This window comes from Janthinobacterium sp. 35, assembly GCF_002754575.1.
In the GTDB taxonomy this organism is placed as follows: domain Bacteria; phylum Pseudomonadota; class Gammaproteobacteria; order Burkholderiales; family Burkholderiaceae_D; genus Janthinobacterium; species Janthinobacterium tructae.
Window position 1 is genome coordinate 2,641,093 of sequence record NZ_PEFN01000001.1, and the last position, 115,343, is coordinate 2,756,435.

A 115,343-nucleotide genomic window follows, 5' to 3' on the forward strand; every position below is an offset into this window, starting at 1 on the left:
GGCGTCGAGCCAGCCCAGCGACACGCCATTCGCGGCGCGCAGCAGGCCCAGCAAGCCAAAGCCCAGCACCAGCAAGCCGCTGGCGATGCGCACGGGACGGCGCTGCATCTGTGCGCGCAGGCGCGTGCCCAGTAAACCCATGCCCAGCAGCATGGGCAGGGTGCCCAGGCCGAAGGCGGCCATGGCAGCCGCGCCGTCGAGGGCCGAACCTTGCAGCATGGCCGTCAGCAGGGCGCTGTAGACCATGCCGCACGGCACCCAGCCCCACAGGCCGCCCACGGCCAGCGCTTTGAATGCGGTATCCATCGGCATCAAGGGTTTCAACAGGGGGCGCACGCGGCGCCAGACGACGTTGCCGGCCGCTTCCAGGTGGGCCAGGCCGCGCCAAGCATCCATCAGGTACAAACCCAGGGCGACGAGCATCAGGTTGGCCAGCCAGTAGCCGGCCACTTGCAGGGAAGCCATGTGCAGCATGCCCGCGCCAGCCAGGCTGCCGGCCAGGGCGCCAGCCAGCATGTAGCTGCCGATGCGCCCGCCGTTGTAGGCCAGCACGCGCAGCACGTTCGATTGCAAGCTTGTCTGCAATGCGGGGCGCGCCACGGCGATGGCGATGACCGGGCGGGCAGGCGCCGCCGGTGCACCGCCGCTGATCGACAGGGCGCCCACGATGCCGCCGCACATGCCGATGCAGTGCACGCTGCCGGCCAGGCCGACCATGAACATGGGCACGAGGCTGAGGGCGTTCATCGGGCGGCGCTACACCGTTTTCGAGTAGCGCAGCGGCTGTACCGCGTCCGGCGCCGCGTTGGCGCGGGCTTGCGTCAGGTAGCGGTCGAAGACCATGCAGATATTGCGGATCAGCAAGCGCCCTTTCGGCGTCACCGTCAGCCAGTCTTCCTCGATGACGAGCAAGCCGTCACGGGCCAGTTCGCGCAGCTTTTCCAGCTCGGCGGCGAAATAGCTGCGGAACTTGACGGGGTGGGCTTGCTCGATGGTGGCGATCGACAATTCGAAATTGCACATCAGCATTTGGATGATGATACGGCGCAACAAATCATCGGTATCGAGCTTGATGCCGCGCGCGATCGGCAGCACGCCTTCGTCGAGTTTTTCGTAATACGCGTCCAGCGTCTTTTCATTCTGGCTGTAGACGGCGCCGACGGAACTGATGGCCGACACGCCGCAGGCGATCAGATCGGCTTCCGCGCGCGTCGAATAACCCTGGAAGTTGCGGTGCAAGCGGCCCTGGCGCTGCGCCACGGCCAGGTCGTCCGTCGGCTTGGCGAAATGGTCCATGCCGATGTACACATAGCCGGCGGCTGTCAGGCGCGCGATGCACAGGCCCAGCATGGCCAGCTTGGTGGCGCTGTCGGGCATGTCGGCGTCGAGGATGCGGCGCTGTGGCTTGAACAGGTGCGGCATGTGCGCGTAGTGGTACAGGGCGATGCGGTCGGGGCTGGCGTTGATCACCTTGCGCAAGGTTTCCGTCATGGTCTCCAGGTTTTGCTTGGGCAAACCGTAGATCAGGTCGATGCTGACCGAGCGGAAACCGGCGTCGCGCGCGGCCTGCATGATGGCCACCGTTTCCGCTTCCGGCTGGATGCGGTTGACGGCTTTTTGCACGTCGGCGTCGAAATCCTGCACGCCCAGGCTGATGCGGTTAAAGCCTTGTGCGCGCAGCGAAAACACGCGTTCGCGCGACACGGTGCGCGGGTCGATTTCGATCGAATACTCGCCGTCTTCATCGGAAGCGAACTCGAAATGCTGGCGCAAATGCAGCATCAGCTCATCCATCTGCTTTTCGCTCAGGTAGGTCGGTGTGCCGCCGCCGAAATGCAGCTGTTCGATCTGGTTCATGCCGGCAAACAGCTTGCCCTGCATGGCGATTTCCTGTTTCAGATAGCTGAGATAGGTGGCGGCCTTGCTGCGGTCTTTGGTGATGATCTTGTTGCAGGCGCAGTAGTAGCACAGGGTGTCGCAGAACGGCACATGCACGTACAGCGACAGCGGACGGCGGCCACCGCGCATGCGCAGCGCGGCCAGCGCTTCGAGGAAGTTGCCGTAGCCGAAGTCGGCACTGAAACGGTCGGCGGTCGGATAGGACGTGTAGCGGGGGCCGGACTGGCTCATCTTGCCGATGATGACCGGGTCGAATTCGACGACGGCGTCCAGGTCGGCGGAAGCACTGCTGAGTAGTGTAGGCATGATGTGTGTAATGTCTTGAAAGGTGTTAAGCGGCCAGGCGTTTCAGAGCGGCGGGTTTGCCCGTGTTCGCGGCGCCTCCCTTGCCGCCAGGCATGGCGACGCGGCGCGGTGGCGGCATCTTGCCGAAATTGAACAGGCTCACGGCTTGCGACAGGCTGGCCGCTTCTTCCGCCAGGCGCGTGGCGGCCGCGGCGGCTTCTTCCACCAGGGCCGCGTTCTGCTGCGTCACCTGGTCCATGTGGGCGATGGCCTGGTTGACCTGGTCGACGCCGATGCTCTGTTCGCGCGAAGCGATGGAAATTTCCTGCATGATGGCCGTGACTTGCTTGACGGAACTAACCACCTGTTCCATGGTGGCGCCTGCGCGGTTCACCTGCAGCATGCCGGCGCCCACCTTGCCGACGGAAATCTCAATCAGCTGTTTGATGTCCTTGGCTGCCACGGACGAGCGTTGCGCCAGGTTGCGCACTTCGCCCGCCACCACGGCGAAGCCCCTGCCCTGTTCGCCGGCACGGGCCGCTTCCACGGCCGCGTTCAGGGCCAGGATGTTCGTCTGGAAGGCGATGCCTTCGATCAGGCCGATGATGTCGACGATTTTCTTCGACGAGGTGTTGATCTCGTCCATGGTGGTGATCACTTCGGCCACGATTTCGCCGCCCTGCACCGCCACTTTCGAGGCGGCCACGGCCAGCTCGTTCGCCTGCACCGAGTTGTCCGCGTTCTGTTTCACCGTCGACGAGAATTCCTCGATGCTCGAGGCTGTCTCTTCCAGGCTGGCCGCCTGCGATTCCGTGCGGCCCGAAAGGTCCATATTGCCGACGGCGATTTGCTTGGTGGCCACGGCCATGGTTTCCACGTTGATACGCACGTCGCGGATGGTGGCGATCAGGTTGCTGTTCATCTGTTGCAGCGCGCGCAGCAATTGTCCCATTTCATCCGTGCTGTCCGTTTCGAAACTGCCCGACAGGTCGCCGGCGGCAATCGCCCGCGCGCCGTTCAGGGCCTTGCCCAGCGGCTTGAGCACGGACATGCGCAAGGTGTACCAGAGGAAGACGTTGATCAGGAAGCCGAACAGGGTGGCGCCAAAGATGGCGTAATTGGTGATCTTGCCGCCGCTGGCGAACAGGCTGATGACGCACACCAGCAGTTGCAGACAGTTGACGATGGAGGTGGCGGCCCAGATGCGCAGGTTGAGCGACATGTGCGTCAGCTTGTGCAGCAGGTGCGCCAGGCCCGGGCGCACGATTTGCCCGTTCTTGATGACAATATTGCCGCCTTCCTTGTTGCGGATGGCTGCGTAGGCTTCCTCGGCCGCCTTGACCTGGTCCTTGTCGGCCTTTACGCGCACCGACATGTAGCCGATGGTCTTGCCCGCTTCGCGGATCGGTGTGACGTTGGCGCGCACCCAGTAAAAATCGCCGTTCTTGCAGCGGTTCTTGACCAGGCCCGTCCACGGCGTACCGGCCTGGATCGAGGTCCACAGGTCGGCAAACGCTTCGGCCGGCATGTCCGGGTGGCGCACGATGTTCTGGGGCGAACCGATCAGCTCTGCCTCGGTGAAGCCGCTGACCTGGCTGAAGTAGGGGTTCACATACACGATATTGCCGTTCATATCCGTTTTCGACACGATGGCCTGATCGTCCAAGACGAGGACTTCACGGTTAGTCACTGGCAAATTTTGGCGCATGGTCGCGGCTTCCTGATCGGTTAAATGAGCAATTGGTGAGTAAGACTTGCACGATTGCAAGAATGGAGATCAGTGTAAGGAGTCGCCTGCGCAAATTTATTGATGTAGATCAAAATCCTCCAGATTGGTCGTGCTGGCACGCATTTAGGGATAGCAATGCGGCATTGTTTTAAAGCTACTGGTTGCCGGTGGAGGCTAATCCATGCCCGCCGTCAGGGGCCGCAAGCCGCCCACGGCGTAGCCTTGCGCGTAGTCGATGCCCAGTTCGCGGATGATGGCCAGGGTTTCCGCGTTTTCCACGTATTCGGCCACCGTTTGCAGGCCCATCACGTGGCCTACTTCATTGATGGCCTTGACCATGGCGCGGTTGATGGCATTGGTGGCGATGCCGCGCACGAAGATGCCGTCGATCTTCAGATAGTCGACGGGCAGGGCCCGCAGGTAGCCGAACGAGGAAAAGCCGCTGCCGAAGTCGTCGAGCGAGAAGCGGCAACCCATGGCCTTGAGCTGGCGCATGAACACTTGTGCTTTTGGCAAGTTGGCGATGACGGCCGTTTCCGTGATTTCAAAGCAGATTTGTTCGGGCGCAATCGCGTACTGCACGAACTGCGCCGTGATGTAGTCTTGCAGGCCGGGGTCGGCCAGCGACATGCCCGACAGGTTGACGGAATACAGGGCCGGTGTGCGGCGCCGGCTTTCCGCCAGCGCGGCCAAAGGCGGCAGGCTGTCGCGCACGCTCTGGATATGCTGGCAGACGGCGCGGATGACCCAGCGGTCGATGGACAGCATCATGTCGTAGCGTTCGGCGGCGGGAATGAAGGCGCCGGGCAAGATCAGGTCGCCCTTGCCGTTGCGGATGCGGATCAGCACTTCGTCGTGGTGTTCCGGGCTGTCGTGCAGGTGCACGATGGGCATGGCGTACAGGCGGAAGTAGTCGTGCGTGAACGCTTCGTTCAGGCGCGAGATCCACAGCATTTCGCCATGCCGCTGCGCCAGCATGACGTCCGACTCCTGATAGAGATGAATGCGGTTGCGGCCCTGCTCCTTGGCCAGGTAGCACGCCTGGTCGGCGGCGCTCAGCAGCTCGCTCATGGACTTGCTGTCCTGGTTGATTTCCACGATGCCGATGCTTACGCCCAGCTCGAAGCTGCGTTCGTCCCAGGTGAAGGGGAATTCGTGGATGGCTAGACGCAGCTGTTCGCCGATCAGGCGCGCATGCTCGAGCGGACAGTGGGGCAGCAGCACACCGAGTTCATCGCCGCCGAGGCGCGCCAGGATGTCGCTGTCGCGCATCTTCCCCTGCAGCATCTTGGCCAGCAGTTGCAGCAGCACGTCGCCGGCGCCATGGCCGCAGGTGTCGTTGATGACCTTGAACTGGTCCAGGTCGAGGTACAGCAGCGCATGCGCGTGGCCTTCCTGCTTGGCCGTGTGCAGGGCGCCCGCCACCAGGTGTTCGAATTCGCGCCGGTTGATCAGCTGCGTCAAGGTGTCGTGCGTGGCTTGCCACGACAGTTGCCGGCTTAATTTTCGTTCGTGGCTGACGTCGCGGAACACGATCACGGCGCCAAGGATAGCGCCGTCGCGCGACCAGATGGGGGCGGCGGAGTCCTCGATCGAAATACGCCGTCCTTTGCGCGTGATCAGTTGCGTGTGCGTGGACACGCCGATGGCCTGGCGCTGCAGCAGGCATTTCAAGGCCACGTGCTCGAGCGCTGCGCCCGTGTTTTCATCGATCAGCTGCAGCGTTTGCCGGATATCAAGGCCTTCGGCCAGTTGGCTGCTCCAGCCCGTTAATTGTTCCGCCACGCGGTTCAGGTAGCGCGTCTTGCCTTGTGGATCGGTGGTGATGACGCCGTCGCCGATGGAGCTGAGCGTCACTTCGGCCAGCTCCTTGCGTTCGGCGATCATCAGCTCGCGCGCCATGTGCTCGGTGACATCCCAGATGATGCCCAGCGTGCGTTCGGGATGCCCGCCGCCATCCATGAAGACCTGCGCCTTGGCCGCCAGCCAGTGTTCGCTGCCGTCGGGCCAGATGACCCGGTATTGCAGGGCGTAGCCGCCGCGCCGGCGCACGCCGTCTTGCAGCACGTTGACCACCTTGTCGCGGTCATCGGCATGCACGCAGTCGAGGAAAGCGGGGAAGGAATGGGTCAGGGCGCGCGCCTCCAGGCCCAGCAAGGCCGCACCCCTGGCCGACCAGATGACCGTGCCGTCGATGACCTGGCCATCGACGATGCGCGAATCCCAGATGGCCATGTGCGCCGCTTCCAGCGCCATCTGTAAACGTTTCTGCTGGTCACCCATCATCCTCTCCCGACATGGATACAGAATAGATGCGCCGCTGCTGTTTAAGTTCCCGGCGCGTCGGCGGAGGTGGCTGGCGTTGCGCGTGCCACATCACGCACATTCTTTTGCACGGCCACGGCGGAAAACAGGCTCAGCAGGAATGCCATCGCATAAAATCCCTTCTCGCTATTCTGCAGGCTGGCGTTCCACAGGCCCACCGTCAATAACAGCAAGGCCAGCAGTACGGAAATCCAGCACAGGCCGAAATACATGCCCGTCACGGCGATGCCTTCCGTGCGGTCGCGCACGGATTTTTGCAGCGAGACGGCGGCGAACAGGCCATACATCAGGAGCGTGAAGTAATAGCCCTTCTCGTTGAGGGGCATGCCGGCGTTCCACAGGCCGGTCAAATAGGTGATGGCGCCGATCAGCAGTGCCGCCCAGGAGGCACCGATGAAGGCGCTGCTGGGACGTTGGATGGGGGATGTCTGCATAGGGTCTCCATGGGCAGCGGGCGCCGCCGGTATGGCCGGGGCGGCAGGCACGGATGCGCCTGCCGCCCCATCAGACCAGAAAGCTTATTTGTTTGGCTTGATCATGCGCAACAAAGCTGACACGGCCGTGACGCCGGCCAGCACCAGGCCACCGGCGATGACGCCGGCCACCGCGTTGATCAGGCTGGGCGTGACGGCAGCCAGCACGGGGCCAACGAGAGCCACGCCGCCGACGGCTGCTTCCGCGTGGTGCAGCATGGCGCTGGCCCACGGCCAGCCGTGTGTCAAAATGCCGCCGCCCACCATGAACATGGCCAGCGTGCCCACCACGGACAGGAATTTCATCAGTTTCGGCGCCGCCGACACGAGCATGCGGCCAAATGCGCGCACGCCGTTCATCAGCGCGCCTGCGCCCTTGCGCGCGGCCAGATAAAAGCCCGCGTCATCGAGCTTGACGATGCCGGCCACCAGGCCATACACGCCCACCGTCATGATGAGGGCGATGCCGACGACGACGGCCACCTGCTCGGCGAAGGTGGCTGCGGCCACCGTACCGAGGGCGATGACGATGATTTCCGCTGACAAAATGAAGTCAGTGCGGATGGCGCCCTTGATCTTGTCCTTTTCCAGCGCCACCAGGTCGACCTGCGGGTCGCGCAGGGCCTGTGCCAGCTCGGCCTTGTGGCTGTCGTCCGGGTGCAGGTATTTATGGGCGATCTTTTCGAAGCCCTCGAAGCACAGGTAGGCGCCGCCCAGCATCAGGAGCGGCGTGATGGCCCACGGTGCAAACGCGCTGATGGCCAGCGCGGCGGGCACGAGGATGGCCTTGTTCTTCAGCGAACCGACGGCGACGGCCCAGACGACGGGCAATTCGCGCTCGGCGCGCACGCCGGCCACTTGCTGCGCGTTCAGGGCCAGGTCGTCGCCGAGCACGCCGGCCGTCTTCTTGGCGGCCACCTTGGTCATCAGGGAAACGTCGTCGAGGATGCTGGCGATGTCGTCGAGCAGGGCCAGCAGGCTGGAGCCGGCCATCTCAGCGCGCTCCCGCAGTGGTGACAGTAAATATTGGAGCGAGGAAAGTGTTGTTTTTCATGATGTTATTCTTGGTTGTACGGCAAGGGGTGACGTGGGTAAGGCATGACTGCGATCTTACCTCAGGGATGGCCGGCAGGGCCGCACGGGCCGGAGTAAAATTGCTCATATTCCCTATTTTCTGGACGCCGCATGAGTTTTTCCACCTGGATCACCTTTGTCATCGCCGCCTCCATCATCGCCGTCTCGCCCGGCTCGGGCGCCGTGCTGTCGATGTCGCACGGCCTGTCGTACGGGGTGAAGAAGGCCAGCGCCACCATTCTGGGCCTGCAGCTGGGGCTGCTGGTGGTGCTGGGCATCGCCGGCGCCGGCGTGGGCTCTTTGCTGCTGGCCTCCGAAGTGGCGTTCAATATCGTCAAGACGGTGGGTGCGCTGTACCTGATCTACCTGGGCCTGTCGCAGTGGCGCGCCAAGGTGGCCGTCACGGGCAACCTCACGGGCGACCTGCATGCCGACGCGGTGGTGCCGTCCATGCGCCGGCGCGTGCTGACGGGTTTTCTGACCAATGTGACGAATCCGAAAGGCATCATTTTCATGGTGGCGGTGTTGCCGCAATTTATCAGCCCCACGGCGCCGCTGTTGCCGCAACTGCTGATCCTGGCCGTCACCATGTGCACGATCGATCAGATCGTCATGCACAGCTACGCTTTCCTGGCATCGTCGATGCAGCGCTTTTTCCGCGATGCCAAGGCCGTCAAGAAGCAGAACCGCTTCTTTGGCGGCTTGCTGATGGCCGTCGGCACGGCATTGTTCTTCGTCAAGCGGGGTGGCCAGGCGGCATCCTGAGTCCGGTCAACATGCAAACATTTGTAAGCCCGCTTGCGATGCCCGCACGATGCGGATGTAATCGATAGCAATCATCCTTGTACGTCTTGCCTGGAGCGCTGCCATGCGTCCTATCCTGTCTCTCCCCCTCTTGAACACCGTGTGCGCCATGCTGCTGTCGTCGGCATGCACCTTCGCCCTGGCGCAGGATCCGCCTGCCCGCGTGGGGCGCATTTCCACCGTCGAAGGGCAAGTGCTGGTGCGCGCCGGCGATGGCGAGGCGCAAAACGCCCTGCTGAACTGGCCCGTCACGACGGATAACCGCCTGAGCACCATGCGCGGCGCGCTGGCGGAATTGCGCGTGGGCGCGGCCGCCGTGCGCCTCGACGGCGATTCCGAGCTGGAAGTGAGCGAGCTCGATGACGACAGTTTCAAGCTGCACCTCGGCTATGGCACGGTCAGCGTGCGCGTGCGCAATCCCGATGCGCTGCGCGGCTTCGAGCTGACCACCGCCCAGGCCCGCGTGATCCTGACCCAGCCGGGCTGGGTGCGCATCGAGGCGGGGCGCCAGGCCGGCACCAGCGTCGTCAGCGTGCTCGACGGTGCGGCCGACGTGGATGGCGCGACGGGCAGCGTGACTTTGCGTGCCGGCCAGCGCGCGGAATTGACGGACGAGGAATTGCGCACGGGCGCCTTGCAGCGGATCGCGTTCGACAACTGGCCCGAAGCCTTGTCCGCCGCCGCGCCGGCCTTGCGCTATGTCACGGACGATACCACCGGCTATGAAGAGCTGGACCGCTACGGCGCCTGGCAGGACGATGCGCAATATGGTCCGCTGTGGCTGCCCAGCGCGGTGCCGGCTGGCTGGGCGCCGTACAGCGACGGGCGCTGGACGTGGATCGCGCCATGGGGCTGGACCTGGGTCGACAATGCACCGTGGGGCTACGCGCCCTCGCATTACGGCCGCTGGGTGCTGCTGGGCCAGCGCTGGGGCTGGGCGCCGGGGCGCGAGCGCGGCCGCGTACCCTGGGCGCCGGCCCTGGTGGGCTGGGTCGGCGGCCACCCCGGGACACACCATGAGCAGCGTCCCGGCGTCGGCTGGTTTCCCTTGTCGCCGCATGAGCGCTATGTGCCCGGCTACCGTGCCAGCGCGGAGTATGAACGCCGTATCAACCGCGTGGCCGAGGGGCGCCGCTCCGTGGTGGGTGAACGCGAACGCCGCGAGGGCATGACGATGCTGCCCGGCGAGCGTTTTGGCGGCTCGCGCACGGTCGACGTGCCGCGCCGCAACCGCACCAGCATGCCACCGCCCGTCCTGCAAAGCTTGCCCTTGAGCACGGCGCCTGCGCCGGCGGGCAACTGGCAGCGTCCCGTTGATGCGCCGCGCGGCGACAGGCCGCCCCGGCGCGACTGGGTCAATCGCCCCGGCCGCTTGCAGACGGACGATGGCCAGACGCACCTGGCACCGCGTCCCATGCAGCCGAACCGGCCTCCCATGCCGGCCCAGCCGCAGCAGCCGCCGATGCCGGCCCAGCCCTTGATGCCGGCAATGCCGGCCTTGCCGCCGGTACAAGACCAGGTGGGCCGCCCCGGGTGGCGTGGCGAAGAACGGCCGCGCGCCGAGCGGCCGCAGCCGCGTCCGGTCAGCGAACGCAGCGGGCCGCCACGTGAACGCAGTCATGACAGAGGCAATGAGCGCGGCAATCCCGGCCGCAACAGCCGGCTGCAGCAGGAAGCGGAGCGGTGACGGCCGTGTCGTCTGTCGCGCCGTATCGACGTTCAGGCCGCAAAATGCGCAGTTCGTCACATGCCGGAGGTAAAGCCGGCGGATTTTGCTTACAGTACGACCACTGCTTTTCCTCCACGTCATGGCAGCGACTTTTCCGGCTATTTTGTCCAAACGAAATAGTTTTCGCCAGCTTACCCAGCTGGCTTTTTTTTTCCGTGCCCCTGGCGCCATGGCAACGGCGCAGGCGCTGCCAAAGTTGGCTACAATACGTCTTTGGCACTGACCGGCACTGATTGGAATTCTCATGCAAACCATCCCTCCCACCGAACACATCATTCCTCCCAGCGAATCGCTGATCGAATACCCGAGCGACTTTCCCATCAAGATCATGGGTCCGACGCACGTCGATTTCGCGCCCACCATGCTGGAACTGGTCATCAGCCATGATCCGACCTTCCACGAGGGCCGCATGGAAGAGCGTCCGTCGCCCAAGGGCAATTACACGGGCCTGACCGTGACCGTGCGCGCCATCAGCCGCGAGCAGCTCGACGCCCTGTACATGGCGCTGTCGGGCCATCCGATGGTCAAGATCGTCATGTAAGGCTGGCTGCCGCCACGCTGGCCCGGCTCTTCGTGAGCAGCCAGACGGCGGCAAAAGCCGCGCTGGCCGCTGCCGTCACCCACAGCAGGGGCTTTTCGCTGCCATCCGTGATGGCGGCGATGACGGCGCCGCAGACGGCCGTAATCGCCATCTGCACGAAGAAGAACAGGCCCGAGGCGCTGCCCGCCTGGGCGCCATACGGCTGCAGCACGGCCAACTGGCAGGCCGGAATGGCCATGCCCACCGACACCATCACCAGCAGCATCGGCGCCACCAGCGACGCGACATGCTGCGGCGCCAACGTGCCCGCTAGTAACAGGCTGGCCGTGCCCGCCACATTGATGAGCACCGCCACGCCCAGCATGTGGTCGGCACCCAGGCGCGGCCCCAGGGCGCGGAACAGGCTCGATCCTACGATATAGCCGCTGACCGTCAGCGCGAACACCAGCGCATACGCGTGCGGCGACAGATGCATGCGCCTTTGTAACAGCACGGATGATTCCGCGATGAATGGGAAATACGTGCAATACACACAGCCGATGGCCAGCGTATAGCGCAGGAAATACGCGTCGCCCAGCAGGCGGCGGTACAGGGCCAGGGTATTGCCTTGGGGGACGGCGCCGGCCGGCCTGGTTTCCGGCACATACGCGGCGATCAGGCCCAGCGACAGCGCGCCCAGCAGGCACAGCACGCCAAACACGGCACGCCAGCCGAAGGCCGCGTCGAGCACGCTGCCGGCCAGCGGCGCCAGGATCGGCGACAAGCCCATCACCATCGAGATTTTCCCCAGCATGCGCGCCTGCGTGGCGGCGTCAAACCGGTCGCGCACCATGACCCGGCCGATGATGGTGCCGCTGCAGCCGCCGAACGCCTGCAGCACGCGCGCGGCGATCAGCGCGTGCACGTCGCTGGTGAAGGTGCAGACGATGCTGGCGAGCACAAAAATGCCCGTGCCGGCCAGCAGCACGGGACGGCGTCCGTAACGGTCGGCCAGCGGCCCGCAAGCGAGCATCGAGGCGGCCGAGCCAGCCATGAACAGGCTCAGGGTCAGTTGCAACTGGGCATCGCTGGCATGCAGGGCATCGGCCATGGCCGGCAGCGAAGGTAAATAGATGTCGATGCTGATGCGCGACAGGCAGACCAGCAGCAGCACGATGCTGCCCCAGGCCCATACAGCGAGTTGTTTCTGCATTGTTTTACACGATCCTTGCAAACGTGCGCCCCGCTGGCGCACCGGAACGGTGAGAGTAGGATGGTTGTGGTGTAATGCGAAGTGCCAGTCATCAGAAAATTCATTGGACCACTTGGACGACCATCATCATGCCACGAGGAAAATCACCGCACGCCCTGGACTTGCCCCGCCCCACCAGCTGGCTAGCCAAGGCGGGCGTCAGCAAGCAGGACGGCGCGTATGAAGCGCTGCGCTCGGCCATCCTGACGAAGATGCTGCCGGCGGGCAGCCGCTTGCCGTCCAGCCGCACCCTGGCCGAACGCTGGGAATTGTCGCGCGGTACCATCGAATCCGTGTTCGACCGCCTGCACGCGGAAGCGTATGTGACGCGCGTGCCCGGCTCCGGCACGCGCGTGTGCGCCGTGGTGCCGGAACGCTTTTTGATGGCAGGATTGGCAGATGCCACCCCGGCCGCACCATCCTCCGTGCCCGCGCCCGCTGCGGACACGGGCGTGCGCGACGGCTTGCCGTTCGTGGCGCGGCGCGCCGACGCCAGCCTGTTTCCCATGGCTGCCTGGTCCAAGTGCGCCACGCGGGCGCTGGCGGCCGCCACGCCGGAGCAGCTGTGCAGCGCCGATCCGGCCGGCCTGCCCCAGCTGCGCCAGCAGATCGCCGACTTCCTCGCCAAGTACCGTGGCATCCGCTGCGATCCGCAAGACATCGTTGTCACCACCGGCATCCGCCACGCGATCGACTTGCTGGCGCGCGGCATCGTGCGCGATGGCGACAAGGTTTGCCTGGAAGAACCGGGGTACCCGGCCGCGCGCACCCTGTTCGCCCTTGCCGGCGCCGTGCCGGTGGACATTGCCGTCGATGCCGAGGGCATCGATTGCGCCGCCCTGGCCGCGCACACCGACGCCTGCCTCGCGTATGTGACGCCGGCGCACCAGTCGCCGCTGGGCGTGACCATGTCCGTCACGCGCCGCCTGGCCTTGCTAGAATGGGCGAACGACAGCGGCGCCTGGGTGGTGGAGGACGATTACGACAGCGAATTCAATTACCACAGCGCCCCGCTGGCGGCCCTGAAGGCGCTCGACCAGTATCAGCGCGTGATCTACTGTGGCAGTTTCAACAAGACCCTGTTTGCCGGCCTGCGCGTGGGCTTCATGGTGCTGCCGCCCGCTCTGCGCCCGCAGTTGCTGCGCATCGTGCAGTTGACGGGCAGGTCCGTGGGCGTGACGCAGCAGCTGGCGCTGGCCGCCTGGATGGAGGAAGGTGCTTTCGTGCGTCATTTGCGCCTGGCGCGCCTGGCCTACAAGGAGCGGCGCGACCTGCTGCTGGCTTGCCTGGAGCAGGTCGCCCCTGGCCGCTACACGATTTCAGGCCAGCAGGCAGGCTTTCATTGCGTGCTGTGGCTGCCGCCGGATGCCGACGAACGGGCGTTTTGCGCGCGCGCCGCGCAGGAGGGGCTGGCGCTGCAGCCGCTCGGCGACTTTTGCCACAGCGCCAGGCTGGCGCCGGCCGTGCTGCTCGGTTACACGGCGCTGAGTCTGGCCCAGGTGCGCCACGCTGCACAAAAATTGGGCAGGCTGCTGCTGTTGCCCGCGCCCGGGGCTGAATGAAACGGCGGCCTGGCTTATAATCACGGCTTCGCCGCAGCGTCCGCAGGGCGCCGGCAGCTGATTACAGAATCTGTCATGACCACCACCCGCACCGAAACGGCGCTGATCCGCGAGCTGGGCCGCGTCGATTACGAGCCCACCTTTGCCGCCATGCGCGCCTTTACCGACGCGCGCACGACGGACACGCGCGACGAACTGTGGATCGTCGAGCATCCGCCCGTATTTACTTTGGGCCTGGCGGCCGACCGCGGCCATTTGCTGGCCGGCGCCGAGAATGTGCCCGTGGTGCAGACGGACCGGGGCGGCGAAGTCACCTTCCACGGCCCCGGCCAGGTGGTGATTTATCTGTTGATGGACTTGCGCCGCAACAAGCCGGGCGGCAAGCTGTATGCGCGCCAGTTCGTGCATAAAATCGAGCAAGCCATCATCAACGTGCTGGCGGCGTATAATCTTGCTGGCGAACGCATCGATGGCGCGCCTGGCATCTATATCGCCGGCGGACCAAGCAAGGGTGCGAAGATCGCCGCGCTGGGATTGAAAGTGCGCGGCAACGGCTGCACCTACCATGGCGTATCGCTCAACGTGGCGATGGACCTGGCGCCGTTTTCCTGGATTAACCCCTGCGGCTATTCCGGCCTGAAGACGGTGGACATGCGCAGCATGGGCGTGGTGGCGCCGCTGGCCGAGGTGCAGCGGGCCCTGGCCCATGAATTGACCGTATTACTCGATGTAAGCGAAGTAAACAGCGCCGCAGGCGCGCCTCAGGCAACGGATGCCTGAGCAAACAAACCAAACTTTGCCCCTCAAGGGCTTGCAGCCATGACTTCTGAGACCATTTCCAGCACCGCCCCCGCCGCGACCGCCGCTCCCGCGTACAACCCGAGCGAAAAGCAAAAAGGCGCCAGCAAGACGTCGCGCATCCCGATCAAGATCATTCCGATCGAGCAAGTCGAGCGCCTGAAAAAGCCGGACTGGATCCGCGTCAAGGCCGCATCGGCATCGACCCGTTTCTATGAAATCAAGGATATCCTGCGCGAAAACAAGCTCGTCACGGTGTGCGAGGAAGCCAGCTGCCCGAACATCGGCGAATGCTTCGGCAAGGGCACGGCCACCTTCATGATCATGGGCGACAAGTGCACGCGCCGCTGCCCGTTCTGCGACGTCGGCCACGGCCGTCCTGATCCGCTGGACAAGGAAGAGCCGTCCAACCTGTCGAAAACCATCGCCAAGCTGCGCTTGAACTACGTCGTCATCACCTCCGTCGACCGCGATGACTTGCGCGACGGCGGCGCCGGCCATTTCGTCGAGTGCATCCAGCAAACGCGCGCCCTGTCGCCGAACACCCGCATCGAAGTGCTGGTGCCCGACTTCCGTGGCCGCCTGGAAAAAGCCCTGCTGTTGTTCAAGGATGGCTTGCCTGACGTCATGAACCACAACCTGGAAACGGCGCCGCGCCTGTACAAGGAAGCGCGTCCCGGCTCCGACTACATGCACTCGCTGAAGCTGCTGAAAGACTTTAAAGCCATGTACCCGGACGTGAAGACCAAGTCCGGCATCATGGTGGGCCTGGGCGAGACGGACGAGGAAATTCTGCAAGTCATGCGCGACATGCGCGAGCACGACATCGACATGCTGACCATCGGCCAATACCTGGCGCCATCGAACAGCCACTTGCCCGTGCGCCGCTACGTGCACCCGGACGTGTTCAAAATGTTCGAAGCGGAAGCGTATAAAATGGGCTTCACCCACGCCGCCGTCGGCGCCATGGTGCGCAGCTCGTACCATGCGGATGAACAGGCGCACAGCGCCGGCGTGGAATCGGCGCTGAATTTCTAAGCCCTTTACGCCAGATCAAGGCCGCCCGCTCACGCTGGCGGCTTTTTTTTGCCTGTTCGTATCGTATGCGCACCATGCTGCCGAGCGTCCTATACTGGCAGGCTGACAAAGCATGGTGGACGAATCGGCTATGAGGTGACGCATGGACGTACGCATCGACGCATCGTGGAAGGCGCGGCTGGAAGGGGAATTCGCCCAGCCCTACTGGGAACGCCTGACGGCCTTCGTCAAGGCGGAATATGCGGCCGGGCCGTGTTGTCCTCCCGGTAAAACCATTTTTCGCGCGTTCGACCTGACGCCGTTCGAGCAGGTGAAAGTCGTGATCCTGGGGCAAGACCCATATCACACGCCCGGCGCGGCCATGGGCTTGTGCTTTTCCGTGCCGGACGGCCATCCGCCGCAGCCGAGCTTGCAAAACATTTTCAAGGAATTAGCCACGGATGTGGGCGTCGAGCGCACGCGCACGGATTTGTCCGACTGGGCGCGGCAAGGCGTGTTTTTGCTCAACAGCGTGCTGACGGTGCGCGCCGGGGCAGCCGGCTCGCACGCGGCCAAGGGCTGGGAAACGCTGACCGATAGCGCGATTGCCCACCTGTCCGCCGAGCGCGAGCACCTCGTGTTCCTCCTGTGGGGCGGCTACGCGCAAGCCAAGCGCAGCCTGATCGACCCCGGCAAGCACCTGGTGCTGGCGGCGCCGCACCCGTCGCCCTTGTCGGCCAGCAAAGGTTTCTTTGGCAGCAAGCCGTTCAGCCAGACAAATGCTTATCTGCGGGCGCATGGCCAGACGCCCGTCGTCTGGGGCGATAGCTGATTCCTGAGACGGCAACCGACAGCGGCAGGCGTTGCTCCCTGCCGCTGTCTTCGCGCGACTTACAACACCTGGACAGAACCGTAGCGAGCGGATGTGCGGCGTGGCCGAGAAGCGCAGCTGTGCTTTAGCACAGTGAGCATCGGAGGCCGCGCCCCACGCCGCGCAGTAGGTACTGTCAGGTGTTAAAAACTGGTGGACAGGCCGGCGTAGATGCTGCGGCGGGCGCCGTACTGCGGCGCCCCCACGCCTACGCCGGAACCGTCGCGCAGCAGGTACGACTTGTCGAACAGGTTGATCAGGGCCAGTCGTCCTTCCACCTTGCCCACGGGCGTGTTCTTCCACGTATGCGTGAGCGCCGTGTTGACGGTGAAGTAGCTGGGCAAGTGGCCGGAATTCGGTGCGCCGCCGTCCGGGGTCATGCGCAGGCCGCTGCCGTACAGGAAGTCAGCGCTCACTTGCGAATCGCCAAAGTGATAATGGCCACCACCGGACAGCGTGTATTTCTGGTCATGATCGAGGTAGACATAGTGGGAGCTGATGTAGTTCAACTCATCAGCGCCAAACAGGGCCTGGCCCGAATTGATGTTGCGCCCCTGCGCCTTTTGCGTGCTGGCGTTGAGGAACAGGCCCCAGTTTTTCTCGCTGTAGATGGCGGATAATTCCAGGCCTTTGGCGTAGCCATCCGCATAGTTGAATGGCGTCAAAATCAATGCCTGGCCGAACTGGCCTTCATCCAGCAGGTTGTTAATCTTTTTATAGTACACATCGGCCGTCACGGTCAGTTTCGAACTCACCTGGTGGCTGATGCCCACGTCGTAGTAATGCGTGCGTTCGGCCTTGACGTTGTCCGACTGGCCGATTGCCGGCGCATTCGTCGTGTTGGCGTACAGGTCGATGCTGGCTTGCGCCGCCAGTTCCTGCGGTGGCGGCGTGAAGTAGCGCGAATAGCCCGCGTGCAGGGCCGTGCCCGGCGCGATTTTGTAGGCCAGATTCACGCGCGGGCTCCATTGCTGCTCGCTCGTGTAGGCCGAGACCTTGTCGAAGCGGGCGCCGTAATTCAGGGTCAGGGGTTTGCTGATATGCCATTCATCCTGCAGATAAAAGCTGGCCAGGGTGCCCGTCTTGCCGCTGTTGTCCAGCACCGTGATCGGCGTGCTGGACGTTTGCGCGCCGTCAATACTCGGGAAGACGGCCACCGTGTTGTTGCTGGTCGTCTTCTGGCGCGTATAGGCCAGGCCCGCGCGCACGGTGTGGTCCTGGTGCAGCTTGTAGCTGATGTCGAATTGCGCGCCGGAAGCGCTGTTGGCGCGGCGCGAGTCGGAAGCCACGCCGTTGTAGATCAGGTCGCCGATGGTGTCGGGCGTGAAGTGCAGTTCCGAATACTGGTGGAAGGCGGACACCTGGTAATTGATGTCGCCCAGGCTTTTTTGCAGGGACAGCACCAGAAAACGGTTCACTTCGCGCTGGTTTTCATTCAGCTGCGACGACGGTAACGTGGACGTGCCCGCCTGCGCATCGCTGTGGCCGTCAAGGGAAAATCCTGGCGCCTGGTTCGGGTTGTTCGGGATCTGGAAGCGGCCGTTGTAGGTGCCGAACATGGCGCCCAGGCGCGTATTGTCATCAAGGAAATACGACAGGTTGCCGAACGATTTGTTCTGGCGCGTCTTGTCGTGCAAGGCGCTGCGCGTGGCTTGCGGATTCTCCACGCCCAGCGCATTGCCCAGGTAGCTGCCGGACAGGTAGTAATTGAACTTGCCCACGCTGCCGAAAAATTCGGCACTCGGTTCCACGTGGTCGTGGCTGCCGAGCATGATGCCGATGCGCCCGCCAGGCGTCAGTCCGCCCTCCTTCGTTTCAATATCGACGATGCCCGCCGTGCGCAGGCCGAACTGGGCCGGCAAGGCGCCCGTCATGAAATCGGTCTTGTCGATCAGCCGCGTGTCGATCGACTGGCCAAAGCCGCTGATGCTTTCCGGCAGTTGCACGCCATTGATGCGGTATTGCACGTTGGCATGGTCATCGCGCACGTGCAGGGCGCCGGAGCCCTTCGAATCCTGCGACACGCCAGGCAGGCGCAGCAGTACCTCATTGAAGGGCGTGTTGTCGCCCTGGCCCAGCATGTCAACCATATGGCTGTCGATGCTGTAGATGGTGGTGCCGACTTTCGGCGACAGCTCGATGCGCGCGCTTTTCAAATGGGCGGAGGTGACTTCGACCTTTTGCATGTCTTGCGGGACAGCATCGGTATTGGCCTCGGCAGGCTCGGCGGCATGGGCGGAAAAGCTGAACAGGCTGGCAAGGGCGAGCGACAGCGCGCTCAGACGTGGAGTGTGTTGCATGGTAAACCTCGAAAATAGTCAACGCCAGGCGGCCCGGCGCGCATACGGAGGACGCGGCGCGCGGCGGTGCAGCCTGAAAAAGGAAAAACGGCGTGGGAACTACAGTGAGGCGGCAGGCGGGCCGCGCACGGGCGGCAGGATGAGGGCGGCGGCGGGCGCCAGGGTAGCGGGTGCGATGGCCAGCAAGCGGTACGGCAATAACTGGGCCGGCGGCGCGGTGATGGCCGGCGGCACGGCGAGATCGGCCACCTTGTCGATGACCGTGGCGCACAGCGCGCACTCTTCCGCGTCGAGCGTCGTCTTGTGCAGGTGCGAGGCGGCCGTCGACAGCAGGAACACGAGGGCCAGCGCACTGAACAGGGCCACGCACAGCTGCCACGGCGTGTGCGCGAGGGCGGATGCCGTGTAAGGCTTGCGGGATGGCTGGCGGGAAGACATGGGCGCATAGTAGCAAGAAAATCGCCCCGCTGTCAGCGCTTGTTGCGTGATTTTCGCCAGAGCGCGCTTACAGGGTGGCGCGCAGCTCGCGCGGCGACAGGCCGTAGTGCTGGCGGAAACGGGCCGCGAAGCGCGATGGCGAGGCGTAGCCGCAGGCGGCCGCGATGTCGCCGATGGGTAAGATGCCCGATTGCAATTCCTGCAAGGCCAGTCCCAGGCGCACGTCTTCCAGGATGGCGCGGAAATGGCGTTGTTCCAGGGCCAGCTGGCGCCGCAGGGTGGACGCGCCCAGGTGCAGATGACTGGCAACCCTGGCGACGCTCCAGTCGGCGCCCGGGTCCAGCAGCAGCACTTGCTGCACGCGCGCGGCTAGCGGATCGCGGCGGTCCAGCAGCAGCGGGCCGCAATGGCCGCCCAAGGCCAGGGCCAGCAGCAAGCCTTCCGCCTGGTGCGCCAGCAGCGCGGGCGGGCTGCCTGCGACCAGGCTGGCCATCAGCTGGTCCCAGGCCAGCGCCGCATGCACGTCGAGCGGCACGCACAGGCTGGCCGTGGCAGCCTGGCGCAGCTGGGTATCGACGAGGCCGCCATGGCGCGCGCGAAAACGGGCGATCAGGGCAGGTGAAAAGCTCAGCACTTCCGCCCGGTAGCCTTGCGCGCCGGGCAGGTTGGCCACGCCCAGTTCCTGTCCCGCCGGCATCAGCACCACATCGCTGGTCGTGGCGCGCACCTGGCGCGCGCCCCATTCCAGCAGCTTGGTTCCGTGCCGCACGCGGCACAGGGCGCTCTGGAAGACGGGCACGCGGCGCAGGGTTTGCGCGCGGCGCACCTCGATGGTACCGTGCGCGATGCGCAGCTCGCTCAGGGCCACCGTTTCCATGTCATCGGCCATACAGTCCTGTCAGCTGCGCTTTGCCCAGCGCATTGGCGTTGAGCATGTAACCGAGCATGGCGCCGCTGGCGTGCTGGTCCAGTGGCAGCTTGTCCACGCTCAAGGCCCAGACCGTGATCTGGTAGCGGTGCGCCTTGTCGCCCGGTGGCGGGCAAGCGCCGCCGTAGGCGCTGTCACCGTAATCGTTGCGTCCTTGCATGGCGCCCGCCGGCAAGGTAGACGTGCTCGTTCCCGCAGGCAGGGACGTGGTGCTGGCGGGCACATTGAAGACGCTCCAGTGCCACCAGCCGCTGCCCGTGGGCGCGTCCGGGTCGTACACGGTGATGGCGTAGCTTTTGGTGCCGGCTGGCGCGCCGTGCCACGACAATTGCGGCGCCAGGTTGCCGCCCGTGCAGCCGAAGCCCTGGAATACTTGCGTGCTTGCCAGGGTCTGGCCAGGGGCGATGTCGGCGCTCGTGAGCGTGAAATCGGCGGCGTGGGCGCCCAAATGCAGAGCGAGGCCCAGCGTGACGGCGAGGAAGCGGGAAGTGGTCATGGTTTTCCTTTCGATAAGTATAGGGGAAAGTGTATGTCGCGCAACATAACGCCGCGATGCCGATGCGCTCGCTGATGGTGCCGAAACGCTCGTTTTTATCTGAATCCGCCGTTGCCATGAGCGTGTTGTTCGCTGTGAGGCCGATTGTGTTTGTCTTTCATGCTATCGTTTCGCAGCCCAAATTTCCCAAAGTGTCCATGTCCCAACGCTCGATCAAGTGGTTGTTCACCAAGCTGCACCTGTATGTGGGCCTGTGGTTCGGCGCCCTGTTCGTCCTCTTGGGCTTGACGGGTTCCGCCATCGCCTGGATGCCGGAGCTCGACGCGTATCTGAATCCGAATTTGTTGCAGGCGAGCACGCCCGCGCCCGGCCAGGTGTTCCAGGTGACGCCGACCACGCTGCAGGCGGTGGTGGACACTCTTGCGGCCGACCCCGCCTACGGCAAGCCGAGCCAGCTCAATCCGCCCGCCGATGCGCGCGATGTCTACGTGGCTTCGTACCGCCAGGCGGGCAAGCCTTCCCCCTTCAGCCAGGCCATCGTGCGCCAGGTGATGGTCGACCCCTACACCTTGCAAGTGAAAGGCGAACGCGACTGGGGCCGTTTCGGCCTCACGCGCCCGCTGCTGATGTCGGGCATGTTTCATTTGCACCGCTATGTATTGTCGGGTGAGGTGGGCAAGACCATTACCGGCGTCTCCGGCGTAGCCCTGCTGCTGATGGCACTGAGTGGCATCTATCTGTGGTGGCCGCGCCTGCAGTGGACGGCGATCAAGCGCGCCCTGACGGTGTCGCATGGCGGCTCCTGGCCGCGTTTTCATTACACCTTGCACAAGGCGGCGGGCTTCTTTGCCGCGCCCGTGCTGGCCGTGCTGGCCTTTTCCGGCATCTATTTCAATTTGCCGCAATTGATCGTGCCCCTGGTGGGGCTGGTGTCGACGGTGCCGGACACGGCAAAACTGAAAAATGTGGCGCAGGATGGCGCCCTGCTCGATGCGGGCCAGGCCATGGCCGCCGCGCAGCGGCTGTATCCGCAGGCGCGCGTGTCGCGCATCGTGCTGCCGGCCAGACTGGACCAGCCGTATGACGTGCGCGTGCGCCAGCCCGGTGAAATCGCCCACGGCGACGGTGCCACGCGCATCACCCTGGACGCGCGCAGCGGCTTGCCCCTGCGCATACGCGATCCCTTGCGGGCGCCGGCCGGAGACGTCTTCCTGGGCTGGCAATTCCCCCTGCATTCGGGCCAGGCGTTTGGCGTGGCCGGGCGCGCCTTCATTACCGTCTTTGGCTTGATGCCGCTGCTGTTCCTGCTGACGGGCAGTTTGGTGTGGTGGAAACGGCGGCGCGGCCGGAAATAAGCGGTCGCCAAACCGATGCGGGGAAAGTTGCTATCATCATAGTATTTTCCGGCGTAGCCACTGTCCGGATTCACCCGCACAAGGACCAGCATGAGCCATCCCGACATCACCGTAGCAATGTTGAATGAACGCGGCACCGGCCGCCTGCCCGGCCACCTCGGTATCGTCATCACGGAAGTGGGCGACGGCCAGCTGACGGCGGAATTGCCCGTGCTGCCCCACCTACTGGCGCCGAACGGCTATCTGCACGCGGGCAGCGTGGTAACCCTGGCCGACACGGCGTCCGGCTATGGCTGCATCGTCAACCTGCCCGAGGGCGCGAACAACTTCACCACCATCGAGTTGAAATCGAACCACCTGGGTACGGTCCGCGAAGGCACGCTCACCTGCACGGCCAAGGTCGAGCACAAGGGCCGCAACACGCAAGTGTGGGATGCCGTGGTGAAAAACAAGGAGACGGGCAAGACCATCGCCCTGTTTCGCTGCACGCAGATGATTCTTTACCCAAAGTAAGGTAATCAACCCAAATCAACTGCTGGGGTCAGACCCGACGGGTCTGACCCCGGATTTTTGCCTTCGGGTTAAATTTTTATCCAGTTACCTTTATACAAAACCGGTCCCGTCGGTCCGTTCGGATTCGGCGAACCGCCTTTCGGCTCCAGGGTGACGGCCAGCAGGGCCACGTCGCTGCCGATGGCGCGCTGCGACAGGGCCAGTTTTATATTGCCCTTGCCGGCCAGCAAGCCCAAGGAGCGGGGGTTGCCGCTCTTCGGCACGGCCCACAGTTCCAGGTCGCGATCAGCAGGCACGGGGGCGTTGCCCAGCATGCGCACCTCGAGCGCGCCGTGGCGGCTGTCTGCCGTCAGCAGCAGGGCCGTTTGCGCTTTCTCGTCCGTCAGGCTGGCGACATAGCTGATTTGCGGCGCGTCCAGCATGCGCGTGGCCACGACGATCACCAGCAAGGCGGCGATGGCGCTCGAGGCCAGGCCCAGACCACGCCAGAACGACAGCGCATCGCGCCATAGCGACCAGCCGCCCTGCTGCTTCAGGTGCAGGCGCTGCTCGATCTGCTGCCAGACGCGCTTTGGCGGCGCCACGGGCGTGGCGAATTCCGCCATCGGTTCCAGGCGCTGGCGCCATTCGGCCGTGATATGGCGCAAATCGGCGTCGTTGTGCAGCCAGCCTTCGAAACGCCGCCGCGCGCCCCCTTTCAAGGTGCCCAGTACGTATTCGGACGCCAGTTTCTGGCGCAGGCTGTCATTGCCGCGGATATTCATGATGCCTCCCGTTTCGCCAGGCACGTGCGCAGCCGGTCCAGGCTGCGACGTATCCAGGTTTTCACGGTGCCGATCGGCAGCGACATCTGCTGCGCCACTTCGCTGTGCGACAGGTCGTGATAGAACGCCAGGGCGACCACCTGCCGGTGCAGCCCTTCCAGGGCCGACATGCAAAACGCCAGCGCCTTGGCGTCACCGCTCATCTGCAGTGATTCGATCGGCGTGGCCTGGGGGTCTCGCAGTGCATTCATGACTTCGCTATCAAACTGTTCGGCATCGATTTCCACGCTATCGTCGCTACGCCGCAGCACATCGAACGCCTTGTTGCGCACGATGGTGGCCATCCAGGTCATCGGCGCGGCCAGATGGCTCTGGTAAGTGGCGGCGTTGTTCCAGATGGCGACGAAACCCTCTTGCAAGGCTTCTTCAGCGAGCTCTTGCTTATGCAATATACGCAGCGCGAAGCCAAACAGTTTCGATGAGGTGGAGTTATATAGCTGACGGAACGCGGTGGCGTCCTTGTTGCCGGCGGCGAGCAGCCAGGTTTTCAGTTGTTGCGGGTCGAGCGATTGAGCGGCGAGGGACACGGCTGGCCTTCACAAGGGGATGGGGATCACGCAAGGGAAGGTTATAACAGCTTGGCAACACCTGGCAACAGGGTTTTGTGCGGTGCTGGGGACTGAATCAGCCGGCGATGGCCTTTTCCAGGAGTTTATGCAGTTCGGCAAACTCGGGCTTGCCCACGTAGCGCTTGAGGATCTTGCCCTGCTTGTCGAGCACGAAGGTGGTGGGCGTGAGGGCCACGTCGCCATAGGCCTTGGCCGCCTCGCCCGTCACGTCGAGCGCCACCTTGAACGGCAACTGGCGCGTTTCGGCGAAATTGAGCACGTAGTTGGCCGGATCGTATTTCATGGCCACGGCCACGAATTCCAGGCCCTGCCCCTTGTACTTGTTGTAGGTATCGATCATCTCCGGCATTTCCGCCACGCACGTGGTGCACGAGGTGGCCCAGAAATTGACCATCACGACCTTGCCGCGCAAACTGCTTGACGTGATTTTCTCGCCATGGATGCCGTGGAAGGTCACGTCCGGCGCGCTTTGCTTGTCATTCAGCGACAGATAGCCGGCTGCCGCCACGCCCGCCACGAAGACGGCGATCAGGGCTGGCTTGATCCAGGACTTGCTTGCGGAGGGCGAAGTTGACATGGCGAAGTTTCACTAATGTTGAGCAACGATGCGGCCATTATAGTCGCATCATCACTCAGGCGCCGTAGGCCGGATGGGGGAGGACCTTATTGCTGGACCGTATCGCTGACCGTGTTCGTCGTGCGCTGCTGCGGCGGATCGGGCTGCAATTGTTTCAATTCCGCTTCCGAAATGTAGTCGAACAGCTTGACCACTTTCTGTACGCCGCCCACGCCGCGCGCCACATCGGCCGCGACCGTGCCTTCGCGCTGGGTAACGCGGCCCATCAGGAAGACGGTGCCGTTTTCCGTGACGACCTTGAACGAGGCGGCCGAGATGGTTTTCATGTCGACCAGGCTGGCCTTGACCTTGGCCGTGATCAGCGCGTCGTTCGAGCGCGAGGTGTAGCTGGCCGGGCCGGCGATGATCAATTCATTGGCCACCGATTCCACGCCCTCGATATTGCGCACTTCGCGTTCGACGGCATTTTTCATCGCCTCGTCGCGCACTTCGCCCGTCAGCAGGACGCGGCGGTTGAAGCTGGTGACATTCACATGGCCGGCATCGCCGACGATGGAGGGGATGCGCGACTCGCCTTTCAGGGCGATCGACTTGTCTTCGGTCTGCGCGCCCAGGGTGCGGCGGTCCGCCGCGGCAACGCCGCCCATCACTGCGCCGCCGACCATCAGTTCGATGCAGCCGGTGAGCGAGGTGAGCATGGCGCCGCACAGCAGTGCGGTAGCCAATGGGCGTTGTACGCGTTTCCAGCCTGGGCCAGTACCGAATTTAGTCATTCACGTCTCCTCCGAATAGCGCGACGTCGATGCCGTCGCAGATGCAATGTATGGTAGTCAGATGGACTTCCTGGATGCGCGCCGTGCGCTCGGCCGGCACGCAGATATGCACGTCGGCGTCCGTCAGCACCTTGCCGATGGCGCCGCCGTCCCTGCCCGTCAGCGCCACGACGCGCATTTCGCGCTCGAGCGCCGCTTCCACGGCGGCCAGCACGTTGGCCGAATTGCCCGACGTGGAGATGGCCAGCAAGATGTCGCCGGCCTGGCCGAAGGCCTGCACCTGCTTCGAGAAAATCTCGCGGTAGCTGTAATCGTTCGCCACGGCCGTCAGGATCGAGGTGTCCGTCGTCAGCGCCAGGGCCGGCAGCGGAAAGCGCTCGCGTTCGAAGCGTCCCACCAGCTCGGCCGCGAAGTGCTGGCAGTCGGCGGCGGAACCGCCGTTGCCGCAGGCGAGGATCTTGTTGCCGTTGGACAATGCATAAAACATCAGGTCGATCGCCTGCGCAATGGGTGGCGCCAGCACGGTAGCGGCCTGGATCTTGAGTTCGGCACTTTCGTGAAAGTGCGAGAGGATGCGTTGATTATTCATAGTCTGCCGATTATAGTGCAGGCACGCGGCATGGCGGACAAGCACTGTTAAAAATGCTTACATATCGAGGATGTTCTGCAGCCAGCTGATGTGCCCGCCATCGATGGCCAGCGCGTCGAAGCGGCACGGCGGCAAAGTCTTTTGCCCCTGCAGCCAGGTTTGCGCGGCCACCACCATGCGCCGCTGCTTGGCTGGCGTGATGCTGGCCAGGGCGCCGCCGCAGGCTGCACTGCTGCGTAGCCGTACTTCGACGAAAACGATGCAGGCGCCATCGCGCATGATCAGGTCCAGCTCGCCGCCCTTGCACAGATAATTGCGTTGCAGCAGCACCAGGCCTTGCAGCAGCAGATACGCGAGCGCATCGTCTTCTCCCTGCCGTCCCCGTTCCCGTTTGTTCCAGAAAGCGAAGGGAGGCATGACGCATGTCCTTACTGTACCGGTGGCGTGGCCGGCGCGGCCGGCGGCCAGGTGCCCAGCACGCCCTGCTGGTAGCTGGCGGCTTGTTCCGTGCGTTCGAACACGCTTTGATCATCGTCAAAGCGCACGGCCAGACGGCCCGTCACGCCATCGAGCGTGAACGGCGCGCCCGGGCGCAACGCCACTTCGCGGGCCACGCGGAAGGCATCGATGCCCAGCGCATACAGGCGTTCCATGTCGGCCGTCAGGCGGCGCTCGGCAGGCTGCGGCGGCTGCGGATACACCATCACTTGCGGATGGTCGCGCTGCACTTGCCATGGCAAGTCCAGCAGGCGCGCGCCGTCGAGCTCGGGGCCGCTGGCGCCGCGCCCGGCGCCGGGATTCAGGGATGAGGTGCCATACAGGGGCAGATCGCTGCCGATGGCCACGCGCAGCTGGCGCGCCTGGTCGGCGTCGAGCGCGACAAACAGCAGGCCCGGCGGCGTCGCGGCCAGGCGCGCGCGCAGCTGCACCAGTTCCGCATCGCTCAGGTAGCCGTTCGTGGCCGTCAAGTCCATCACATCGACTTTGCCGCCTTGGCGCAGCCATTCCTGCTTGAAGGCGGCGCTGATGCGGCGCTGCGAGGGCGCACCGGCCGACAGGATCAGCGCGCTGGCGCCCGGCTGTTCGCTGGCGGCCCAGGCGGCGACCTGGCGCGCTTCCGCCTCGATCGACAGGCCCATCACCAGCAGCTTGGCCGGCAGGCGCGCCTCGCCGCGATTGTCCGGGTGGTTCAGGGCAATCGTTGGTTTACGTACCAGGTCGCTATTCGCCACGGCCGTGACGGCCGAGCGCGACAAAGGCCCGACGACGACGTCCTGTTCCTCTTGCGCTTGCGCAAACTTGTTCAGCACGTCGCTGCTGCCGTCGCCCGTGTCGATCACCGTCACTTCAAAGCCGCTGCGGTCGCGCTCGTACGCGGCCATGAAGCCGGCGCGCAGCAGTTCGGCGGCCGGGCCCAGGGACGCCGAGCGCAGCGGCAGCAGCAGGCCGATGTGGTGGACCTTGCCGTCGGACGGCGCCGGCGCCGTGGCGGCCGGCATGTCCTGCGGCGTGCCCGTCGCCGGCCTGGTGGTGATGGGAGACAATGGGGCGCCGTTGCCGTCGTACGCGGTAATATCGGGCACGGCCACGGCAAACGTCACCGGTTCGGGCGCGGGCGGCTTGGGCGGCACAGGCGGCGCCCGCGGCGTCGGTGGCGGCAGCGCTCTTGTGTTAGATTCAATAGGCGCGCACAATTGCCCGGGCGCGTCGCAAGGCGTGCTGCAAGCGCTCAGCATGCCGGTCGCGGCACAAACAAGCAGTAACTTCACACTATTAGCAAGCATTCAACCTCCAAAATGACCGTACAAGAAATCAGTTCCATCGCCAGCCTGCCCATCATGACAGAGGCGGCGCACCAGGTCTATCCTATCGCAACATTGTATATAGTGGCCACGCCGATCGGCAATGTGACCGATATCAGCCTGCGCGCGCTGCATTTGCTGAGCATTGCCGATGCCGTCGCCTGTGAAGATACGCGCAACACGGCGCACCTGCTGACGCGCTTTGGCTTGAACAAGCCGCTAATTGCGGCGCATCAACATAACGAACGCGAAGTGGCGCAAACCCTGATCGCCCGCCTGCACGCCGGCGAGCGCATCGCCCTCGTCTCCGACGCGGGCACGCCGGCCGTGTCCGACCCGGGCGCGCGCATCGTCGACGCCGTGCGCGCGGCCGGCTTGCGCGTCCTGCCCCTGCCCGGTCCGTCGGCGGCCATCACCGCCATTTCCGCCAGCGGCTTGTTGAATGACCAGTTTTACTTCGTCGGTTTCCTGCCGGCGAAGGCCAAGCAGCGCGAAAACATCTTGCACAGCCTGCGCGGCGTGACGGCGACGATGGTGTTTTATGAAGCGCCGCACCGCATCCTCGATTGCGCCACGGCTTTGGTGGAAGCGTTCGAGCCCACGCGCCAGGTGGTGTTCGCGCGCGAACTGACGAAAATGTTCGAAGAAATCCACCGCTGTCCCCTGTCCGAAGCGGAAAGCTGGATCCGTGCCGACGCGCACCGCGAAAAGGGAGAATTCGTCGTGCTGCTCGAAGGCGCGACGGAGGCGCAGGACGCGGAAGACGTGGAAGCGGAACGCATCCTGAACATCTTGCTGGCCGAATGCAGCGTCAAGCAGGCGGCGAACTTGACGGCGCAGATCACGGGCCGCAAGAAGAATGCGCTGTATGAGCGGGCGTTGCAGTTGAAGGGGCAGGAATAGGCTGCTCTCTGCATGCCCGGTGATGATTGTTAGGTAACTACCACTTGCAGCCGCTATCCTTCTTGTCGAGCAACATCAGCACGGGTGCCAGCAAGCCTGCGCCTGAATAGGCGCTGCGGCAATCGCCGCGCTTGCCTTGCGCGATGTCGCGCGCCAGCTGGGTTTCCGTTTGCAGCGGCTTGTCGGGGATTTGCCCCACGGCCGTGCCTACCTTGGACGGGTCGCGCTCGCCGGCCATCTTGCGCGCCGTCTTCCTGGCCGCTTCCATGTCGAACTTTGGCGTCTCCGGGGTTTCTTGCCTGAAGGTATCGGCACTGGCCGTCGGCGTGGCCGGTGAGGCCGGTACCACCGTGATGGCTTGCGGGCTGGCCGCTGGCGCCGTGGCCGCCGCTGGCGTTTCCCGGGCCGTGGCGCGTTTCGGCTTGCTGACGGGTTTTGCTTCGCGCTTCGGCTTGATGACCTCGACAGGCGGCGGAGGCGGCTTGGCGGCCAATGGTCGTATCCACACGGCGATCGACTCCATGCGCGGCGCCGTGTCCGGCGGCACAGACGGCTGCACGTGGCGCCACAGAGTGATCAAGGCGCCATGCAGCAGCAAGGACACGGCGATGCCCAGCACGATGCCGCGGCGATCCGGCAGGGGCTGGCCGCCGTCGTTTCTTTCCATCCTGAAATCCATTGCCGTCGTCGCCTTCATGTCTGATCGGGAAAACTTGCAAACCGAGTGTCGCATATTTCATGCATGTTGAAAAATACAGGGCTTCCAGTGCCGCGCGTAAATAATTTACACAGAGTTTCACCTGACCCTTGACCGAAGTCGATACGGCCTGTATTATCTTGGTCTTCGGAGTGTGGCGCAGCCCGGTAGCGCACCTGGTTTGGGACCAGGGGGTCCAAGGTTCGAATCCTTGTACTCCGACCAAATTTGTAGAAAAAAACCCAAGAGTTTAGGCTCTTGGGTTTTTTTTCGTCTGTACGGTTCACGCCGGTCGGGGTAGGTCGGGTTAGCGCGCAGCGCGTAACCCGACAACATTGTTGGCCACGTCCCTGGTGGCGTCGGATTACGCGCTTGCGCGCTAATCCGACCTACCTCAAACAGCGGCGCGTTTCGCCGCGATGGCGTTGCCGGCCCGGCTCGATCCCTTGCGGCCCAGCTGCTGCGAGATGAACTGTCCCGCGTCCACCACCAGGTCCAGGTCGATGCCTGTGTCTATCCCCAGCCCCTGCATCATGTACAGCACGTCCTCGGTGGCCACGTTGCCGGTGGCGCCCTTGGCGTACGGGCAGCCGCCCAGGCCCGAGACGGACGAATGATAAATCGCGATACCCGTTTCCAGGCTGGCGTAGATGTTCGCCAGCGCCTGGCCGTAGGTATCGTGGAAGTGGCCGGACAGGCCTTTCACATGGAAAGCCGCAATCGCGCGCTGCATCACCGCCTGCGTTTTGCGTGGCGTGGCCACGCCGATGGTGTCGGCGATGTCGATCTCGTCGCAACCGAGGTCGCGCATGCGGCCTACCACGTCGGCCACGGCATCGAGCGGCACTTCTCCCTGGTAGGGGCAGCCGAAGGCGCAGCTGATGCTGCCGCGCAGGCGCAGACCGTGTTCCTTGGCCGCCTTCGCCACGCCTTCGAAGCGGGCGATCGATTCGGCGATCGAGCAGTTGATGTTCTTTTGCGAGAATGCCTCGGAAGCGGAGCCGAAGATCACCACTTCATCGGCCTTCGCCGCCAGCGCCGCTTCAAACCCCTGCATGTTCGGCGTCAGCGCCGAATACATCGTGCCAGCGCGGCGCGCGATTTTCTCCATCACTTCCGCGCTGGTGGCCATCTGCGGCACCCATTTCGGCGAGACGAACGACGCCGCCTCGATATTGGCGAAGCCGGCCAGGGTCAGGCGGTCGACCAGTTCGATCTTGACGGCGGCGCTGATGGTGTCCTTTTCGTTTTGCAGGCCGTCGCGCGGACCCACCTCGACGATCTTGACCTGTTTCGGCAAATGCGGTTGATTGCTCATCTCAATATCCTTGCAAACGGTTGACGATGCCGGCGACAGAGTCTCCGGCGTGCAGGCGGCGCATCTTGGCGGCGATCTGCGCCACGCTTTCGCGGCGCAGGGTGGCCGCCGAAATATGCGGCGTGATGGTGATGCGGGGTTCTTGCCAGAACGGGTGCTGCTGCGGCAGCGGCTCGTTGCGGAACACGTCGAGGGTCGCCCCGGCGATATGCCCGGAGCGGATCAGTGTCAATAAATCCGGTTCGGCGAGATGCGCGCCGCGCGCCACGTTGATGACGTAGGCGCCCGGCAGCAGCATCGACAGGCGCGTGCGGTCGAGCAGGTTGTGCGTCTCCGGCGTGAGCGGCAGCATGCACACCAGCACGCGCGTGCCGCGCAAGAATGCTTCGAGCCCCTCTTCGCCTGAGTAGCACTCGACGCCATCGAGCTGCTTGCGGCTGCGGCTCCAGCCGCGCAGCGGAAATTCGAATTGCGCCAGCGCTTGCAGCACGCGCGTGCCCAGCACCCCCATGCCCAGCACGCCGACGGGGAAATCCATCTTGTCGAACGCGGGCAGCGGCTGCCAGATGCCGGCGCGGCCCTGCGCCTCGTAGTCGTCGAAGCGGCGGAAGTGGCGCAGCACGGCGTGGCTCACATACTCGGCCATCTGCACGCCCATGCCCGCGTCATCGAGGCGTACCAGCGGCACGTGCGCGGGCAGCGCCTCGCCAAATTTCAACAGCGCGTCGACGCCGGCGCCCGTGTTGAAGATGGCTTTGACGTTGGCCAGCGCGGGCAGCATGGCGGCGGGCGGCTGCCACACGACGGCATAGTCGCACGGCGCGAACGTGTCGCCTTCGCGCCAGAAAACAATTTCGGCTTCGGGCAGCAAGTCTTTGAAATCGGCAATCCACGCCGCTTGCTTGCCGTCCGAGCGTTGTAACAGGATGCGCATGTGCTGACCTCTATGCGGCCGCCTTGAAGGCCAGCAGCGGCGCGCCGTCGGCCACCTGGTCGCCGACTGCATACAGCACGTCTTCCACCAGGCCGTCGTGCGGCGCGGCGATCGTATGCTCCATCTTCATCGCTTCCATGATGACCAACGGCTCGCCCTTCTTGACGTCCTGGCCTTTGTTCACCAGCACGGCGACGACCTTGCCCGGCATCGGTGCCGTCAGGCGTCCGCCTTCCGCTTCCACTTCACCCGCATGCGCCATCGGGTCGCTGTAATGCAGGGTGTGGTGCAGGCCATTGGTGAATACGTGGAACTGCTCGCCATCGCGCAGCACCGTGCCGTGCACGGCACGTTCGCCCAGCTTGATGTGCAGCTCGTTGCCTGTGCGCGCCGTCAGGCTCAGGGGCTGGCCGTTGAACAGCCAGCCATCGGTTTTATAGGCAACGCGCGCGGCATAGGCCTTGCTGTCGCTGGCCAGCGCGAATTCGTCGGCAAACGCCAGGCTGCGTCCCAGGGTGCTGTTCAAGCGCCAGCCCAGGGCATTGCCCCATGGGTCGGCAGGGTTGCTCGACTGCGCTTCGGACGCGTTTTTTTCTTCTGTCAGCAGGCTGACTGCCGCCAGCGCCAGGGCCGTGTCGGGTGCCGCCTGCAGGGCGGGGAACAGCGACGCCTGATTGCGCTCGATCAAACCCGTGTCGAGGTCCGCGTTGGCAAATGCCTGGCCTTCGACCAGGCGTTTCAAGAAGGCGATATTGCTGGCCAGGCCGACGATCTGGTATTCCGACAGCGCCTGCGCCATGCGCGCCAGCGCTTCGCGGCGGTCCGCGCCCCAGACGATCAGCTTGGCGATCATCGGGTCGTAAAAGGGAGAGATGGCGTCGCCTTCGCGCACGCCCGAATCGATGCGCACGGCGGCCGGCACCAGCGTGCCACCGAGTTCGAACGTGACGGCCGATGGCGACTGCATGTGGCGCAGGGTGCCGATCGACGGCAAAAAGCCCTTCTCCGGATTTTCCGCATAGATGCGCGCCTCGATGGCGTGGCCGTGGATCGTCAGTTCGCTTTGTTTTTTCGGCAGCGGTTCGCCAAAGGCGACGCGCAACTGCCATTCCACCAGGTCGGTGCCGGTGATCATTTCCGTTACCGGATGCTCGACCTGCAGGCGCGTGTTCATCTCCATGAAGTAGAACGAGCCATCCTGGTTGGCGATGAATTCCACCGTGCCCGCGCCCACGTAGCCGACGGCCTTGGCGGCGGCGACGGCCGCCTCGCCCATGGCGGCGCGGCGCTCCGCCGGCATGCCCGGCGCCGGTGCCTCTTCCAGCACCTTCTGGTGACGGCGCTGCACCGAGCAATCGCGCTCGAACAGGTAGATGCAGTTGCCGAGCGTGTCGGCAAATACCTGGATTTCGATATGCCGCGGACGCGACAGGTATTTTTCGGCCAGCACCTTGTCGTCGCCGAAAGAGCTGATCGCTTCGCGCTTGCACGAGGCCAGCGCGGCCTTGAAGTCGGCGCTGTTGTCAATGACGCGCATGCCCTTGCCGCCGCCGCCAGCGGATGCTTTCAGCAGCACGGGGTAGCCGATCTTGTCGGCCTGCCCGTGCAGAAAGTCCGCATCCTGATTCTCGCCGTGGTAGCCGGGCACCAGCGGCACATTGGCTTTTTCCATCAGCGACTTGGCGGCCGATTTCGAGCCCATGGCGCGCATGGCGGACGCCGGCGGGCCGATGAAGACCAGGCCCGCAGCGTGGCAGGCGTCGGCAAAGTCGGCGTTCTCGGACAAAAAGCCATAGCCAGGGTGGATCGCCTGGGCACCAGTGGCCAGCGCCACGGCGATGATCTTGTCGCCGCACAGATAGCTTTCCTTGGCCGGCGCGGGGCCGATCAGGACGGCTTCGTCGCACACGGCGACGTGCTTGGCGTTGGCGTCCGCTTCCGAATACACGGCGACGGTGTGGATGCCCATGCGGCGCGCGGTAGCGGCGACACGGCAAGCGATTTCGCCGCGGTTGGCGATCAGGATTTTAGTGAACATGGTCTCTCTCTATTCTCTCAAAAAGGGGCAGCTGTCTCTTGGCGGACCTTGTCTGCTGGTTTGTCGGTTTACGCGCAACGCGCTAAACCGACCTACGCATGGTGAGGCTGGATATCGTAGGTCGGGTTAGCCGGCACGGCGTAACCCGACAAGGCTGTCATCAGCAGCCGCACTTCTCTTTCTGTACCGAGTCCAGCATGGCGCCGCGCGTCTGCAGGCCCAGCTTACCCAGCAAGACGCGGTCGTCTTCCGCTTCCGGGTTGTCGGTGGTGAGCAGCTTGTCGCCGTAGAAGATGGAATTGGCACCAGCCAGGAAGCACATCGCTTGCACGGCTTCGCCCATCTGGCGGCGGCCCGCCGACAAACGCACGCGCGCCTTCGGCATGGTGATGCGGGCCACGGCGATCGTGCGCACGAATTCAAATGGATCGAGCGCTTCCAGGCCGAACAAAGGCGTGCCTTCCACCTGTACCAGATGGTTGACGGGCACCGATTCCGGATACGGATTCAAATTGGCCAGCTGGGCGATCAGGCCCGCGCGCTGCAGACGCGTTTCGCCCATGCCGACGATGCCGCCGCAGCACACTTTCAAGCCTGCTTCGCGCACGCGGCCCAAAGTGTCCAGGCGGTCCTGGTATTCGCGCGTGGAGATGACGTTGTCGTAGAACTCGGGCGCCGTGTCGAGGTTATGGTTGTAGAAGTCCAGGCCCGCGTTTTTCAGGCGGTCCGCTTGTCCCTCTTCCAGCATGCCCAAAGTAGCGCAGGTTTCCAGGCCCAGCGCCTTCACCTTGGTCACCATCTCTTCGACTTTTTCCATGTCGCGCTCTTTCGGGCTGCGCCAGGCGGCGCCCATGCAGAAGCGCGTGGCGCCATTGGCTTTCGCCTGGCGCGCCGCGTCGAGCACCGTGTCGATGTCGAGGATTTTTTTCGCTTCCACGCCCGTGTCATAGCGGGCAGCTTGCGGGCAGTAGCCGCAGTCTTCTTCGCAGCCGCCCGTCTTGATCGATAACAGGGTCGCCAGTTCCACGTCGCCATCGGGGAAGTTGATGCGGTGGGTTTGCTGGGCCTTGAACATCAGGTCATTGAATGGCAGGTCGAACAGGGCCAGTACATCGGCGACGGGCCAGGTGGCCGCTTCCGGCACGGTGATGCGCGCCGCAGGGCGGTGCAGTTCGACGGTTTTTGTTGCTTCTTGGACGTGAGACATGTGATTCCTTCGCTTCTATTTTTTGGATACGTTTTAAGTGTTGGGATGCTGCGCCGGCCAGTTCGGCAAGCCGGTGAAATCGAGATACGCCGCCGCCGCTTGCGCGCTCGGTTGCGCCAGGCGCGGTACCTTGCCCAGCAGCGGCGCCGGGATGCGCTCGATCAGCGCATCGATATTTTCGTCGAGGAAGCGCATTTCCACTTCCAGGGTGTTGGCGACCCAGCCGATCACCGTCAGGCCGCGCGCTTCGATGGCTTCCAGCGTCAGCAAGGCCTGGCTGATGCAGCCCAGACGCATGCCGACCACCAGGATCACGGGCAGGTCGAGCTGCTGCGCCAGGTCGGCCGAATCAAAGCCGGGCGACAGCGGCACGCGGAAACCACCCACGCCTTCGACCACGACCGCGTCCGAGGCGGCGGCAATTTCCAGGTAGGCGGCCAGGATCGGCACCGACTCGATGCTGACGCCTTCGAGCGCGGCGGCGATGTGCGGCGCGGCCGGCTCCTTCAGCATGTAGGGCGTGGTGATATTGCGCAGCATGGTGACGTTGCCGGCGGCGATCAGGCTGTCGGCGTCTTCATTATGCAGTTCGCCGTCGCGCATCTCGGCGCCGGCGGCGACGGGCTTCATGCCGCAGGCGCGCACGCCGCGCGCCACCAGCGCGTGCAGCAGGGCCGACGAGGTCAAGGTCTTGCCGATTTCCGTGTCCGTGCCGGTGACGAAACAGGCAAAGCGCGATGGCAGGCCGGCAGTGGCCGGAGCCGGCTGCACGGCCGGCGCCAGGTCCGCCAGCACTGCCGCCACGATAGGGTCATCAAGGCTCATGGCGTGTCCTTTCCAGGGTGTTGATTGCATTGATCAATTGCGCCACTTCCTGCGCCGTGTGGCCGGCCGACAGGGTCACGCGCAGGCGCGCCGATCCGGCTGGCACGGTGGGCGGGCGGATGGCGCCGACCCACAGTCCCTGCTGGTAGAGTTGGGCGGCGACGGCCAGCATGTCCGCGTTGTCGCCGATGATGACGGGCTGGATGGCGGACAGTGATGGCAAGGCTTGCCAGTGTTGCAGTTGCAAGCCCTCGTTCCATTGCGCCACCAGCGCCGCCAGGTGCCTGCGACGTTGTTTTCCTTCGTCACCGGCGATGATGTCCAGGCTGGCCAAGAGCGCATGCGCGAGCGCGGGCGCGGCCGCCGTGGTGAAGATGTAGGGGCGCGCCTTCTGGATCAGCGTGTCGATCACGGCTTCGTGCGCGCAAACAAAAGCGCCACCCACGCCGGCCGATTTGCCCAGGGTGCCCACGTAGACCAGGTGCGGCGAATGCAGGTCGAAGTGTTCCAGCGCTCCGCGGCCATTCTCGCCCAGCGCGCCGAAACCGTGCGCATCGTCGACCACCAGCCAGGCGCCGTACTGCTCGCACAGGGCCAGCAGCGCGGGCAGCGGCGCCAGGTCGCCATCCATGCTGAAGATGCTGTCGGTGACGACGATTTTGGTTTTGGCTTTGCTGTCCGCCAGCAGGACCGCCAGGGCATCGAGGTCCGCATGCGGATACACGCGCGTCTTGACGCGGGCCAGGCGCGTGCCGTCGATCAGCGAGGCGTGGTTCAGCGCTTCCGAAAAAATCTCCGTGTCCGCATCGCCCGCCGCCAGGGCCGTCAGCACAGCCAGATTAGCCATGTAGCCGGTGCAGAAATACAGGGCGCGCGCCTGCTCCAGGTTGGCGCCGACGAAAGCGGCCAGCCGTTCTTCCAGCTGCGCGTGGGCGCGGCTGTGGCCACTGATCAGGTGCGAAGCGCCGCTGCCGGCGCCATACAGGTCGGCGCCCTCTTTCAGCGCGGCGACGATGCGCGGATGCGACGCCAGGCCCAGGTAGTCATTGCTGCAAAAGGCCAGCATGTCGCGTCCGTCCACCGTCAGGCGCGGCGCGCACGGCGTGTCGACGGTGCGGCGGCGGCGGATCAGGCTACGCTCTTCCAGCCCTTGCAGCTGCTGTTGTAATCGCGCGATCAGTTCCATCTCAGGCCCCGATCACTGTGTTGAAGACGGCCAGCGTCTGCTGGCCCAGGCCCGCGATTTCCTCGTCGTCGAGGATATATGGCGGCATCAGGTAGACGGTGGAGCCGATGGGACGCATCAGCAGTTCGTGTTCCAGCGCCGTGCTGAAGAAGCGGCGCGAAAAATCGGGCGCCGCATCGACGGCATCGAATGCCCAGATCATGCCCTGCTGGCGGAAGTGTTTTACGCGCTCATGCTGCGCCAGCGGCGCCAGGGCGCGCGTGATCTTGGCGGCGCGCACCCGGTTGGCCACCAGCACGTCGTCTTCCTCGAAGATGGCCAGGGTCGCCAGCGCTGCGCGGCAGGCCAGCGGGTTGCCCGTGTACGAGTGCGAATGCAAGAAGCCGCGCCGCACGTCGGTGCTGTAGAACGCTTGATAGATGTCTTCGCGCGTCATCACGAGGGACAGGGGCAAATAGCCGCCGCTGATGCCCTTCGACAGACAGACGAAGTCGGGCCAGATGCCGGCCTGTTCGCACGCAAAGAAAGTGCCCGTGCGGCCGCAGCCGACGGCGATTTCATCGAGGATCAAATGGACGTGATAACGGTCGCACAGGGCGCGCACCAGCGACAGGTACAGCGGGTCATGCATGGCCATGCCGGTGGCGCATTGCACCAGCGGCTCGATGATGATGGCGGCAATCTTGTCGGCTTTTTCCTGAAACAGCTGCTCAACTTCGGCGGCCGCGCGGCGCGCCACGTCCTGCGCCGTTTCGTTTTCAGCTGCCTGGCGGAAGTCGGGCGACATCACCGTCTGCGTGGCGCGCAGCAGGGGGCCGTAGGCATCCTTGAACAGGGCGACGTCCGTGACGGCCAGCGCGCCGATGGTTTCGCCGTGGTAGCTGCCCTTCAGGCAGACGAATTCCTGCTTGTCACTCTTGCCGCTGTTGCGCCAGGCGTGAAAGCTCATTTTCAGGGCGATTTCCACGGCCGAGGCCCCGTCGGACGCGTAAAAGCTGTGACCGAGTACGCCGCCCGTCAATGCCGACAGCTTTTCCGACAGTTCGACCACCGGTGCATGCGTGAAACCGGCCAGCATGGCGTGTTCCAGGCGGTCCAGCTGGTCCTTGAGTTCCGCATTGATGCGCGGATTGGCGTGGCCGAACAGGTTCACCCACCAGGAGCTGATGGCGTCCAGGTAGCGTCGGCCTTCGTGGTCATACAGCCAGGCGCCGCGGCCATGGCTGACGGGGATGAGCGGTACAGTCTCGTGATGCTGCATTTGCGTGCACGGATGCCACACGCTGCGCAGACTGCGTTCGACCCAGCCCGATTGTTTTTCTGCTTTCAAAACTGCTCCAATGATATTCTTAGTCCATGAGCTTTGGACTATTAACTAGCCCATGAGCCAACTCGGCTTGCGCTTGTCGAGGAACGATTGCACGCCTTCGCGGCCCTGCTCCGAGGCGCGGATGTGCGCGATGCGCTCGGCGGTGTCCGCCAGCAGCGCGTCATCGACCGGCTGGCCAACGATTTCGCGCACCAGCGTTTTTGCTTGCGCCACGGCGTGCGGGCTGTTGCCCGTCAGCGCTTTGAGCACGTCAAAGGTTTTCGCGTCCAGCGCGCTTGCCTCGACTACCTCGTGGGCAAAGCCGATGCGCAGCGCTTCCTGTGCAGAGAATCGCTCTGCGGTCAGGAAATAGCGGCGTGCCGCGTTTTCGCCCATGGCCTTGATGACATACGGTGAAATAGTGGCCGGGATCAGTCCCAGCCGCACTTCGCTCAGGCAGAAATGCACGTCTTCCGCAACCAGAATGATATCGCATGCGGCGACGAGGCCCATGCCACCCGCATAGCAGTCGCCCTGGATCTTCGCCACGACGGGCTTGGGACACAGGTAAATCGTGCGCAGCATCTGCGCCAGCTGCAGCGCGTCGGCCTGGTTTTCGGCATGCGTATAGCCTGCCATCTTCTTCATCCAGTTCAAGTCCGCACCGGCGCAAAAGGCCGCGCCATTCGCGGCCAGCACGATGGCGCGCACCATGTCGCTGCGCCCCAGGCCTTCGAAGGCGCGCGCCAGTTCGGCGATCGTCGTCTCGTTGAAGGCGTTGCGCACGTCCGGGCGGTTCAGGGTCACGGTGGCGACATTGCCCTCGATGACCAGCTTTAAGGTTTCAAATTCCATGATTTTCTCCCTCCTTACATGCGGAATACGCCGAACTTCGTGTCCGGGATTTCCGCGTTCAAGGCGGCCGACAGCCCCAGGCCCAGCACCATGCGGGTGTCGGCCGGGTCGATCACGCCGTCGTCCCACAGGCGCGCGGTGGCATAGTACGGGTGGCCCTGATGTTCGTATTGATCCTTGATCGGCTGCTTGAAGGCCGCTTCCTCGTCCGCGCTCCACTGCCCGCCCTTGCCCTCGATGCCGTCGCGCTTGACGGTGGCCAGCACGGACGCGGCCTGGTCGCCGCCCATGACGGAAATGCGCGCATTCGGCCACATCCACATGAAACGCGGAGAGAACGCGCGGCCGCACATGCCGTAATTGCCGGCGCCGAAGCTGCCGCCGATGATCACCGTGAATTTCGGCACGGCGGCCGTGGCCACGGCCGTGACCATCTTGGCGCCATTGCGGGCGATGCCTTCGTTTTCGTACTTGCGGCCCACCATGAAGCCCGTGATGTTTTGCAGGAAGACGAGCGGGATCTTGCGCTGGCAGCACAATTCGATGAAATGCGTGCCTTTCAGCGCCGATTCGGAGAACAAGATGCCGTTATTGGCGATGATGCCGACTTTGACGCCATAGATATGCGCGAAGCCGCAGATCAGGGTGGTGCCGTAGCGGGCCTTGAATTCGTCGAAATCGCTGCCGTCGACGATGCGCGCGATCACTTCGCGTACATCGAAGGGCTTGCGCGTATCGACGGGGATCACGCCATACAGTTCCTGTGTCGGGTATGCCGGTTCGACGGATTCGCGCAGCGCCATCTGCTGCGGTTTTTTACGGTTCAGGTTCGAGACGATGGTGCGCGCCAGCGACAGCGCATGCAGATCGTTCTGCGCCAGGTGGTCAACCACGCCGGACAAGCGCGTGTGCACGTCGCCGCCACCGAGGTCTTCCGCCGTCACCACTTCACCGGTCGCCGCTTTCACCAGCGGCGGGCCGCCGAGGAAAATCGTGCCCTGCTCCCTGACGATGATCGATTCGTCGCTCATGGCCGGCACATACGCGCCGCCCGCCGTGCAAGAGCCCATCACCACGGCGATCTGCGGGATGCCCTTGGCCGACAGGTTCGCCTGGTTGTAGAAGATGCGGCCGAAATGGTCGCGGTCGGGGAAGACGTCGTCCTGGTTCGGCAGGTTGGCGCCGCCCGAGTCGACCAGGTAGATGCAGGGCAGGTTGTTCTGGTCGGCGATTTCCTGGGCGCGCAAATGCTTTTTCACCGTCATCGGGTAATACGTGCCGCCCTTGACGGTGGCGTCGTTGCAGACGATGACGCATTCCTGGCCCGAGACGCGGCCGATGCCGGTGATGATGCCGGCGGAAGGCGCCGCATCGACGCCCTTGGCGTCCTGGTACATGGCGTAGGCCGCCATCTGGGAAAACTCGAGGAAGGGCGTGCCGGGATCGAGCAGCATCTGCACTCTGTCGCGCGGCAGCAGCTTTCCGCGCGCCAGGTGCTTGGCGGCCGCCGCTTCGCCGCCGCCAGCCGCGATCTTTTCCACCTTGTCGCGCAAATCGTCGACGATGGCTTGCATGGCTGCGGCATTGGCCTTGAAATCTTCACTGCGCGGATTGAGTTTGCTTTCGATGTGCGGCATTGCGGTTCCTTTTTATGATCGCCCGGTCTCTCGGGTCGCGCTATTCGGGAAAACTGCCGTCGAGATAAAACCAGCGCATGCCACCGTCACCCGCCTCGCGCACGAAGCGGCTCACTTCATGCAGGCGGTGCGCGCGGCCGTTGACCTTGTAGCGGGCCACGAATTCCACGCTGTCGCGGTGTATCTCTTCGGCTTGATCTGCTGATACTGCTTTACGTTGACGTAAACGTAAAGCAGATTTTACCTCAAGTCCCAGCCAGTGGACTTTTTCTTCTTCGGCAAATAAAGCGTCGGTGGGACGGGTGCTGGCATGCCAGGTGGCGCGCAGATAGGGCTCGTCGCGCAAGGTGAACGCCGTGTAGCGCGAACGCATCAAAGCTTCGGCCGTGGGCGGCAAGGCGTCGCCCGCGATATACGGGCCGCAGCAGCTGGCGTAGGAGGCGCCGCCACAGGGGCAGGCGGCAGATGTCGAGGGTGTGGGCATGCGGACGCGGATAGGGGAACAGGAAAGTTCCGCAATTATCCGTCATATCGGCAGCGGCGCGTGCGCGCCGCCTTGGCCAGCTACTTTTTCGGGCTGAGGAAGTCCAGCGCAAACGGCGGCGCCTTGCCGGCCATGAGATCGGCGAGGATGCGCGCCGTGCCGGCGGCAAACGTAAAACCCAGCGGGCCGTGGCCCACGTTGAGCCACAGGTTGGCGTAGGTGCTGGCGCCCACCAGCGGCGCGCTGTTCGGCGTGGCGGGGCGCAGGCCGGCCCAGGCCGTGGCCTGGTCGTAGTCGGCGCCGTGCGGCATGGCTTCGCGCGCCAGCCGCGTCAGGCCGGCGATGCGGTCCCAATCGATGCTGTTGTCGGCGCCCACCATGTCGACCATGGCGGCCACGCGCAGGTCGCTGCCAATGCGCGCATACAGCACCTTGCGCTCAAAATCCGTGATGCTGATCTCGGGCGCCCGGTCTTGCGCGCGGATGGGCGCCGTCAGGCTGTAGCCCTTCAGCGGGTACAGGGGCAGGTAGACGCCCGCCGTGGCGGCCAGGTCGCGGCTCTGGATGCCCGCCGCCAGCACATAGTGATCCGCCTGCAACAGGCCCAGGCTGGTGTCGACGCCCGTGATCCTGCCCTTGTGCGTGACGAGGCGGCGCGCCTCGCCTTTTAATATGAGCGAACAATTCGGGTGCTGCAGCAGGCGCGTTTCCAGCGCCAGGCAAAAGGCGTGGCAATCGGCCACCGCCTCGCCCTCGGTAAAGATGCCGCCCGCCAGGGAGCCTTGCAAGGCGGCCAGCGCCGGTTCGCGCTGCACCGCTTCCTGTGGCGACAAGACGATGCGCGCTTCTTCCGACTCGGGCCGGGCCACGGCCCGCTGAAAGATGGCGGGCGAGCGGTAGACGATGAGTTTGCCCGCATCGCGCCAGGCATACGCCTCGGGCGGCACGCTCAGTTCCAGCTGCGCCATGCCGGCGCGGCTTAATTCTCCCAGTTGCAGCAGCTTGGCCGTCGTGCGGGCATTGCTGGCGCTGTTGCAATTACGCAAGAAACTGGCCATCCAGCGCCACTGGCGCCAGTCGGCCTCGGGCCGGAAGCGCAGCGGGCCATCTTTCTGCAGCAGCCATTGCAGGGCTTTCAGGGGGACGCCCGCGTCTGCCAGCGGTGCCACATAGCGATAGCTGAGCTGGCCGCCATTGCGGTAGCTGGCGGCGATCGCCACTTGTTCATTGCGTTCCAGTACCGTGACCTTGTAGCCGGCCTCGGCCAGCCACCAGGCCGATGTCAGACCGACGACGCCGCCGCCGATGATGATGACGTGTTGCTGCATGTTGCCTCGCTGCGTTGCGCTCCCATGGTGCGGGAGCATTCGGGAAGAGCTTAGAGGCTGGCCGCCAAGGCAGCCAATGAAACATCATGGTGCAGCCATAACTTTCAGGAATGCACCATTTCAAGGCAGGGATTGATTGTTGGCAATCGCACCATGGTAGAGCGCCGTGAGGATCAACTCCTCGCTGCGCCCCATGGCGGAATACGTGCCGGGATATTGCGCGGGATCGCTGCCCGCGCCGCCCACCAGCATCACCATGCCATTCCTGTTCTTGAAATCGAGCACGAAGGCGGAGACGAGGCCATACGCGTCGCCCAGGTGGCCCACGGCCGTGAAACTGGCGCCCTCGACCAGGCTATTGCCCTGCCCCGCCACGGCATCGAACTGCTGGTTGCCCAGGCCCCAGGCGCGGTACAGGCCCCGCTCGCTGTTGCCATTGCCGCCATCGGGCGCCAGCTGCCATTGCCGGGCAAACATCAGGGCGATGCTGGCCGGCTGCAACAACTGCTGATGCTGGTAGCGCCCACCGTCGAGCAGCATTTGCATGATCTTGCCCAAGTCAGCGGCGGAAATGCGCAAGCCGCCCGTGGGACTGAAGACGGTGGCGTTGCTGCCGATCACATAGTTGGCGAGACCAGCGGGCACGGCGGGTGGACGCTGGTAAACATCATCGGCCTGGGCGATCCAGGGGCCGTGCGGCTGCCACTGTTCCGTCTCCAAGGTGCGCTTGCGGTACAGGGTGGCCGTGTTCGCCACGTCCGCCGCCGGGAAGGCCGCCGGGTGGTAGCCGCCGCGCACATCGAGGGGATCGAGCAGCAGACGGCGCATCAGCAAGTCGAAGCGCTCGCCCGTGACTTTTTCCATCACGGTGCCGATGACTCCCCAGTTCAGATTGGAATACGTGAAATAGCGGCCTGGCGGCATGGCCGCATCCCACATGAGGTCGCCGCCGGCCGTAAACACGTCGCGCAAGCTGCGTTCGGGGCCCCAGGCATAGCCGCCCGCGTCGCGCAGCGAGGAAGTGTGGCTGAGCAAGCTGCGCAAGGTCACGGCTTGCTGAGGGAAATGCGGGTTGCGCAGGGAAAAGCCCAGATAGATGCCCACGTCCTGGTCCAGGCTCAGCTTGCCCTGCTCGACCAGCCGCATCAGGCCCACAGTGGTCATCATCTTCGATACCGAGGCGATGCGAAACAGCGTGGCCGGCGTCACCGGCAAATGCTGCGCCGGCGTGGCGCCGATGTGCCGGTAGCCAAATTGCTGCTGATACGACACCTTGCCGTGGCGGATGGCCAGCACGGACAGGCTGGCCAGCGGATGGGCCGGGTCATCGACGATGGCGGCCAGCGCCGCATCGAGCGCGCGCTGCTGTGCCTGTGGCACGCGTGGCTCAGTGCCGCTGCCGGGCGGGGTGGCCAGTGCCGTCCAGGTCGTGCCCAGCAGTAGCAGGCCCAGCAAACCCGTCATTTTGTTGATCATGCTTTCCCTGTGTCATGGTGGATGGACGCCTTGCCAGCATAGGGGGGGATGCTTGACTACGCCAATGAAAATTGCTTATTTATCTATAATGCAAAGCTATACGTACGGTAAAACATTGTTTTTTTAAATGTATAACCGTTATTTATGGTCATTTTCCATTTATTCATAGGTGGATGGGCTACGCGCAAGCGCCATCGCTATTACACTAGGAGGACAAGGAGAACTGTATGAGCCAGACCAGCGTAGAACTCAAGGTCGATTTAAATGACAATTCGCCTTTATATATGCAGATCGCCCGCAAGCTGAGCGATGACGTACGCAATGGCCGCTACCAGGTAGACCAGGCCCTGCCCTCTGAACGTACCCTGTCCGAACTGCTCGACGTATCGCGCGTGACTGCCCGCAAGGCCATCGACCAGCTCGTCGAGCAAGGCCTCGTCGTGCGCCGCCGTGGTTCGGGCAACTATATTGCCCCGCGCATCGAGCAGCCGCTGTCGAACCTGTCGAGCTTTTCCGAGCAGCTGCAGCAGCGCGGCTACCGCCCCGGCTCGCGCTGGCTCAAGCGCGAAGTCGTCATCGCCAGCAGCGATGAACAGCTGAGCCTGGGCCTGGCGCAGAACACGAAAGTAGCGCGCCTCGAACGCTTGCGCCTGGCTGACGACGTGGTGATGGCGTATGAAGTGAGCGTGCTGCCCTTCAGCGTGGTGCCGGACCCGGCCGCCGTGGGCGATTCGCTGTACGAATACTTGAACAGCATCAAGAAGGCCCCCGTGCGCGCCTTGCAGCACATCCGCGCCATGAATGCGACGGACGTGCTGGCCAAGCAACTGGGTATCCCCGATGGCCAGGCCGTGCTGTTCATCACGCGCATCGCCTACCTGGAGTCGGGCGAAGCGGTGGAACTGACGCATTCGTATTGCCGCAGCGACCATTACGACTTTGTCGCCGAAATGCGCCGCGCGCCATAAATCTACTGTTCGAGCAGGCGGATCATGGATTCGGCCACGCCGACGGACGACTCCCAGCTCATGCCGGTCACCAGCCGGCCATCGACCTCGACGTGGCTCTGTCCGTTGGCCCCGTGCCTGAAGATGCCGCCATGGCGCTTGATGCTCGCTTCCGCCGAAAAGGGATAGGCCTTGTAGACCGGTGATTCCTTGTTGAGAAACGCATCGGGGAACGAGGTGAGCACCTTGCCCTGGATGAGGAAAGTACCGTCGCTGAGCTTCAGGTTCTTGATGCCCTCGGTGCCATGGCAGATGGCTGCGATCACCCCACCTTGTCGTTCATAGATGCGCACAGCGATGTCCTGCAGCGGCTGGTTGTCCGGGACGCCGACGATGGCCGCGCCGCCGCCGACGAAAGCCATGCCCGCATACTCGTCTGCCCTGACCTCGGCGACGGGTTTGGTATGGGCCAGTGCCCACATGAAATCACTGTCGTACAGATGCTTCTTGAGCAACTCGTCCGACGTGACGATCATTTCCAAAGGAATGGCGCCACCGTCGGGACTGACGAAGTCGACCGCGTACCCTGCTTTGCGAAAGGCGTCGTAGGTATACGCCAGCTCGGGAAAATTATTGCCTGCGTTAACCTTTGTGCCCGGATATTGATGCACATTCGACACGACCAGCAGCACCTTGCGTGCCTGGCGCGGAGCTGCCGGCTCGCGATCGGCCGACTTGCTGATGATCTTCCAGTGGCCGGCGATCTTTTTCAACAGAAACACATCCACATAGCGCACGCCTTGCTGGGGAATGTGGATCTCGGCCTTGGCGCTGGCCACCTTGCCGCTCACTTCCACCTTGATCAGTCGTCCGTGGCGCCCATTGAATTGCCCTTTTTTCTCCTGGGAAAAGAGTTTGGCGTATTCCGGACCGCTCAACTCCCATTCCGCACCGTTTTTACCGTCGAGGTAAAGGCGGGCGGTAGCATGGAAGGCCTGGTTGATCTCGTCCGGTACGTTGAAGCTGGTGCCGTGCAGATACAAGTGCACGGTCTCCCGGATGGCATTTTCGTCCTGGTCTGCGGTGGCGGCGGTGCCGGCGGCGGCGCTGCTGAGCAAGCAACAGGCGAGTAGCGTGCGCATTAAAAATTGAATCATGGATTTACCCTGCATGGAGAACGACGTTTATCGGAGCAACGACTATTTCAGGTCGCTGGTGGTCGATAAGTTATCGAAATGCAGGGGAATGGATGTCGCCAAACACGATGTCAGACTCCGGAATGGCGATTCCGGAGCGGTTTTACGCGGAAACAGGCCTGGCCGCCTGGCCAGATTGGGCGCGGAAGCTGGCGGGTGTCTGCCCAGCAACTTTCTTGAAGGTGGAGTAGAAGGTGGAACTGGAATTGAACCCGCAGCGCTCGGCAACGATATCCATGTTCAGTTGCGGCTCGTCGGTCAATAGCTGTTTCGCTTCGGCGATACGGTATTCGTTGACGTAGGTGTTGAAGCTTTTGCTCAGCCGGTCATTCAGTACTTGCGACACCTGCGCCTGCGTGCATCCCGCCCGCTTGGCCAGCTGGGCCAGGGTCAGGTTCGGATTCAGATAGGATTGTTGCCCGCTCATCTGTTGTTCCAGCGCCGCGAGCACGGCAAGTCCATCTTCGTGCGTCAGGCGGCTATTCTGGTATTTCTGCCTGGGGTCGGCAAGCGTCGAGGTTTCCTTTCTCAGCAGAAAGACCATGACCGCGACATGCAGCGAGAAGGTGAACGACAAGGCACCGACAATATAGGACGTGAACGGCGTGCTCGCGTACGCCGCCAGCATGACACAGCTGCCTGCAAAGACGCTCAGCAGTAGCACGCTGCTGGTGGCCATCCGCTGTCCGTCGTTCAGCCATGCATGGCGGCTTTGCCACAGCAGCCTGGCAGTTGCCAGCAGGTAGCCTAGCCATAACACGTGAATGGCATGACTCGACAGGTCCCACGCAGGACGATACGCGGAATATGGAAAGGCAACGCCTATGCCTATCAGCAGGAAGGACAAGCCCAGATGCCAGCGCCATTGTGGTCCGGCAGGCAGTTGTGCACGTCCGGCCAGGAAAGAGCGCACATAGAGATAGGTCAGGGGACCGATCAGCAGGCAGGCCGACAGGCCCAGCTGTCGGAATTCGATGGCGATCGCCGGATTGAAGTAGAGGAAGGCGGATTTGGCGGTGCGCACTCCGACGGCAAGCAGCAATGCACCGAGCATGCAGTCGGCCAGGCAGCGAGGCCGACGGCTGAAAAAATAGACGGCCAGAAAAATGCCGTTGATGGCGCCCAGGGCGCTAAACAGGAACAGCAATTGGCGAGCGATCATGGGGCGTGTCGTGGATTAGGGCGTCGAATCGAAGTATAGACACAAATGGGAGCGTATCGAAGTACAAGTAATATGCCACGTTCCTGCGCCAGCCATAAACTCCCGTTATGCACGCCCGCCAAGCTTTCATGGCTGATCTTGCACATCGGTATTAAACTGGTTTCACGTTCAACTATGTTCTGAAATCATGTTGAAAACTGAAACCCCGAGCCGGCGGCATCCGGACCTGGACCTGTATCCGGTGGAGCAACTGGTGGCGGCGCTGGTCGATGACCAGTTCTGGGCCGTCGAAGCCGTGCGGCTGGCCTCGCCCGACATTGCTGCCGCCATCACGGCTGCCCTGCCCCGCATCGCGGCCGGCGGACGCTTGCTGTATGTGGGGGCCGGCACCTCGGGCCGCCTGGGCGTACTCGACAGCGTGGAACTCAATCCCACGTTTTCCTGGCCGCCCGAGCGGGCCGTCGCCATCCTCGCCGGCGGTGCCGGCGCCATGTTTGTGGCCGTCGAAGGGGCGGAAGATGATGTACAGCAAGGCGAGCGGGATTTGCTGGCCTTGCAACCGCAGGTCAACGATGTGGTGATCCTGCTTGCCGCCTCCGGCGCCACGCCGTATGTGCTGGGCGCGCTGCTGGCTGCGCGCACGGCAGGCGCCTTGACGATCGGCATCGCCAACAATGTGGGCGCCCCCGTGGCGCACGAGGCGCAATGCGGCATCGTGCTCGACACGGGCACGGAAGTCATTTCCGGCAGCACGCGTCTGAAAGCGGGCACGGCGCAAAAAATCACCCTGAACACGATTTCCAGCGCCCTGATGGTGGGTTTGCACAAAACTTACGGAAACTTGATGGTAGACTTGAAGCCGACCAACGCCAAGCTGATCTGGCGGGCGGTGCGTCTGACCATGCATGCCACCGGTGCCAGCGAAATGCAGGCCAGGGCTGTGCTGGAGCAATGCCACTATCACGTCAAGGTGGCGATCGTTGCCTTGATCAAAAAAATCAACACAAACCAGGCACAGGCATTGTTGGCCGGCGCGGACGGCAGTGTGCGGGCGGCACTGGCGGCGTGATCCGATGGCGCGGCATTCTTCTGTCTGGGAGACCAAGAAGGATGTATGGAGCTAGTGAAACAAACCGCCCCGGCGCGCGCGAATAAGCCGTCAAATAAGCCGTGGTTGTGGATCCCTTCCCTGTATTTCGGCCAGGGTATCCCCTATGTCGTGGTCATGACCTTGTCCGTGATCATGTACAAGAACTACGGTTTTTCGAATACCGATATCGCGCTGTATACCAGCTGGTTGTACTTGCCATGGGTCATCAAGCCCCTGTGGTCGCCCTTCATCGATATGTACCGCACCAAGCGCTTCTGGATCGTCGGCTTGCAGCTGGTGATTGGCGCCGCGCTGGCGCTGGTGGCCCTGACCACGTCGCTGCCGCATTTTTTCCAGATCAGCCTGGCCATCTTCTGGCTGATGGCCTTCAGTTCCGCCACGCATGACATTGCCGCCGATGGCTTTTATATGCTGGGCCTGGAAGAGCATCAGCAGGCGGCCTTCGTCGGCGTGCGCAGCACCTTTTACCGATTGGCGATGATCGCCGGCCAGGGCGGCCTGGTGTTTCTTGCCGGCTACCTGACGCATGCGACGGGCAATGTGCAACTGGCCTGGTCCGTCGTGTTCGCGATTCTGGCGGGACTGTTCATCGCCCTCTTCCTGTACCACTACTTTATTCTGCCGAAACCGCAGGACGACCGCCCCAGCATCCAGGAAGCGGGTATTTCCCCGCTGCAAGAATTCATCGCCACCTTTGCCGCCTTCTTCAAGAAGAAGGATATTGTCGTCATCCTGGGCTTTTTGCTGCTGTTCCGCCTCGGCGAAGCGCAACTGCTCAAACTGGCCGCGCCCTTCCTGCTCGACCCCGTCGCCAAGGGCGGCCTGGGCCTGAGCACGGAACAGGTGGGCCTGGTCTACGGCACCATCGGCGTGATCGCCCTGACCCTCGGCGGCTTGCTGGGAGGATTCATCATTTCCCGCTTCGGCTTGAAACGCTGTTTGTGGATCATGGTGCTGTCCGTCCACTTGCCCGACCTGGTCTTCGTCTACCTGGCCAGCGCCTTGCCCAGCAGCATCTATGTAATCGCTGGCGGCATTGCGCTTGAGCAATTCGGCTATGGCTTCGGTTTCGCTTCCTACATGTTGTACATGATCATGGTCTCCGATGGCGCGCATAAAACGGCCCATTACGCCATCTGCACGGGTTTCATGGCCCTGGGCATGATGTTGCCCGGCATGGCCAGCGGCTGGATACAGCAAATGCTTGGTTACCAGCACTTCTTCATCTGGGTCTGCATCGCCACCATTCCTGCTTTCATCATGGCCGCGCTGGTCAAGATCGATCCCGAATTCGGCAAGAAGGCCGAGGCCTGATTCTTTTGAACTGTGCGCCCGCAAGGATGGCGGGCGCACAGTAAAATGCCCGCACCGATAGACCTGCGCTTCACCACTGCAAGGAATTGTTTTGTTGTCTACTTTGAAAAAACGCCTGGGCGCCACGGCTGGCGTGCTGGCCGCGCTGGCCACCGCCACATTGCTCAGCAGCTGCACCAGCACCAAAATGCCCTCCGCAGTGACGCCGGGCGACGCGGGCTTGCCGGCCGTGCCGCCCGTGCAGCACATCACGGGCGAAGTGCCGCCGCCGGCGCCGCGCGAGTTCCGCGCCGCCTGGGTCTCGACGGTCGCCAATATCGACTGGCCCAGCCGCAGCAATTTGCCGGTCGCCAAGCAGCAAGCCGAGGCGATCGCCATCCTCGACCGCGCCAAGTCCTTGAATCTGAACGCGATTGTGCTGCAGGTGCGGCCCAGCGCCGATACGATTTACCCGTCGCAACTGGAGCCGTGGTCGGAATACCTGACCGGAAAGCAAGGCCAGCCGCCATTGCCCATGTATGACCCGCTGGCCTTCTGGGTGGCGCAGGCGCATGCGCGCGGCCTGGAATTGCACGCCTGGTTCAACCCGTACCGGGCCCGTCACGCGACGGCCAAGTCGCCGCTGGCGCGCGACAGTTTCGCCTCCACCAACCCGGCGTCCGTCAAGCAATACGGCCGCTACCTGTGGATGGACCCGGGCGATGCCGCCGCCTCGAAGCACACGACGGACGTGGTACTGGACGTGGTGCGCCGCTACGATATCGATGGCGTGCACATCGACGATTACTTTTATCCGTACCCGATCGACGCGCCCGGCGCCGGTGCGGGAGCCGAGACGGCCGCGCTGGACGCGGGCAATGGCGGCGCCAAGCGCGAACTGCCGTTTCCCGATGAGCCTTCCTGGCAGCAATATCTGCTGGCCGGTGGCCAACTGGACCGCTCTTCCTGGCGCCGCCAGAACGTCAACCAGCTCATCGAATCCTTGTATACCGGCATCCACCGCGAAAAGAGCTGGGTGCGCTTCGGCATCAGCCCGTTCGGCATCGGCCGTCCCGACCGCCGCCCTGCCGGCATCGTCGGCTTCAGCCAGTACGATAAATTGTATGCGGATGCGGAACTGTGGCTGTCCAAGGGCTGGCTCGATTATCTGTCGCCGCAGCTGTACTGGCCCGTGGCGCAGGCGCCGCAAGCGTTTGGCGTGCTGCTCGACTACTGGCTGGCGCAAAACCCGTATGGCCGCCACGTGTGGCCGGGTCTGTATACGAGCCGCATCGACAATTCCGCCAAGTCCTTCACGCCGCAAGAGATCATCAAGCAGATCGAAGTGACGCGCACGCGTCCCGGTGCGAATGGACAGGTGCATTTCAGCATGGTGCCCCTGATGCAGAACCGCAAGGGTGTCAGCGAGCAACTCAAGGCGACCGTGTACCAAAGCCCCGCCCTGATTCCCGCCACGCCATGGCTGGGCAAGGAAGCGCCGGGTACGCCCGTGCTGGCCTTGCGCCGCGATTCCACCAGCCTGAACGTCAAATTGACGGCGGGCGGCGGCAAACCCGTGGCGCAGTACGCGGTCTGGGCCCGCTACGGCGAAGACTGGCGCTTTAGCGTGGTCACGGGCATGCAGGGCGAGCTGACCCTGGTCGACGATGCCATTGGTAAAGTCAATGCGGTGGTGGTCAGCGCGGTGGACCGTCTCGGCAATGAAAGCCCCCGCGTCACCGTGCGCGCACCGTTTACGGCCGCCGCCAAGTAATTGTTGACCGTTCAACGGTAGTCCATAACCTGCAGGCATGAAACATGCGCAAGCTTTCATGCCTGCAAGCCCAGCTTGGCTTTACACTAATGCCATGATTTCCTTCCCTACAGCCAATAATGCGGTGCCCGTGCTGGGCCTGGGCATCGACGCGGGCGGCACGCAGACGCGCTGGGCCCTGGCCACTGCGGATGGCGTCATCGTGGCCGAGGGCGCCGTGGAAGGCTTGTCTGCCTTGCAAATGAGCAGCGATGCGGGCCGCGCAGCCGTGCACGCCACGTTTGCCGGGCTGTGCCGTGCCGTGCTGGCCGTCGGCCAGCCCCGCGCCGTGGTGGCGGGCTTGACGGGTTTTGGCGGCGACGACGCTGTGCTGGCGCAAACGCTGGCCACTTTGCTGGCGCTGGACGCCGCTGATGTCAGCGTGGGCAACGATATCGACATCGCCTATCGCGACAGTTTTGAACCAGGCGAAGGTTATCTGGTCTACGCTGGCACGGGCTCGATCGCCGCCTGGATCGATACGGATGGCGTGTTTCACCGCGCGGGCGGGCGCGGCGTGCTGCTCGACGATGGCGGCGGCGGCTACTGGATCGCCCGTGAAGCCTTGCGCCACATCTGGCGCCGCGAAGATGAGGCTCCCGGCAGCTGGCAAAGCTCGCCCATGGCCGAAGCCGTGTTTGCGCATATCGGCGGCAGCGACTGGTCATTGTCGCGCGCCTTCATGTATGGCCAGGACCGGGGCGCCATCGGCCGCCTGGCATTGGCGGTCGCCGCCAGTGCGGACACCGACCCGCTGGCGCTGGACATCTTGCAGCGCGCGGGACAGGAACTGGCGCGCCTGGCGCTGGCCCTGACGGCGCGCTACGGCCCCCGTCCCGTGGTGCTGGCGGGGCGCGCGGCGCAGTTGCACCCGGCCATTGCCGCTGCCATGCGCGCCGCTTTGCCTGTATCGTTGCAGATGGAGCAAAAAGTTGCCCGCTCGCATGAGGCCGCGGCCAAGCTGGCGGCCAGGACGGCCAGCTTGTATGCCGGAAAAGACTGACTATTTTATTAACCCGAACATGGATCTTTCATGAAAAAAATCGCCCTCGCCCTGCTGGTGGCCCTGCTCTCCGCCTGTAGCACGCCCGCGCCGCACCTCGACCACAGCTTGACGGCGCGCAGCCAGAGCCCGCGCGTCAAATTCATCGTCATCCATTACACGGTCAGCGACTTGCCCCGCTCGATCAAGATCCTGACGGAACAAGTCGTCAGCAGCCATTATTTGCTGACCGACACGGACAAGCCGAAGTTTTACGTGCTGGTCGACGAATCGCGCCAGGCCAATCACGCGGGTGTGAGTAACTGGAAGACTTATACACAGTTGAATGTCAGCTCGATTGGCATCGAGATCGTCAACCCCGGCTACAAGGACACGCCGGAAGGCCGCCTCTGGTATCCCTTTCCGCAGGCACAGATCGATGAGCTGATTCCGCTGCTGAAAGATATCCAGGCCCGCTACAACATCGCGCCGGAAAATATCCTGGGCCATAACGAAATCGCCCCGCAGCGCAAGCAGGACCCGGGGCCGCTGTTCCCATGGCGCCAGCTGGCCGATGCTGGCCTGATCGTCTGGCCGGACGCGAACCGCGTGGCCATGCAGCGCCTTATTTTTGAGAGCCAAGTGCCGGACGCCGTCTGGTTCCAGAAAAAGCTGGCCCAGCATGGGTATGCGACGCCGAATACGGGCATCTTCGATGAAGCGACGCGCAATGTGCTGATCGCCTTCCAGATGAAATACCGCAACACATTGTTTGACGGCACGCCCGATGGTGAAACGGCGGCTCTGCTGGAAGTGCTGACGACGCCGGCCCCAGCGGTTGCAACACCTGCTGTTGCAACAAAGTAGCATAGCCGTTCCAGCCCATGACTTTTTCTTATATGCTGAACGTTGACGGCCCAGGTGGCCACGGCAAGGTAAAGGAATAGCTCATGCGGCTGCGTCATATCGAAGTGTTTCACGCCATCATGCAAGTCGGCACTATCAGCGGCGCCGCCCAGGTGCTGCATATCTCGCAACCGGCCGTGACCAAGGTCTTGCAGCATTGCGAGTTGCAGCTGGGCATGCCGCTGTTCGAGCGCGTGCGGGGCAAGCTGTACCCGAAGCCGGAGGCGCACCGTTTGTTTGTCGAGACGGAAAAGCTCAACCGCGATTTATTGGGCATCCGCCGCCTGGCGGCCAGCCTGAAGGGCCATGCGGTGGAAACCATCCGTTTGGTTTCCACGCCGACGCTCGCCATCAGCGTCTTGCCGTTTGCCATGACCGAGTGGCGGCGCGACTTTCCCCACACGCGTTGCCAGCTGGCTACCCACCACACGGGCGAGATCGTCAATACCCTGCGCCTCGGTGAAGCGGACTTGGCCGTATCGCTGCAAGACCCGCGTCATCCGGGCATCGTGGCCGAACCGCTGGCGCACGGTGTCATGACGGTGATCGCGCCGGCTGGCACCTGGCATGCGGCCGATTGCGGCACGCCCTTGACGGCGCATGGCCTGAATGGCGAGCTGATCGGCCATGCGGACAACGATCCGCTGGGCGAACTGGTGGTGGCCGCCTGCGAGGCGCAGGATATCCACCCCGTCTTTTCTACCGTGGTGCAAACCTATCAAATTGCCCGTTCCCTGGTGGAAGCGGGCGCCGGCATGGCCGTGGTCGACCCGTTTACGGCCGCGTCCGGTTCACCCGAGCGCTTGCAGCGCCGTCCCTGGGCACCCACGATACCGATTCAACTGTATTTATTGACGGCGAGCCACTCGCCGCTGTCGCATGGCGCGCGGCGCCTGGCCGACAGCATCGGCGTGGCGGCGCGTCAGTGTCTGGAAAGAGGAGTCTGATGTCTGTTGCAATTTTGCAATTGGAAGCGGTCGGCAGCGACCCGCAATTTCGCCACCTGAGCAGCATCGCCGGCATCGCCGTCGACTTGCGCTATGCCACGCCCGACAATTTCGTCGGCCGCGACTTATACAGCCCCATCGATTGCGCCTGGCTGCACCGCGATGCGGCCGCGGCACTGGAACAGGCCGTGGCCTGGCTGGCCGCGCATCGCCCCGATCATCATTTATTGGTGCTCGATGCCCTGCGCCCGCAGCGGGTCCAGCAGCAATTGTGGGATGCGCTGCAGGGAACCGAGTTGCTGGGCTACATCGCCGAACCGTCGCGCGGCTCGATTCACTCATTTGGCATGGCGCTCGACATCACCATCGTGGGACCGGATGGGCAGGAACTGGACATGGGCACGGGATTTGACGACTTGAGTGAACGCTCACACCCGGCGCTGGAGCTTGCTTTGCTGGAAAGCGGGGAGATTACGCAGGAGCAGGTGGCGCACCGCCGCTTGTTGCGCGACGCCATGTTCCAGGCGGGCTTCTTCGGCATCAACAGCGAATGGTGGCATTTCGATTGCGGCGATCGGGTGCTGGTGCGCCAGACCTACACCCGGGTACTCTGATTAGAAGACCTTTAATCCCTTCAGCATCACGATCAGGATCAATACAGGCGAGACAAAGCGCAGCAGGAACAGCAGCACATGCGCCAGAGTTTGATTCTGCAACTGGCCGTGATTGCTGATCGCCTCGATGAAATGCTGCTTGCCCCAGGCCCAGCCGGTAAACAAGGCAATCGCGATGCCGCCCACGGGCAGGAAGATATTCGACGAGACGAAGTCGAACAGATCAAACATATTCAAATTAAACAGCTTGAAGTCCGCCAGGGTGCTGTTGCTCAGCGCGCATACGGAACCGAGCACGGCCAGCAGCAGCATGGTTACCACGGTAGCCTTGGTGCGCGTCCAGCCAAAGCGTTCGTGAAAAATCACCACGGGCACTTCCATCAGCGACAGCATCGCGCCCGTGGCGGCCACGGCGGCCAGGATAAAGAACACCACCATCAGCGCTTGTCCCATCGGGATTTGCGAGAACACGGCCGGAATCGTGATGAACACCAGCGACGGTCCCGCGCTGGGGGCGAAACCAAACGTGAACACGGCGGGGAAGATGGCGATGCCGGCCAGCATGGAGACACCGAGGTCGGCCGCCATCACGCGCAGGGTAGTGACAGGGATATTCTGGTCGTCGCGGAAATAGCTGCCATAGGTCATCATCGTGCCCATGCCGACGGACAATTTAAAGAAAGCCAGGCCCATGGCCGTCAGCACGACGGACGCCGTCAGCTTGGAAAAATCAGGACGGAACAGGAACGCCAGTCCTTCGGCCGCTTTATCGAGCGACAGGCTGACCGCGCAGAGCAGGAGCAGCAGCAGGAACAGCAGAGGCATGAGTTTCTTGGCGATCGCCTCGATGCCCTTGGTCACGCCCAGCATCAATATGCCACCGATAAACAGCAGCACGCCCCATTGCCAGAACAGCGACTGCAGGGGATTGCTGATCAGGGAGGCGAAGGCTGCTTCCGTCACCAGCTTGTCGCTGCTGAGGATGGAGCCGTCGATGGCCTTGGCGATATACGCAAACACCCAGCCCACCACTTCCGAGTAAAACGCGACGATCAGGAAGGCGGCGATCATGCCGATGACGCCGACCAGCCACCACGGTTTGCCCTTCGGTGCCAGTTGTTCCATGGTGGAGATGGGATTGACCTTGGCGTGGCGGCCCAGGGTGATTTCCGCGATCATCACGGGCAATCCCACTAATAAGGTGGCGAGTAAATAGATGAGCAGGAAGCCGGCGCCGCCATTGGCGCCCGTCAGATAGGGGAATTTCCAGATGTTGCCGAGACCGACTGCGGAACCGAGGGTGGCGGCGAGTACGCCGAAGCCAGTGGTAAAGCCAGCTCGTTTCAGGGTCAGGCCTGATCCTTGAGCTTGTTGTTTCATGGTGAATCTTCTATGGTGGGACGCGAATTTGCGTTGAGGGGGCGAAATTGTAGCAGTTGGCCGCAAATACCCCGGAAAAGCCTTGCTACTGGCGGGGCGCTTTGCTATAGTTCGCCTCCCCAATGAGACGCAGTCACTGCGGCAGTTGAGGATCACCGGAAACGGCGATGAGCAGGAAAAGAAGGAGTTGACGGATGTAGTGAAATGCTTCATACTCTTCCTTCTTCGCAGCTGACAAACACAACGCTTTGTCGATAGCGCGAAAGTAGCACCGAATACCGTTCTTTAACAATTAACAGTCGATAAGTGTGGGCATTTGATGTAAGTGCAGCGTCAATCTTCGGATTGGCGTCTAACTTAAAATATCAAATGTTCACAAGAAATAATGAAATAGGCGCTACGCAAGTAGTGGCCTGTCAGTTTTTTGAGTGAGCGACCCGTCGCAAGACGGTGCCAATAAAATGGCAAAGTAACAGAGATTAAACTGAAGAGTTTGATCCTGGCTCAGATTGAACGCTGGCGGCATGCCTTACACATGCAAGTCGAACGGCAGCACGGAGCTTGCTCTGGTGGCGAGTGGCGAACGGGTGAGTAATATATCGGAACGTACCCTAGAGTGGGGGATAACGTAGCGAAAGTTACGCTAATACCGCATACGATCTAAGGATGAAAGTGGGGGATCGCAAGACCTCATGCTCGTGGAGCGGCCGATATCTGATTAGCTAGTTGGTAGGGTAAAAGCCTACCAAGGCATCGATCAGTAGCTGGTCTGAGAGGACGACCAGCCACACTGGAACTGAGACACGGTCCAGACTCCTACGGGAGGCAGCAGTGGGGAATTTTGGACAATGGGCGAAAGCCTGATCCAGCAATGCCGCGTGAGTGAAGAAGGCCTTCGGGTTGTAAAGCTCTTTTGTCAGGGAAGAAACGGTGAGAGCTAATATCTCTTGCTAATGACGGTACCTGAAGAATAAGCACCGGCTAACTACGTGCCAGCAGCCGCGGTAATACGTAGGGTGCAAGCGTTAATCGGAATTACTGGGCGTAAAGCGTGCGCAGGCGGTTTTGTAAGTCTGATGTGAAATCCCCGGGCTCAACCTGGGAATTGCATTGGAGACTGCAAGGCTAGAATCTGGCAGAGGGGGGTAGAATTCCACGTGTAGCAGTGAAATGCGTAGATATGTGGAGGAACACCGATGGCGAAGGCAGCCCCCTGGGTCAAGATTGACGCTCATGCACGAAAGCGTGGGGAGCAAACAGGATTAGATACCCTGGTAGTCCACGCCCTAAACGATGTCTACTAGTTGTCGGGTCTTAATTGACTTGGTAACGCAGCTAACGCGTGAAGTAGACCGCCTGGGGAGTACGGTCGCAAGATTAAAACTCAAAGGAATTGACGGGGACCCGCACAAGCGGTGGATGATGTGGATTAATTCGATGCAACGCGAAAAACCTTACCTACCCTTGACATGGCTGGAATCCTTGAGAGATCAGGGAGTGCTCGAAAGAGAACCAGTACACAGGTGCTGCATGGCTGTCGTCAGCTCGTGTCGTGAGATGTTGGGTTAAGTCCCGCAACGAGCGCAACCCTTGTCATTAGTTGCTACGAAAGGGCACTCTAATGAGACTGCCGGTGACAAACCGGAGGAAGGTGGGGATGACGTCAAGTCCTCATGGCCCTTATGGGTAGGGCTTCACACGTCATACAATGGTACATACAGAGCGCCGCCAACCCGCGAGGGGGAGCTAATCGCAGAAAGTGTATCGTAGTCCGGATTGTAGTCTGCAACTCGACTGCATGAAGTTGGAATCGCTAGTAATCGCGGATCAGCATGTCGCGGTGAATACGTTCCCGGGTCTTGTACACACCGCCCGTCACACCATGGGAGCGGGTTTTACCAGAAGTAGGTAGCTTAACCGTAAGGAGGGCGCTTACCACGGTAGGATTCGTGACTGGGGTGAAGTCGTAACAAGGTAGCCGTATCGGAAGGTGCGGCTGGATCACCTCCTTTCTAGAGTTTGCACGAATCAGAAATGATTCACGCATCAAATGTTCACACTTATCGGCTGTTTAATTAAGAAGAAACAGTAGTCGTAGTAGTTCCGCGTTGGGGCTGTAGCTCAGCTGGTTAGAGCACCGTGTTGATAACGCGGGGGTCGTTGGTTCGAGTCCAACCAGCCCTACCAGCTAATTAGTACATAATTCCCGGGGGATTAGCTCAGCTGGGAGAGCACCTGCTTTGCAAGCAGGGGGTCGTCGGTTCGATCCCGTCATCCTCCACCAAAGTTTTACTCGAAAGTGCAAATGTAAGCCAGTCAAACAGACCCGGTTTAGATTTGATCTTTTAGCGATCAAAGCTGTTTCGTTCTTTAACAATCTGGAAGAAGTAAAGATTATTTATTGATTGGTTTGCCGTAAAACGCAAATCGATGGGTAATGATTGTATGTATCAACAAACAAGCAACAACGTTGTACTTTCTTATTCCTGTAACGCTCTTTCCTCATGCAAATGATGAGAGGCTAACGTTATAGGGACAAGCGAATAAGTGCACATGGTGGATGCCTTGGCGATTACAGGCGATGAAGGACGTAGTAGCTTGCGATAAGCTGCGGGGAGTGAGCAAACACACTTTGATCCGCAGATTTCCGAATGGGGCAACCCACCCTTTTAGGGTATTGCATACTGAATACATAGGTATGCAAGGCGAACGCGGCGAACTGAAACATCTAAGTAGCTGCAGGAAAAGAAATCAACCGAGATTCCCAAAGTAGCGGCGAGCGAAATGGGAAGAGCCTGTACGTGATAGTCGGACCGATAACAGAATCCTCTGGAAATAGGAGCCATAGTGGGTGATAGCCCCGTATGTGAAATTGGACCGGTGATACTAAGCGTACGACAAGTAGGGCGGGACACGTGACATCCTGTCTGAATATGGGGGGACCATCCTCCAAGGCTAAATACTCGTAATCGACCGATAGTGAACCAGTACCGTGAGGGAAAGGCGAAAAGAACCCCGGAAGGGGAGTGAAATAGATCCTGAAACCGTGTGCATACAAACAGTAGGAGCGGACTTGTTCCGTGACTGCGTACCTTTTGTATAATGGGTCAGCGACTTACATTCAGTGGCAAGGTTAACCGCATAGGGAAGCCGTAGAGAAATCGAGTCCGAATAGGGCGATCAGTCGCTGGGTGTAGACCCGAAACCAAGTGATCTACTCATGGCCAGGATGAAGGTGCGGTAACACGCCCTGGAGGTCCGAACCCACTAATGTTGAAAAATTAGGGGATGAGCTGTGGGTAGGGGTGAAAGGCTAAACAAACTTGGAAATAGCTGGTTCTCTCCGAAAACTATTTAGGTAGTGCCTCAAGTATCACCATCGGGGGTAGAGCACTGTTATGGCTAGGGGGTCATTGCGACTTACCAAACCATTGCAAACTCCGAATACCGATGAGTGCGAGCTTGGGAGACAGACGTCGGGTGCTAACGTCCGGCGTCAAGAGGGAAACAACCCAGACCGCCAGCTAAGGTCCCAAAGATTGGCTAAGTGGAAAACGAAGTGGGAAGGCTAAAACAGTCAGGATGTTGGCTTAGAAGCAGCCATCATTTAAAGAAAGCGTAATAGCTCACTGATCGAGTCGTCCTGCGCGGAAGATGTAACGGGGCTAAGCCAGTCACCGAAGCTGCGGATATCCTTTATTGGATATGGTAGGAGAGCGTTCTGTAAGCCTGCGAAGGTGTCTTGTAAAGGATGCTGGAGGTATCAGAAGTGCGAATGCTGACATGAGTAGCGATAATGGGGGTGAAAAGCCTCCACGCCGTAAGCCCAAGGTTTCCTGTTCAACGTTCATCGGAGCAGGGTGAGTCGGCCCCTAAGGCGAGGCAGAGATGCGTAGCTGATGGGAAGCAGGTTAATATTCCTGCACCGTCGTATGATGCGATGGGGGGACGGATCGCGGAAGGTTGTCCAACTGTTGGAATAGTTGGTTTTTGGCTCATAGAAGGCACTTAGGCAAATCCGGGTGCGGAATTCAAGGGGTTGAGACGAGTGCACTTGTGCACGAAGCAATCGGAAGTGGTTCCAAGAAAAGCCTCTAAGCTTCAGTCATACGAGACCGTACCGCAAACCGACACAGGTGGGCGAGATGAGTATTCTAAGGCGCTTGAGAGAACTCGGGAGAAGGAACTCGGCAAATTGGTACCGTAACTTCGGGAAAAGGTACGCCCCGGTAGCTTGATTGGTTTACTCCATGAGGGTGAAAGGGTTGCAATAAACTGGTGGCTGCGACTGTTTAATAAAAACACAGCACTCTGCAAACACGAAAGTGGACGTATAGGGTGTGACGCCTGCCCGGTGCTGGAAGATTAAATGATGGGGTGCAAGCTCTTGATTGAAGTCCCAGTAAACGGCGGCCGTAACTATAACGGTCCTAAGGTAGCGAAATTCCTTGTCGGGTAAGTTCCGACCTGCACGAATGGCGTAACGATGGCCACACTGTCTCCTCCCGAGACTCAGCGAAGTTGAAATGTTTGTGATGATGCAATCTACCCGCGGCTAGACGGAAAGACCCCATGAACCTTTACTGTAGCTTTGCATTGGACTTTGAACCAATCTGTGTAGGATAGGTGGGAGGCTTTGAAGCGGGGACGCTAGTTCTCGTGGAGCCAACCTTGAAATACCACCCTGGTTTGTTTGAGGTTCTAACCTTGGTCCGTTATCCGGATCGGGGACAGTGCATGGTAGGCAGTTTGACTGGGGCGGTCTCCTCCTAAAGTGTAACGGAGGAGTTCGAAGGTACGCTAGATACGGTCGGACATCGTGTTGATAGTGCAATGGCATAAGCGTGCTTAACTGCGAGACTGACAAGTCGAGCAGGTACGAAAGTAGGACATAGTGATCCGGTGGTTCTGTATGGAAGGGCCATCGCTCAACGGATAAAAGGTACTCTGGGGATAACAGGCTGATTCCTCCCAAGAGTTCATATCGACGGGGGAGTTTGGCACCTCGATGTCGGCTCATCACATCCTGGGGCTGTAGCCGGTCCCAAGGGTATGGCTGTTCGCCATTTAAAGTGGTACGTGAGCTGGGTTTAAAACGTCGTGAGACAGTTTGGTCCCTATCTGCCGTGGGCGTTGGAAATTTGAAGGGGGCTGCTCCTAGTACGAGAGGACCGGAGTGGACGTATCTCTGGTGTACCGGTTGTCACGCCAGTGGCATTGCCGGGTAGCTAAATACGGAAGAGATAACCGCTGAAAGCATCTAAGCGGGAAACTTGCCTTGAGATGAGATTTCCCAGAGCCTTGAGCTCTTTGAAGGGTCGTTCGAGACCAGGACGTTGATAGGCTGGGTGTGGAAGTGCAGTAATGCATTAAGCTAACCAGTACTAATTGCCCGTACGGCTTGTCCCTATAACCTTAGCAGGTACAGAGGATAAGACGGTACAACGTTGTGCGTTTGTTGATACTACTATTCATTACCCAATCTTTGCTTCTTCCAGATTCAGGCTTTGTCGCTCCACTGAGGACAAATGCCAGTACAAGTTATGCCTGATGACCATAGCAAGTTGGTCCCACCCCTTCCCATCCCGAACAGGACCGTGAAACAACTTTGCGCCGATGATAGTGCTGCAACCAGTGTGAAAGTAGGTTATCGTCAGGCTTGTTATTTGGAGAAACAGCCCCCGGCTGTTTCTCCTTGAGAAAAACCCGTCAAGAAATTGGCGGGTTTTTTTTCGTCTGGAGATTTATCAAGAGCTGAGACATTAATCGGTGCTACAGTACGCAATAGACTCACAATGCATACAGATGGACTATCAACAACTTTCTGCCCAGCGCCGCAACCATCCGGCCTGGCGTTTGCTCGCCGCTGATCATGCACCGATGATCGCCAGTTTCCTGCACCGTCATTTTATTGCTCCCAATATCCGTACCATCGCACGCCAGCAACTGGCATCGCATCTGGACGATCATCTGTATCATCTGCATGAACTGGCTGGCGAGGTGTTGTTTCCCAAAAGCGCGACAGCGTATCTGGACGACTGGGCTTCCGATGAACGGGGCTGGTTACGCAAATATTATCCAAGCGGGCAGGACGAACCGCACTATGATCTGACGTCGCCGACCGAACAGGCAATCGAATGGCTGCTTGGCCTGGGACAGCGCCAATTCATCGGTACCGAATCGCGCCTGATGACGGTATTCGATCTGCTGCGGCAGATTATCGATGGTACGGAATTGAATCCCCGTACCCGTATCGCCGAACTGCAGAAACGCAAGGCGGCCATCGATGCGGAAATAGCGCAAATCGCCCTGGGCCGGCTCGACATGATGGAGCCGACCCAGATACGCGAACGCTTTCTGCAAATGTCGTCCACTGCACGCGAGCTATTGTCCGATTTTCGTGCCGTCGAGCACAATTTTCGCAGTCTGGATCGCTCGGTGCGTGAACGTATCGCCACCTGGGAGGGCAGCAAAGGTGAATTGCTGCAGGAAATTTTCGGCAAGCGCGATGTGATCGCCGATTCCGATGAAGGCAAGAGTTTTCGCGCCTTCTGGGATCTGTTGATGTCGCCATCGCGCCAGGATGAATTGACGGCGCTGCTCAATGCGGTAATGGCGCTCGATCCGGTGCGTGAACTGGCGCCCGATGGCCGTTTGTTGCGGATACATTATGACTGGTTGGAGGCAGGCGAAGTGACGCAGCGCACGGTGGCCCGTTTGTCCGAACAGCTGCGGCGCTATCTCGACGATCAGGCCTGGCTGGAAAACCGCCGCATCATGCAGCTGATACGCGACATAGAAAAAAAGGCGCTCGATGCGCGCGCGGTGGTCGAGCATGCTGCTTTTATCGAGATCGATGCCGCCGCGCCGAATGTACTGGCGCCGATGGATCGCACCTTGTTCACGCCGCCCTTCAAACCCGTCATTTTGCATGGCGTGCTCGATGAAGCCGCCGAACCGGTGCCGTCGGATGCCTTGTTCGAGCAGGTCCATGTCGACCGCCTGAAACTGGCGTCGAATATCCGCCGCGCGCTACAGCAGCGCAAGCAAGTGTCGCTCGCCACGCTGATCGCCGAATACCCGCTCGAGCAAGGTCTGGCGGAACTGGCCACCTATCTGAGCCTGGCGACACAGGAGTTGCCCAGCGTGATCGACGATACGCAAGAAGAAACGATACACTGGAGTGATGCGCAGGGTCGTGCGCGGCTTGCCACAGTGCCTCTTCTTATTTTCAGTGCATGATGAATTCTTCCAGCGAAACCCATTACAGCCAGATCCTGATCGCCTTGATGCAAGGCGTGTTGTACCAGGAAAACGATGTCGCCTTATGGCAGCCACTGCTGCTGTTGCAAGCGCGCGTGCGCGATTATTGCCAGCAAATCGGCCTTGAACTGATACTCGACGAAGCCGAGGGCTCTGCCTATCTGCGCCAGCGTGCCACACCGGAAGGGGAAGTAGCGCTGCCGCGCCTGGTGCCGCGGCGCCAGCTCAGCTATCCGGTCAGTTTGATTCTGGTGCTGTTGCGTAAAAAGCTGGCGGAGTTCGATAGCCATGCTGGCGATACGCGTTTGATTGTCAGCCGTGAGCAGATCACCGAACAATTGCGCCTTTTCCTGCCCGATACCGCCAATGAAGCGCGTTTGCTTGACCGCATGGAGACGCATTTGAATAAAGTGGTCGAACTGGGCTTCCTGTATCGTTTGCGTGGACAGGATCAGCAATTTGAAGTGCGGCGCATTTTGAAGGCCTTTGTCGACGCGCAATGGCTTAGCGATTTTGAACAACGCCTGAACGATTACGCCAGTCATGGCGCGGGACTGTCAGAGGATGCGGAATGACGGCGCGGGATCATGAGGACGGCGTCAGTTCCCAATTAGATTTTGCGGAGCCGGCGCTACTTGAACGTGCGGGCTTCCGGCTGCATCACTTCGAAGTCCTGAATTGGGGGACCTTTCATGCGCGCGTGTGGAAACTGCATCCGGGCGGCGACAATCTGCTGCTGACCGGCGACATCGGTTCGGGAAAATCGACGCTGGTCGACGCGATTACCACCTTGCTGGTTCCCGCTCAAAAGATTTCCTATAACAAAGCCGCCGGTGCCGACGCGCATGAGCGCAGCCTGCGCACATACGTGCTTGGCCACTACAAATCGGAACGCGGTGACACGGGTAGTACGGCGCGCGCGGTGGCCTTGCGCGACCAGAATACCTATGCCGTGATCCTTGGCGTGTTTTATAACGAAGGCTACGATCAGACGGTGACCCTGGCGCAGGTCTTCTGGCTCAAGGATGCGCGCGGCCAGCCCGAGCGTTTTTATGTGGTGGCGGACAGCGCCTTGTCGATCGCGGATCAGTTCGCCGGCTTCGGTAGCGATATCACCCAGTTGCGCAAGCGCCTGCGCGCCAGCAAGGGTATAACCCTGTACGACAGTTTTCCACCGTATGGTGCCGATTTCCGCCGCCGCTTCGGTATCGGCAATGAACAGGCGATGGAATTGTTTCACCAGACGGTGTCGATGAAATCGGTTGGCAACCTGACCGACTTCGTGCGTGAGCACATGCTCGAAGCGTTTCCCGTCGAAGAGCGTATCGCCGCCCTGATCGCCCATTTCGATGATCTGCATCGCGCGCACGAAGCTGTACTCAAGGCGAAACAACAGATCGAGCAATTGCTGCCGCTCACTGCCGATTGCGCACGCCACGCCAGTTTGCAGCAGCAGGATGAGCAATTGCGCGGCTGCCGCGAAGCGCTGCGGCCGTGGTTCGCTGCCTTGAAAAGTGAGCTGTTGGAAAGCCGCCTGGAACAACTGGTGCTGGAACTGGAAAAAACCGCCGCGCGCCTGCAGCGGCTGCAACAGCAGCGCGGCGAACAAGGCCTGCGCCGCGATGAAATACGGGAAGCCATTTCCGCCAACGGCGGCAATCGCCTGGCGCAGATCGACGCCGAGATCGCGCGCCGGCAAACGCTGAAGGATGAGCGTGCGCGGCGCGCAGCGCTCTACGAGCAATTGGCGCAAGCGCTGGGCTTGCCTGGTGCGGCCGATGACGAAGGCTTCAGCGCCAATCTGCGTGCCATCGACAGTGGCCAGGCGCAATGCGTCGCGCAGCGCGACGAGTGCCAGAACAGCCTGACAGAGGCGGGTGTCATGGTGCGCGAACTGGGGGCCAGCCATGGCGAGTTATCGGCGGAGCTCGCATCGTTGCGCCAGCGCCGCTCGAATATTCCAGGCCAGATGCTGAAACTGCGTGACTTGCTGTGCGGCGCGCTTGATCTCGATGGTGATGAGCTGCCCTTTGTTGGCGAGTTGATCCAGGTACGCGACGATGCGGGCGAGTGGGAGGGCGCGGCCGAACGCCTGCTGCACAATTTCGGCCTGGCGCTGCTGGTGCCGGAAGCCCATTATGCGGCGGTGGCGGCATGGGTGGACCGCAGCCATCTTGGAGCGCGCCTGGTGTATTTTCGGGTACGCGCGGTCAATGTGCCGGACGCACGGCCGCTGCATCCGGACTCCCTGGTGCGCAAGCTGTCCATCAAGCCTGATTCGGCATTTTATCCATGGATAGCCGGTGAACTGGCGCGGCGTTTCGACTACGCATGCTGTGAATCGCTGCAGCAATTCCAATGTGAAAAATTGGCCATCACGCGCAACGGCCAGATCAAGGCGGGTGGCGAGCGCCATGAAAAGGATGACCGTCATCCGTTGCAAGACCGCACCCGTTATGTGCTGGGCTGGACCAACCAGGCCAAGATCGCGGCGCTGGAAAAGCAGGCGCGTGATTTGTCATTGCGCATCACCGCCCATCGTGCTCGCATCAGTGCACTGGGCATTGATGTCAAAACGCATCAGGACCGCCTGGGTCACTGGCAGCAACTGGCGGTGTTCCAGCATTTCGGCGAACTGGACTGGAAGCCCTTGCTGCTGGCGATCGAACAATTACTGCGTGAAAAAGAGGCACTGGAAGCGGCGTCCGATCTGCTGCAAGAGCTGCAGGGCCAGCTTGAGGCGTTGACGCAAGCGCAAGCCAAAACGGATGACGACATCAGCCGCTACACCACCGAGCATGCCAGGCTCAGCGAACGCCAGGAGCAGGCCAGCGGTCACTTGGGCGATTGCGCACAGTTGCTGGACGCCACGCCGTTGCACGCGCGTGAGCTGTATTTTCCCTTACTACAGCTGCTACAGGCGGAAGCGCTGGGTGAACACAAACTGACGGTGGAGTCGTGCGACAACCGTGAAAAAGACATGCGCACTTTCTTGCAGGCGCGTATCGATGCCGACGGCAAGAAAATCGCCAGTTTGCGCGACCGTATCATCAATACCATGAGTGATTTCGTCACGGCCTGGCCGCTCGATACGCGTGAGGTCGATGTCAGCATCAATGCCGCTGGTGAATTCGGCAAGATGCTGGCGGCACTGCAGGCCGATGATTTGCCACGCTTTGCGCAGCGCTTCAAGGAGCTACTCAATGAAAACACGATCCGCGAAATTGCCGGCTTCCAGTCGCAGCTCAAGCGGGAGCGGGAAACCATCCGTGAACGCATCGACATCATCAACCTCTCCTTGCATGATATCGATTACAACCCCAACCGTTACATCGCGCTGGAAGCCGAGCCCAACCTGGACGCTGACCTGCGCGACTTCCAGGCCGACTTGCGTGCCTGCACCGAAGGCGCGCTGACCGGGTCGAGCGACGAAGAATATTCCGAAGCCAAATTTCTGCAGGTCAAAACGATTATCGAGCGCTTCCGTGGCCGCAGCGGGAGCGCCGAGGTGGACAAGCGCTGGACGCGCAAGGTGACCGATGTGCGCAACTGGTTTGTGTTTTCGGCTTCCGAGCGCTGGCGCGAAGACGACCGCGAGCATGAACATTACACCGATGCTGGCGGCAAGTCTGGCGGACAGAAGGAAAAGCTGGCCTATACCGTGCTGGCCGCCAGTCTGGCGTATCAGTTTGGTTTGGAGTGGGGAGTGGTGCGCTCCCGTTCCTTCCGTTTTGTCGTCATCGATGAAGCATTTGGGCGTGGCTCGGATGAGTCAGCGCGCTATGGCCTGGAATTGTTCAAGCGCATGAATCTGCAATTGCTAATCGTCACGCCCTTACAAAAAATTCATATCATCGAACCCTATGTTGCCGGACTGGGTTTCGTGCACAGCGAAGAGGGCCGGCAATCAATGTTGCGCTGCCTGAGCATCGAGCAATACCAGGCCGAGCGCCAGGCCCGCAGCGCATGAGTGCCATGAGCAGCAACTGGACCACGCCGGCTGACATTCGTATGCAGTTACTGCGCCTGTGGGACAGCGGTCGCCTGCTGGCGGCGCATGTCAGTCAGAGCGTGCTGTTTCCCTTGCCTCTCAATCTGCGCCAGCCTGCATCGGCGCAACTGGGCGAGCAATTCGATGAAGTGCGGCGCTGGATACGCCAACTTGACGAAGGCAGCAAGAGTCACAAGGGCTACGGCTACACCATCGAATGGCGTGATATCAATCATCGCCAGTTGGGGCGCAATCGCATGCCGGCTGGCGTGGTCGTGGACGAAGAGGACGACGCCTTGCGGCTGATCGGAAAAATGGCGGAGAAGCGGCGTTTCGAGCAATTGCTGACGCTGACGCTGCAGGCGTTTCCTGCTTTGGCCGGCTGGATCGCGCGCCGTCCGATGCTGTTGCTCGAGCACGCGCCCGCATGGGAACGCATCGTGCTGATCCTGCAATGGTTTGTGGCGCATCCACGTCCGCAGCTTTACTTGCGCGAACTCGACATCGCTGGGGTGGACGGAAAATTCATCGAAACGCGCAAGGCCTTGCTGGCGGAATTACTGGATCAGCTAATGCTGCCCGAGGCGATCGACGCGCAGGCCGTCGGGGCGCGCCAATTTGAAACGCGTTATGGATTATTGAGCAAACCGGTATTGATACGTTTTCGCCTGCTCGATCCGCGTCATTATATCGCTGGCTTGTCTGACCTGAGCGTGCCGGTAGCGCAGTTCGCTGCCTTGCATGTCAATGTAAAACGCGTCTTTATTACCGAGAATGAAATCAATGGCCTGGCGTTTCCGGAGGTTGAAGACTGCATGGTGATTTTCGGCGGCGGTTATAGTGTCGAACGCCTCGGTGATGTGCCATGGTTGGCTGACAAGGAAGTAATTTACTGGGGCGATATCGATACGCACGGCTTTGCCATCCTGGATCGCTTGCGCGCATACTTGCCGCAAGCGCGCTCCATGCTGATGGACATCGCGACCCTGGAAGCGCACCGCTTGCTGTGGGGGAGTGAAGAGCCGCATAAACGCCACGGTGGTAATCTGACCCGATTGACGCATGAGGAACTGGCCCTGTTTACAATACTGCGCGAACATGCTTTGGGCGAATGCCTGCGTATGGAGCAGGAAAGACTGGGTTTTCGCTGGGTCAGGGCGGCGATACAAAATCTTGGCTGAAAGCCTTGCCACTATCGCGGGGCAGGGCTATAATTCGCCCCCTCGCTGAACGATGCATGCAAATGCCGAGTGAAGCGGGCAAAAAAGAAGGTTGACGAAATGCTGAAAAAGCTTCATACTCTTCCTTCTTCGCAGCTGACAAACACAACGCTTTGTCGATAGCGCGAAAGTAGCACCGAATACAGTTCTTTAACAATTAACAGTCGATAAGTGTGGGCATTTGATGTAAGTGCAGCGTCAATCTTCGGATTGGCGTCTAACTTAAAATATCAAATGTTCACAAGAAATAATGAAATAGGCGCTACGCAAGTAGTGGCCTGTCAGTTTTTTGAGTGAGCGACCCATCAGCAATGATGGTGCCTGTAAAAGGGCAAAGTAACAGAGATTAAACTGAAGAGTTTGATCCTGGCTCAGATTGAACGCTGGCGGCATGCCTTACACATGCAAGTCGAACGGCAGCACGGAGCTTGCTCTGGTGGCGAGTGGCGAACGGGTGAGTAATATATCGGAACGTACCCTAGAGTGGGGGATAACGTAGCGAAAGTTACGCTAATACCGCATACGATCTAAGGATGAAAGTGGGGGATCGCAAGACCTCATGCTCGTGGAGCGGCCGATATCTGATTAGCTAGTTGGTAGGGTAAAAGCCTACCAAGGCATCGATCAGTAGCTGGTCTGAGAGGACGACCAGCCACACTGGAACTGAGACACGGTCCAGACTCCTACGGGAGGCAGCAGTGGGGAATTTTGGACAATGGGCGAAAGCCTGATCCAGCAATGCCGCGTGAGTGAAGAAGGCCTTCGGGTTGTAAAGCTCTTTTGTCAGGGAAGAAACGGTGAGAGCTAATATCTTTTGCTAATGACGGTACCTGAAGAATAAGCACCGGCTAACTACGTGCCAGCAGCCGCGGTAATACGTAGGGTGCAAGCGTTAATCGGAATTACTGGGCGTAAAGCGTGCGCAGGCGGTTTTGTAAGTCTGATGTGAAATCCCCGGGCTCAACCTGGGAATTGCATTGGAGACTGCAAGGCTAGAATCTGGCAGAGGGGGGTAGAATTCCACGTGTAGCAGTGAAATGCGTAGATATGTGGAGGAACACCGATGGCGAAGGCAGCCCCCTGGGTCAAGATTGACGCTCATGCACGAAAGCGTGGGGAGCAAACAGGATTAGATACCCTGGTAGTCCACGCCCTAAACGATGTCTACTAGTTGTCGGGTCTTAATTGACTTGGTAACGCAGCTAACGCGTGAAGTAGACCGCCTGGGGAGTACGGTCGCAAGATTAAAACTCAAAGGAATTGACGGGGACCCGCACAAGCGGTGGATGATGTGGATTAATTCGATGCAACGCGAAAAACCTTACCTACCCTTGACATGGCTGGAATCCTTGAGAGATCAGGGAGTGCTCGAAAGAGAACCAGTACACAGGTGCTGCATGGCTGTCGTCAGCTCGTGTCGTGAGATGTTGGGTTAAGTCCCGCAACGAGCGCAACCCTTGTCATTAGTTGCTACGAAAGGGCACTCTAATGAGACTGCCGGTGACAAACCGGAGGAAGGTGGGGATGACGTCAAGTCCTCATGGCCCTTATGGGTAGGGCTTCACACGTCATACAATGGTACATACAGAGCGCCGCCAACCCGCGAGGGGGAGCTAATCGCAGAAAGTGTATCGTAGTCCGGATTGTAGTCTGCAACTCGACTGCATGAAGTTGGAATCGCTAGTAATCGCGGATCAGCATGTCGCGGTGAATACGTTCCCGGGTCTTGTACACACCGCCCGTCACACCATGGGAGCGGGTTTTACCAGAAGTAGGTAGCTTAACCGTAAGGAGGGCGCTTACCACGGTAGGATTCGTGACTGGGGTGAAGTCGTAACAAGGTAGCCGTATCGGAAGGTGCGGCTGGATCACCTCCTTTCTAGAGTTTGCACGAATCAGTAATGATTCACGCATCAAATGTTCACACTTATCGGCTGTTTAATTAAGAAGAAACAGTAGTCGTAGTAGCACCGCGTTGGGGCTGTAGCTCAGCTGGTTAGAGCACCGTGTTGATAACGCGGGGGTCGTTGGTTCGAGTCCAACCAGCCCTACCAGCTAATTAGTAAAATCTCAGGGGGATTAGCTCAGCTGGGAGAGCACCTGCTTTGCAAGCAGGGGGTCGTCGGTTCGATCCCGTCATCCTCCACCAAAGTTTTACTCGAAAGTGCAAATGTAAGCCAGTCAAACAGACCCGGTTTAGATTTGATCTTTTAGCGATCAAAGCTGTTTCGTTCTTTAACAATCTGGAAGAAGTAAAGATTATTTATTGATTGGTTTGCCGTAAAAAGCAAATCGATGGGTAATGATTGTATGTATCAACAAACAAGCAACAACGTTGTACTTTCTTATCCCTGTAACGCTCTTTCATTATGCAAATGGTGAGAGGCTAACGTTATAGGGACAAGCGAATAAGTGCACATGGTGGATGCCTTGGCGATTACAGGCGATGAAGGACGTAGTAGCTTGCGATAAGCTGCGGGGAGTGAGCAAACACACTTTGATCCGCAGATTTCCGAATGGGGCAACCCACCCTTTTAGGGTATTGCATACTGAATACATAGGTATGCAAGGCGAACGCGGCGAACTGAAACATCTAAGTAGCTGCAGGAAAAGAAATCAACCGAGATTCCCAAAGTAGCGGCGAGCGAAATGGGAAGAGCCTGTACGTGATAGTCGGACCGATAACAGAATCCTCTGGAAATAGGAGCCATAGTGGGTGATAGCCCCGTATGTGAAATTGGACCGGTGATACTAAGCGTACGACAAGTAGGGCGGGACACGTGACATCCTGTCTGAATATGGGGGGACCATCCTCCAAGGCTAAATACTCGTAATCGACCGATAGTGAACCAGTACCGTGAGGGAAAGGCGAAAAGAACCCCGGAAGGGGAGTGAAATAGATCCTGAAACCGTGTGCATACAAACAGTAGGAGCGGACTTGTTCCGTGACTGCGTACCTTTTGTATAATGGGTCAGCGACTTACATTCAGTGGCAAGGTTAACCGCATAGGGAAGCCGTAGAGAAATCGAGTCCGAATAGGGCGATCAGTCGCTGGGTGTAGACCCGAAACCAAGTGATCTACTCATGGCCAGGATGAAGGTGCGGTAACACGCCCTGGAGGTCCGAACCCACTAATGTTGAAAAATTAGGGGATGAGCTGTGGGTAGGGGTGAAAGGCTAAACAAACTTGGAAATAGCTGGTTCTCTCCGAAAACTATTTAGGTAGTGCCTCAAGTATCACCATCGGGGGTAGAGCACTGTTATGGCTAGGGGGTCATTGCGACTTACCAAACCATTGCAAACTCCGAATACCGATGAGTGCGAGCTTGGGAGACAGACGTCGGGTGCTAACGTCCGGCGTCAAGAGGGAAACAACCCAGACCGCCAGCTAAGGTCCCAAAGATTGGCTAAGTGGAAAACGAAGTGGGAAGGCTAAAACAGTCAGGATGTTGGCTTAGAAGCAGCCATCATTTAAAGAAAGCGTAATAGCTCACTGATCGAGTCGTCCTGCGCGGAAGATGTAACGGGGCTAAGCCAGTCACCGAAGCTGCGGATATCCTTTATTGGATATGGTAGGAGAGCGTTCTGTAAGCCTGCGAAGGTGTCTTGTAAAGGATGCTGGAGGTATCAGAAGTGCGAATGCTGACATGAGTAGCGATAATGGGGGTGAAAAGCCTCCACGCCGTAAGCCCAAGGTTTCCTGTTCAACGTTCATCGGAGCAGGGTGAGTCGGCCCCTAAGGCGAGGCAGAGATGCGTAGCTGATGGGAAGCAGGTTAATATTCCTGCACCGTCGTATGATGCGATGGGGGGACGGATCGCGGAAGGTTGTCCAACTGTTGGAATAGTTGGTTTTTGGCTCATAGAAGGCGCTTAGGCAAATCCGGGCGCGGAATTCAAGGGGTTGAGACGAGTGAATTTATTCATGAAGCAATCGGAAGTGGTTCCAAGAAAAGCCTCTAAGCTTCAGTCATACGAGACCGTACCGCAAACCGACACAGGTGGGCGAGATGAGTATTCTAAGGCGCTTGAGAGAACTCGGGAGAAGGAACTCGGCAAATTGGTACCGTAACTTCGGGAAAAGGTACGCCCCGGTAGCTTGACTGGTTTACTCCAGAAGGGTGAAAGGGTTGCAATAAACTGGTGGCTGCGACTGTTTAATAAAAACACAGCACTCTGCAAACACGAAAGTGGACGTATAGGGTGTGACGCCTGCCCGGTGCTGGAAGATTAAATGATGGGGTGCAAGCTCTTGATTGAAGTCCCAGTAAACGGCGGCCGTAACTATAACGGTCCTAAGGTAGCGAAATTCCTTGTCGGGTAAGTTCCGACCTGCACGAATGGCGTAACGATGGCCACACTGTCTCCTCCCGAGACTCAGCGAAGTTGAAATGTTTGTGATGATGCAATCTACCCGCGGCTAGACGGAAAGACCCCATGAACCTTTACTGTAGCTTTGCATTGGACTTTGAACCAATCTGTGTAGGATAGGTGGGAGGCTTTGAAGCGGGGACGCTAGTTCTCGTGGAGCCAACCTTGAAATACCACCCTGGTTTGTTTGAGGTTCTAACCTTGGTCCGTTATCCGGATCGGGGACAGTGCATGGTAGGCAGTTTGACTGGGGCGGTCTCCTCCTAAAGTGTAACGGAGGAGTTCGAAGGTACGCTAGATACGGTCGGACATCGTGTTGATAGTGCAATGGCATAAGCGTGCTTAACTGCGAGACTGACAAGTCGAGCAGGTACGAAAGTAGGACATAGTGATCCGGTGGTTCTGTATGGAAGGGCCATCGCTCAACGGATAAAAGGTACTCTGGGGATAACAGGCTGATTCCTCCCAAGAGTTCATATCGACGGGGGAGTTTGGCACCTCGATGTCGGCTCATCACATCCTGGGGCTGTAGCCGGTCCCAAGGGTATGGCTGTTCGCCATTTAAAGTGGTACGTGAGCTGGGTTTAAAACGTCGTGAGACAGTTTGGTCCCTATCTGCCGTGGGCGTTGGAAATTTGAAGGGGGCTGCTCCTAGTACGAGAGGACCGGAGTGGACGTATCTCTGGTGTACCGGTTGTCACGCCAGTGGCATTGCCGGGTAGCTAAATACGGAAGAGATAACCGCTGAAAGCATCTAAGCGGGAAACTTGCCTTGAGATGAGATTTCCCAGAGCCTTGAGCTCTTTGAAGGGTCGTTCGAGACCAGGACGTTGATAGGCTGGGTGTGGAAGTGCAGTAATGCATTAAGCTAACCAGTACTAATTGCCCGTACGGCTTGTCCCTATAACCTTAGCAGGTACAGAGGATAAGACGGTACAACGTTGCGTGTGTGTTGATACTACTATTCATTACCCAATCTTTGCTTCTTCCAGATTCATGGCTTTGTCGCTCCACTGAGGACAAATGCCGGTACAAGTTATGCCTGATGACCATAGCAAGTTGGTCCCACCCCTTCCCATCCCGAACAGGACCGTGAAACAACTTTGCGCCGATGATAGTGCTGCAACCAGTGTGAAAGTAGGTTATCGTCAGGCTTGTTATTCGCAGTAGAGAAAAACCCCGCCAGCAATGGTGGGGTTTTTTTTCGTCTGGCGCTTTGGCAGGTTTTACAGCGTACAGGCGTAAAAAAAGGCAGCGCTACGCGCTGCCTTTCTGTCTTTGCGTCCCTTTTATTGGCCAGCCACCACTGGCGTGGCGCCGCTCCTGGCGACCCACTCGATCAGCGCATCGACGGCGGCGCGGCCATTGCCATTGCCCACCAGGTCGCTATTGATCATGGCGACCACCACGCATAACTGGTTGTTGGCGTCAGGCACATAGCCGGCGATGGCCACCACATTCTTTAATGTGCCCGTCTTGATGCGGGCGCGCGCGGCGGCCGGGCTGTTCAGCAGGCGCTTGCGCATGGTGCCGTCCAGTGCGACGATGGGCAGGCTGGACTGGAACTCGGGTGCCCACGGACTTTGCTGCATCGCTTGCAGCACGCCTGCCAGTTGTGCTGGTGCAATGCGTCCCGTGCGCGACAAGCCGGAGCCGTTGTCGATCAGCATGCCCTGGGTATCGATATGGTGCCGCTGGAACCATTCCTGGATGACTAGCCGCGCACGCGTGGCCGTATCTTCCGGCACCGCCATGGCAACGGGGCGGCTGCCCAGCCAGCCATCACTCTGCAAGCTGCCCAGGCTCAGGAACAAGGTGCGGGCCAGGGTGTTGTCGGAGGTCTTGTTGATGTCACGCAAGACTTCCGGCAAGGCGCGCGCCACGTGGTCGGCCAGCATGCGCGTGCCGACCGGCTCGGCCGTCGGCGGCAAGCCCGTCAATGGCGCTTCGCGTACCGTGCCCGTGAGCGTGCCGCCCAGGCGTTTCCAGGTGGCACGGAACAAGCGGTCCGCATAATCGTTGCGGTCGAGCACATTGATGCTGGTGGCCTTGCTGCAATTTTGCGGGAAGGTGCCGTGCAAGATCACCTGCAGCTTGCCGCTCGCATCGCGCCGGTATTCAGGCGGGCGCCAACCGTCTTCCCACCGGGCACAGCTGCCCTTGATGAGCTTCATGTCGCTGGTGATGTTGACGTTCTCCAGCGGCGGCTGCATCAGGATGCTCAATTGCCGGTCCGTCGAGTTCATGTTGATATCGATCAGATTGGTGTTCAGCAACAAGGCATCGGGAATGACGTTGTAGCGGAACTCGGCCGACTCATCGAAGGGCGGCGTACCGATATCGGGCCGGGCCGGCTGGAACAGCTGGCGGTCGAGGATCAGGTCGCCCTTGATTTTGACGATACCCTGGTTACGCAGGGTTTGCAGCATGTGTGCCAGTACGTCCGCGTTGAAATCCGTGTCGGCGCCGCCGCGCAGGATCAAGTCGCCTTTCAGTACGCCATTGATGACGTCGGCGCTGGTGCGCAATTCTGTGCGGCCGCGGAAGATGGGACCCAATTGCTCCAGGCCCACGGCCGTCGTCACCAGCTTCATGGTGGAAGCGGGCTGCATGCTGCGCTCGGCGCCGTGCGACAGCACGGTGGTGCTGCCACGCAAGACGATGGCGCCCATGGCGTCTTCGGGAATATTCGCGCTGCGCAGCAGCAGGCTGACGGATTCGGGCAATTGCGCGTGGGCAGTCGACAGGCCAAGACCCGCCAACAGCGCAGCCATCAGAACAGGACGTAACATGGTGCTCCTTAGTGGAAAAAGACGTAGGCGACAAAGACGGCCGTGACCACGCCAGCGAAATCGGCGATCAGGCCGGCCGTGATGGCATAGCGCGTCTTGCGGATGCCGACGGAACCGAAGTACAGGGCCACGATATAGAAAGTGGTGTCGGCCGAACCCTGGAACACGCAGGCCAGGCGGCCGACGAAGGAATCGACGCCGTAGGTGTTCATGGCGTCGATCATCATGGCTTTCGAGCCGGAGCCGCTGAGTGGCTTCATCATGGCCGTCGGCAAGGCCGGCACGAAGTCCGTATTGATGCCCAGGTTGGCAAAGAACCAGTTCATGCCGCTCATCAGGAAATTGAACACGCCCGCATTGCGGATCACGCTGATGGCCACCAGCATGCCGACCAGGTAGGGAATCACGGTAATCGAGGTCTGGATGCCGCCCTTCGCCCCCTCGATGAAGGCGTCATACACGTTCACCTTCTTGCGCAGGGCGCCGATGATGAAGATGGCAATGACGCTGATCAACACCAGATTGCTGACCACCTTGGACACCAGCTCGATTTCCTGTTTCGTCAGATATTGCGTGAAATACCAGATCATGGCGACGATGGCGCTCGTCATGCCGCCCATCCAGCTCAGGACGACGCGGTTGAGCAGGTTGATGCGTTGCTTGATGGATACCGTGATGATGCCGACCACGGTGGCCACATAGGTGGCGATCATGCAGGGGATAAAGATGTCGGACGGGTCGGCTGCGCCGAGGATGGAGCGCTGCGCCATGATGGCCAACGGAATCAGGGTCAGGCCCGAGGTGTGCAGCACCAAAAACATGATTTGCGCATTCGTCGCCTCTTCCTTGTTCGGGTTCAAGGTTTGCAGGCTTTCCATGGCCTTCAAGCCGAACGGCGTGGCCGCATTGTCCAGGCCCAGCAGGTTGGCCGAGAAATTCATCACCATGTGGCCCGTGGCCGGGTGGTCTTTCGGAATTTCCGGGAAGATGCGCGAAAAGAAGGGCGCGATGACTTTCGCCAGCCAGCCGACGATGCCCGCCTTTTCACCGATGTTCATGATGCCCAGCCACAAGGTCATCACGCCCGCCAGTGGCAGGGCGATATCCATCACGCCCATGCGCGCCGTTTCGAACGTGCCGTCGATGATGCGCTTGAAGATATCGGTATCGCCGAGAAACAGCCACTGCAGCACTGCGGCCAGGAAGCCAACGAGGAAAAAGCCGGACCAGATGTAATTAAGTGCCATATGCGATCAGTTCTGTGTATCGGGAGTGAAAAATGTCTGCAAACAAAGTATAGGGGCAGCCCGATACGAGTTGATGAAAGAATGCAGCAATCGCATGCCAAAAAGTTATAAGCTGGCAGCCTGTTTTCATTGGCGCCCCGTCGCTTGCCCGCGTAGTGTGGGGGATGCCTGTCGCTTATCGCTGTTCGTTACCCTTGTCTGCACTGGATCACTGATGATGTTTTTCCGCAAAACTGCCTGCGCCGCCGGCCTGGCCCTGTTGACGCTATTTACCCTGCCGGCCCATGCCGCCCCCGATGCCCGCGCGAACAAGACCTTGCACCTGTTTTTGAGCACCAGCGAGACGGGCCTGGACCCGGCCGTGGCGTCGGACCTGGCCAGCCTGAATTTGATGGAAAACATTTTTGACCCCTTGCTGCGCTACGACTACCTGGCGCGTCCGGTGCAGCTGCAGGGCAATACGGCGCGTGGCTTGCCGACCGTGGAAGATGGCGGACGCACGTATATCTTTCACTTGCAGCCTGGCATTCTCTTCACCCCCGATCCCGCTTTCAAGGGCCAGCCGCGCGAAGTGACGGCGCAGGATTATGTCTACAGCCTGACGCGGTTGTATGACCCCAGCCTGAAGTCGCCGTGGCTGTTCTTGTTGGAAGATAAGTTGGTCGGCGATGCGGCCCTGAAAACCAAATTCAGCTACGACACACCGATCGCCGGCTTGCAAGCGCTGGACAAATACACCTTGCGCATCCGCCTCAACGCCATCGACCCGAACTTCCTGTTTTACCTGGCCATGCCGGCGACAGCGGTGGTGGCGCGCGAAGTGGCCGAAGCGTACCCGGCGGCAGGGCAGATCGGTAATCACCCCGTGGGCACGGGGCCGTTCCTCGTCAAGGAATGGAAGCGCAGCGACAAGATCGTGCTGCAAGCCAATCCGACTTTCCGTGCCACCGTGTTCCATACCGAGGCCAAGGCGCTGGCCGCTTTGCCGGTCGACGCGCGCGTCATCGCCACTGCGCTGGAAGGCAAGCAATTACCGCTGGTCGAGCGCATCGAGGTGCGCATCGTCGAGGAATATCAATCGCGCATGCTGGGTTTCCTGAAAGGTGAATTCGATTACCTGGAGCAAGTACCGGAATCGATGACGGACATGGTGCTGGAAAACGGCGCCCTGAAACCGGCGCTGGCCGCCAAGGGCTTGCAGCTGACGCGCTTTCCCGTGCTGCAGACGTATTACATGTGGATGAACATGGACGACCCCGTGCTGGGCGGCACCAGCAAGGACAAGCTGGCCCTGCGGCGCGCCATCGCCCTCAGCTACAACAGCCGCGAAGACATCGCGCTGCTGAAAAAGGGCCTGGGCTTGGCGGCGCAGTCGCCGCTGCCGCCGAATGTGCTCGGTTACGACAAGGCTTACCGCAGCCCCGTCGGCTACGATCCCGTGCTGGCGCGCGCCTTGCTGGACCGCTTCGGCTACAAGGTGGGCGTCGATGGTTTCCGCACCCAGCCCGATGGCACGCCCTTGCTGCTGAGCATGCATACGGAGCCGAGTACGGTGGGACGCCTGCGCGATGAGTTGTGGCGGCGCAATCTGAACGCCATCGGCGTGCGCGTTGAGTTCAAGAGCGACAAGAAGACGGAAATCATCAAGGCGTCGCGCCTGGGCAAGGTGCAGATGTTCGAGACCAACTGGATCGCCGACTTCCCCGATGGCGATAACTTTATGCAATTGTTGTATGGTGGCAACGTTGGCCGCGCCAACTATGCCCGCTTCAACTTGCCCGATTACAATAAACGCTATGAGGAGGCGCGCCTGCTATCCGATACGCCGCGCCGACGCAGTCTGTACTTCGACCTGTTTCAGCTGATCCACGCTTACACGCCGTGGGTGTTGCTGACGCATCCCATCTCTGCCGACCTGCAGCAACCGTGGCTAAAAAACTACAGGCGCCACCCCGTGGAATTCACGTCCTGGCGCTATCTGGACGTCGATCCCGCCAAGGGCCGCCCCGCAGGCAAGTGACCACGTCGCTGAAAAGGGCATTCATTCCAAAAAGTTATGGTTAGGAAAGCATTTTTCATTGGCTGGCTGCGGATGCATCGCGCTACTCTGAAAATGAAAACAAATAAAGTCATGCGCAAATGTCATAAAAAAATGTACTGCGAGACAGACAGCTGCGACGTGAAAAAAACAGCCTGACTTGATAACTCAAGTTTCGATTGCCCAACAAGGAGAAGACCTGTGAAATTGAAGAAGCTAGCGCAGTTGGTGGCATTGATGGGGGTGGTGGGGCCGGTGATGGCACAGGAAGCGGCGGCGCCAGCGATGCAACGGGTCGAAGTGACGGGCAGCAGCATCAAGCGCATCGCGAAGGAAGGCGCGCTGCCGGTACAGGTGATTACGTACGATCAAATAGAGAAACAAGGCATTACCAGCGCCGAGCAATTGCTGTCCACCATTTCGTCGAATGGCACGGGCGCGGACAACATGACGTCGGGTAATAACGTGTTTGGTGCCGATGCCGACAGGGTCAGCGGTGGTGCATCGTTTGCCTCGCTGCGTGGCCTGGGGCCGAACAGTACCCTGGTCTTGCTCAATGGTCGCCGCATCGCCACGCATGGCGCTAGCGGCAAGGCGGTCGATTTGAACTCGATTCCCATGGGCGCTATTTCTCGCGTGGAAATCCTCAAGGATGGCGCCTCGGCCATTTACGGTACTGACGCCATCGGCGGCGTGATCAACTTTATCCTGAAAACCAATTACAACGGCATCGAGGCCTCTGCTACGACCAACTCCACGGAAGCGGGCGGCGGCATGAACCGTCGTGCCTCCTTGCTGGCCGGCCACGGTAACCTGGAAGAAGACCGCTACAACATCATGATGAGCTTGACGGTCGACAATAACGACAAGCTTAGCTCGAATCAGCGCAAGTTTGCCAATGGCTTCCAGCCTGAGCGTGGTCTGTCGCCCGATACGACGGGTACGCCGTATGCAAACCAGCTAATCTCGTTTACGCTGCCTGGCGATCAAAACAAGTATTCACAAGCGAACCTTCTGAGCTTCCAGGGCAAGTGCGATACGGTTCCGGGCATGTCGCAATACCAGACTGCCTTGTGGTCGAAGGTGACGTCCCCGCTGCGCACCACGTATTCCTGCGCCTATGACTACGGTGGCGACTATGTGATTTCCTTTCCGGTCGAGCGCGTTAACTTGCTGAGCCGTGGTACTTTCAAGCTGGCGCAAGATCACACGATGTTTGTCGAGTTGCTCGGTTCGCGCACCAAGGCCACGGCCGAATTTACGCCGATGCAGATCCAGACGACGGCAGCCAATGGCGGCCTGTATCCGGTGGGCGGCGCGTATTACCAGGATTTGTCCGCGTATATCCCCACTTTCGACAAGAATAGCCGGATTTCCTATAAATGGCGGGCCAACGATTTCGGCAACCGCACCCAGGAAAACACCACCGACAACCTGCGTCTGTTGGTCGGTTTCGAAGGCACGGTGGGTAAATGGGATTACAAGGCGGGAGTATCGCATGCGCAAAGCAAGACGAATACTAAGCTGACGGATGGCTACGCCTATACGAGCAAGCTGTTTCCGGCGCTGGCTAGCGGAACCATCAACCCGTGGGTCGGGGCGGGCCAGACGCAGAGCGAGACCGCCAAGGCTTTGATCGAGTCGACCATGTTCCGTGGCGATTTCCAGCACGGCAAGACGACCCTGACGTCGATCGACGGTTCCATTTCCGGGGAAGTGCTGCAATTGCCGGCTGGCGCCATGTCGGCTGCCGTGGGCTTTGACTTACGCCGCGAAAGCTATGCCTTTGGCCAGGACATCGATGCCATGACTGTGTACTTGTCGCCGGGTAACGCCGCACTGGACAAAGCCTCGCGCAACGTGAAGGCCGTGTACGCGGAATTGCTGGTGCCGATCATCAAGGACCTGGAAATGCAGTTTGCCCTGCGCCGCGATGATTACAGCCTGGTCGGTGCGTCGACTAACCCCAAGGTGTCGTTCCGCTACCAGCCGACGTCGTGGCTGCTGTTCCGCGGTTCGGCGAATAAAGGTTTCCTGGCACCTAGCTTCACGCAGCTGTATTCCGGCCAGCTGTACCAGGAATTGTCCAGCGGTGTACAAGATACGGTCGGCTGCGCACGCCATCCTGGCGATACACGGTTCTGTGATCCGGCACGCCTGAATTACTTTTCGGGTGGCAACCCGAACCTGAAACCGGAAACCTCCAAGCAAGGCAGTCTGGGCATGGTGATCGAACCCGTCAAAGGATATTCGGCTTCGCTGGACTACTGGGCCATCAATTCCAAGGACCGCATCCTGAACCGTTCCGCCACCATCGTGCTGCAGAATGCCACCTTACTGCCGCAGTACATCATCCGCAATCCAGATGACACTATTGCGTATGTACAGGCGGGCTGGATCAATGCGGCCGGATCGCGTACGCGTGGCGCTGACCTGAGCTTGCGTGGTGAAGGCAATACCAAGGGCTACAAATGGAATGCCGCCCTCGATGGTACATGGACACAGAGCTTCAAGTTTGCCGAGATCGCGGGCCAGGAATACAAGGAGTACGTGGGTAATTTCTACACACGTGATCTGTACCTGCGCTGGAAGCACAACGCTTCGTTCAGCCTGGCGCGTGGCGACTGGAGCGGCTTGCTGACGCAGAAATATAGCTCGGGCTACAAGGACCAAGTACCGAATGGCGGCGCGCGGCCTTACCCGGCCGGTTTCAATCCGAAGGTCAGCAGCTATACCACGTATAGCCTGTCGGGCACGTACACGGGCTTCAAGGACACTACCGTGACGGTGGGCATCCAGAACCTGTTTGACCGTGATCCACCCTTTACCGCGCACAACGTTGACGATGTTGTCGGCGCCGGCTGGGACCCGCGCGTGGCCGATCCACGCGGCCGTTCGCTGTCGTTCCAGCTGAAGTACAAGTTCATGTAAGGCAGCGCTGCCGGCGGCAAGATTGCCGGCATGCTACTCTCGTGCGGCGGCGCCTGGCGTCGCCGTTTTTATTCCAGGAAAGGGCCGCATGTCCAGTCAGACCAATCTCAGCCGGCGCCGCTTCGGCGGCTTGCTGGCCGCCACCTTGGGGGCGGCAGGCACACCGGCATGGGCGGCGGCCGCGCAAGGGAAGGGCAAACGCATGCAACAGCCACACGCATTGATCAAACCGGCGCGCCTGCGCGAAGGCGACCTGGTCGCCATCATCGCACCGGGCGGCTTTACGGATGAGGACGCCATCGCCAAGGCTCAGCGCAATATCGAATCGCTGGGCTTGCGCGCCAGCCTGGGCGCCAACATCCGCGCCGTGCACGGCAACTATGCGGGCACGGTGCAGCAGCGTCTCGACGATCTGCACGCGGCATTCCGCGACCCGGAAGTCAAGGCGGTGTGGGCCATCCGCGGCGGCTCCGGCTGCATTTCGCTGCTGGCGCTACTCGACTATGCATTGATCCGCGCCAACCCGAAAGTGCTGATCGGCTATTCCGACATCACGGCCCTGCACCTGGCCATCGGCCGCCAGACGGGCCTGGTGACGTTTCACGGCCCCGTGGCCTCGTCCACGTTTTCCGAGTACACGGTGACGCAGCTGCAAAACGTGCTGATGACGCCGCAAGACAGCTACACGATCCCGATGGCGCTGGAGAATCACCGCCGTGCGCAGACGCAGCCGAATTTCGCCATCCGCACCGTGCATGGCGGCCAGGCGACGGGACGCTTGACGGGGGGCAACCTGTGCATGGTCAGCGCGCTGGCCGGCACGCCGTATGCGGCCGATTTCCGCGAGCGCATCCTTTTCCTCGAAGAAATCAATGAAGTGCCCTACCGCATCGACAGGATGTTATGCCAGCTCGACCTGTCCGTGGGGTTCAACAAGGCGGCGGCATTGATGCTGGGCATCTTCGAGCATTGCGAGGCGGCCGAGGGCGATACTGCGCTGAGCCTCGATGCTACCGTGGACCAGCATTTGCAGCCTTTACGCGTGCCGGCCGTCAGCGGCTACTCGTTTGGCCACATCCGCCACCAGTTCACGCTACCGATGGGTATATTGGCGACCCTGGATGCGGACCGGCAAACCTTGACCTTGCTGGAGCCGGCCGTCTGCTAGCGCACGGTGCAGCAGGGCGATTGTCAGTATGCTAGTGTGATAAGGCGTGGCACGAGGCCGCGCCGTCTTCCTCACCGCACCCGACATGATCAACCGCCACGCCAGTACCTATATTCTCAGCCATCCGCTGGCCTTCGCGCTGCAGGTGCTGAAGGGTTTTCGCGCCAACCAGGGCTTGCTGCTGGCGGGCGCCGTCGCGTATTACTCGCTGCTGTCCATCGTGCCCCTGCTGATGCTGGTGGTGGTGGCCCTGTCGCACGTGATCGCGCAGGACGAATTGCTGCAAACAATCGGCCATTACCTGGAGTGGCTGGTACCGGGACAATCGAAGGCCATCGTGGGCGAGATTGCACATTTTCTCGACAACCGGGGCGTGATCGGCTGGCTGTTGCTGCTGACCATGCTGTTTTTCAGCTCGCTGGCGTTTACCGTGCTGGAAAACGCCATGAGCGTGATTTTCATTCATCGTGTGGCCATCCGCCGCCGCCATTTCCTCATTTCCGCCGTGCTGCCGTACTGCTACATCCTGTGCCTGGGCGTGGGTATCCTGCTCATCACCCTGGTGGCGGGCGGCTTGCAGGTGATGGGCGAGGAAAGCGTGCGCTTCTTGCGCCACGACTGGGGCCTGGAAGGCGTGTCCGGCGTGCTGCTGTATTTGCTGGGACTGGGGGGCGAAATCCTCGTGCTCAGCTCGATCTACCTGGTCATGCCGGTGGGAAGATTATCGATTACGCATGCGCTGATCGGCGGCGTGACGGCGGCCCTGCTGTGGGAAATCGCCCGCCATGTCCTGGTCTGGTATTTTTCCACCTTGTCGCAGGTGAATATCGTGTATGGCTCGATGACGACGGCCATCGTCGTGATGTTCAGCCTGGAAATCGGCGCCACCCTGTTGCTGCTGGGCGCGCAAGTGATCTCCGAATACGAAAGAGTGGCGCGTGGTGGCGAAGAGGACAAGCCGCTGGCGCTAAGGACTTGATTTAAGGTATGGCTTCAATTCGTTGTTGCGCCGCACAAAAAGCTGTGCTATACTCCGTTCAGTGATTGAGATTTGGCAGCAAATCATCTCACCATCCAGTTTCAGCGCGGCGACCGACAGGTGTAATGTTGATGGCGTGACAGAGCGAAGAGTGGATTTTGTAATTCCGGATACGTTGGTCGATTTACACTTGGAGTCACCATGCAGATAGCATGGGAGTCCGAAAATCAGGAGGCACTTTGCAGATAGCACTGGCGTCCATGACACGATTAAAGCATTGGTAATACATTGGAACGAAGCCCGCGCTAGCGGGCTTTTTTTTCGTCTATTGAAAACCCAAGGGCGTAACCCCGGGGTCGTACCCTGCAGGGTACGACCCCGGTATCTGCAGTTGGGTTTACAACGCCCTTGCAATCAAAATCTTCTGAATATCGCTGGTCCCCTCGTAAATCTGGCACACGCGCACGTCGCGGTAGATGCGTTCGACGGGGAAGTCGGACACATAACCGTAGCCGCCGTGCACCTGGATGGCGTCCGAGCATACTTTTTCCGCCATTTCCGACGCAAACAGCTTGGCCATGGCCGCTTCCTTCAGGCAGGGCAGGCCCGCATCCTTCATCGACGCCGCGTGGCGGATCAGCTGGCGCGCCGCTTCGATTTGCGTGGCCATGTCGGCCAGGCGGAATTGCACGGCCTGGTGTTCATAGATGGGTTTGCCGAAGCTCTCGCGTTCGCGTGCGTACTGCAGGGCCGCTTCATACGCGGCGCGCGCCATGCCCACGGCTTGCGAAGCGATGCCGATGCGTCCGCCTTCCAGGCCGGACAGGGCGATCTTGTAGCCTTGTCCTTCTTCGCCAATCAAATTTTCCGCCGGGATGCGGCAGTTGTCGAACAGGATTTGCGCCGTGTCCGATGAATGCTGGCCCATCTTCTGTTCCAGTCCCGCCACGATGTAGCCGGGCGTATTCGTCGGCACCCAGAAGGCGCTGATGCCGCGCTTGCCGGCCGCCTTGTCGGTGACGGCCATGACGATGGCGACGTCCGCATACTTGCCGCTGGTAATGAACTGCTTGGTGCCGTTGATGACGTACTCATTGCCGTCGCGCGTGGCCGTGGTGCGCAGGGCCGAGGCATCGCTGCCCGTGTGCGGTTCCGTCAGGCAAAACGCCCCCAGCATGGTGCCTTGCGCCAGCGGACGCAGCCATTGCTCCTTTTGCGCATCGTTGGCGTACATCATGGCGATGCTGCATACGGGGCAATTATTCACGGAAATGATGGTCGACGTGCCACCATCACCGGCGGCGATTTCTTCCAGCACCAGGGCCAGCGACACGTAGTCGAGGCCGGCGCCACCGAGCGCTTCCGGCACGGCGACGCCAAAGGCGCCCAGCGCGGCCAGTTCCTGCAATTCTTCCTTGGGGAAATGATGTTCCTTGTCCCAGCGGGCCGCATTGGGCGCCAGGCGCTCGCGCGAAAAACTGCGCAGCGCTTCCTGGATCATCGATTGTTCTTCATTGAGTATCATGGACGTCGTCTCGTATATTTTTATAGTGGATGCGGGAATTACCAGGCGATGGGCTTGCCATCGTAATTGCGGAACACGGCCTTGTCCGTAGTCGGCAGGCTGGCCAGCGTGGCGCGGATGCCGGCTGCACTTTCTTCCGGGGAAATATCCGCGCCGGCACCGCCCATGTCCGTGCGCACCCAGCCCGGGTGGAAAGCGACGCAGCTGACGCCTTGCGGGCCATGCACGAGGCTAGTATCGATCAGCACGGAATTCAGGGCCGCCTTGCTGGCGCGGTACAGCGAACCGCTGGGGTTGCCCCGTTCGCTCAGGGAGCCCATGTGCGAGGACAGCACTGCCAGCTTGCCTTTTGCAGACGCCACCAGCGGCGCCAGCATCGGCAGCAGCCGCATGGCCGCCAGCACGTTCGTGTGCATGACGGCATCGAAATCTTCTTGCGTGGGGGAACCATCGTGACGGGGGCCATACACGCCCGCGTTGAGGATGGCCACGTCGAGCTTTTCATCGTCGAGCTTCCAGCCCAGGGCGGCGCAGCCGTCCACATCCGTCACGTCGAGCTGGTGCGCTTCCGCGCCCAGTTGCCTGAGGGCATCGCAAGCGTCCGGCGTGCGCGCCGTGGCGATCACTTTCCAGCCAGCGTGGCGGTATTGACGGACGATTGCGTGGCCGATGCCGCGCGAGGCGCCGATGATCAATGCGGTAGGCATGTTTTTCTCCCTGAGTAATGAATGAAAAGGCGCGCAGCAAACGTGTTCACGCCGCGCGCGCCTGTCGTCAACAGAGCCGCTTATACCAGTTCGATCGCCATCGCCGTCGCTTCGCCGCCGCCGATGCACAGGGCCGCCACGCCGCGCTTGCCGCCGGTTTTCTTCAAGGCGCCCAGCAGGGTGACGATGATGCGCGCGCCCGAGGCGCCGATCGGGTGGCCCAGCGCACACGCGCCGCCGTGGATGTTGATCTTGCTGTGTGGAATGTCGAGGTCGTGCATGGCGGCCATCGGCACGGCGGCGAATGCTTCATTGATCTCGAACAAGTCGACGTTGCTGCTGCTCCAGCCCGTTTTCGCGTACAGCTTCTTGATGGCGCCGATGGGGGCCGTGGTGAATTCGTTCGGCGCCTGCGCGTGCGTGGCGTGGCCGTGGATCTTGGCGATGACGGTGCAGCCGAGCTTTTTCGCCGTCGATTCGCGCATCAGCACCAGCGCTGCCGCGCCATCGTTGATCGACGAAGACGAGGCGGCCGTGATGGTGCCATCCTTCTTGAACGCCGCTTTCAAGGTCGGAATTTTTTCCAGGCGGGCCTTTTGCGGACCTTCATCGATGCTGACGATGGTGTCGCCGCCGCGGCCGGAAACGGTCACGGGCACGATTTCCCATTCGAAACTGCCATCCTTGGTGGCCGCTTGCGCGCGTTTCACCGATTCGATGGCAAACGCATCCTGCGCTTCGCGCGTGAAGCTGTACTGGCTGGCGCACTCCTCGGCAAACGTGCCCATCGAGCGGGCATTGCCCTTTTCATCGCGGCCGTAGGCGTCTTCCAGGCCATCCATCATCATGTGGTCATAGATCATGCCGTGGCCGATGCGGTAGCCGCCGCGCGCCTTCGGCACCAGGTAGGGGGCGTTGGTCATCGATTCCATGCCGCCCGCCACCACCACGTCGGCGCTGCCGGCGAGCAAGGTGTCATGCGCGAACATGGTCGTCTGCATGGCCGAGCCGCACATTTTCGACAGCGTCACGGCGCCGGTGGAATCGGGCAGGCCAGCCTTGCGCAAGGCTTGGCGCGCGGGCGCCTGGCCTTGGCCGGCCATCAGGCAATTGCCGAAAAACACGTGTTCAACGGCGTCTGGCGCCACGCCGGACCGTTCGACGGCGGCGCGGATGGCCACGGCGCCCAGGTCGCTGGCGGTGACGTTGGCAAAATCGCCCTGGAAGGCGCCCATAGGGGTGCGCGCGGCACCGACGATTACGACTGGATCATGCATGTTGGATCTCCGGTTGGGGGTGGGAAGGTGCTTGCTTACAAAAACGCAGGTGTTGCGGATACGGGAAGACGTCCTCGATATGACCGTCTTCGATGCGCTGCTTGCGCGCCTGCCAGTATTGCGCCGTCAGCAGGTCGGCATGGTGCTGCATGAAATACTTGCGGATGCGCGGATTGCCGAGCAGGAAGGTGCCGAATTGTTCGGGAAACACATCGTGCTTGCCGATGGGATACCACGGTTCGGCCGACATTTCTTCCTCCTCCGTACGCGCCTGGGGAATGACGCGGAACTGGCAATCGGTGATGTACTCGATTTCATCGTAATCGTAAAAAACGACACGTTGATGACGGGTCACGCCAAAGTTTTTATACAGCATGTCGCCAGGAAAAATATTCGCCGCGACCAGTTCCTTGATGGCGTTGCCGTACTCGATGATGGCGTGTTCCACCAGGTCAGCGCGGCCTTCCTTTTCGGCATTGCTCAGCCACATGTTCAGCGGCACCATGCGACGCTCGATGTACAGGTGGCGGATGATGATCTGCTCCTGGTCTTCTTCGATCAGCGATGGGGCGAACTGTTTCAGTTCGGCCAGCAATTCCGCAGAAAAGCGGGCGCGCGGAAAGGCCACGTTGGAATATTCGAGCGTGTCGGCCATGCGGCCTACGCGGTCGTGGTGTTTCACCAGCAAGTACTTTTGCTGGACTTGCGCGCGCGTGGTTTCCTTGGGAGGAGGAAAGAAATCCTTGATCACCTTGAAGACATACGGAAACGACGGCAGGGCAAACACCAGCATCACCAGGCCGCGGATGCCGGGTGCGCTTTCAAAGTGGTCCGATGAGTGTTTCAAGTGCTGCAGGTAGTCGCGGTAAAACAGCGTCTTGCCCTGTTTTTGCAGGCCCAGTATCGTATAGATTTCGCTGCGTGGTTTGCGCGGCAGCAAGCTGCGCAGGAATTGCACATAGGCCGACGGCACTTCCATATCGACCAGGAAATAGGCACGCGTAAATGAAAACAGCACGGCGATCTGCTGCTGCTCGAACAGCACCGTGTCGAGCACCAGCTTGCCGTGGCGGTTGTGCAGGATCGGCACGACAAACGGATACTCGCGGTTGCCGTTGATGCCCTTGCCGACCAGATAGGCGCCCTTGTTGCGGTAGAACAAACTGGTCAAGACCTGGAGCTGGTGGTTCGGCTCCAGCCTGTCGCCGCCGAACAGCTGCTGCAGGCGTGCTTCCACCTGGGCCACGTCACGCTCCAGGTCGGCAAATGCACAGTCCAGCTGGAAGTTGCTCAGCATGCGCAGCAAGGTGAGGCGCAAGCCATCCTTGCCCGGGTAGTACACGCGGTAGGTGGGCACCAGGTCTTGCGTCTCGATGTATTCCGTGGAAACCACGGGACGCACGAAAATATAGTCGTTATTGAAATAGGTGCGGTGCAGGATATTGCAGCAGACGGAATTGAAGAAGGTTTCCGCCAGTTCCGGCTGCTTGTGTTCCGTCAGCATGCCGATGTAGTGCAGCTTGAGTTCGCGCCACACTTCGTCGCTCAACTCCGACTCTTCGTACTCATCTTCGAGCATCTGCACGCATTCCTGCACGCGCTTGTCATAAAAGTCGATGCGTTCGCGGGCCGCCGTCTGCGCCGCGCTCCAGGCGCCTTGCTCGAAATACCGCTTGGCGTGCTGGCTCGTTTCACGGAACAGACGGTAATGCTTGTCAAAGCCGTCGCGGATGGTGCGCGCGATATCGAATGCAATCTGGGAAGAGAGCAATTTGGGGAAGGCAATTTGCGTCATAGTTGTGCTCGCATGAATGGCTCATCACCCAGTCGATAACCGCGCGCCCGTGCTTACTTGGTTTCCGCAAACAGCTCGCGGCCGATCAGCATGCGGCGGATTTCGCTGGTCCCGGCGCCGATTTCGTACAGCTTGGCATCGCGCCACAGGCGGCCGGCCGGATACTCATTGATGTAGCCGTTGCCGCCCAGGGCCTGGATCGCTTCGCCTGCCATCCAGGTCGCCTTCTCCGCACTATACAGAATGGCGCCGGCCGCATCCTTGCGCAACTGGCGCACGGCTTCCGGCGTGGTGGCGCGGTCGCAAGCCTGGCCCACGGCATACACATAGGCCTTGCACGCCATCATGGTCGAATACATATCGGCCAGTTTGCCTTGCATCAATTGGAATTCGCCGATGGCCTGGCCGAATTGCTTGCGGTCATGCACGTAAGGCACGACCAGATCCATGCAGGCCTGCATGATGCCCAGCGGTCCGCCGGACAGCACGGTGCGCTCGAAATCGAGGCCCGACATCAGCACATTGACGCCCTTGCCCAGGCCGCCCAGCACGTTTTCGGCCGGCACTTCGCAATCCTGGAATACCAGTTCGCCCGTGTGCGAGCCGCGCATGCCCAGCTTGTCGAGCTTTTGCGCGATGGAAAAGCCCTTGAAATTCTTTTCGATCAGGAACGCCGTCATGCCGCGCGCGCCCGCTTCCAGGTCGTTTTTCGCGTACACCACCAGCACGTCCGCGTCGGGACCGTTGGTGATCCACATCTTGGTGCCGTTCAAGACCCAGCGGTCGCCCTTGAAGTCGGCGCGCAGCTTCATGCTGACGACGTCCGAGCCCGCATTCGGCTCCGACATGGCCAGCGCGCCGATGTGCTCGCCCGTGATCAGTTTTGGCAGGTATTTGGCTTTTTGCTCGGCCGTGCCGTTGCGCTTGATCTGGTTCACGCACAGGTTCGAGTGGGCACCGTAGGACAGGCCGACGGACGCCGAGGCGCGCGAGATTTCTTCCATGGCGATGATATGCGCCAGATAGCCCATGCCGGCCCCGCCGTATTCTTCGCTGACGGTGATGCCGAGCAAGCCCATGTCGCCCATCTTGCGCCACAGGTCCATGGGGAACTGGTCTGTACGGTCGATTTCGGCCGCGCGCGGCGCGATTTCGGCGGCGGCAAATTGTTGGATCGCTACTCTTAGCGCGGCGATGTCGTCGCCGTGGTCAAAGGTCAAGCCTGGGAGATGGAGCATGTCGTCCTCGTCGTTATAGGTGTGGCGGTCATGGGTGCCGGGTCAGTGAAGCTATGATACTCAGTTGTGACGTTTACGTAAACGTAAAGTGAGGCGCGTAAAGCGATGTGCGCGGCAAGCGCCGCCGCAGCGATTTAGTTTGCTTGCGCCTGATCAAGGTTCAAGTCCGCCAGCATGCGCGCGCACGCGTCCTCATGCGCGCTGATTTCCGCCAGCGCCATTTCGATATCGATACGCTGCTGCTCCAGCGTCTGCCGGTGCTGCGCCAGCACGCCCAGGAAGCGGTCCATCTGCGCGCGCGTGTCCTTCGGCGATTCATACATGTCGACCAGGCTCTTGATTTCCGACAGGGCCAGGCCCAGGCGCTTGCCGCGCAGGGTCAGCTTCAAGCGGGTGCGGTCGCGCGGCGTGTAGACGCGGCTGCGTCCGCCTGCGCCTTCGCGCTTCGGGCTGAGCAAGCCCTGGTCTTCATAGAAACGGATGGCGCGTGCCGTGATGTCGAATTCCCGCGCCAGTTCGGTAATGGTATAGGTCGTCATTGCTGCGGGCGGTGTCGGTTGCATGGGTGATCGGTCGATAGATGGGGTGCTGCGGGGCAGATGGTGGCAAAGTGCCGTTTACGTCAACGTCAATACTATTGTAGCGTGCCCTGCCCGTGCTGCAACAAAGAAAAAAAACGCCTGTGGACAGGCGAGTTTGGCGAATAAGACAACAGTTACTGAAAATAAATTGATTCTTCTTGCGCAAACACGCTTAAGATCGAGAGTTGGTGGCCAAGATGACACCAAAAAGAGCTTTCCTGGCATAACGGCGACATTCTTTTCGCTGCGATGGCAGTAAAATTTTTGGGGCAGTAGACACGATCAAAAAACAACGTTTCACTATGAGCACGTTGTACCGATTGTTTCCATATTGAAAACAGAATGGCCCTTCTGAAAACTTTGTCTACAAGAAATTGTATGACATGGGCATTGCGTGTATCGGTAGAGCAGGGCATTATCCGATACCGTACGTTGTAATGCCAAACCGAGGCTTTGAATCGTGCTGCAGTGCGAAAATCAAGGCCAGCCGCGAATTTGAACCGAAGCCACACAGAATCACAAGAGAAAATTTGGGCCACTTTTTTACCTGAAAAGCCTGGCCGGAGTGTTAATTGTTAATTCATACTCTTTTCAAATGTAACAATCTGTATGGTCATTCAAGAAACTGACTTTCATGTTACAACATGAAATAGTACACCTATGAATTCTTCTAACGAACGCGAAAGCTTCAGCCAACGACTTCAGTTGGCTCTCAAAAACGCCCATTACTCTCCAGACAGCCCGACCAGACTGGCGCGGGAATTTAACATCCGTTTCGACGGACGCCCGATTACCGTGCATGCAGCTAGGAAATGGTTAGTAGGTGAAGCAATTCCCACGCAAGAGAAATTGCGCATGATTGCCCAATGGTTGGGCGTTCCGGCGGAATGGTTGCGGTTTGGCGGCCCGGAAAGCGCCACGCCGAATGGCGAAGCGGGCAGCGCTTTATCGCGTTTTGAATCTGCCGATGTGAAATTAATTGCCGATTTGCAAAGATTAGATGAACATCATCGTCAAATCGCGCGTGAATTTATTCGCATGCTGGTCAGAGTCAACTACCAAAAGTAAGCATTCAGGCCCTCCCCGGCGGGCGCCGTCGGCTTTTCGCTGGCGGTGCTTTCCCTGTCCTTTTATTTGCGCAGCGTCATACTGGAGACATGATTTTGCCGCACAATAAGACCTCGCATGTTGCGCTGCAGCGGAATTATTTGACAATAATCCCGTACGCAGCGGCGCGGCAGCCAATACCAGCGCATAATCACAGCAGAAGCAGCCAGTTCATCCACTACGGAGCCGAGCATTTGAGCCGTCTTATGAAAAGTAACTACAGCAATACCGCGCAGCTGAAGGACTTGATGACCGTGCCCCCCATGACTGCCGCGCAACATGCGGAAGTGATGCGCAAACGGATCGCCCACCGCAGGATGGTTGAAGAAGCCAGGGATTTGAAGCAGGCCAGTGCTCACCAATTCGACAAGAGGTGAGGGATGCCTGACCAAAGCTACTGCGCGTCGCGCTTTGCGGCCGGCGATGCTCACCGTACTAAAGTACGGTTGCGCTTCTCGGCCACAAATCACTGCCGCTCGCTACGCTTTTGTCAGGCATCGTGACTTGGCAGGTATTTGCCGGTGATAAGCTGATGGTGGTGTCAGGTCTCTGATGCCTTAAGACCACTCCAGCGTGGTGCCAGGCTGTGCTCGATGCCGAGCAGGTCGATGACCCTCGCCACCGTATGGTCGACCATGTCCGCGATGCTGTGCGGGTGGTGATAAAAGCTCGGTAAGGGCGGGAAGATGATGCCGCCCATTTCGGTCACGGCGGTCATATTGCGCAGGTGCGCCAGGTTGAATGGCGTTTCGCGCACCATCAGGATCAGGCGCCGGCGCTCCTTGAGCACCACATCGGCGGCCCGCGTGATCAAGTTATCCGACAAGCCATGCGCCACGGCCGCCAGCGTCTTCATCGAGCACGGCGCGACGACCATGCCATCCGATTGAAACGAACCGCTGGCGATCGACGCGCCGATATCGCGCAGCTTGTGCACCACGTGCGCCTGCGCTTCGATGTCCTTGCGCCCCACGCCCGTTTCCTGGTGCAGGGTCAGTACCGCTGCATCCGACAAGACCAGATGCGTCTCGACGCCGGGGATGGCACCGAGTAATTGCAGCAGCCGCAAGCCATACACGGCGCCCGTGGCGCCCGTGATGGCCACGACGATCCTGCGCGGCCGCGCAAGCTGGCTATCAGGCATCGATCAGGGTTTTCAGTTCGCCCGATTCAAACATTTCATTCATGATATCGGAACCACCGATGAACTCGCCTTTCACATACAGCTGCGGAATGGTCGGCCAGTTCGAATAATCCTTGATGCCCTGGCGTACTTCCGGGTCGTCCAGCACGTTGACGGTAGCGATGTTTTCCACGCCGCAGGCCTTCAGGATCTGGATGGCGCGGCCGGAAAAGCCGCACTGTGGAAATTGGGCGGTGCCTTTCATGAACAGCACGACCGGCGTGCTCGTCACGGTTTCTTTGATCCAGGTTTGTACGTCGCTCATAGCTGCCTCTGATGGGGAAATAAATAGATGCCGTCATTTTATAAGAAAACGACGGCACGGGTATGCGCTCAAGTCATAAATCGGGCAAGTCAGCCACGTTGAGGCTTATAAGGTCTTGCCCAGGCACACCGATTGTGCCGCGCCCACGTATTTACCCCAGGCAATGACGGGTGCGTAGCCGTGTTTGGCATAAAACGCCACGGCGCGGCCATTTGCCACGCGCGTGGACAGGTAGAGGGCCTGGTAGCCATGCCCACGCGCCTGTGCCTCTACATGGGCCAGCAGGGTCGCGCCCACGCCGGCCGAGCCCGGGCGCGCATACATGCGCTTGAGTTCGCCTATGGCGCTGTCCGCTTCGCCGAGCGGGCGTAAGGCGGCGCAGCCCAGCAGTTCTCCAGCCGCATCGCGGGCCAGATAAAAACCGCCGCGCGGCGTTGCCGCTTCGACATCGAAGGAGGCACGGCCGCTGTCGCCATTCATGCGCAGCAATACGTCCGACAATTCGTCGAGCAGCCGCTGCGCATCCGGGCTGGCCGCGTCCACCGCCAGGATGACAAGGTCGTGCCCGGCGGCCATGGACTTAACCGCGCAGCTTGGCGAACGCGGCGGCCATGCTGCCGGCCGGCTCGGGCGCGTTGCGCGACTGCGACTGGTGCTGGGCCAGGCCGCGGCGGTCGTTGCGGTCGCCCTTTTGCTCCGGCTTGCTGCCCGCCTGGGGCGCGCTGTCCGTCAGGCGCATGGTCAGCGCGATGCGTTTGCGCTTTTCATCGACTTCCAGCACTTTTACACGCACGACCTGGCCCGCCTTGACCACCGTGTGCGGGTCTTTCACGAACGTGTTCGACAGGGCCGAGATATGCACCAGGCCATCCTGGTGCACGCCGATATCGACAAAGGCGCCAAAGGCGGCCACGTTGGTGACCACGCCTTCGAGAATCATGTCCGGGCGCAAGTCGCGGATTTCTTCCACGCCTTCCTTGAAGGTGGCGGTGGTGAATTCCGGACGCGGGTCGCGGCCCGGCTTTTCCAGTTCCTTCAAAATATCGGTAATGGTCGGCACGCCAAACGTTTCATCGGCGTACTTTGCCGGGCTGAGGGTTTTCAGCAAGGCGGTCTCGCCGATGACGGCCTGGATGTCCTTCTTGATGTCGGCGAGGATCTTTTCCACCAGCGGGTACGATTCCGGGTGGACGGCCGAGGCGTCCAGCGGATTGTCGCCGCCCATCACGCGCAGGAAGCCGGCTGCCTGTTCAAACGTCTTGTCGCCCAGGCGCGGCACGGCTTTCAAGGCCGCGCGCGAAGTAAACGCGCCCTTCATGTCGCGGTAGCTGACGATGCTTTGCGCCACGCTGGCCGACAGGCCGGAGACGCGTGCCAGCAGCGGCGCCGAGGCCGTATTCACATCCACGCCGACGGCGTTCACGCAATCTTCCACCACGGCGTCGAGCGAGCGGGCCAGCTGGCTTTGGCTCACGTCGTGCTGGTACTGGCCCACGCCGATCGATTTCGGGTCAATCTTGACCAGTTCGGCCAGCGGATCTTGCAGGCGGCGCGCGATCGACACGGCGCCGCGCAGGGACACATCCATGTCCGGCAATTCCTTGGAGGCGAATTCGGACGCCGAATACACCGACGCGCCCGCTTCCGAGACGACGATCTTCGTCATCTTCGCTTCCGGGTGCTGCTTGATCAGGTCTTGCGCCAACTTGTCCGTCTCGCGCGAGGCGGTGCCGTTGCCGATGGAAATGAGCGACACATTGTGCTTGGCGGCCAGACGGCCCAAGGTGTGCAAGGAGCCATCCCAGTCGTTTTTCGGCTGGTGCGGGTAGATCACGGCCGTGTCGACGACTTTACCGGTGGCGTCGACCACGGCGACCTTGACGCCCGTGCGCAGGCCGGGATCGAGGCCCATGGTGGCGCGCTGGCCGGCCGGCGCGGCCAGCAGCAGCGCTTTCAAATTGGTGGCGAAGACGTTGATGGCGTCGAGTTCCGAGCGTTCGCGCAGCGCACCCATCAGTTCCGTTTCCAGGTGCATGAAGCTTTTCACGCGCCAGGTCCAGCGCGCCGTATCGGCCAGCCATTTGTCGGCCGGGCGGCCCAGGTTCTTGATGCCGAAACGGACGGCGATGCGGCCTTCGCATGGGTTGTGCGGCGCATCCCATTTCGGTTTTTCCGCTTCCGTGTCCAGGCGCAGGGTGACGTCGAGGATACCCTCGCGGCGGCCGCGCAGCAGCGCCAGCGCGCGGTGTGATGGGACGGTCGAAATGGTTTCCGAGTAGTCGAAATAATCGGCGAATTTTTCGCCTTCGTCCTGCTTGCCTTCCACCACTTTCGATTCGACGATGCCGTGTTCCTGCACGTATTCGCGCAAGGTTTGCAGCAGGGTTGCGTCTTCGGCGAAGCGTTCCATCAGAATCTGGCGCGCGCCGTCGAGGGCTGCCTTGGTATCCGCCACGCCCGGATTGTTCCCGTCGGCACTGGTAAACGCGTCGCGCAGGAACTTGCCCGCTTCCATTTCCGGCGTCAGTTCGGGATTGTCCAGCAAACAGTCGGCCAGCGGCATCAAGCCCGCTTCGATGGCGATCTGCGCCTTCGTGCGGCGCTTCTGCTTGTAGGGCAGGTACAAATCTTCCAGGCGCGTCTTGTCTTCCGCGTGCATGACGGCGTCGAGCAGCGCGGGCGTCATCTTGTTCTGTTCCGTGATCGAGGCCACGATGGCGGCACGCCGCTCTTCCAGTTCGCGCAGGTAGCGCAGGCGCTCTTCGAGCAGGCGCAGCTGGATATCGTCGAGGCCGCCGGTCGCTTCCTTGCGGTAACGGGCGATGAAGGGCACGGTGGCGCCTTCGTCGAGCAGTTCGATGGCGGCGGCAACCTGCACCGGTTTGGCGGCAAGTTCAAGGGCAAGGCGTTGTTCGATAGTGGGCAGCATGGTTGTTTCCAGAGCGATCAAGCTTGGAATGATACGCAATCGGCGCGATTGCGCAATCTTGACAGCGCAAATGGACTGTGCGTTGACAACAAGGTCAACGCGGCGGCAGCAGCGGGCTGGCGGGCGCTGGAGCTGGCGGCCTCTGCGGCGTGACGGATTTGCCAAAGGCATTGCCCATGCGGTGTTCGAGGGCGGCGCGGTTGTACAGGCCCAGCTGGTTCGACGGACGCTGCATGACCGCCTCCGCGCCGGACAGGGTAGGCGGCGGCCGGTTCACGGTGTTGCTGTCGGGTAATAATTTTTCACTCAAGCAAGACATCGATGGCGCGCGCTGGCCATTGACTTCCACTTCCACGCAGCCCTTCTCCGGTGCGGCGGCTTGCACGACGACGGTGTGCTCGTCCGCCTGCGCGGCCAGGGTGGCGCAGGCCAGCAGCAACAGTGATAACAGGCGTGCCATGGCGGCTCCCGGAGCGGTGGATGAGGCGTTCAGCATAGCAAGGCCATGTGTCGCGGCGATGACACAGGCGGGATGCGGGCTGGCGCCATGTCATACAGTTGTCATTTTATGAAGCTACCATCCTGCCATTCTGCTTGAACTGGCACAGTCAAGACACTTCATGAGCAGGCTCTCGTTGATTTCCCTGGACAATGACACGAATCCACCGCCGCACCGCAACAGGCAACGCCCTGGCCCTGTCCGCCTGCTTGCTGATGACATTGATGACATTCGTGCGACCGGCTGCCAGTGCATCCGGCAATGACGCCGGCACGCAGGCCACCGTGCGCTTCGACTTGCCCGCCCAGCCGCTCGATGCGGCGCTGGTGGCGTTTGGCGAAGTGACCGGGTATTCCGTGCTCGTCAGCAGCCAGCTGGCGGCGGGCAGAGTGGCCGCGCCCGTGCGCGGCGACTACACGCCGGCCGAGGCGCTGCAGCGCTTGCTGGCCGGTACGCAGCTGGGCGCACGCTTCAGCGGCAGCAATGCCTTCACCTTGCTGGCGCTGGCCGACGCCCCCGTGGCACCGGCACCCGTGCCGGCCGAGGCGGTCCCCGCCGCGCCACCGTTGCAGGGCTATGCGGCCATCCTGCAGCGCTCGCTCACGCGCGCCCTGTGCCGGCTGCATCCGGACGCCTTCGGCCGCTACCGGCTGGCCTTCCAGCTGTGGCTCGACGAGCGGGGCAAGGTGCGCGCCGTGCACGTGCTGGAAGGGAGCGGCGTGGCGCAGCGCGACCGTGCCGTGCTGCAGCGCCTGCGCAGCCTGCTGATGGATGGCGCGCCGCCGGCGGGCTTGCCGCAGCCGCTGACGATCCTGTTGACGCCGCGGCCCGACCCGGACACCGACTGCGCGCCGTATCTGCACCTGGCCGTGGCACCCTGAGCATGTCGGAATTACTCAAAACCACCTTGCGCAAGCTGTTCCTGGAACGCTACGGACAGTTTCGCCGCCACCTGCAGCGCCGCCTGGGCTCGGAAGACCTGGCCAATGACGCGCTGCATGAAACGTATCTGCGGGTGGAACGGATGAATGCGCCCGAGGCGATCAGTTATCCGTCTGCCTACCTGATGCGCATCGCCATCAACATTGCGGAAGATCAACGCCGCGACAATGCGCGCCTGCTCAGCCTGCCCGATATCGACGACTTGTACGAGATGGCCGATGAATTGGCCGACCCGGCCCGCACCTTCAGCGCGCGCGCCGAACTGGAAGAACTGGAGCGGGCCTTGCAGGAGTTGCCGAAACGCCGGCGTGCCATCGTCATCGCTGCCCGCGTCGACCAGTTGCCGCACCGCGATATCGCCGAGCGCTTCGGCATTTCCGCCCGCACGGTAGAGAAAGAATTGCGCGCCGGCCTGGAACATTGTTGTGAGCGCATGGGACGCGATTTCATTCAGCGCTTCGGTCCCGGCGCGGGAAAAACGTCTAAACATCATGATTGAACAAGCGGAAGACGACATGAGTGTCATCCAGAAGGAAGCGCAGGCGTGGGTCGTGCGCCTGGCCTCGGGCCAGGTCAGCGAGCGCGATGCGCAAGTGTTTCGCCACTGGTGCGCGCGCAGCCGCAAGCATGCCAACGCCTTTGCCGAGGCGCGCGCCGTGTGGGGCGCGATGGCGCCGGCCGCGCGCGCCGTCAAGCGGGCGCAGCGGCCCGTGAACACGGCGCGGCGCGCCTGGCTCGGTGGCGCCGTGGCCGCCTCGCTGGGTTTGCTGGTGCTGCGTCCACCGACGGACCTGTGGCCGGCCGTGGCGGGCCTGGGCGCCGATTACGCCACGGGTACGGGCGAGCAGCGCGCAGTGGCGCTCGACGGCGGCGTGCTGGTGCAGATGAATACGCAGACGCGCCTCGATGCGGCGCCGCTGCAGGACGGCGCCGCGGCGCTGGTGCTGCTGGCGGGCGAGGCGGAATTCCAGGCCGGCCTGCGCGGCGCGGCGCGCGTGCGCGTGCAGGCGGGCGACGGCACGGTGTCGGCCGGCAGCGCGCGCTTCAATATCCGCCTGTTCGGCCAGGAAGTGTGCGTGACGTGTCTGGCGGGCCGCCTGCGCGTGGCGCAGGCCGGCAACGATGCGGAACTGGCGGCCGGCCAGCAGCTGCGCTACCGGCCCGAGCATTTCGGCCTCGCCCGCGCGGTGGCCAAAGGCGACGTCAGCGCGTGGCGCCAGCGCTTGCTGGTGTTCAAGCAAAGCACCTTGGCCGAGGTGGTGGACGAGGTGAACCGTTACCGTCCCGGCAAGCTGATCCTCAATGGCGACGCCTTGAAACAGACGCGCGTACAAGCGAGCTTTTCGCTCGACCGCCTCGACGACGTGATCGCCCTGATCCAGGATGCGTATGGCGCGCGCGTGACGCGGCTGCCGGGCGGCATCGTGCTGTTCGGCTGAGCCCCGCCTTGGCGCTCCGCCAATTATGACATTTTCATGACCTTTTGCAGTCCCGGACCTTGTTCCCTGTCAATGCTGCTGGAAGCCGCGAATCAGTGCCTGCCGCCCGCCCCGTGCGTGCCGCGCGCCCTTTCGCGATATCGGTCAGCAACGGAACATGAAAAGGGAATGTCGCCATGCAGCGAAGCAAGTCGGTCACGAAACACGCATCCTCCTCCGCCATGGCGGGCAACCGGACCGGGCGCCCGGTGCGCTTGAAACCGCTGGCGCTGGCCATCGCCCTGCTGTTGCAGGCCGGTGGCGCGCAGGCGCAGCAGCCGTTCAGCGGCGCCTGGTTCTCCGGCAAGGGTGCGCAGCAGGGCACGGCTTCTGCCACGGGACGCTTGCCGAATGGCCAGCCGGCAACCTCGCTGAACAATCCTTTGCTGCAGCAGCAGAAGGCCGAAGGCAAGCTGCAGCAATCGCTGAACAACTTGCTGCTGGCCGCGCGCGGCATCGCCGCCGAGCAGGCGGTGCAGGCAGCCGCGCGCCAGGCCGCGCTGGCGGCCGGCGGCGCCCCCGATGGCCTGGCCAAGGGCGGCTTGCAGGTCGACACCAACAGCCTGACGGCCGGCTGGCTCAATGCCCAGGGCCCTGTGCAGAGCCAGGCCGACGGCAAGACCGTCGTGAAGGTCGTGCAGACGGATGACAAGGCGATCCTGAACTGGGAAAGCTTTAACGTCGGCAAAAACACCACCGTGCAGTTCGACCAGAAATCGAACTGGTCTGTCTTGAACCGCGTGAATGATCCGCTGGCGCGTCCCAGCCAGATCCAGGGCCAGATCAAGGCCGACGGCACGGTGATGATCGTCAACCGCAACGGCATCGTGTTTACGGGCAGCAGCCAGGTCGATACGCGCAACCTGGCGGCCGCCGCCATGGGCATGAGCGACAGTCAGTTCAAGAGCGGCCTGTACGGCAAGGCGCAGGGCGCGGGCGCCGTGCCGACGTTCGCGAATGATTTATTGCTGGGCCAGAATACCTTTACGCATGGCAAGGCCGAGGCCGACGTCGTCGTCGCCGCCGGCGCGCGCATCGACACGCGCAAGCCGCAGACGGTGACGGAAGGCGGCGGCTATGTGCTGCTGGCCGGCCGCAGCGTCGACAATGCGGGCGCCATCACCACGCCGAATGGCCAGACCACCCTGGCCGCTGGCGACGCCATCGTCGTGCGCCCGGGCCAGGGCACGGACAAGAACCAGTATTCGAGCACGCGCGGCAATGAAGTCGAGATGCTGCGCACGGCCGGCAGCAGCGCCGGTGCCGTCGTCAACCGCGGCTTGATCCAGTCGGCCGGCGGCGACATCACGCTGAGCGGCAACACGCTGCGCCAGGACGGCATGCTGCTGTCGAGTACCTCCGTCAACGGACGCGGCGCCATCCACCTGTCGGCGGCGGGCGAGAACGCCGGCGTCACCATGGGACGCCGCAGCGTCAGCGCCATTTTTATCGACGACAACGGCGCCACGGCGCTCGATGTACAGCGCGACACCTTGCTGAAAGACACGGGCAAGGGCACGGATACGCCGCAGGACCGGCGCGACCAGTCGCTGGTGCGCATCGTTTCGGCCGGCAACGTGGAATTCGAAGGCGATTCGCTGACCCTGGCCACGGGCGGCCAGGTGCTGGTCGACGCGGCCCGCCGCAGCCACGTGGCGCGCGACGCCGCCATCGACGTCTCCGGCGCCGTCGGCGTGAAGGTCGACATGAGCAGCAACAATGTGCTGATCAACGTGCAGGGCAACGAACAGCGCGACGCACCCGGCAGCCGCGACGCGAAATACCTGAACAACAGTGACGTGTGGGTCGACCGCCGCGACCTGGTGCTGGTGCCGGCCGGCACGAATGGCTACGCCACGGACCGCTGGTACACGGCCGGCGGCTTGCTGGAAGTGAGCGGCTACCTCAATACCAGCGGCCACGGCATCGGCGAGTGGGCGGCCCAGGGCGGCACCGTCGGCTTTGGCGGCGGCGAAGTGGTGACGCAGGCCGGTTCGCGCATCAATATCGCCGGCGGCTCGCTGGACGTACAGACGGGCATGGTCAGGCAGACGTGGCTGAAAGGTGCCGACGGCGCGATGGTCAAGCTCAGCACTGCCCCCGGCGACAATCTGTACACGGGCTTGTACCGCGGCTATGAAAGCACGCATGCGCGCTGGGGCGCGAACACGACGGAAACGTACGCGAATGCCTTGATCGGTCCGCGCGAGCGCCTGGAAAACGGTTACACGGTGGGCCGCGATGCGGGCCGCCTGATCGTTTCCACGGGCGCGGCCGTGCTGGAAGGCGATATCGACACGTCCGTGTTCCAGGGCGAGCGCCAGCAGCGCAAGCGCGATGAAGGAATGGATAGCTACAAACAGGGGCAGACGTCGGCGGCGCGCGCCGGTCAATTAATCGTCGGAAAAATGACGCCCGTCTTCGATACGAAGACGGGTCAGCTGCGCGACAGCGCGCAAGCCGTGCTGGAAAAAGTCGAGATCGGCAAAGTGGCGCCCATCGCCGATGGCCAGCTGCTCAGTGACGCCTTGCCGGCCGCGCGCAGCAAGACCCTGCAGCTCGATGCGGACTGGCTCAATGGCCTGGAACTGGGCGCCCTGAATATCTACGCCTATGACAAGCTCGACGTCAACGCCGACGTGCGCGTGGCTGATGGCGGCGACATCGCCCTGCACGCCACCGACGTGGCCATCAAGGCGAACGTGAGCGCGCGCGGCGGCAGCATCGCCGCCGGTGACATCATCTCGCGCTATCTGGCGAATGCGGGTGCGGTATGGGTCGAAGGCAAGCTGGTGCCGGACAACCGTCCCACGGGAACGGCCGGCGTGCGCGTGGCGCCCGGCGTGCGCCTCGATGCGCGCGGCCTGTGGAGCAACCTGGAACTCGATCCGGGCGCGGTCGCCGGCTTGCCGTATGTGAATGGCGGCAAGGTCACCTTGAAAAGCTCGGGCGGCATCGAGCTGGCGGGCGGCAGCGTCATCGACGTCTCGTCTGGCGCGGCCCTGATGAGCAATGGCAGCCTGCAGGGCGGGCGCGGCGGCGACATCACCCTGGCGGTCGATCTGCCGACGGAGAAAGCGTCGACGGGCGCCTTGCTCAAGCTTGACGGCGAGTTGCGTGGCCATGGCGTGAGGGGCGGCGGGCGCCTGGTGATCGACAGCGGCACGGCCGTCAGCATCGGCGGCAAGGTGCAGGCTGGCGACGTGCTGCCAGCGGGGAGCAGCGCCCCCGTCGGCCTGCGCCTGAGCGATGAATTTTTGATTGCCAAGGGCGAGAAGGTCCCCTTTGATTTCGCCATCATCACCAGCCTGATCAAGCCGGGCGAGACCCTGGCCAAGCCCGTGACGGCGGATGTGTCGATGCAGAAACCGCTGGTGCTGGGGGCCGACTTGCTGGTGCCGCAGGGCGCGAGCTTCTTCATCAACGGCACGGCGTATGTCTGGGGCGGTTCCATCGTTCCCGCCGGCAGCGTGGTAACGGCCATCAACGGTCTCAATGCGGGATTCGTGGTCTCGGCGGCGGTTTTTCCGAACGGCTTGCCGATTCAGCCAGTGACGACGCAGTATGCGGCTGGCAGCGTCGCCACCGACGACGTGCGCGCGCCGCGCGGCATGCTGCTGCCGGCTGGCATGGTGCTGGGACGCGATGTTGCCGTCCAGCCCATGCTGGCGCTGGGCGCGAGCCTGTTCCAGAGCGGGTTTGCCGACTACGCCATCACGGGCCGCGATGGCGTCGTGGTGGTCAAGGATGCGCAGATCGATGTCGCGATGCCCGTGCTGCGTTTCAATCCCGCCACCGGCCACACGGTGGCGGGCGGTACCGATCCGGCTGCAGCGCTGGAACTGTGGACGCCACAGCTGTACCAGGAAGATGCGCGCAAGGCCCGTCTGACGCAGCGCGCCGGCGCCAACCTGTCGCTGACGGCCGGCAGCTCCTACGTGAAGGGGGCCCTGGCGGTGCAGGAGGGTGCCGCCATCAAGGTCGATCCGGGCCGCCAGATCAGCCTGACGGGCAATGACCAGATCACCATCGACGGCCGCCTCGACGCCTGGGGTGGCAAGATCGCCGTCCTGCCCGGCACGTTTGGCACGGGCAATGATGTGGATGTGCCGAACGGCAAGGGACAAGCCACGTCGATCTGGATCGGCGACAAGGCCGTGCTCGACGTCGCCGGACGCGCCACGGTCGCCACCGACATGCGCGGCGACCGCTATGGCCGCGCCGACAAGGGCGGCAGCATCGAGATCGGTGCCCGCTACAAGGCCGACGCCGCCAGCGTCGACGCGACTGACGCCTTTGTCGTCGTGCGGCCTGGTGCGCTGCTTGACGCCAGCGGCGCGCAAGCCACGCTGGACTTGCCGAACCAGGGCGCCGTCAACGTGGCCGGCAACGGCGGTTTGATTGCGCTCAGTTCGTATAACGGCATCTTTGCCGATGGCACCCTGCGCGCCGTGGCCGGTGGCGCCGGTGCGGCCGGCGGCACCCTGGCGCTGGCGCTCGACACGCCCAATTATGGCAAGGTCAACCGCTACGACTTGCAAGGCGACAACGTGGACAACGCGGTGCGCGTGCCGCGCGAACTGCAGCTAGCGCAGGTGCAGGGCGACAGCACCTTGCCCGAGGACTTGCGCGCCGGCCAGCAGGATGCGGCGCTGCGCTACGGCAGCGCGCGCCTGGGCGCCGACCGCGTGCAGGCGGGCGGTTTCGACAACCTGGCCCTGCATGTGAACGGCATGCTCAGTGTTGACGGCGACGTCAAGCTGTCGCTGGGCCAGAGCCTGCGCCTGAGCGCCACCTCGCTGGGGCTGGCGCAGCAGCCTTTGCCTGATGGCCAGGACAAGGCGGGCAGCCTTGCCAGCCAGGTGCACCTGGCGGCGCCGTACGTGCGCCTGGGTACGGCCGTGCGTGCGCAGAAGGACGATTACATCGTGCCCAATGCCGTGAAAGGCTCGAAGAATCTGGGCAAGGGACGCGGCATGCTGGGCGTGCCGCTGGTGGCCGACGGTTCCCTGCTGCAGATCGATGCGGGCATGCTCGATATCGCGGGCGAGGTCAACATGGGTACGCGCGGCACCATTGCGCAGAGCAGCGGCGCCGACCTGGTGGTCGAGCGCGATGCCTTCGAGCAGCTGATCCTGAACAGCCGTGGCGACATGCGCCTGTCGAACAGCGCCGCCCTGTACCAGCCCGGCAATGCCACGCTGGTGGCCGCGCAAATCTACCCGGCCACGGGCGACAGCGGCATGGTCACGGTGGGCCAGCAGAGCGGCATCGACGAATACGGCAACCTCCGCGTCACGCTCGATCCGCTGCGCACGCTCAATATCGGGCGCAGCGGCGACGGCGCCACGCCAAACCAGCCGTTTTCCGTGTTCGGAACCCTGAGCCTGGTTGCGCCCACCATCAACCAGCACGGCGTGCTGCGCGCGCCGCTGGGCCAGATCACCCTGGGCGCCGAAGGCTTTGAAGCCAATACGGGCCGCGTCAAGCTGTTGCCTGGCAGCCTGACCTCGGTCAGCGCGAAAGGCTTGACGATGCCCTACGGCGGCACGCTCGATGGCTTGAGCTACCTGTATGACGGCAACGATGTCGTCTTCAAGGGCGTGGGCAACGGCCCCGAGATCGCCTTGACGGGCGCCGCCATCGACGTGCAGGCCGGCGCCGTGCTCGACATGTCGGGCGGCGGCACCTTGACGGGCGCGGCCTTCCTGGCCGGACGCGGCGGGTCCACCGACGCGCGCCTCAATCCGCTGGTGCAGATGAAGCCGAACGGCGGCTTTACCTTGCCCGGCCTGAATACCAATCCCGTGTACGCCATCATTCCCGGCGTACAGCCTGACGTGGCGCCTTTGATGGCCGAGCAAGGCGCGGGCCAGCCCGCCGTGGGACGCCAGATCACCATAGCCGCGGGCGTGCCCGGCCTGGCGGCCGGCACCTATACCCTGCTGCCATCGAATTTCGCCCTTCTGCCCGGTGCTTTCCGCGTGGAATTGAATGGCCTGGCCGGCGCCGTCGAGACGGGCGGCACGATCGCCATGCGCAACGGTTCGTTTGCCACCGCGGCGCAGACGGGCGTGGCAGGCACGGCGATCCGCGATGTGGTGGCGCAGCAAGCCATCCTGACGCCGGCCGACGTGCTGCGCAGCTATTCGCAATACAATGAAACGGGCTATGCCGCCTTTGCCGTGGCGCAGGCCACGCGCGACGGCGTGCCGCGCGCCGCGCTCGAGCGCGACGCCAAGGGCGTGCGGGTGCAGCTGATCGCCCCATCCCTGCACAGCGTCAAGGATAACCACACGCCGTTGATGATGGATGGCAGCGCCCTGTACGCGCCGGCCGAGGGCGGCTTCGGCGGCTCCCTGTTGCTGGGCACGGGCAACCATGCGTCGACGCGCTACGAAGTGCTGGCCGACGGCACGGCGCCGCTGGCCGATTTCAATGGCGTCTCCGTGCATGCGTCGCAGATCAATGCCTTCGGCGCCCAGCGCGTGGGCATTGGCGGCTTGCCGCGCGTGACCTACAGCGATTTTGGCACGGGCAGCAACCAGCGCGCCAATATTGCCGCCATCAAGGAATCGGCGGGCGGCATCGTGCTGCGCGACGGCGCCGTGCTGAAGGCGGCCGAAGTGTTTCTGGTGACGGCGAGAAAAGACGACGGCATCATCCTGGAGCAGGGCTCCGGCATCAATACGCTGGGCCGCGGCAAGGCCGCCTGGGATTCGCGCGACGGCTATGTGTACGAGCCCATGGGCAGCGTGCTGGCCGTCTCGAACGGCTGGCTGGACATGCTGCCGGCCGCGCCGCCGTCGTCCGAATCGTATGGCCCCGGCATCATCGATATCGGCGCCTGCCAGAAGGCGGGCGGCGCCTGCAGCGGCAGCACCTCGCTGTATTCCGAGGGCACCATCGCGGCCGTGACGGAGCGCGCGTTTACCCTGCGCGACAACGTGCGCTACGGCACGCGCAACCTGGTGCTGGGCATGGGGGCTATCAATGTCGGCAGCGAGGCGTCCCTGGCGGACGCCAGCGCCCGCGGCGCCCTGCCCGACGGCCTGGCGCTGAACCAGGGCGTGCTCGACCGCCTGCTGCGCGGCGACACCAGCACGGGCGCACCGGCGCTGGAAAGCCTGGGTTTGACGGCGCGCAATTCCTTCAACTTCTATGATTCGTCGCAGCTGTCGACCATCGATGCGGCCACAGGCAAGTCCTCGCTGTCGCGCCTGGTGCTCAATACGCCGGCCATCTACGGCTATGGCGGCACGGACGCGCTGGCGCGCATCCACACGGACACCTTCGTGTGGCAGGGCGCGACGAATGCACCCGGCGCCGTGGTCGCCAATGGCCCCGGCACGGGCAGCGGCCGTTTGCAGGTCGACGCCAGGCGCATCGAGTTCGGCTTCACGCCGGACAGCCGTCCCGACACCATCCATAACCTCGACCGTTTGATGCTGGGCTTCGGCCAGGTGGCGCTCAATGCCAGCGAACAGCTGACGGCCAACAACAAGGGCAGCCTGTCCGTCTACCAGTCGCAAAGCGCGTGGGATACGGCCACTAATGGCTACCGTTACAGCGGCGGCGATCTGCTGATCAACACGCCGCTGTTGACGGGCGCGGCCGGTTCCGTCAACCGCATCACGGCGGGCGGCGCCATCAAGGTGAGCGCGCCGGCCGGTGCCGCCGCCGCCACGCCGACAAATGCGGCGCTGGCCGGCGCCCTGGGCGCCGAAGTGGCCCTCAGCGGCAACAGCGTCAGCGTGGATACGTCGGTGGTCTTGCCGAGCGGAAAATTGACCCTGTCGGCCGAGCGCGATGTATTGCTGGGCGACCAAGCCAAGCTGGATCTGGCGGGCCGCAAGATCGATTTCTACGACACCAGCAAGTACAGCTGGGGCGGCGACGTGATCCTCGACAGCCGCGAGGGCGACGTGCGCCAGGCGGCCGCTTCCGTGATCGACGTGTCGGCCGTGAACAACCGCGCCGGCAAGCTGAGCGTGATCGCCACGGGCGAGGCGGCGGGCACGGCCGACTTGCGCGGCGCCCTGCTGGGCGGCGCCAGCGGCCATTATGACGCGGGCGGCACGCAGGTAGCCTACGCAGCTGGCGGCCTGGAGTTGCGCGCCCGGCAGATCGGCGATTTCGCCGGCCTGAACCAGCGCCTGAATACGGGCAAGGTGTTCGGCAGCCGCAGCTTCCAGCTCAAGCAGGGCAATCTGACCATCGGCGACGAGCTCAAGGCGCGCGAAGTGAGCGTGTCCGTCGATGGCGGCAGCTTGACGGTGAGCGGCCGCATCGACGCCAGCGGCGAGCAGGTGGGCAGCATCCGCCTGGCCGGCCGCGACGGCGTCACCATCGAGTCCGGCGCCGTGCTCGATGCGCACGGCACGCTGCTGCGCACGGACAGCTATGGCCAGGTGATCGAGGCGCCGAACCGCGCCGTGATCGAACTGGCTGCGCCTGGCGGCCGCCTGACCCTGGAAAGCGGCGCGCGTTTCGACTTGCGCAGCGGAGACAAGGGCGGCAACTATGGCAGCATCGACCTGAACGCGCGCCGCCTGGGCGGCGCCACGGGCGACGACATCGACATCGACGCGGCCGGCGCGCTGAACATCACCGGCGCGCGCACCGTCAACGTCAACGCCTTCTGGCAATACAAGGATGCCCCGGCCGGCACGGGCAAGGATGCGGACGGCCGCAGCTACCAGAGCATCAGCCAGGCTTACCTGAACGAGAAACACGCGGACAGCCTGGCCTTCATGGCCAACGCGCTGGCGAACGGCAACTTGATGGACAACAAATTGCGCGGCTTGCGCGGCGATGCCAACGCCTTCCACCTGCGCCCCGGCGTCGAGATCGTCAGCGCCACGCCGGGCGGCGACTTGCACATCGATGGGGATATCGACCTGTCCGGCCACCGCTATGACGGCGTCAATCCGCTGGCGCGCCTGAGCGGCGTGTACGGCTCGGGCGAGGCCGGTGCGCTGGTGCTGCGCGCCGGCGGCAAGCTCAGCGTCTTTGGCAGCATCAGCGATGGTTTCGATACCAGCGCCCTGCCAGTCACGGTCGATGACCAGGGCTGGCAGCTGGTGAAAGGCCGGCTACCGTGGGGCGGCGAGGTTGTCGTGCCGCAAGCTGGTCTGGTGACCCTGGCCGAGGACACGTATTTCAAATCGGGCACGAGCGTCAATTTCGCCGTGCCGATGAAAGCCATGGAGTTGCGCAGCGGCACTTTGCTGGCGGCGCGCGCCACCTTGACGGCGGAGTTGAACCTGCCTGCAGGCAGTGTGCTGGGCGGCGCCGTGCGCAATGCCGACGGCAGCGTGCTGTACGCGGCCGGCACGGTCTTGCCGAAGGCGCTGACCTTGTCGAGCGGCATGCAGCTCGATGCCGGCCTGCGCCTGCCTGGCGCGGCCAGGGTGGCGGCCATGCTGTGGCCGGCGAACGTGGCCCTGCCTTTCCCGGAAGGCAGGCCGTGGGATGTGGCCGATGCCACGAATGCCGTCAATGGCGTGGTGCTGGCCTCGGCGCTGGCGCTGGACAAGGGCAGCGTGCTGCCCGCCGGCACCGTGGTCAGGTTGCCGGGCGACGTCACCATGGTGTCGCTGCGCAGCGCGGATGGCAGCGGCAGCCAGGGCCGCAACCTGGCGCTGGCGCCCATGCTGGCCCAGGGTTCGCAAGCGTGGTCGCTGCGCCTGGTGGGCGGCGCCGATACGGCGGCGGCCGACACGCGCGCGCTGCGCCCGCATGCGCAGGACGCCCATCTGATGCTGGCCGATGCGCATTACGGCATGGGCAAGGTGACTTCCATCAAGCCGGGCACGGGTTTGCCGGCCAAATATATCTACAGCGATGCGGCTATCGCCGAGGGCTACGGACCGGGCGACGTCAATGTCGAAGACTTTGGCGGCGAGGAAATCATGCTGGAGTACTTTGCGCACTTTGTGATCAAGGTGGCGGAGGGCACGCCGCCCGTTGAGGTGATCAGCGTGGAGCCGGCGCGCCAGCCCCTGTTCAGCGTGCTGCGCACGGGCACGGGCGACCTCGATTTGCTCGCTGCGGGCGACTTCGACATGCGTTCGCTGTATGGCGTCTACACGGCGGGCACGCAGTCGGCCTCGCCGCTGGTCGGCGGCAAGGACCTGTTCAATCTGCCGCGCGCGCAGACCGTCAAGGGCCGGCTGCTGGGGGCGGACGGCGATGCCTTCATCCCGTTCATCGACGGCGGCAGCCAGAGCCTGTACCGGGCCTGGTATCCCGAACATGGCGGCAACCTGCTGCTGCGCGCCCAGGGCAACGTCACGGGCGACACGCTGGCCGCTTCCATCAGCCGGCGCGAAGACGCCATCGGCTGGCTGCGTCCACAGCAGGACAGCAGCGACATCGGCACCTGGCTGTGGCGCCAGGGCAGCGGCAGCACCGGCGGCGGCGTGCCGACGGCATGGTGGATCAACTTCGGCACCTATATTCCGGGCACCGAAGGGGCGGACCTGTATTCGGGCATGCCTTTCCTGTCGGGCTTTACGGGCATCGGCACCCTCGGTGGCGGCAATCTGCTGCTGCAGGCAGGCGGCGACGCCGGCATGCTGGCCTCGCGCGCCGATCCGGGCGGCGAGTTCGCGCCGCGCAGCCAGGGCCTGAATGTGGCCGTGGGCAGCACGGGCAGGGTGACGCCGGACGGCAAACTGCTGCTGACGGGCGGCGGCGATCTCGATATCCGCATCGGCGGCGGGCTGAACCCCGTGGCCGAGGTGCGCAGCTTCGACACCAATAGCGACTGGCCGAACCCGAACACGCGTTTCGAACGCCAGCTGCCTGGCCTGAACAGCACGCTCACCAACCTGCGCGGCGCGCTGCGCCTGGAGGCGGGCGCCGTGGGCGGCATCGAATTGCGCTTCGACCGCGCCGATCCGAAGGAATCGCGGCCGTATGAAACCTACACGGCGGGCACGGCGATCGCCAGCGGCGGGCCTATCCTGGTGCCGGGCGACAGCGGCGTGCGCATCGATGCGCGCGGCGACGTGGTGCTGGGCGGCGTGGCCGATGCGGGCCGCGTGAAGCAGCTGGCCAACGGCACGCCGTTCAGCTACCAGGGCGTGGAGCGCAAGGGAGAGGGCTGGAGCTGGTTCTCGCTGTGGACGCCGGCCACGGCCATCGACCTGTTCAGCGCGGGCGGCAACCTGACGCCCACCTCGTCCTGGATCAATGCGACGGCCGGCGACAACCACGCGCCGACGGACGGGCGCTTCGTCATGCCGTCCGTGCTGCGCGCCGTGGCCGCCAGCGGCAGCTTGTACTACGGCAATGCCAGCCTGGGCAGGCTGGGTGATGGCGGCAAGGTCGACATGCCGCAAAACGGCGTGATCCTGGCGCCGTCGCCGGTGGCGCCGCAGTTTGTCAGGACGGGCACGGGCCAGCTGGAAATGCTGGCCGCCGACTCCATCCATGCGGCCGGCTATCCGATCACGCAATCGGGCGCCGATCCGCGACTCTTGCCGAGCCCGTTCAATCCCGGTTTCGTCGGCGCCCTGGGCCCGGTGTGGTTCGGCCACTTGCCGCTGCATAACGTCAGCCAGGAGGCGCTGGCGCCTTCAGCGCTGAAATTGCTGGGGGCGACCAGCAACGGCGCCAGCGGTGAGCAGCAGACGTATCCGCTGTTCAGCATGACCCCGCCGACGGTCTCCGACTATGTGCCGGCAGGCCAGTTGCCCGCGCACTTCTATGCCAATAGCGGCGACATCGTCGGCCTGCGCACGGGCGGTATCGTGTACCGGGGCAACCTGAAGGGCGTCAGCGGCGCCCTTGGCCTGTGGTACGAGGGCGGCGGCGCCGTGGCCGTGCGTGCCGGACGCGACATCGTCAACTCCGGCACGCCGCTCGGCAACGTCGAGAGCGTACCGGACGGCGCAGCTGGATGGACCGGCCAGCCCTTTGCCAACAGTCCCGAGCTGCCGGAAAAGCCGGTCGTCTTCGGCAGCTCGTCGGCGCGCGGCAACCTGTTCGTGCACCGCCATGCCGATGACGTTTCCGTCGTCAGCGCCGGCCGCGACATCCGCTACAGCACCTTCTATGTGGCGGGGCCGGGCCAGCTCAATGTGAGCGCCGGGCGCGACCTGTACATGGCCGACAAGGCGGAATTGCGCAGCCTCGGCTCCATCGTCCATGTCGGCCAGGACAAGCGCGGCGATGGCGCCGGCATCAGCGTGGCCGCCGGCGTGGGGCGCAATGGTCCCGACTATGCGGCCTTCGCGGCGCGCTACCTGGACCCGGCCAAGCTGGCCGATCCGGGCCGGCCGCTGGCCGACCAGGCTGGCAGCGCCGTGTACGTCTACGGCGGCAAGCTGACCCTGGCCGACTGGCTGCGCGGCCAGTTCGCCTACAGCGGCGATGAGGCGGGCGCGTCCGCCTTCCTCGGCACGAAGCAGGCGGAACTGGAGAAGGCCGGCCAGGCGACGGGCGGCGTGCGGCGCGACCTGGCGCGCGAATACGCGCAGGTCAGCCAGTTGCACCTGGTGAACTGGCTGACGACGCGCTTTGGCGGCGACAGCGGCCTGGGCATCCGCTACGACCCGGCCACCGATGCGCGCAGCTTCTTTGCGGCCTTGCCGAAGGAACAGCAGCAGGTATACCTGAGCAATGTCTACTTTGCCGAACTGAAGGCGGCCGGGCGCGAGTACAACGATCCGGACGGCATGCGCCGCGGCAGCTACCTGCGCGGCCGGGAAGCCATCGCCACCCTGTTCCCGGCGCTGGACAAGGCGGGCCAGAAGATCGAGTACCAGGGCGACCTGACGATGTTCAGCAGCGCGCTGTACACGGTCAACGGATACGGCGGCGTGTACACCAAGCGGCCCGTTGCGGGCGTGCGCTACCTGAGTCCGCAGGAATGGGCCGAGGCCGGCCGCCCCGACTACAACGTGCCTTACGTGACCGTCAACGATGCGGGCATCCATACGGATGTGGGCGGCGATATCGGCATCACCGTGCCGGGCGGGCGCGCGCTGATCGGCGTCGACGGCGGCTATGCGCCGGGCGAAGGCTCGGGCGTGCTGACGCAGGGTGCGGGCGAGATCCAGATGTATGCGAAAGACAGCATCCTGCTGGGCCAGAGCCGCATCTTCACCACCTTCGGCGGCAACATCCTGGCCTGGTCGGCCACCGGCGACATCAATGCGGGCCGTGGCACCAAGTCCACCGTCGTCTACACGCCGCAGCGCCGCGCGTACGACAGCATCGGCCTGGTCAGCCTGTCGCCAAGCACGCCGGCCACGGGCGCCGGCATCGCCACCCTGAATCCGATCCCGGAGGTGCCGCCTGGCGACATCGACCTGATCGCCCCGCTGGGCAGCATCGACGCGGGCGAGGCGGGCATCCGCGTCTCGGGCAACGTCAACCTGGCCGCGCTGCAGGTGGTGAACGCGGAAAACATCCAGGTGCAGGGCAAGTCGACGGGCATGCCGGTCATTGCCGCAGTGAACGTGGGTGCGCTCAGTAATGCCAGCGCGGCCGCTTCGCAAGCCGTGACGGCGGCGCAGGACGTGCTGCAGCGCGAACGGGCCGCCACGCGCCAGGCGCAGCCTTCGCTGTTCACCGTGAAGGTGCTGGGCTTTGGCAACGAGCAGGCGGACGAGGGCAGTGTCGGCAAGCACCAGGGCGGTGAGCCGCAGGCGTCGAACTACCAGCCGGCCGGCGTGGTGCAGGTGCTGGGCGCGGGACCGTTGACGGCGCCGCAGCTGCAGGCGCTCACGCCAAACGAGCGTCGCGGCTTGCAGCCGTGACCGCTGTACGAGCTTGACGGGAGGCCTTTCCGGCCGCGGCGCCAAGGTCGCGGCCGGAGTTTTATGAACATTTGATGACAAACGTCAGTTCGTGCATGCGGCGTTCGTCTAGGTACTGTCTTGCCGAGCATAGCGTTCGGCGCCGCAATACCGGGTAGGGCAACCGTTTGATTTTAAGGTGAATGGAAGATGCGTGAGATGAAGAAACGAGGTAACGGCGCGCCGCAGGCGCCCGCAACCGCCTTGACGATGCTGTGCCTGGCCATGCTGGCGCTGCCCGGCATGGCGCACGCCCAGGACGCGGTGCCGGCAGCCGCCCCCGTGGCCGCGCCGGAACGGCAAGTGACGATCGAGGAATACCTGGTGCGCGGCAATACCGTGCTCGATGCGCGTGCCATCGAAGAGGCGGTCACGCCGTTCCTGGGGCCGGGCCGCACCCTGAAGGACGTGGAAGGGGCGCGCGACGCGCTCGTTGCGGCCTATCAGGCGCGCGGCTACCAGTCCGTCTACGTCGACTTGCCCGAGCAGCAGGTGGAGCAGGGCGTGGTGGTGCTGCAGGTGAGCGAAACCAAGGTGGGCCGCTTGCGCGTGGTCGGTGCGCAATACAACTCGCCGCTCGACGTGCGCCAGCAAGTGCCGGCACTGACGGAGGGCAAGGTGCCCGACTTTACCCAGGCGCAAGTGGAATTGACGGCCCTGAACCGCGGTCCCAAGCGTCAGGTGATGCCGCTGGTCAAGCAGGGCAGCCTGCCCGGCACCATGGACGTGGACTTGAAAGTGGAAGACAGCAGCCCGTGGCGCGCCAGTGTCGGCTTGAACAACGATTACAGCGCCGATACGAAGAAATTGCGTACCAGCATGTCGCTCGGCCACGACAACCTGTGGCAACTGGGGCATAGCGCCACCCTCAGCTTTTTCGGCACGCCGGGCGACCTGAACCAGACCAAGGTCTGGTCCGCCTCGTATGTGGCACCGATTGGCACGCAGGGCTGGAGCGTGGAAGCGACCGGCTACCAGTCGAACAGCAACGTGGCCAGCACGGGCGGTACCAGCGTGCTGGGCAAGGGCCATGCGCTGGGCATGAAGCTCAATTACACGGTGCCCAACAGCGGCATCTGGTGGCACAGTTTTTCTGCCGGCATCGATTTCAAGGATAACCAGGAAGCGCTGAAACTCAATGGCGCGGGCAGCAGCATTCCGCTCAAGTACGTGCCGCTGAGCGTGTCGTATAACGGCTTTGCGCAGACGGAGGCGGCGACCTATGGCCTGGGCCTGTCGCTGGTGGCCGGCACGCGCGCTTCGTTCGGCTATGGCAGCGACAGCGCCGCCTACGACAACAAGCGCTACAAGGCCTCGCCCAGCTTCCTCGTGCTGAAGGGCGACGCCAACGCCACCACTACCCTGGGCAGCGGCGCGCAGCTGTACGGCAAGCTGGCGGGCCAACTGGCCGACGCGGCGCTGGTGTCGGGCGAACAGATGGCCGCCGGCGGCGCCAATTCCGTGCGCGGCTACCTGTCGGCCGAGGCGACGGGCGACTACGGCGTGTCGGGCACGCTCGAATGGCGCACGCCGCAGCTGACGTATTTCAGCCGCCTGGAAAACTGGCGTCTGTACGCGTTTGCCGATGGCGCGCGCCTGCGCCTGCGCGATCCGATGATCGAGCAGAAAGACCTGTTCGGCCTGGCCTCCGTGGGCCTGGGCAGCAGCTTCCAGTTCCTGCGCTACCTGAATGGCCGCATCGATTTTGCTTACCCGCTGCGCGATGGCCCGCGCACGCACAAACACGTGCGCCGCATCAATTTCAACCTGTCGGCCAGCTACTGACGGGCCAGCTCACCAGCACTGCACTTTTTTAGACTTTTCTTCGGAGAATTACTGTCATGCAACGTCTTCTTTTCTTGCTCACGATCCTGGGCACGCTCGTTCCCGGCCTGGCGCACGCCTGGTGGCAGCCCGACTGGGCTTACCGCAAACCCGTCACCGTTGACGCCGGCC

81 protein-coding genes, 5 tRNA genes and 6 rRNA genes (2 of these 92 only partly in view) are annotated in these 115,343 nt (G+C 62.0%); 45 read left to right on the forward strand and 47 right to left on the reverse strand.

Annotation, left to right across the window (positions count from 1 at the left end):
* From CLU93_RS11850 to CLU93_RS11875, 6 genes are all read right to left on the reverse strand, one after another.
* A protein-coding gene (locus tag CLU93_RS11850) for a sulfite exporter TauE/SafE family protein (RefSeq protein ID WP_099761312.1) crosses the window boundary here: on the reverse strand, positions 1–747 show its 5' portion. The gene continues 24 nt to the left of window position 1, outside the view; only the first 747 of its 771 coding nucleotides appear in the window; its start codon is at positions 745–747; the stop codon falls past the left edge of the window.
* 9 nt (positions 748–756) lie between these two features.
* A complete protein-coding gene (gene hemN / locus CLU93_RS11855; protein WP_099761315.1) occupies positions 757–2,205 on the reverse strand; it encodes an oxygen-independent coproporphyrinogen III oxidase in 1,449 nt (482 codons plus the stop codon).
* Between the two features lie 25 nt (positions 2,206–2,230).
* Entirely contained in the window at positions 2,231–3,892 is a 1,662-nt protein-coding gene (locus CLU93_RS11860) for a methyl-accepting chemotaxis protein (RefSeq protein ID WP_099761318.1), read from the reverse strand.
* A gap of 195 nt (positions 3,893–4,087) precedes the next feature.
* Positions 4,088–6,196 carry an EAL domain-containing protein gene (locus CLU93_RS11865; protein WP_099761320.1) on the reverse strand — a complete coding sequence of 703 codons (2,109 nt, stop codon included), beginning with the start codon at positions 6,194–6,196 and terminating at the stop codon, positions 4,088–4,090.
* Positions 6,197–6,240: 44 nt separating this feature from the next.
* A complete protein-coding gene (yiaA, locus tag CLU93_RS11870; RefSeq protein ID WP_099761322.1) occupies positions 6,241–6,672 on the reverse strand; it encodes an inner membrane protein YiaA in 432 nt (143 codons plus the stop codon).
* An 84-nt stretch (positions 6,673–6,756) separates the two neighbouring features.
* Complete coding sequence (locus tag CLU93_RS11875) at positions 6,757–7,704, reverse strand: DUF808 domain-containing protein (protein ID WP_099761325.1); 948 nt, start codon at positions 7,702–7,704, stop codon at positions 6,757–6,759.
* A gap of 192 nt (positions 7,705–7,896) precedes the next feature.
* On the opposite strand from CLU93_RS11875, the gene CLU93_RS11880 reads away from it, so the two are divergent.
* From CLU93_RS11880 to CLU93_RS11890, 3 genes are all read left to right on the forward strand, one after another.
* The gene (locus CLU93_RS11880) at positions 7,897–8,550 is read left to right on the forward strand and encodes a LysE family transporter (protein ID WP_099761327.1); all 654 of its coding nucleotides are present in this window, start codon (positions 7,897–7,899) and stop codon (positions 8,548–8,550) included.
* Between the two features lie 103 nt (positions 8,551–8,653).
* Positions 8,654–10,276, forward strand: a complete 1,623-nt coding sequence (locus CLU93_RS11885; protein WP_143451730.1) for a DUF6600 domain-containing protein — start codon at positions 8,654–8,656, stop codon at positions 10,274–10,276.
* Between the two features lie 286 nt (positions 10,277–10,562).
* Positions 10,563–10,859, forward strand: coding sequence for a DUF493 family protein (locus tag CLU93_RS11890; protein ID WP_099761333.1), 297 nt, complete (start codon positions 10,563–10,565; stop codon positions 10,857–10,859).
* Here CLU93_RS11890 and CLU93_RS11895 read toward each other — a convergent pair.
* A complete protein-coding gene (locus CLU93_RS11895) occupies positions 10,852–12,051 on the reverse strand; it encodes a multidrug effflux MFS transporter (RefSeq protein ID WP_099761336.1) in 1,200 nt (399 codons plus the stop codon). The genes CLU93_RS11890 and CLU93_RS11895 overlap by 8 nt on opposite strands.
* A gap of 128 nt (positions 12,052–12,179) precedes the next feature.
* Between CLU93_RS11895 and pdxR the strand changes: the two genes are divergently transcribed.
* The 4 genes from pdxR to CLU93_RS11915 all read left to right on the forward strand — a co-directional run bounded on the left by pdxR (position 12,180) and on the right by CLU93_RS11915 (position 16,299).
* Positions 12,180–13,652 (forward strand): MocR-like pyridoxine biosynthesis transcription factor PdxR, encoded by a 1,473-nt coding sequence (pdxR, locus tag CLU93_RS11900; protein WP_099761339.1) that lies wholly within the window; start codon positions 12,180–12,182, stop codon positions 13,650–13,652.
* 75 nt (positions 13,653–13,727) lie between these two features.
* The gene (gene lipB, locus CLU93_RS11905) at positions 13,728–14,432 is read left to right on the forward strand and encodes a lipoyl(octanoyl) transferase LipB (RefSeq protein WP_099761341.1); all 705 of its coding nucleotides are present in this window, start codon (positions 13,728–13,730) and stop codon (positions 14,430–14,432) included.
* A gap of 39 nt (positions 14,433–14,471) precedes the next feature.
* The gene (gene lipA, locus CLU93_RS11910; RefSeq protein ID WP_099761344.1) at positions 14,472–15,488 is read left to right on the forward strand and encodes a lipoyl synthase; all 1,017 of its coding nucleotides are present in this window, start codon (positions 14,472–14,474) and stop codon (positions 15,486–15,488) included.
* Positions 15,489–15,630: 142 nt separating this feature from the next.
* On the forward strand, positions 15,631–16,299 hold the full coding sequence (locus CLU93_RS11915; RefSeq protein WP_099761346.1) for a uracil-DNA glycosylase: 669 nt from the start codon (positions 15,631–15,633) through the stop codon (positions 16,297–16,299).
* Between the two features lie 182 nt (positions 16,300–16,481).
* Here the strand turns inward: CLU93_RS11915 and CLU93_RS11920 are convergent, their stop codons facing one another.
* From CLU93_RS11920 to CLU93_RS11935, 4 genes are all read right to left on the reverse strand, one after another.
* Positions 16,482–18,638: a TonB-dependent receptor gene (locus CLU93_RS11920; protein ID WP_099761349.1), complete on the reverse strand. Its 2,157-nt coding sequence runs from the start codon at positions 18,636–18,638 to the stop codon at positions 16,482–16,484.
* 99 nt (positions 18,639–18,737) lie between these two features.
* On the reverse strand, positions 18,738–19,076 hold the full coding sequence (locus CLU93_RS11925; RefSeq protein WP_099761352.1) for a hypothetical protein: 339 nt from the start codon (positions 19,074–19,076) through the stop codon (positions 18,738–18,740).
* A 67-nt stretch (positions 19,077–19,143) separates the two neighbouring features.
* On the reverse strand, positions 19,144–19,965 hold the full coding sequence (locus CLU93_RS11930; RefSeq protein WP_218968332.1) for a helix-turn-helix transcriptional regulator: 822 nt from the start codon (positions 19,963–19,965) through the stop codon (positions 19,144–19,146).
* Positions 19,955–20,500, reverse strand: a complete 546-nt coding sequence (locus CLU93_RS11935) for a YbhB/YbcL family Raf kinase inhibitor-like protein (RefSeq protein ID WP_099761355.1) — start codon at positions 20,498–20,500, stop codon at positions 19,955–19,957. Before CLU93_RS11935 ends, CLU93_RS11930 begins: the two co-directional genes overlap by 11 nt.
* A gap of 197 nt (positions 20,501–20,697) precedes the next feature.
* Between CLU93_RS11935 and CLU93_RS11940 the strand changes: the two genes are divergently transcribed.
* On the forward strand, positions 20,698–21,855 hold the full coding sequence (locus CLU93_RS11940) for a PepSY-associated TM helix domain-containing protein (RefSeq protein ID WP_099764354.1): 1,158 nt from the start codon (positions 20,698–20,700) through the stop codon (positions 21,853–21,855).
* Positions 21,856–21,945: 90 nt separating this feature from the next.
* Positions 21,946–22,368 (forward strand): PaaI family thioesterase, encoded by a 423-nt coding sequence (locus CLU93_RS11945; protein WP_099761357.1) that lies wholly within the window; start codon positions 21,946–21,948, stop codon positions 22,366–22,368.
* 68 nt (positions 22,369–22,436) lie between these two features.
* On the opposite strand, the gene CLU93_RS11950 is transcribed toward CLU93_RS11945, so the two are convergent.
* The 7 genes from CLU93_RS11950 to CLU93_RS11980 all read right to left on the reverse strand — a co-directional run bounded on the left by CLU93_RS11950 (position 22,437) and on the right by CLU93_RS11980 (position 27,331).
* Positions 22,437–23,132, reverse strand: a complete 696-nt coding sequence (locus tag CLU93_RS11950; protein WP_099761360.1) for an anti-sigma factor — start codon at positions 23,130–23,132, stop codon at positions 22,437–22,439.
* A complete protein-coding gene (locus CLU93_RS11955) occupies positions 23,129–23,719 on the reverse strand; it encodes a sigma-70 family RNA polymerase sigma factor (RefSeq protein WP_099761362.1) in 591 nt (196 codons plus the stop codon). Before CLU93_RS11955 ends, CLU93_RS11950 begins: the two co-directional genes overlap by 4 nt.
* A gap of 97 nt (positions 23,720–23,816) precedes the next feature.
* Positions 23,817–24,338: a peroxiredoxin family protein gene (locus CLU93_RS11960; protein ID WP_099761365.1), complete on the reverse strand. Its 522-nt coding sequence runs from the start codon at positions 24,336–24,338 to the stop codon at positions 23,817–23,819.
* A gap of 86 nt (positions 24,339–24,424) precedes the next feature.
* Positions 24,425–25,111 (reverse strand): BON domain-containing protein, encoded by a 687-nt coding sequence (locus CLU93_RS11965; protein WP_099761367.1) that lies wholly within the window; start codon positions 25,109–25,111, stop codon positions 24,425–24,427.
* Positions 25,104–25,700: a phosphoheptose isomerase gene (locus tag CLU93_RS11970; protein WP_099761370.1), complete on the reverse strand. Its 597-nt coding sequence runs from the start codon at positions 25,698–25,700 to the stop codon at positions 25,104–25,106. The genes CLU93_RS11965 and CLU93_RS11970 overlap by 8 nt, the downstream gene beginning before the upstream one ends.
* Positions 25,701–25,757: 57 nt before the next feature.
* Positions 25,758–26,117 (reverse strand): YraN family protein, encoded by a 360-nt coding sequence (locus CLU93_RS11975; RefSeq protein ID WP_099761373.1) that lies wholly within the window; start codon positions 26,115–26,117, stop codon positions 25,758–25,760.
* Positions 26,118–26,128: 11 nt separating this feature from the next.
* Positions 26,129–27,331 (reverse strand): penicillin-binding protein activator, encoded by a 1,203-nt coding sequence (locus tag CLU93_RS11980; protein WP_099761376.1) that lies wholly within the window; start codon positions 27,329–27,331, stop codon positions 26,129–26,131.
* Positions 27,332–27,496: 165 nt separating this feature from the next.
* Here CLU93_RS11980 and rsmI point away from each other — a divergent pair, with 165 nt between their 5' ends.
* A complete protein-coding gene (gene rsmI, locus CLU93_RS11985; RefSeq protein ID WP_096232747.1) occupies positions 27,497–28,405 on the forward strand; it encodes a 16S rRNA (cytidine(1402)-2'-O)-methyltransferase in 909 nt (302 codons plus the stop codon).
* Between the two features lie 37 nt (positions 28,406–28,442).
* On the opposite strand, the gene CLU93_RS11990 is transcribed toward rsmI, so the two are convergent.
* A complete protein-coding gene (locus tag CLU93_RS11990) occupies positions 28,443–29,072 on the reverse strand; it encodes a hypothetical protein (protein WP_143451731.1) in 630 nt (209 codons plus the stop codon).
* Positions 29,073–29,250: 178 nt separating this feature from the next.
* On the opposite strand from CLU93_RS11990, the gene CLU93_RS11995 reads away from it, so the two are divergent.
* A tRNA-Pro gene (locus CLU93_RS11995) sits at positions 29,251–29,327 on the forward strand.
* A gap of 169 nt (positions 29,328–29,496) precedes the next feature.
* Here the strand turns inward: CLU93_RS11995 and CLU93_RS12000 are convergent.
* The 12 genes from CLU93_RS12000 to CLU93_RS12055 all read right to left on the reverse strand — a co-directional run bounded on the left by CLU93_RS12000 (position 29,497) and on the right by CLU93_RS12055 (position 43,699).
* On the reverse strand, positions 29,497–30,420 hold the full coding sequence (locus CLU93_RS12000; protein WP_099761383.1) for a hydroxymethylglutaryl-CoA lyase: 924 nt from the start codon (positions 30,418–30,420) through the stop codon (positions 29,497–29,499).
* 1 nt (position 30,421) lies between these two features.
* Entirely contained in the window at positions 30,422–31,354 is a 933-nt protein-coding gene (locus tag CLU93_RS12005; protein WP_099761386.1) for a 2-hydroxyacid dehydrogenase, read from the reverse strand.
* 10 nt (positions 31,355–31,364) lie between these two features.
* Positions 31,365–33,392: an acetyl/propionyl/methylcrotonyl-CoA carboxylase subunit alpha gene (locus CLU93_RS28820; protein ID WP_099761388.1), complete on the reverse strand. Its 2,028-nt coding sequence runs from the start codon at positions 33,390–33,392 to the stop codon at positions 31,365–31,367.
* Positions 33,393–33,552: 160 nt separating this feature from the next.
* Positions 33,553–34,599 carry a biotin synthase BioB gene (gene bioB / locus CLU93_RS12015; RefSeq protein WP_099761390.1) on the reverse strand — a complete coding sequence of 349 codons (1,047 nt, stop codon included), beginning with the start codon at positions 34,597–34,599 and terminating at the stop codon, positions 33,553–33,555.
* A 33-nt stretch (positions 34,600–34,632) separates the two neighbouring features.
* The gene (gene bioD / locus CLU93_RS12020; RefSeq protein WP_099761393.1) at positions 34,633–35,424 is read right to left on the reverse strand and encodes a dethiobiotin synthase; all 792 of its coding nucleotides are present in this window, start codon (positions 35,422–35,424) and stop codon (positions 34,633–34,635) included.
* Positions 35,414–36,610: an 8-amino-7-oxononanoate synthase gene (gene bioF, locus CLU93_RS12025; protein ID WP_099761396.1), complete on the reverse strand. Its 1,197-nt coding sequence runs from the start codon at positions 36,608–36,610 to the stop codon at positions 35,414–35,416. Before bioF ends, bioD begins: the two co-directional genes overlap by 11 nt.
* Position 36,611: 1 nt before the next feature.
* Positions 36,612–37,940 (reverse strand): adenosylmethionine--8-amino-7-oxononanoate transaminase, encoded by a 1,329-nt coding sequence (gene bioA / locus CLU93_RS12030; protein WP_099761398.1) that lies wholly within the window; start codon positions 37,938–37,940, stop codon positions 36,612–36,614.
* 45 nt (positions 37,941–37,985) lie between these two features.
* Positions 37,986–38,774 (reverse strand): enoyl-CoA hydratase/isomerase family protein, encoded by a 789-nt coding sequence (locus CLU93_RS12035; RefSeq protein ID WP_099761401.1) that lies wholly within the window; start codon positions 38,772–38,774, stop codon positions 37,986–37,988.
* 14 nt (positions 38,775–38,788) lie between these two features.
* Positions 38,789–40,411: a carboxyl transferase domain-containing protein gene (locus CLU93_RS12040; protein ID WP_099761404.1), complete on the reverse strand. Its 1,623-nt coding sequence runs from the start codon at positions 40,409–40,411 to the stop codon at positions 38,789–38,791.
* A 40-nt stretch (positions 40,412–40,451) separates the two neighbouring features.
* The gene (locus CLU93_RS12045; protein WP_180287994.1) at positions 40,452–40,907 is read right to left on the reverse strand and encodes a YchJ family protein; all 456 of its coding nucleotides are present in this window, start codon (positions 40,905–40,907) and stop codon (positions 40,452–40,454) included.
* Positions 40,908–40,975: 68 nt separating this feature from the next.
* Positions 40,976–42,262 carry a D-amino acid dehydrogenase gene (locus tag CLU93_RS12050; protein ID WP_099761409.1) on the reverse strand — a complete coding sequence of 429 codons (1,287 nt, stop codon included), beginning with the start codon at positions 42,260–42,262 and terminating at the stop codon, positions 40,976–40,978.
* Positions 42,263–42,343: 81 nt separating this feature from the next.
* Entirely contained in the window at positions 42,344–43,699 is a 1,356-nt protein-coding gene (locus CLU93_RS12055) for a serine hydrolase domain-containing protein (RefSeq protein ID WP_257224937.1), read from the reverse strand.
* A 227-nt stretch (positions 43,700–43,926) separates the two neighbouring features.
* Here CLU93_RS12055 and CLU93_RS12060 point away from each other — a divergent pair, with 227 nt between their 5' ends.
* Positions 43,927–44,667, forward strand: coding sequence for a GntR family transcriptional regulator (locus CLU93_RS12060; RefSeq protein WP_099761411.1), 741 nt, complete (start codon positions 43,927–43,929; stop codon positions 44,665–44,667).
* Between the two features lie 2 nt (positions 44,668–44,669).
* On the opposite strand, the gene CLU93_RS12065 is transcribed toward CLU93_RS12060, so the two are convergent.
* Both CLU93_RS12065 and CLU93_RS12070 read right to left on the reverse strand, forming a co-directional pair.
* Positions 44,670–45,803 carry a nuclear transport factor 2 family protein gene (locus CLU93_RS12065; RefSeq protein ID WP_180287844.1) on the reverse strand — a complete coding sequence of 378 codons (1,134 nt, stop codon included), beginning with the start codon at positions 45,801–45,803 and terminating at the stop codon, positions 44,670–44,672.
* A gap of 142 nt (positions 45,804–45,945) precedes the next feature.
* On the reverse strand, positions 45,946–47,004 hold the full coding sequence (locus CLU93_RS12070; RefSeq protein WP_099761416.1) for a helix-turn-helix transcriptional regulator: 1,059 nt from the start codon (positions 47,002–47,004) through the stop codon (positions 45,946–45,948).
* A gap of 187 nt (positions 47,005–47,191) precedes the next feature.
* On the opposite strand from CLU93_RS12070, the gene CLU93_RS12075 reads away from it, so the two are divergent.
* The 7 genes from CLU93_RS12075 (at position 47,192) to CLU93_RS12105 (ending at position 54,670) form a co-directional block, all read left to right on the forward strand.
* Positions 47,192–48,073, forward strand: a complete 882-nt coding sequence (locus CLU93_RS12075) for an N-acetylmuramic acid 6-phosphate etherase (RefSeq protein WP_099761419.1) — start codon at positions 47,192–47,194, stop codon at positions 48,071–48,073.
* 45 nt (positions 48,074–48,118) lie between these two features.
* On the forward strand, positions 48,119–49,429 hold the full coding sequence (locus CLU93_RS12080; protein WP_099761422.1) for an MFS transporter: 1,311 nt from the start codon (positions 48,119–48,121) through the stop codon (positions 49,427–49,429).
* A 91-nt stretch (positions 49,430–49,520) separates the two neighbouring features.
* Positions 49,521–51,182, forward strand: coding sequence for a glycoside hydrolase family 10 protein (locus tag CLU93_RS12085; RefSeq protein ID WP_099761424.1), 1,662 nt, complete (start codon positions 49,521–49,523; stop codon positions 51,180–51,182).
* Positions 51,183–51,276: 94 nt separating this feature from the next.
* On the forward strand, positions 51,277–52,224 hold the full coding sequence (locus CLU93_RS12090) for an N-acetylglucosamine kinase (RefSeq protein ID WP_257224938.1): 948 nt from the start codon (positions 51,277–51,279) through the stop codon (positions 52,222–52,224).
* Positions 52,225–52,254: 30 nt separating this feature from the next.
* Entirely contained in the window at positions 52,255–53,070 is an 816-nt protein-coding gene (locus tag CLU93_RS12095) for an N-acetylmuramoyl-L-alanine amidase (protein ID WP_099761428.1), read from the forward strand.
* 83 nt (positions 53,071–53,153) lie between these two features.
* Complete coding sequence (locus CLU93_RS12100) at positions 53,154–54,056, forward strand: LysR family transcriptional regulator (RefSeq protein ID WP_099761430.1); 903 nt, start codon at positions 53,154–53,156, stop codon at positions 54,054–54,056.
* On the forward strand, positions 54,056–54,670 hold the full coding sequence (locus tag CLU93_RS12105; RefSeq protein ID WP_099761433.1) for a M15 family metallopeptidase: 615 nt from the start codon (positions 54,056–54,058) through the stop codon (positions 54,668–54,670). The genes CLU93_RS12100 and CLU93_RS12105 overlap by 1 nt, the downstream gene beginning before the upstream one ends.
* Here CLU93_RS12105 and CLU93_RS12110 read toward each other — a convergent pair whose 3' ends face one another.
* Entirely contained in the window at positions 54,671–56,050 is a 1,380-nt protein-coding gene (locus CLU93_RS12110; protein ID WP_099761435.1) for a sodium-dependent transporter, read from the reverse strand.
* A 481-nt stretch (positions 56,051–56,531) separates the two neighbouring features.
* On the opposite strand from CLU93_RS12110, the gene CLU93_RS12115 reads away from it, so the two are divergent.
* The 14 genes from CLU93_RS12115 (at position 56,532) to rrf (CLU93_RS12180) (ending at position 74,049) form a co-directional block, all read left to right on the forward strand.
* A 16S ribosomal RNA gene (locus CLU93_RS12115) occupies positions 56,532–58,062 on the forward strand.
* 98 nt (positions 58,063–58,160) lie between these two features.
* A tRNA-Ile gene (locus CLU93_RS12120) sits at positions 58,161–58,237 on the forward strand.
* 21 nt (positions 58,238–58,258) lie between these two features.
* A tRNA-Ala gene (locus CLU93_RS12125) sits at positions 58,259–58,334 on the forward strand.
* A gap of 249 nt (positions 58,335–58,583) precedes the next feature.
* Positions 58,584–61,459 (forward strand): 23S ribosomal RNA (locus tag CLU93_RS12130).
* A gap of 137 nt (positions 61,460–61,596) precedes the next feature.
* Positions 61,597–61,709, forward strand: a 5S ribosomal RNA gene (rrf, locus tag CLU93_RS12135).
* Together the 16S, 23S and 5S rRNA genes with 2 tRNA genes alongside form the textbook arrangement of a ribosomal RNA operon.
* Before the next feature lie 146 nt (positions 61,710–61,855).
* The gene (locus CLU93_RS12140) at positions 61,856–63,292 is read left to right on the forward strand and encodes a DUF3375 domain-containing protein (protein ID WP_099761438.1); all 1,437 of its coding nucleotides are present in this window, start codon (positions 61,856–61,858) and stop codon (positions 63,290–63,292) included.
* Positions 63,292–63,888: a DUF4194 domain-containing protein gene (locus tag CLU93_RS12145; RefSeq protein WP_218968379.1), complete on the forward strand. Its 597-nt coding sequence runs from the start codon at positions 63,292–63,294 to the stop codon at positions 63,886–63,888. The genes CLU93_RS12140 and CLU93_RS12145 overlap by 1 nt, the downstream gene beginning before the upstream one ends.
* Complete coding sequence (locus tag CLU93_RS12150; protein ID WP_099761442.1) at positions 63,885–67,283, forward strand: ATP-binding protein; 3,399 nt, start codon at positions 63,885–63,887, stop codon at positions 67,281–67,283. The genes CLU93_RS12145 and CLU93_RS12150 overlap by 4 nt, the downstream gene beginning before the upstream one ends.
* A 5-nt stretch (positions 67,284–67,288) precedes the next feature.
* Positions 67,289–68,485 carry a DUF3322 domain-containing protein gene (locus tag CLU93_RS12155; RefSeq protein ID WP_257224939.1) on the forward strand — a complete coding sequence of 399 codons (1,197 nt, stop codon included), beginning with the start codon at positions 67,289–67,291 and terminating at the stop codon, positions 68,483–68,485.
* A 387-nt stretch (positions 68,486–68,872) separates the two neighbouring features.
* A 16S ribosomal RNA gene (locus CLU93_RS12160) occupies positions 68,873–70,403 on the forward strand.
* A gap of 98 nt (positions 70,404–70,501) precedes the next feature.
* Positions 70,502–70,578, forward strand: a tRNA-Ile gene (locus CLU93_RS12165).
* A 19-nt stretch (positions 70,579–70,597) separates the two neighbouring features.
* A tRNA-Ala gene (locus tag CLU93_RS12170) sits at positions 70,598–70,673 on the forward strand.
* 249 nt (positions 70,674–70,922) lie between these two features.
* A 23S ribosomal RNA gene (locus CLU93_RS12175) occupies positions 70,923–73,798 on the forward strand.
* A gap of 138 nt (positions 73,799–73,936) precedes the next feature.
* Positions 73,937–74,049, forward strand: a 5S ribosomal RNA gene (rrf, locus tag CLU93_RS12180).
* A 135-nt stretch (positions 74,050–74,184) separates the two neighbouring features.
* Here rrf (CLU93_RS12180) and dacB read toward each other — a convergent pair.
* Both dacB and CLU93_RS12190 read right to left on the reverse strand, forming a co-directional pair.
* Positions 74,185–75,687 (reverse strand): D-alanyl-D-alanine carboxypeptidase/D-alanyl-D-alanine endopeptidase, encoded by a 1,503-nt coding sequence (dacB, locus tag CLU93_RS12185; protein WP_099761447.1) that lies wholly within the window; start codon positions 75,685–75,687, stop codon positions 74,185–74,187.
* Positions 75,688–75,695: 8 nt separating this feature from the next.
* Positions 75,696–76,934, reverse strand: coding sequence for a nucleoside recognition domain-containing protein (locus CLU93_RS12190; protein WP_096232693.1), 1,239 nt, complete (start codon positions 76,932–76,934; stop codon positions 75,696–75,698).
* A gap of 217 nt (positions 76,935–77,151) precedes the next feature.
* Between CLU93_RS12190 and CLU93_RS12195 the strand changes: the two genes are divergently transcribed.
* The 4 genes from CLU93_RS12195 (at position 77,152) to CLU93_RS12210 (ending at position 84,050) form a co-directional block, all read left to right on the forward strand.
* The gene (locus CLU93_RS12195) at positions 77,152–78,954 is read left to right on the forward strand and encodes an ABC transporter substrate-binding protein (RefSeq protein WP_099764356.1); all 1,803 of its coding nucleotides are present in this window, start codon (positions 77,152–77,154) and stop codon (positions 78,952–78,954) included.
* Between the two features lie 219 nt (positions 78,955–79,173).
* Complete coding sequence (locus CLU93_RS12200) at positions 79,174–81,903, forward strand: TonB-dependent receptor (protein ID WP_257224940.1); 2,730 nt, start codon at positions 79,174–79,176, stop codon at positions 81,901–81,903.
* Positions 81,904–81,991: 88 nt separating this feature from the next.
* Positions 81,992–83,071 carry a S66 peptidase family protein gene (locus CLU93_RS12205; protein ID WP_099761449.1) on the forward strand — a complete coding sequence of 360 codons (1,080 nt, stop codon included), beginning with the start codon at positions 81,992–81,994 and terminating at the stop codon, positions 83,069–83,071.
* Positions 83,072–83,156: 85 nt separating this feature from the next.
* The gene (locus CLU93_RS12210) at positions 83,157–84,050 is read left to right on the forward strand and encodes a YihY/virulence factor BrkB family protein (RefSeq protein WP_099761451.1); all 894 of its coding nucleotides are present in this window, start codon (positions 83,157–83,159) and stop codon (positions 84,048–84,050) included.
* Between the two features lie 397 nt (positions 84,051–84,447).
* Here CLU93_RS12210 and CLU93_RS12215 read toward each other — a convergent pair whose 3' ends face one another.
* The 6 genes from CLU93_RS12215 to CLU93_RS12240 all read right to left on the reverse strand — a co-directional run bounded on the left by CLU93_RS12215 (position 84,448) and on the right by CLU93_RS12240 (position 91,131).
* Positions 84,448–85,575 carry an acyl-CoA dehydrogenase family protein gene (locus CLU93_RS12215; protein ID WP_099761453.1) on the reverse strand — a complete coding sequence of 376 codons (1,128 nt, stop codon included), beginning with the start codon at positions 85,573–85,575 and terminating at the stop codon, positions 84,448–84,450.
* 38 nt (positions 85,576–85,613) lie between these two features.
* Complete coding sequence (locus CLU93_RS12220) at positions 85,614–86,282, reverse strand: SDR family oxidoreductase (RefSeq protein WP_099761456.1); 669 nt, start codon at positions 86,280–86,282, stop codon at positions 85,614–85,616.
* A gap of 80 nt (positions 86,283–86,362) precedes the next feature.
* Positions 86,363–87,559 carry an acetyl-CoA C-acyltransferase gene (locus CLU93_RS12225; protein WP_099761458.1) on the reverse strand — a complete coding sequence of 399 codons (1,197 nt, stop codon included), beginning with the start codon at positions 87,557–87,559 and terminating at the stop codon, positions 86,363–86,365.
* Entirely contained in the window at positions 87,552–89,354 is a 1,803-nt protein-coding gene (gene aceK, locus CLU93_RS12230) for a bifunctional isocitrate dehydrogenase kinase/phosphatase (protein ID WP_099761460.1), read from the reverse strand. The genes CLU93_RS12225 and aceK overlap by 8 nt, the downstream gene beginning before the upstream one ends.
* Positions 89,355–89,407: 53 nt before the next feature.
* A complete protein-coding gene (locus CLU93_RS12235; protein ID WP_099761462.1) occupies positions 89,408–90,592 on the reverse strand; it encodes an isovaleryl-CoA dehydrogenase in 1,185 nt (394 codons plus the stop codon).
* 134 nt (positions 90,593–90,726) lie between these two features.
* Positions 90,727–91,131: a MerR family transcriptional regulator gene (locus CLU93_RS12240; protein WP_099761464.1), complete on the reverse strand. Its 405-nt coding sequence runs from the start codon at positions 91,129–91,131 to the stop codon at positions 90,727–90,729.
* Positions 91,132–91,833: 702 nt separating this feature from the next.
* On the opposite strand from CLU93_RS12240, the gene CLU93_RS12245 reads away from it, so the two are divergent.
* Both CLU93_RS12245 and CLU93_RS12250 read left to right on the forward strand, forming a co-directional pair.
* Entirely contained in the window at positions 91,834–92,241 is a 408-nt protein-coding gene (locus tag CLU93_RS12245) for a hypothetical protein (protein ID WP_034753756.1), read from the forward strand.
* 89 nt (positions 92,242–92,330) lie between these two features.
* Complete coding sequence (locus CLU93_RS12250) at positions 92,331–92,657, forward strand: hypothetical protein (protein WP_096232675.1); 327 nt, start codon at positions 92,331–92,333, stop codon at positions 92,655–92,657.
* Between the two features lie 164 nt (positions 92,658–92,821).
* On the opposite strand, the gene CLU93_RS12255 is transcribed toward CLU93_RS12250, so the two are convergent.
* The 5 genes from CLU93_RS12255 to CLU93_RS12275 form a co-directional block, all read right to left on the reverse strand.
* Entirely contained in the window at positions 92,822–93,424 is a 603-nt protein-coding gene (locus tag CLU93_RS12255; protein ID WP_099761467.1) for a UbiX family flavin prenyltransferase, read from the reverse strand.
* Entirely contained in the window at positions 93,417–93,728 is a 312-nt protein-coding gene (gene grxD, locus CLU93_RS12260; protein WP_071074969.1) for a Grx4 family monothiol glutaredoxin, read from the reverse strand. The genes CLU93_RS12255 and grxD overlap by 8 nt, the downstream gene beginning before the upstream one ends.
* A gap of 105 nt (positions 93,729–93,833) precedes the next feature.
* On the reverse strand, positions 93,834–94,304 hold the full coding sequence (locus tag CLU93_RS12265) for a GNAT family N-acetyltransferase (protein ID WP_099761470.1): 471 nt from the start codon (positions 94,302–94,304) through the stop codon (positions 93,834–93,836).
* A 4-nt stretch (positions 94,305–94,308) separates the two neighbouring features.
* The gene (locus tag CLU93_RS12270; RefSeq protein ID WP_099761473.1) at positions 94,309–96,657 is read right to left on the reverse strand and encodes a Tex family protein; all 2,349 of its coding nucleotides are present in this window, start codon (positions 96,655–96,657) and stop codon (positions 94,309–94,311) included.
* Between the two features lie 94 nt (positions 96,658–96,751).
* Positions 96,752–97,117: a hypothetical protein gene (locus CLU93_RS12275; RefSeq protein ID WP_099761476.1), complete on the reverse strand. Its 366-nt coding sequence runs from the start codon at positions 97,115–97,117 to the stop codon at positions 96,752–96,754.
* Between the two features lie 191 nt (positions 97,118–97,308).
* On the opposite strand from CLU93_RS12275, the gene CLU93_RS12280 reads away from it, so the two are divergent.
* From CLU93_RS12280 to CLU93_RS12305, 6 genes are all read left to right on the forward strand, one after another.
* Positions 97,309–98,037, forward strand: coding sequence for a secretin and TonB N-terminal domain-containing protein (locus CLU93_RS12280; RefSeq protein ID WP_099761478.1), 729 nt, complete (start codon positions 97,309–97,311; stop codon positions 98,035–98,037).
* A 2-nt stretch (positions 98,038–98,039) separates the two neighbouring features.
* Complete coding sequence (locus CLU93_RS12285; protein ID WP_071074977.1) at positions 98,040–98,597, forward strand: RNA polymerase sigma factor; 558 nt, start codon at positions 98,040–98,042, stop codon at positions 98,595–98,597.
* Entirely contained in the window at positions 98,590–99,537 is a 948-nt protein-coding gene (locus tag CLU93_RS12290; protein ID WP_099761480.1) for a FecR family protein, read from the forward strand. The genes CLU93_RS12285 and CLU93_RS12290 overlap by 8 nt, the downstream gene beginning before the upstream one ends.
* Positions 99,538–99,713: 176 nt before the next feature.
* Positions 99,714–113,348, forward strand: a complete 13,635-nt coding sequence (locus tag CLU93_RS12295) for a filamentous haemagglutinin family protein (RefSeq protein ID WP_099761482.1) — start codon at positions 99,714–99,716, stop codon at positions 113,346–113,348.
* Between the two features lie 198 nt (positions 113,349–113,546).
* Entirely contained in the window at positions 113,547–115,172 is a 1,626-nt protein-coding gene (locus CLU93_RS12300) for a ShlB/FhaC/HecB family hemolysin secretion/activation protein (RefSeq protein WP_257224941.1), read from the forward strand.
* A gap of 56 nt (positions 115,173–115,228) precedes the next feature.
* A protein-coding gene (locus CLU93_RS12305) for a DUF2341 domain-containing protein (RefSeq protein ID WP_099761488.1) crosses the window boundary here: on the forward strand, positions 115,229–115,343 show its 5' end (the start). 1,667 nt of this gene lie beyond the right edge of the window; 115 of the gene's 1,782 nt are visible here — the first part of the coding sequence; its start codon is at positions 115,229–115,231; its stop codon lies beyond the right edge, outside the window.

Excerpts from the sequence above, each read along its gene's own strand:
- CLU93_RS12095 (WP_099761428.1), top strand. The coding sequence starts at position 52,255 with ATGAAAAAAATCGCCCTCGCCCTGCTGGTGGCCCTGCTCTCCGCCTGT.
- CLU93_RS12275 (WP_099761476.1), bottom strand. The coding sequence starts at position 97,117 with ATGGCACGCCTGTTATCACTGTTGCTGCTGGCCTGCGCCACCCTGGCC.
- bioD (WP_099761393.1), bottom strand. The coding sequence starts at position 35,424 with ATGAGCCTTGATGACCCTATCGTGGCGGCAGTGCTGGCGGACCTGGCG.
- CLU93_RS11895 (WP_099761336.1), bottom strand. The coding sequence starts at position 12,051 with ATGCAGAAACAACTCGCTGTATGGGCCTGGGGCAGCATCGTGCTGCTG.
- CLU93_RS12150 (WP_099761442.1), top strand. The coding sequence starts at position 63,885 with ATGACGGCGCGGGATCATGAGGACGGCGTCAGTTCCCAATTAGATTTT.
- CLU93_RS12090 (WP_257224938.1), top strand. The coding sequence starts at position 51,277 with ATGATTTCCTTCCCTACAGCCAATAATGCGGTGCCCGTGCTGGGCCTG.
- CLU93_RS12270 (WP_099761473.1), bottom strand. The coding sequence starts at position 96,657 with ATGCTGCCCACTATCGAACAACGCCTTGCCCTTGAACTTGCCGCCAAA.
- CLU93_RS28820 (WP_099761388.1), bottom strand. The coding sequence starts at position 33,392 with ATGTTCACTAAAATCCTGATCGCCAACCGCGGCGAAATCGCTTGCCGT.
- CLU93_RS12075 (WP_099761419.1), top strand. The coding sequence starts at position 47,192 with ATGTTGAAAACTGAAACCCCGAGCCGGCGGCATCCGGACCTGGACCTG.
- CLU93_RS12295 (WP_099761482.1), top strand. The coding sequence starts at position 99,714 with ATGCAGCGAAGCAAGTCGGTCACGAAACACGCATCCTCCTCCGCCATG.
- CLU93_RS12065 (WP_180287844.1), bottom strand. The coding sequence starts at position 45,803 with ATGATTCAATTTTTAATGCGCACGCTACTCGCCTGTTGCTTGCTCAGC.
- CLU93_RS12080 (WP_099761422.1), top strand. The coding sequence starts at position 48,119 with ATGGAGCTAGTGAAACAAACCGCCCCGGCGCGCGCGAATAAGCCGTCA.
- CLU93_RS12050 (WP_099761409.1), bottom strand. The coding sequence starts at position 42,262 with ATGCTCCCGCACCATGGGAGCGCAACGCAGCGAGGCAACATGCAGCAA.
- grxD (WP_071074969.1), bottom strand. The coding sequence starts at position 93,728 with ATGAGCGACGTACAAACCTGGATCAAAGAAACCGTGACGAGCACGCCG.
- CLU93_RS12190 (WP_096232693.1), bottom strand. The coding sequence starts at position 76,934 with ATGGCACTTAATTACATCTGGTCCGGCTTTTTCCTCGTTGGCTTCCTG.
- CLU93_RS11865 (WP_099761320.1), bottom strand. The coding sequence starts at position 6,196 with ATGGGTGACCAGCAGAAACGTTTACAGATGGCGCTGGAAGCGGCGCAC.
- CLU93_RS12110 (WP_099761435.1), bottom strand. The coding sequence starts at position 56,050 with ATGAAACAACAAGCTCAAGGATCAGGCCTGACCCTGAAACGAGCTGGC.
- CLU93_RS12255 (WP_099761467.1), bottom strand. The coding sequence starts at position 93,424 with ATGCCTGATAGCCAGCTTGCGCGGCCGCGCAGGATCGTCGTGGCCATC.
- CLU93_RS12100 (WP_099761430.1), top strand. The coding sequence starts at position 53,154 with ATGCGGCTGCGTCATATCGAAGTGTTTCACGCCATCATGCAAGTCGGC.
- CLU93_RS12005 (WP_099761386.1), bottom strand. The coding sequence starts at position 31,354 with ATGCGCATCCTGTTACAACGCTCGGACGGCAAGCAAGCGGCGTGGATT.
- CLU93_RS11920 (WP_099761349.1), bottom strand. The coding sequence starts at position 18,638 with ATGCAACACACTCCACGTCTGAGCGCGCTGTCGCTCGCCCTTGCCAGC.
- lipA (WP_099761344.1), top strand. The coding sequence starts at position 14,472 with ATGACTTCTGAGACCATTTCCAGCACCGCCCCCGCCGCGACCGCCGCT.
- CLU93_RS11950 (WP_099761360.1), bottom strand. The coding sequence starts at position 23,132 with ATGAATATCCGCGGCAATGACAGCCTGCGCCAGAAACTGGCGTCCGAA.
- CLU93_RS11960 (WP_099761365.1), bottom strand. The coding sequence starts at position 24,338 with ATGTCAACTTCGCCCTCCGCAAGCAAGTCCTGGATCAAGCCAGCCCTG.
- CLU93_RS12055 (WP_257224937.1), bottom strand. The coding sequence starts at position 43,699 with ATGATCAACAAAATGACGGGTTTGCTGGGCCTGCTACTGCTGGGCACG.
- CLU93_RS12215 (WP_099761453.1), bottom strand. The coding sequence starts at position 85,575 with ATGATACTCAATGAAGAACAATCGATGATCCAGGAAGCGCTGCGCAGT.
- CLU93_RS11930 (WP_218968332.1), bottom strand. The coding sequence starts at position 19,965 with ATGGCCGATGACATGGAAACGGTGGCCCTGAGCGAGCTGCGCATCGCG.
- CLU93_RS12210 (WP_099761451.1), top strand. The coding sequence starts at position 83,157 with ATGATCAACCGCCACGCCAGTACCTATATTCTCAGCCATCCGCTGGCC.
- CLU93_RS12220 (WP_099761456.1), bottom strand. The coding sequence starts at position 86,282 with ATGCCTACCGCATTGATCATCGGCGCCTCGCGCGGCATCGGCCACGCA.
- CLU93_RS12235 (WP_099761462.1), bottom strand. The coding sequence starts at position 90,592 with ATGCTCCATCTCCCAGGCTTGACCTTTGACCACGGCGACGACATCGCC.
- CLU93_RS12105 (WP_099761433.1), top strand. The coding sequence starts at position 54,056 with ATGTCTGTTGCAATTTTGCAATTGGAAGCGGTCGGCAGCGACCCGCAA.
- CLU93_RS11940 (WP_099764354.1), top strand. The coding sequence starts at position 20,698 with ATGTCCCAACGCTCGATCAAGTGGTTGTTCACCAAGCTGCACCTGTAT.
- CLU93_RS11890 (WP_099761333.1), top strand. The coding sequence starts at position 10,563 with ATGCAAACCATCCCTCCCACCGAACACATCATTCCTCCCAGCGAATCG.
- CLU93_RS11885 (WP_143451730.1), top strand. The coding sequence starts at position 8,654 with ATGCGTCCTATCCTGTCTCTCCCCCTCTTGAACACCGTGTGCGCCATG.
- lipB (WP_099761341.1), top strand. The coding sequence starts at position 13,728 with ATGACCACCACCCGCACCGAAACGGCGCTGATCCGCGAGCTGGGCCGC.
- CLU93_RS11945 (WP_099761357.1), top strand. The coding sequence starts at position 21,946 with ATGAGCCATCCCGACATCACCGTAGCAATGTTGAATGAACGCGGCACC.
- CLU93_RS12035 (WP_099761401.1), bottom strand. The coding sequence starts at position 38,774 with ATGGAATTTGAAACCTTAAAGCTGGTCATCGAGGGCAATGTCGCCACC.
- CLU93_RS11875 (WP_099761325.1), bottom strand. The coding sequence starts at position 7,704 with ATGGCCGGCTCCAGCCTGCTGGCCCTGCTCGACGACATCGCCAGCATC.
- CLU93_RS12070 (WP_099761416.1), bottom strand. The coding sequence starts at position 47,004 with ATGATCGCTCGCCAATTGCTGTTCCTGTTTAGCGCCCTGGGCGCCATC.
- CLU93_RS12145 (WP_218968379.1), top strand. The coding sequence starts at position 63,292 with ATGAATTCTTCCAGCGAAACCCATTACAGCCAGATCCTGATCGCCTTG.
- bioB (WP_099761390.1), bottom strand. The coding sequence starts at position 34,599 with ATGTCTCACGTCCAAGAAGCAACAAAAACCGTCGAACTGCACCGCCCT.
- dacB (WP_099761447.1), bottom strand. The coding sequence starts at position 75,687 with ATGTTACGTCCTGTTCTGATGGCTGCGCTGTTGGCGGGTCTTGGCCTG.
- CLU93_RS12140 (WP_099761438.1), top strand. The coding sequence starts at position 61,856 with ATGGACTATCAACAACTTTCTGCCCAGCGCCGCAACCATCCGGCCTGG.
- CLU93_RS12265 (WP_099761470.1), bottom strand. The coding sequence starts at position 94,304 with ATGGCCGCCGGGCACGACCTTGTCATCCTGGCGGTGGACGCGGCCAGC.
- CLU93_RS12195 (WP_099764356.1), top strand. The coding sequence starts at position 77,152 with ATGTTTTTCCGCAAAACTGCCTGCGCCGCCGGCCTGGCCCTGTTGACG.
- bioF (WP_099761396.1), bottom strand. The coding sequence starts at position 36,610 with ATGGAACTGATCGCGCGATTACAACAGCAGCTGCAAGGGCTGGAAGAG.
- CLU93_RS11975 (WP_099761373.1), bottom strand. The coding sequence starts at position 26,117 with ATGCCTCCCTTCGCTTTCTGGAACAAACGGGAACGGGGACGGCAGGGA.
- CLU93_RS11970 (WP_099761370.1), bottom strand. The coding sequence starts at position 25,700 with ATGAATAATCAACGCATCCTCTCGCACTTTCACGAAAGTGCCGAACTC.
- CLU93_RS12250 (WP_096232675.1), top strand. The coding sequence starts at position 92,331 with ATGATTTTGCCGCACAATAAGACCTCGCATGTTGCGCTGCAGCGGAAT.
- CLU93_RS12245 (WP_034753756.1), top strand. The coding sequence starts at position 91,834 with ATGAATTCTTCTAACGAACGCGAAAGCTTCAGCCAACGACTTCAGTTG.
- CLU93_RS12060 (WP_099761411.1), top strand. The coding sequence starts at position 43,927 with ATGAGCCAGACCAGCGTAGAACTCAAGGTCGATTTAAATGACAATTCG.
- CLU93_RS12000 (WP_099761383.1), bottom strand. The coding sequence starts at position 30,420 with ATGAGCAATCAACCGCATTTGCCGAAACAGGTCAAGATCGTCGAGGTG.
- CLU93_RS12040 (WP_099761404.1), bottom strand. The coding sequence starts at position 40,411 with ATGCCGCACATCGAAAGCAAACTCAATCCGCGCAGTGAAGATTTCAAG.
- CLU93_RS11935 (WP_099761355.1), bottom strand. The coding sequence starts at position 20,500 with ATGACCACTTCCCGCTTCCTCGCCGTCACGCTGGGCCTCGCTCTGCAT.
- CLU93_RS11990 (WP_143451731.1), bottom strand. The coding sequence starts at position 29,072 with ATGGAAAGAAACGACGGCGGCCAGCCCCTGCCGGATCGCCGCGGCATC.
- CLU93_RS12205 (WP_099761449.1), top strand. The coding sequence starts at position 81,992 with ATGTCCAGTCAGACCAATCTCAGCCGGCGCCGCTTCGGCGGCTTGCTG.
- CLU93_RS12155 (WP_257224939.1), top strand. The coding sequence starts at position 67,289 with ATGAGCAGCAACTGGACCACGCCGGCTGACATTCGTATGCAGTTACTG.
- rsmI (WP_096232747.1), top strand. The coding sequence starts at position 27,497 with ATGACCGTACAAGAAATCAGTTCCATCGCCAGCCTGCCCATCATGACA.
- CLU93_RS12285 (WP_071074977.1), top strand. The coding sequence starts at position 98,040 with ATGTCGGAATTACTCAAAACCACCTTGCGCAAGCTGTTCCTGGAACGC.
- CLU93_RS12290 (WP_099761480.1), top strand. The coding sequence starts at position 98,590 with ATGATTGAACAAGCGGAAGACGACATGAGTGTCATCCAGAAGGAAGCG.
- CLU93_RS11965 (WP_099761367.1), bottom strand. The coding sequence starts at position 25,111 with ATGACTAAATTCGGTACTGGCCCAGGCTGGAAACGCGTACAACGCCCA.
- pdxR (WP_099761339.1), top strand. The coding sequence starts at position 12,180 with ATGCCACGAGGAAAATCACCGCACGCCCTGGACTTGCCCCGCCCCACC.
- CLU93_RS12280 (WP_099761478.1), top strand. The coding sequence starts at position 97,309 with ATGACACGAATCCACCGCCGCACCGCAACAGGCAACGCCCTGGCCCTG.
- CLU93_RS12300 (WP_257224941.1), top strand. The coding sequence starts at position 113,547 with ATGAAGAAACGAGGTAACGGCGCGCCGCAGGCGCCCGCAACCGCCTTG.
- CLU93_RS11880 (WP_099761327.1), top strand. The coding sequence starts at position 7,897 with ATGAGTTTTTCCACCTGGATCACCTTTGTCATCGCCGCCTCCATCATC.
- CLU93_RS12225 (WP_099761458.1), bottom strand. The coding sequence starts at position 87,559 with ATGCATGATCCAGTCGTAATCGTCGGTGCCGCGCGCACCCCTATGGGC.
- CLU93_RS11860 (WP_099761318.1), bottom strand. The coding sequence starts at position 3,892 with ATGCGCCAAAATTTGCCAGTGACTAACCGTGAAGTCCTCGTCTTGGAC.
- hemN (WP_099761315.1), bottom strand. The coding sequence starts at position 2,205 with ATGCCTACACTACTCAGCAGTGCTTCCGCCGACCTGGACGCCGTCGTC.
- CLU93_RS12240 (WP_099761464.1), bottom strand. The coding sequence starts at position 91,131 with ATGACGACCTATACCATTACCGAACTGGCGCGGGAATTCGACATCACG.
- CLU93_RS11925 (WP_099761352.1), bottom strand. The coding sequence starts at position 19,076 with ATGTCTTCCCGCCAGCCATCCCGCAAGCCTTACACGGCATCCGCCCTC.
- aceK (WP_099761460.1), bottom strand. The coding sequence starts at position 89,354 with ATGACGCAAATTGCCTTCCCCAAATTGCTCTCTTCCCAGATTGCATTC.
- CLU93_RS11915 (WP_099761346.1), top strand. The coding sequence starts at position 15,631 with ATGGACGTACGCATCGACGCATCGTGGAAGGCGCGGCTGGAAGGGGAA.
- yiaA (WP_099761322.1), bottom strand. The coding sequence starts at position 6,672 with ATGCAGACATCCCCCATCCAACGTCCCAGCAGCGCCTTCATCGGTGCC.